This window comes from Anaerostipes hominis (ex Lee et al. 2021), from assembly GCF_002270485.1.
Lineage (GTDB): Bacteria > Bacillota > Clostridia > Lachnospirales > Lachnospiraceae > Anaerostipes > Anaerostipes hominis.
In genome coordinates, this window is sequence record NZ_NQOG01000007.1 from 55870 (window position 1) to 152729 (window position 96860).

Annotated in this window: 89 protein-coding genes and 1 pseudogene; 76 read left to right on the forward strand and 14 right to left on the reverse strand. The window is 39.3% G+C overall.

The features are described 5' to 3' along the window. Positions 1 to 30 precede the first annotated feature (30 nt). The gene (locus CI597_RS08605) at positions 31 to 561 is read right to left on the reverse strand and encodes a zinc-finger-containing protein (RefSeq protein WP_024727369.1); all 531 of its coding nucleotides are present in this window, start codon (positions 559 to 561) and stop codon (positions 31 to 33) included. A 162-nt stretch (positions 562 to 723) separates the two neighbouring features. Here CI597_RS08605 and CI597_RS08610 point away from each other — a divergent pair, with 162 nt between their 5' ends. Further along, a complete protein-coding gene (locus tag CI597_RS08610) occupies positions 724 to 1308 on the forward strand; it encodes a hypothetical protein (RefSeq protein WP_024727370.1) in 585 nt (194 codons plus the stop codon). A gap of 50 nt (positions 1309 to 1358) precedes the next feature. On the opposite strand, the gene CI597_RS08615 is transcribed toward CI597_RS08610, so the two are convergent. Beyond that, complete coding sequence (locus tag CI597_RS08615) at positions 1359 to 2282, reverse strand: sigma-70 family RNA polymerase sigma factor (RefSeq protein WP_024727371.1); 924 nt, start codon at positions 2280 to 2282, stop codon at positions 1359 to 1361. 90 nt (positions 2283 to 2372) lie between these two features. Beyond that, a complete protein-coding gene (locus CI597_RS08620; protein ID WP_024727372.1) occupies positions 2373 to 2639 on the reverse strand; it encodes a hypothetical protein in 267 nt (88 codons plus the stop codon). A gap of 256 nt (positions 2640 to 2895) precedes the next feature. Between CI597_RS08620 and CI597_RS08625 the strand changes: the two genes are divergently transcribed. The 29 genes from CI597_RS08625 (at position 2896) to CI597_RS08765 (ending at position 36876) form a co-directional block, all read left to right on the forward strand. Beyond that, on the forward strand, positions 2896 to 3699 hold the full coding sequence (locus CI597_RS08625) for a hypothetical protein (RefSeq protein WP_024727373.1): 804 nt from the start codon (positions 2896 to 2898) through the stop codon (positions 3697 to 3699). Next, positions 3686 to 4813, forward strand: a complete 1128-nt coding sequence (locus CI597_RS08630; RefSeq protein ID WP_024727374.1) for an FKBP-type peptidyl-prolyl cis-trans isomerase — start codon at positions 3686 to 3688, stop codon at positions 4811 to 4813. The genes CI597_RS08625 and CI597_RS08630 overlap by 14 nt, the downstream gene beginning before the upstream one ends. 84 nt (positions 4814 to 4897) lie before the next feature. Next, positions 4898 to 7090 carry an AAA family ATPase gene (locus CI597_RS08635; RefSeq protein WP_024727375.1) on the forward strand — a complete coding sequence of 731 codons (2193 nt, stop codon included), beginning with the start codon at positions 4898 to 4900 and terminating at the stop codon, positions 7088 to 7090. An 11-nt stretch (positions 7091 to 7101) separates the two neighbouring features. Next, positions 7102 to 9333 (forward strand): AAA family ATPase, encoded by a 2232-nt coding sequence (locus CI597_RS08640; RefSeq protein WP_024727376.1) that lies wholly within the window; start codon positions 7102 to 7104, stop codon positions 9331 to 9333. A gap of 66 nt (positions 9334 to 9399) precedes the next feature. Continuing rightward, a complete protein-coding gene (locus CI597_RS08645; protein ID WP_024727377.1) occupies positions 9400 to 10728 on the forward strand; it encodes a thrombospondin type 3 repeat-containing protein in 1329 nt (442 codons plus the stop codon). Between the two features lie 135 nt (positions 10729 to 10863). Next, on the forward strand, positions 10864 to 14922 hold the full coding sequence (gene dnaE / locus CI597_RS08650) for a DNA polymerase III subunit alpha (RefSeq protein WP_024727378.1): 4059 nt from the start codon (positions 10864 to 10866) through the stop codon (positions 14920 to 14922). A gap of 89 nt (positions 14923 to 15011) precedes the next feature. After that, entirely contained in the window at positions 15012 to 15524 is a 513-nt protein-coding gene (locus tag CI597_RS08655; RefSeq protein ID WP_024727379.1) for a hypothetical protein, read from the forward strand. Between the two features lie 14 nt (positions 15525 to 15538). Then, on the forward strand, positions 15539 to 16330 hold the full coding sequence (locus tag CI597_RS08660; RefSeq protein ID WP_024727380.1) for a single-stranded DNA-binding protein: 792 nt from the start codon (positions 15539 to 15541) through the stop codon (positions 16328 to 16330). A gap of 8 nt (positions 16331 to 16338) precedes the next feature. Beyond that, a complete protein-coding gene (locus CI597_RS08665) occupies positions 16339 to 17166 on the forward strand; it encodes a hypothetical protein (protein WP_024727381.1) in 828 nt (275 codons plus the stop codon). Positions 17167 to 17177: 11 nt separating this feature from the next. Next, positions 17178 to 18665, forward strand: coding sequence for a hypothetical protein (locus tag CI597_RS08670; RefSeq protein ID WP_143266074.1), 1488 nt, complete (start codon positions 17178 to 17180; stop codon positions 18663 to 18665). Positions 18666 to 18719: 54 nt separating this feature from the next. Further along, on the forward strand, positions 18720 to 18899 hold the full coding sequence (locus CI597_RS08675; RefSeq protein ID WP_024727383.1) for a hypothetical protein: 180 nt from the start codon (positions 18720 to 18722) through the stop codon (positions 18897 to 18899). A 16-nt stretch (positions 18900 to 18915) separates the two neighbouring features. Next, positions 18916 to 19464: a hypothetical protein gene (locus CI597_RS08680; protein ID WP_024727384.1), complete on the forward strand. Its 549-nt coding sequence runs from the start codon at positions 18916 to 18918 to the stop codon at positions 19462 to 19464. A 99-nt stretch (positions 19465 to 19563) separates the two neighbouring features. Then, complete coding sequence (locus tag CI597_RS08685) at positions 19564 to 23526, forward strand: serine-rich protein (RefSeq protein WP_024727385.1); 3963 nt, start codon at positions 19564 to 19566, stop codon at positions 23524 to 23526. Positions 23527 to 23618: 92 nt separating this feature from the next. After that, positions 23619 to 24317 (forward strand): RcpC/CpaB family pilus assembly protein, encoded by a 699-nt coding sequence (locus CI597_RS08690; RefSeq protein ID WP_024727386.1) that lies wholly within the window; start codon positions 23619 to 23621, stop codon positions 24315 to 24317. A gap of 23 nt (positions 24318 to 24340) precedes the next feature. Beyond that, on the forward strand, positions 24341 to 26134 hold the full coding sequence (locus CI597_RS08695) for an AAA family ATPase (protein ID WP_024727387.1): 1794 nt from the start codon (positions 24341 to 24343) through the stop codon (positions 26132 to 26134). A 6-nt stretch (positions 26135 to 26140) separates the two neighbouring features. Next, positions 26141 to 27469 (forward strand): CpaF family protein, encoded by a 1329-nt coding sequence (locus CI597_RS08700; RefSeq protein ID WP_024727388.1) that lies wholly within the window; start codon positions 26141 to 26143, stop codon positions 27467 to 27469. Then, positions 27470 to 28351: a type II secretion system F family protein gene (locus CI597_RS08705; protein ID WP_024727389.1), complete on the forward strand. Its 882-nt coding sequence runs from the start codon at positions 27470 to 27472 to the stop codon at positions 28349 to 28351. 17 nt (positions 28352 to 28368) lie between these two features. Continuing rightward, on the forward strand, positions 28369 to 29232 hold the full coding sequence (locus CI597_RS08710; protein ID WP_024727390.1) for a type II secretion system F family protein: 864 nt from the start codon (positions 28369 to 28371) through the stop codon (positions 29230 to 29232). A gap of 35 nt (positions 29233 to 29267) precedes the next feature. Further along, positions 29268 to 29465 carry a hypothetical protein gene (locus CI597_RS08715; protein ID WP_024727391.1) on the forward strand — a complete coding sequence of 66 codons (198 nt, stop codon included), beginning with the start codon at positions 29268 to 29270 and terminating at the stop codon, positions 29463 to 29465. Positions 29466 to 29491: 26 nt separating this feature from the next. Then, entirely contained in the window at positions 29492 to 29998 is a 507-nt protein-coding gene (locus tag CI597_RS08720) for a prepilin peptidase (RefSeq protein WP_024727392.1), read from the forward strand. Further along, the gene (locus tag CI597_RS08725) at positions 29991 to 30440 is read left to right on the forward strand and encodes a TadE/TadG family type IV pilus assembly protein (protein WP_024727393.1); all 450 of its coding nucleotides are present in this window, start codon (positions 29991 to 29993) and stop codon (positions 30438 to 30440) included. Before CI597_RS08720 ends, CI597_RS08725 begins: the two co-directional genes overlap by 8 nt. Before the next feature lie 8 nt (positions 30441 to 30448). Beyond that, the gene (locus tag CI597_RS08730; protein ID WP_024727394.1) at positions 30449 to 31390 is read left to right on the forward strand and encodes a hypothetical protein; all 942 of its coding nucleotides are present in this window, start codon (positions 30449 to 30451) and stop codon (positions 31388 to 31390) included. Between the two features lie 113 nt (positions 31391 to 31503). Next, a complete protein-coding gene (locus tag CI597_RS08735) occupies positions 31504 to 31713 on the forward strand; it encodes a hypothetical protein (RefSeq protein WP_024727395.1) in 210 nt (69 codons plus the stop codon). A 13-nt stretch (positions 31714 to 31726) separates the two neighbouring features. Next, positions 31727 to 32971 carry a hypothetical protein gene (locus CI597_RS08740; RefSeq protein WP_024727396.1) on the forward strand — a complete coding sequence of 415 codons (1245 nt, stop codon included), beginning with the start codon at positions 31727 to 31729 and terminating at the stop codon, positions 32969 to 32971. A gap of 19 nt (positions 32972 to 32990) precedes the next feature. After that, positions 32991 to 33704: a hypothetical protein gene (locus tag CI597_RS08745; RefSeq protein ID WP_024727397.1), complete on the forward strand. Its 714-nt coding sequence runs from the start codon at positions 32991 to 32993 to the stop codon at positions 33702 to 33704. Between the two features lie 49 nt (positions 33705 to 33753). Beyond that, complete coding sequence (locus tag CI597_RS08750; protein WP_024727398.1) at positions 33754 to 34392, forward strand: hypothetical protein; 639 nt, start codon at positions 33754 to 33756, stop codon at positions 34390 to 34392. Positions 34393 to 34403: 11 nt separating this feature from the next. Further along, positions 34404 to 35294, forward strand: a complete 891-nt coding sequence (locus CI597_RS08755; RefSeq protein WP_024727399.1) for a 3'-5' exonuclease — start codon at positions 34404 to 34406, stop codon at positions 35292 to 35294. A gap of 69 nt (positions 35295 to 35363) precedes the next feature. Beyond that, positions 35364 to 35801 (forward strand): prepilin peptidase, encoded by a 438-nt coding sequence (locus CI597_RS08760; RefSeq protein ID WP_024727400.1) that lies wholly within the window; start codon positions 35364 to 35366, stop codon positions 35799 to 35801. 10 nt (positions 35802 to 35811) lie between these two features. Further along, positions 35812 to 36876: a hypothetical protein gene (locus tag CI597_RS08765; RefSeq protein ID WP_024727401.1), complete on the forward strand. Its 1065-nt coding sequence runs from the start codon at positions 35812 to 35814 to the stop codon at positions 36874 to 36876. 21 nt (positions 36877 to 36897) lie between these two features. On the opposite strand, the gene CI597_RS08770 is transcribed toward CI597_RS08765, so the two are convergent. Next, entirely contained in the window at positions 36898 to 37245 is a 348-nt protein-coding gene (locus CI597_RS08770) for a hypothetical protein (protein WP_024727402.1), read from the reverse strand. A gap of 112 nt (positions 37246 to 37357) precedes the next feature. Between CI597_RS08770 and CI597_RS08775 the strand changes: the two genes are divergently transcribed. The 9 genes from CI597_RS08775 (at position 37358) to CI597_RS08815 (ending at position 49758) form a co-directional block, all read left to right on the forward strand. Continuing rightward, a complete protein-coding gene (locus CI597_RS08775; protein WP_024727403.1) occupies positions 37358 to 41092 on the forward strand; it encodes a hypothetical protein in 3735 nt (1244 codons plus the stop codon). A 12-nt stretch (positions 41093 to 41104) separates the two neighbouring features. Next, entirely contained in the window at positions 41105 to 41509 is a 405-nt protein-coding gene (locus CI597_RS08780; protein WP_024727404.1) for a hypothetical protein, read from the forward strand. 114 nt (positions 41510 to 41623) lie between these two features. Continuing rightward, complete coding sequence (locus CI597_RS08785) at positions 41624 to 43441, forward strand: DUF2813 domain-containing protein (protein WP_024727405.1); 1818 nt, start codon at positions 41624 to 41626, stop codon at positions 43439 to 43441. Between the two features lie 95 nt (positions 43442 to 43536). After that, entirely contained in the window at positions 43537 to 44178 is a 642-nt protein-coding gene (locus CI597_RS08790; protein WP_024727406.1) for a hypothetical protein, read from the forward strand. Between the two features lie 120 nt (positions 44179 to 44298). Further along, entirely contained in the window at positions 44299 to 45990 is a 1692-nt protein-coding gene (locus tag CI597_RS08795) for a single-stranded-DNA-specific exonuclease RecJ (protein ID WP_024727407.1), read from the forward strand. Between the two features lie 57 nt (positions 45991 to 46047). Further along, the gene (locus tag CI597_RS08800) at positions 46048 to 46779 is read left to right on the forward strand and encodes a hypothetical protein (protein ID WP_024727408.1); all 732 of its coding nucleotides are present in this window, start codon (positions 46048 to 46050) and stop codon (positions 46777 to 46779) included. A gap of 65 nt (positions 46780 to 46844) precedes the next feature. Continuing rightward, positions 46845 to 48251: a CAP domain-containing protein gene (locus CI597_RS08805; protein ID WP_024727409.1), complete on the forward strand. Its 1407-nt coding sequence runs from the start codon at positions 46845 to 46847 to the stop codon at positions 48249 to 48251. 72 nt (positions 48252 to 48323) lie between these two features. Next, the gene (locus tag CI597_RS08810) at positions 48324 to 49307 is read left to right on the forward strand and encodes a hypothetical protein (protein ID WP_024727410.1); all 984 of its coding nucleotides are present in this window, start codon (positions 48324 to 48326) and stop codon (positions 49305 to 49307) included. Beyond that, the gene (locus CI597_RS08815; protein WP_024727411.1) at positions 49294 to 49758 is read left to right on the forward strand and encodes a hypothetical protein; all 465 of its coding nucleotides are present in this window, start codon (positions 49294 to 49296) and stop codon (positions 49756 to 49758) included. The genes CI597_RS08810 and CI597_RS08815 overlap by 14 nt, the downstream gene beginning before the upstream one ends. Positions 49759 to 49835: 77 nt before the next feature. Here CI597_RS08815 and CI597_RS08820 read toward each other — a convergent pair whose 3' ends face one another. Both CI597_RS08820 and CI597_RS08825 read right to left on the reverse strand, forming a co-directional pair. Then, on the reverse strand, positions 49836 to 50864 hold the full coding sequence (locus CI597_RS08820; RefSeq protein WP_024727412.1) for a hypothetical protein: 1029 nt from the start codon (positions 50862 to 50864) through the stop codon (positions 49836 to 49838). A 99-nt stretch (positions 50865 to 50963) separates the two neighbouring features. Then, positions 50964 to 51290, reverse strand: a complete 327-nt coding sequence (locus CI597_RS08825; RefSeq protein WP_024727413.1) for a DUF2196 domain-containing protein — start codon at positions 51288 to 51290, stop codon at positions 50964 to 50966. A gap of 129 nt (positions 51291 to 51419) precedes the next feature. Here CI597_RS08825 and CI597_RS08830 point away from each other — a divergent pair, with 129 nt between their 5' ends. The 9 genes from CI597_RS08830 to CI597_RS08865 all read left to right on the forward strand — a co-directional run bounded on the left by CI597_RS08830 (position 51420) and on the right by CI597_RS08865 (position 62520). After that, positions 51420 to 54746 (forward strand): hypothetical protein, encoded by a 3327-nt coding sequence (locus CI597_RS08830; RefSeq protein WP_024727414.1) that lies wholly within the window; start codon positions 51420 to 51422, stop codon positions 54744 to 54746. 113 nt (positions 54747 to 54859) lie between these two features. Further along, positions 54860 to 56116: a preprotein translocase subunit SecY gene (locus CI597_RS08835; RefSeq protein ID WP_024727415.1), complete on the forward strand. Its 1257-nt coding sequence runs from the start codon at positions 54860 to 54862 to the stop codon at positions 56114 to 56116. Between the two features lie 16 nt (positions 56117 to 56132). Next, the gene (locus CI597_RS17955) at positions 56133 to 56288 is read left to right on the forward strand and encodes a hypothetical protein (RefSeq protein WP_158221715.1); all 156 of its coding nucleotides are present in this window, start codon (positions 56133 to 56135) and stop codon (positions 56286 to 56288) included. 11 nt (positions 56289 to 56299) lie between these two features. Then, entirely contained in the window at positions 56300 to 58396 is a 2097-nt protein-coding gene (secA, locus tag CI597_RS08840) for a preprotein translocase subunit SecA (protein WP_158221716.1), read from the forward strand. A 38-nt stretch (positions 58397 to 58434) separates the two neighbouring features. After that, a complete protein-coding gene (locus CI597_RS08845; protein WP_024727417.1) occupies positions 58435 to 58698 on the forward strand; it encodes a hypothetical protein in 264 nt (87 codons plus the stop codon). A 99-nt stretch (positions 58699 to 58797) separates the two neighbouring features. After that, the gene (locus CI597_RS08850; protein ID WP_024727418.1) at positions 58798 to 60975 is read left to right on the forward strand and encodes a type IA DNA topoisomerase; all 2178 of its coding nucleotides are present in this window, start codon (positions 58798 to 58800) and stop codon (positions 60973 to 60975) included. A 48-nt stretch (positions 60976 to 61023) separates the two neighbouring features. After that, complete coding sequence (locus tag CI597_RS08855) at positions 61024 to 61284, forward strand: extracellular matrix/biofilm biosynthesis regulator RemA family protein (RefSeq protein WP_024727419.1); 261 nt, start codon at positions 61024 to 61026, stop codon at positions 61282 to 61284. Continuing rightward, positions 61281 to 61898, forward strand: coding sequence for a hypothetical protein (locus tag CI597_RS08860; RefSeq protein ID WP_095142915.1), 618 nt, complete (start codon positions 61281 to 61283; stop codon positions 61896 to 61898). Before CI597_RS08855 ends, CI597_RS08860 begins: the two co-directional genes overlap by 4 nt. Before the next feature lie 187 nt (positions 61899 to 62085). Next, positions 62086 to 62520, forward strand: coding sequence for a hypothetical protein (locus CI597_RS08865; protein ID WP_143266075.1), 435 nt, complete (start codon positions 62086 to 62088; stop codon positions 62518 to 62520). A gap of 113 nt (positions 62521 to 62633) precedes the next feature. On the opposite strand, the gene CI597_RS08870 is transcribed toward CI597_RS08865, so the two are convergent. Beyond that, a complete protein-coding gene (locus tag CI597_RS08870; protein WP_024727422.1) occupies positions 62634 to 62918 on the reverse strand; it encodes a hypothetical protein in 285 nt (94 codons plus the stop codon). 181 nt (positions 62919 to 63099) lie between these two features. Here CI597_RS08870 and CI597_RS08875 point away from each other — a divergent pair, with 181 nt between their 5' ends. The 14 genes from CI597_RS08875 (at position 63100) to CI597_RS08940 (ending at position 78942) form a co-directional block, all read left to right on the forward strand. Further along, positions 63100 to 63600, forward strand: coding sequence for a hypothetical protein (locus CI597_RS08875; protein WP_024727423.1), 501 nt, complete (start codon positions 63100 to 63102; stop codon positions 63598 to 63600). Between the two features lie 99 nt (positions 63601 to 63699). After that, positions 63700 to 64008 carry a hypothetical protein gene (locus tag CI597_RS08880; RefSeq protein WP_024727424.1) on the forward strand — a complete coding sequence of 103 codons (309 nt, stop codon included), beginning with the start codon at positions 63700 to 63702 and terminating at the stop codon, positions 64006 to 64008. Positions 64009 to 64028: 20 nt separating this feature from the next. Then, on the forward strand, positions 64029 to 64367 hold the full coding sequence (locus CI597_RS08885; protein WP_024727425.1) for a hypothetical protein: 339 nt from the start codon (positions 64029 to 64031) through the stop codon (positions 64365 to 64367). 369 nt (positions 64368 to 64736) lie between these two features. Then, positions 64737 to 64979 (forward strand): hypothetical protein, encoded by a 243-nt coding sequence (locus CI597_RS08890; RefSeq protein WP_024727426.1) that lies wholly within the window; start codon positions 64737 to 64739, stop codon positions 64977 to 64979. A gap of 262 nt (positions 64980 to 65241) precedes the next feature. Next, positions 65242 to 66000, forward strand: coding sequence for a hypothetical protein (locus tag CI597_RS08895; RefSeq protein WP_024727427.1), 759 nt, complete (start codon positions 65242 to 65244; stop codon positions 65998 to 66000). Between the two features lie 37 nt (positions 66001 to 66037). Further along, a complete protein-coding gene (locus CI597_RS08900; protein WP_095142916.1) occupies positions 66038 to 66859 on the forward strand; it encodes a hypothetical protein in 822 nt (273 codons plus the stop codon). Between the two features lie 160 nt (positions 66860 to 67019). Then, complete coding sequence (locus CI597_RS18135) at positions 67020 to 67619, forward strand: hypothetical protein (protein WP_024727429.1); 600 nt, start codon at positions 67020 to 67022, stop codon at positions 67617 to 67619. Positions 67620 to 67913: 294 nt separating this feature from the next. Beyond that, positions 67914 to 72791, forward strand: a complete 4878-nt coding sequence (locus CI597_RS08910; protein WP_095142917.1) for a VaFE repeat-containing surface-anchored protein — start codon at positions 67914 to 67916, stop codon at positions 72789 to 72791. 81 nt (positions 72792 to 72872) lie between these two features. Beyond that, on the forward strand, positions 72873 to 73664 hold the full coding sequence (locus tag CI597_RS08915; RefSeq protein WP_095142918.1) for a hypothetical protein: 792 nt from the start codon (positions 72873 to 72875) through the stop codon (positions 73662 to 73664). 533 nt (positions 73665 to 74197) lie between these two features. Beyond that, positions 74198 to 75160: a hypothetical protein gene (locus tag CI597_RS08920; protein ID WP_024727433.1), complete on the forward strand. Its 963-nt coding sequence runs from the start codon at positions 74198 to 74200 to the stop codon at positions 75158 to 75160. Between the two features lie 423 nt (positions 75161 to 75583). Then, positions 75584 to 75946 (forward strand): zinc-ribbon domain-containing protein, encoded by a 363-nt coding sequence (locus CI597_RS08925; RefSeq protein WP_095142919.1) that lies wholly within the window; start codon positions 75584 to 75586, stop codon positions 75944 to 75946. Between the two features lie 176 nt (positions 75947 to 76122). Continuing rightward, positions 76123 to 77142, forward strand: coding sequence for a hypothetical protein (locus CI597_RS08930; RefSeq protein ID WP_095142920.1), 1020 nt, complete (start codon positions 76123 to 76125; stop codon positions 77140 to 77142). A gap of 94 nt (positions 77143 to 77236) precedes the next feature. After that, a complete protein-coding gene (locus tag CI597_RS08935; RefSeq protein ID WP_095142921.1) occupies positions 77237 to 78028 on the forward strand; it encodes a Ku protein in 792 nt (263 codons plus the stop codon). Positions 78029 to 78057: 29 nt separating this feature from the next. Beyond that, positions 78058 to 78942 carry an RNA ligase family protein gene (locus CI597_RS08940; protein ID WP_235824583.1) on the forward strand — a complete coding sequence of 295 codons (885 nt, stop codon included), beginning with the start codon at positions 78058 to 78060 and terminating at the stop codon, positions 78940 to 78942. 83 nt (positions 78943 to 79025) lie between these two features. On the opposite strand, the gene CI597_RS08945 is transcribed toward CI597_RS08940, so the two are convergent. The 5 genes from CI597_RS08945 to CI597_RS08965 all read right to left on the reverse strand — a co-directional run bounded on the left by CI597_RS08945 (position 79026) and on the right by CI597_RS08965 (position 82620). Beyond that, positions 79026 to 79586, reverse strand: coding sequence for a hypothetical protein (locus CI597_RS08945; RefSeq protein WP_143266076.1), 561 nt, complete (start codon positions 79584 to 79586; stop codon positions 79026 to 79028). Between the two features lie 6 nt (positions 79587 to 79592). After that, a complete protein-coding gene (gene tnpC, locus CI597_RS08950) occupies positions 79593 to 81209 on the reverse strand; it encodes an IS66 family transposase (protein WP_095142924.1) in 1617 nt (538 codons plus the stop codon). A 142-nt stretch (positions 81210 to 81351) separates the two neighbouring features. Continuing rightward, a complete protein-coding gene (gene tnpB, locus CI597_RS08955) occupies positions 81352 to 81693 on the reverse strand; it encodes an IS66 family insertion sequence element accessory protein TnpB (RefSeq protein WP_070090327.1) in 342 nt (113 codons plus the stop codon). Continuing rightward, positions 81687 to 82097, reverse strand: a complete 411-nt coding sequence (gene tnpA / locus CI597_RS08960) for an IS66 family insertion sequence element accessory protein TnpA (RefSeq protein ID WP_227051962.1) — start codon at positions 82095 to 82097, stop codon at positions 81687 to 81689. The genes tnpB and tnpA overlap by 7 nt, the downstream gene beginning before the upstream one ends. A 100-nt stretch (positions 82098 to 82197) precedes the next feature. Further along, positions 82198 to 82620, reverse strand: a complete 423-nt coding sequence (locus CI597_RS08965; protein WP_095142925.1) for an HNH endonuclease — start codon at positions 82618 to 82620, stop codon at positions 82198 to 82200. A 157-nt stretch (positions 82621 to 82777) separates the two neighbouring features. Between CI597_RS08965 and CI597_RS08970 the strand changes: the two genes are divergently transcribed. The 11 genes from CI597_RS08970 to CI597_RS09020 all read left to right on the forward strand — a co-directional run bounded on the left by CI597_RS08970 (position 82778) and on the right by CI597_RS09020 (position 92835). After that, positions 82778 to 83041: an AbrB/MazE/SpoVT family DNA-binding domain-containing protein gene (locus CI597_RS08970; protein ID WP_095142926.1), complete on the forward strand. Its 264-nt coding sequence runs from the start codon at positions 82778 to 82780 to the stop codon at positions 83039 to 83041. A 353-nt stretch (positions 83042 to 83394) separates the two neighbouring features. Beyond that, positions 83395 to 83598: a hypothetical protein gene (locus CI597_RS08975; RefSeq protein WP_143266077.1), complete on the forward strand. Its 204-nt coding sequence runs from the start codon at positions 83395 to 83397 to the stop codon at positions 83596 to 83598. Between the two features lie 141 nt (positions 83599 to 83739). Continuing rightward, entirely contained in the window at positions 83740 to 84438 is a 699-nt protein-coding gene (locus CI597_RS08980) for a thermonuclease family protein (protein WP_158221717.1), read from the forward strand. Positions 84439 to 84532: 94 nt separating this feature from the next. Then, positions 84533 to 85798 carry a hypothetical protein gene (locus CI597_RS08985; protein WP_024727442.1) on the forward strand — a complete coding sequence of 422 codons (1266 nt, stop codon included), beginning with the start codon at positions 84533 to 84535 and terminating at the stop codon, positions 85796 to 85798. After that, the gene (locus tag CI597_RS08990) at positions 85798 to 85980 is read left to right on the forward strand and encodes a hypothetical protein (protein ID WP_024727443.1); all 183 of its coding nucleotides are present in this window, start codon (positions 85798 to 85800) and stop codon (positions 85978 to 85980) included. The genes CI597_RS08985 and CI597_RS08990 overlap by 1 nt, the downstream gene beginning before the upstream one ends. Before the next feature lie 199 nt (positions 85981 to 86179). After that, entirely contained in the window at positions 86180 to 87871 is a 1692-nt protein-coding gene (locus tag CI597_RS08995; RefSeq protein ID WP_024727444.1) for an AAA family ATPase, read from the forward strand. A gap of 12 nt (positions 87872 to 87883) precedes the next feature. After that, positions 87884 to 90154: a VWA domain-containing protein gene (locus tag CI597_RS09000; RefSeq protein ID WP_095142929.1), complete on the forward strand. Its 2271-nt coding sequence runs from the start codon at positions 87884 to 87886 to the stop codon at positions 90152 to 90154. A 12-nt stretch (positions 90155 to 90166) separates the two neighbouring features. Then, positions 90167 to 90778, forward strand: a complete 612-nt coding sequence (locus tag CI597_RS09005) for a hypothetical protein (RefSeq protein WP_024727446.1) — start codon at positions 90167 to 90169, stop codon at positions 90776 to 90778. A 112-nt stretch (positions 90779 to 90890) separates the two neighbouring features. Beyond that, on the forward strand, positions 90891 to 91571 hold the full coding sequence (locus CI597_RS09010; RefSeq protein ID WP_024727447.1) for a hypothetical protein: 681 nt from the start codon (positions 90891 to 90893) through the stop codon (positions 91569 to 91571). Then, positions 91547 to 92062 (forward strand): hypothetical protein, encoded by a 516-nt coding sequence (locus CI597_RS09015; protein ID WP_024727448.1) that lies wholly within the window; start codon positions 91547 to 91549, stop codon positions 92060 to 92062. The genes CI597_RS09010 and CI597_RS09015 overlap by 25 nt, the downstream gene beginning before the upstream one ends. After that, a complete protein-coding gene (locus CI597_RS09020) occupies positions 92059 to 92835 on the forward strand; it encodes a PP2C family protein-serine/threonine phosphatase (protein WP_024727449.1) in 777 nt (258 codons plus the stop codon). The genes CI597_RS09015 and CI597_RS09020 overlap by 4 nt, the downstream gene beginning before the upstream one ends. 33 nt (positions 92836 to 92868) lie before the next feature. Here the strand turns inward: CI597_RS09020 and CI597_RS09025 are convergent, their stop codons facing one another. Beyond that, positions 92869 to 93189, reverse strand: a complete 321-nt coding sequence (locus CI597_RS09025; protein ID WP_024727450.1) for a hypothetical protein — start codon at positions 93187 to 93189, stop codon at positions 92869 to 92871. Between the two features lie 129 nt (positions 93190 to 93318). On the opposite strand from CI597_RS09025, the gene CI597_RS09030 reads away from it, so the two are divergent. The 3 genes from CI597_RS09030 (at position 93319) to CI597_RS09040 (ending at position 96323) form a co-directional block, all read left to right on the forward strand. After that, a complete protein-coding gene (locus CI597_RS09030) occupies positions 93319 to 94422 on the forward strand; it encodes a 5' nucleotidase, NT5C type (RefSeq protein WP_024727451.1) in 1104 nt (367 codons plus the stop codon). A gap of 215 nt (positions 94423 to 94637) precedes the next feature. Continuing rightward, entirely contained in the window at positions 94638 to 94865 is a 228-nt protein-coding gene (locus CI597_RS09035) for a hypothetical protein (protein WP_235824584.1), read from the forward strand. A 675-nt stretch (positions 94866 to 95540) separates the two neighbouring features. Beyond that, positions 95541 to 96323 (forward strand): zinc ribbon domain-containing protein, encoded by a 783-nt coding sequence (locus tag CI597_RS09040; RefSeq protein WP_095142930.1) that lies wholly within the window; start codon positions 95541 to 95543, stop codon positions 96321 to 96323. A 259-nt stretch (positions 96324 to 96582) separates the two neighbouring features. On the opposite strand, the pseudogene CI597_RS19420 reads toward CI597_RS09040, so the two are convergent. Then, positions 96583 to 96860 (reverse strand): annotated as a pseudogene (locus CI597_RS19420) (IS3 family transposase); the annotation flags it as partial.

The following is a 96860-nucleotide window of genomic DNA, read 5'->3' on the forward strand; positions in this document are numbered from 1 at the left end:
GAATGGTGCTTTTTTAATGTTTTTCCTGTTTTACTGTGCAGCGGTAAGGAGTGCCCTTGTAGAGTAACTCGCAGCTATCAGACACTGTACAAAAGAATCGTTTCGATAATTTTTCCCAAGGTATGTTTTAGAAACTTCGATCACTTTTTGACATAGGGCTGTATCAAAATAACGGATATGGCATTTGCTTTTTGGAATCTGTAGTTTTTCGGCGAGCCACTCATAAGTTTCTGATTTCGTCATGTCTTTATAAGTGTATAACTGATTGAGGTAATAATGGGCCTCCTGTCGCATTCTTCTTGTTTTGCGGTCTGCCATTGTCCCGGCAGGGGTCCCATCTGGATTGGCAATGATATAGGTGTCACATCCATTTTCATATTCGCTGCAAGCAAAAATAAATCGTCCGCTGGTCCGAAAAACCCCATCTGCACTGCGATATTTCACTGGGGCGCCGCAAATGGGACATCGCATGATCTTTTCATATTTTTTAATATTCTTCTTTCTTCTCTTTAATCGTTTTGTTTCCTCAATCTGATATTTTGTTTTTTGATTTTGAATCATAGCGGCCTCCTTTGTCTGTATTTCTTGTGTTTTGTTCTTAGTTTATCACAATATATTGTGTTATGCAATTTTTGGACCACAATATGCATTTCTCTCATAAGATCTACATATTGTGGATATGTTTCTTTGACATACTATAAATGAAAAGGAAAGGAAGGTCATATGAAAGTAAAAAGAATACTGCTTTGTCTATCCTTATGCTTGATCATGTGGAATTTTACTGGATGTGAAAAAGCGTTTCAGAAAGCAACAGTGCCAGAAAAGGAAGAAGTGGCTGATGCGAGGAAAAATCGTATCAATGAAATTTCGGCAGATGCTCTTCAAAAGACGGGGAAAACCTATCATTCGAACGCATTAAAAGCCTATCAAAAAGCATTAAATTCTGTGGGAGGACACCTTTATGATACTTCTTATATCTCAACAGGGGATCTTAAGGAAATGGCATCCATTATAAAAAAGGACCGGATGGTACAAGCCGTTATTGGAAAACGCGTGGGATATCTGAATACCAATCTTGATCAGGCAATGCCGTCTGGGCAGATAGAATCAACCAAAATGTTAGAATTTTATGGAAGCCTTATGCGTGCCGCACAGTCAGAGGCCGAAATCGAGAAAAAGATTAAGTCCATGGAGAGTTCTATGGATACTGAAGATGAGTTGGTAAATGAAAATTCACAACAGATAAACGCCTCTACAGAAGAGATGGTCTCAGATTCGTTCAATGCGGCAGAGAGTTCTTTGGAATGATATACAAAAGGTCCCCGAAGGAAAATATTCTCCGGGGATCCTGCTAGATGTTAAAATGCAATTTCCTGATATTCTTCTTTGTTCTCAAAATCAACAAATGCTGTTTGGAACATCTCATCTCCTTCAGAAAAAGGGATCAATGAGATTTCAAAATTATGCATTTGAAAATCTATATTTCCAATATAGTCTGGGAAAGTATTTTTAAGTTCCTTATGATTCCTGAGTCTAACGATCGCTGAGTTAAGGAGTTTTCGGACTTCCTCAATATGTACGCCAAGATGTCTGGCGATTTCTGAAAGATTCAGCGGCTGGCTTTCTTTATTTAGTCCGAATCTGTTTTTTACGACGTAACGAGATATATCATCCAAGGAATGCAGAGCTTTTTCTAAAGCATCTTGTTTTTCTACTTCCTCAAAATATTCTTCTGGACAGACTGTCGAAGGCTCTGCCAAAGTATTTGCGATTTCTTCATTTACTTCGTCGAGATACACTGTGTTCAGGGCATTTTTTGTGATGATTGCCTGTCGGACCGTCTCATAACGAAGATGCGTCAGTTCACAAATATCAGCAATAGATGGATCGGAATTCCCCTCAAGTTCCAATAGATCTATAGCCCTATTGATCTTTTTGATCTGATTTGCATAATGAGAAGACATTTGATAAATGTTTTGTGAGACGTACTCAATGATTTCATGCAGTATGTAATTCGTACAGAAAGTGATGAATCGTCCTTTTTCTGGATCAAAGCGATCCAGGGCAAGAATGATTCCGATGACACCGCTGTTCAAGAGATCGTGGTAATGTCCCTCCACAAAGGAAGGGTATTTGCGTTTGATCAGGGAGCCGACGAATGGAGTGTGCTTTGTAACGAAATATTCAATGGCTTCCTTTTTTAATGTTTCATCCCCAGAATGGAATTTCTCCATATAAGCAATCTCTTCCTGCTTTTTCGTGGTTCTTACCTTATAATTCATGTTAAATCCCCCTTAAATAACTCAAGAGAGAAAACCTAAGAAGGGGCGGCCCTTCTTTAAGAAGTCGTATGCAAGTTCAGCTTTCTCGATTCATATAATACCGTCCATCCTCGCAGCTGTGCTTAAGAATGGAATTGGAACGTTGAGCATGTTGATGAGATAATCTTTCGTCCACATAGCAAGTTCTCCATCTGAAATAACGATGCCGGACCAAGCGGCCCACTTGTTAAAGATATCAATATCCTTTAGTTTCGATAATTGTTTTTGATTATCTTCGGATGCGATATCCGATAGACAGTAACTTGCGACACTTCGGATGATACGCATACGTTCTTTGTCGATTTTCGTCTTATCCACTGCAATTCCCCCTTTTTTCCTGCTTTTTATTCTAATAATATAATACCAACTAAAATATGGAAAAACAAGAGTTAGAATTGATGATGAGTCTCATCTATCTTTTCAAATAGGGTAGAAACCCAGTGTTTATGCGAATTCTTGGACTTTGGGAATAATTAAGGAACTGAAAATATTTTGGAAACCCTATGAGAGAATTCCTTTTTGATATTGTTCATTATCATACTATTAGTGAAAGATAAAATTGAAAGGAGCAATTATGCAACTGATTGGTTACAAAATGAAAGGACAGGATCCAGGATCCATTCAGGTGGTGCTGGATGAAATGAGAAAGCGTACCTGTACGATACTTAAAAAACATTACAAAAAATTGCTGCAGGATGAAATAGAATCGGTTTTTGATGAAACGGCTCTTCTTATGGTAGAAAGACCTAATATACCGATCCTTTTAGCTGCACGAGACACCTTGAACCAAAAGGTGTTTGCTGGTAATTTACACATTTTATACAATTTTATGGTATCGACCCACCTTTTTTTCTTTGAAGGGGATTCTTACTTTCAAATCCATGTAGATGGGAAATGGATGTTTGATGGATCATTCTCAAAGATTCCGGGTATTTGTCCGTATCATGTCAGGTCTGTGGCAGATGTTGAGTTTGAAGTGGGGCAGTACTGGCAGAGGATCATGAGGTATGCTGAAGAACATGAGCCGTTAGGAGCCATAATCTTTCGGCCGGAGAAATTGTTGGAATTTGATACAAAAGCAATGGTAAGGCATATGAAGTTTCACAGTGTTTCTGAGCGCGCTCAAATGCGGGCCAGGCACCAGGTTATGAATTCAATTTTAGGCAGCATAGCAAATGGAAATATACCAAATTATAAGTTGATGCCATACATGGATATCGTTCTTTCTTGTCTTCAGGAAGAGGATGTAAAAGAAAAGATAAAGGAAGAGAGCATCCGTTTGATGCAAATTCTTCCGGAAATCAAAAAAGAAGATGTCATCCGGGATCCAATACAGAAACTAGAACAAAATGAGGAGGAAAAACATGAAGAAGAGTAAAATTACCATTTTTATAATCAGTACTATTCTGTTGGCCGTTCTGGGAATTAGTGCGTATAAGGTTACAACCTATTATCTGTATGGAATCCATACAGATGAGATCGACCTTAGTAGTTATCGAAAGCTTGAGGCTGTCTGCCAGAAAAAAGAGGCTATCAATGATGAGACTATAAAAAATGCGATGGAGTATGAGCTTAGTGAGAACAGGCCATTTACGAAAGAATTAAGAGCAAAAGTGAAAAAGAAAGATATCGTTAACATTGACTATGATGGATCGGTGGATGGAAACAAATTTGACGGTGGAAACGCAAAAGGATATGACTTAGAAATCGGATCCGAAACTTTTGTTGATGGCTTTGAAACAAAGCTGATCGGACGAAAGCCAGGAGATAACTTAACGATGCATCTAAAATTTCCAAAGGATTATTATAAGTCAGATCTTGCTGGAAAAGAGGTTGTTTTCCGTGTCAAGATCAATTTTATTAAAAAGGTCATGGATGTTAAGGAGAATTCTTATGAAGACGATGCCTTTCTGAAAAAATATACAAAGTACAAAAGCGCTTCTGATTTCAGAAAACAAATTGTATCAAAACTAGAGAAGGAAGAAGAAGTAGTTTTTCAGCAAAATAAAAGGGAGGCTGCATGGGCAGCCATTGTAAAAAGAGTAAAGGTCAAAAAGCTTTCTAATAAGGAAATTGAGAAAGAAATTGAACAGACGAACGAATATTATGAACAATATGCAAAATATATGAACTTACCTATGGATCAATTTCTCGAACAGTATATCGGAATGACCAAAGATAAATACGATGCTCAAAATAGAAAATATGCAAAAGAAACCGTTTTAGATGACATTCTTGTTTCTGAACTGGCAAAAAAGAAAAACATAAAAGTTTCTGAAAAGGAGTATCAGAGAATGCTTCGTACATATTATGAAACTTATCGTTATGATTCCGCAAAAGCATTTGAAATGAATGTAGGAAAGAAAGAACTTCAGAAGCTTTTCTTAAAAATGAAAGTGCAGGATTTTATTATAGAACAAACGACCTTTACTTTTCAGACCGAAAGAGAGATGAATGGGTCCACAGCTGACAGTACGGAAGCTTCTGATTAACATACTATGAATAGAAACCATTGAAAGAAGAAGAGGAGCTATATATACGCTCCTCTTTTTGTATGTGAAAGGAGGAGAACTAGTATGGAAGTGGAAATTGATGGGACATATGCGCGTGTGATCGATCGTGATGAGGAAAGTGGATTTACAATCTTTAAACTTCGTGTAAATAACTGCAAAGAAGAAGCCTTAAAGCTTGATAGGCAGGGAAATATCACGGTGAAAGCGGATAGCATTCCATATTACCAACTGGGCTTTCCGTTGCTTATCAAAGGAGAGTATCTTTTAGATGACCATGGATATGGACCAACAATCATTCATCCTATTGTCACAGAAAAATCCATGGATGAAGTTGTGACGGCAAACTATATTGCTGAGATATGTCGTGGGATAGGGATCGCGACGGCACAAAAGATCATAAGAGAGAGTGGGTATGGAACGGATGTTTTTGCATTGGCATGCAGCGCAGATGCTAAAGATACCTTAAAGAGACTCGGTGTAGCAAAGAGTGCAATCCGGGAATTTATTACAAACGTTAAACGGACCGTTGAGGAGCGAAAACTTTTAGAATGGCTCCATCCATATAATGTAAGCTATGCTTCCGTAGTCAAACTTTATGAAACTTATGGGGACGATGCAAAAAATCAATTAGAAAAATATCCGTATACTGTTGGGAAAATGATCGGTTTAACTTTTGATAAGATGGACGCTATTGCCAAAAAATCCGGAATCGATTGTGCAGATTATGATCGGATTATTACCGCAGTCAAGGGAGCGCTCCTAAATAATGAATCAAAAGGGCATACTTATGGACTGCAGGAAGATATCGTAAAGGCGGCTCAGAAGCTACTTCGAACATCATCCTATCCTTCGATCATTCCGGCGACAACTATAACAAATCATATGGAGCGGTGCCAAGGAATTGTTAAGGAACTGGCAAAAAAACCTCGTGTTTTCCTAAAAAATACGTTTAAGGATGAGCTGAATATTGCTCGTCAGGTTCTAAGATTGAGAGACTCAGCAATAACTACTCCTTTCGTACCTGAAATTGTTGATTATGTGGCTTTAGAGACCGGTATGACCTATGCTGTGCAGCAGCGCAACTCTTTTAATCTCCTTCGGACGACTGGTCTTAAGATATTGACTGGAGGACCGGGAACTGGAAAAACAACAACGATTCTTGGATTGATCGCCGGCTATCAATATATGTATCCAGAAGCGGTTGTTAGAATCTGTGCTCCGACTGGAAGAGCAGCGCAAAGAGCTTCTGAAAGTACCGGCATGGAAGCGGTCACTGCTCACAGGCTGTTGGAATATTGTCCTTATGGAGACAGGGATGATACTGCAATGATGAAAAATGAGAATGACCCAATTGAAGCAGACTTTATCGTTGTTGATGAAGTTTCTATGGCAGATAACTATTTGATGAGCAAACTTCTCAGTGCTGTAAAATCCGGAGGAATCATCATTTTGGTTGGAGATATTAACCAACTTCCTTCCGTTGGCTGTGGAGATGTTTTACATGACTTGATCTACAGCGGAAAGGTCGATGTATGTCAGTTGACGGAAGTTTATCGTCAAGCTGCAGACTCAACGATCATCAAAAACTCCAGAAAGATCAATCTTGGAGAGACGGACCTGCTTGAAGATGAAGATTTTCGGATTATCAAATGTTCCGATCAACAGGAAATGATTTTAGAGATCTCTAAACTAGAAGAAAAATATCATAAAGAAGATGATAAATATTTTGCCCAAACCTTGGCCCCGGCTCACAAACCCTTGGCAGGCGTTGAAAATTTAAATCGAACGCTTCAGAGGAAGATCAATGAGTCAAATGAGGGAAGAAGTCTACGGTTTGGAAAGAAGAGGTTCTTTTTGCATGATAAAGTTATCATGCTCCAGAACAATTATAACCTGGGAAATGGATATTATAACGGCGATATCGGAGAAGTTGTTTCTGTGGAGAATGGCGTACTGACCGTTTTGATACGCAACGAAGAATTTATTATTACGAGAGATCTGATTGCGAAACACATTGATCTTTCGTATTGTAAGACGATCCATAAGGCACAAGGCAGCGAATATCCAGTTGTGATCATTTCATTACCACACTGTATGAGCCTCCAAAGGAATCTTTTATATACAGGGGTCACCCGAGCGAAGTTTAAAGTAGCTATCGTTGAGGAGGATGGGGCACTTTTATATGCGATTGCAAAGGATCAAACCGGGCAAAGGAAAACGATGCTCATGGAACGTATTCTTCAACATTTAAAATAGGAGGAGAAATCATGAATTACATAGAAATCAAGGGGAAAATCGTGAAGGTGTTTGCTTCTAATATCAGCTGGGCATCCATTCTTATATTTCTTGAGGAAGAATGCTTTCAAAGCAAAGAAGTTCAGGCGATGCATTTGAAGGATCATGTTATGAAAGCGGCGGGGAATATCATGAGTGCCGGTGAGGAATGTGAGATCACAGCAAAGGGTTACGCAAAGATCGATCCGAAATATGGATTACAATTTCACGTACTGGAAAGCAGCATTAGGGAACCTAAGACAGAACAATCCATTTTTAAGTTTTTAACAAAGTTTATTGATGGGGTTGGTGATATTACAGCAAGGGCTGCTGTCAACACATTTGGTGTAGCAACTCTGGATGTGATTAAGAACCATCCAGAACGACTTGTGGAAGCTGGTGTAAGCAAAAAGAAGGCAGAAAAAATCCATGAATCATATTTAAGCAATAAGATTTATGAAGAAATCTCAGATTTTTTTCACGGGGATGTTACACAAAATCAGGTCATAAAAATTTATCATGCTTTTGGAAAAGATTCCATCAGACGGCTGAAAGAAAACGTTTATTTTCTGATCACGGATCTGGATGGCTTTGGTTTTAAAAAAGTCGATAAACTTGCCTTGGCCTCTGGAATCCAAAGGGACTCCCAGATCCGGATTGACGCGGCGATCACTGAAATTCTAAAGCAAAATGAATTTCAGGGGAATTGTTATTGTGAGGTTGATGCTTTTGAATCACTGGCCCGGGATTTTCTAAAGGAAAACTGCGTTGATCCTAAGGTAGTTGCCAAATGTTTGGCTGAACAGCATAGGCTCCGTAACATTGTCATCCGTGAGGATAAGATCTATCGGAGGGCAGTGTATGATGCGGAAGATAATGTGGCCAAGAAAATTGTAGAGCTATGTAAAAGAACGAAAGGGTTTTATGAGTCAAAGGATATCGAAGCTGCCTATCAGACCTTGTCCCATGGATTTTATTCATTGGATGAAATTCAAAAGAAAGCAGTTTTCCGTTCTCTAAGGAATGGGATGAGTATCATCTATGGAGGTCCAGGAAAGGGAAAGACTTCGATCATCCAGATGATCTGCGATATTTGGGAGTATCTGGCGGTAAAGCCGAAATACCAAAAAGAACATGGAAGCATTGTATTATTAGCTCCAACAGGAAGGGCAGCACAACGTATGAATGAGAGTACCGGAAGGCCGGCCATGACATTTCATCGTTTCATGGCAAGTCTTAAGAATAAAAATTCAGCAGTTGCCAGGGAATTTGATAATGAAAAAACTCTTTATATTATTGATGAAGCTTCTATGTGCGATATCCTCCTGTTATCCAATCTATTTAAAAGGGAAACGTTAAAACACTGCGTTATCGTCGGTGACAGCAACCAGATCCCTTCCATAGGACCAGGAAAGGTCTTATGGGACATCATCAATTCTGGGGTCGTTCCGGCAACCAAGCTGGAAGTGAGTTATCGTTTTGGCGGAAATATTTCTGTAAATTCCGATATGGTCTTAGCTGGAAGAGGAGAAAAGATTGTAACGGGAGCTGCTGATGGGGCTGATTTTTCAACCTTTCTGCATACGGATGCGATTGAGATTAAAAATGAGACGTTACGCCGCTATAAACTTAGATGTAAATACTTTGGCGTACGAGAGACGATGTGCATTGTGGCAAATCGACAGAAAAGAGGCGGCCCGCTTGCATCAGAGAACTTGAATCTTGAGCTGCAGGAATTTATGAATTCTCAAGGAGAAAAGATTCCGGGTTCCGGATTAAGGGTCAGAGACCGTGTGATGTATACCCATAATGATTATGAGAAAGAATGTATTGATCGTAAGGGCAATGTATCCCTTGGAGTATTTAATGGAGATCTTGGCATCATAGAATCTTATTCAAAAGAGGACGAATCCATACGGGTATCGTTTGATGATGGGAGGTCCGCGGAATTTAAGATAAGTTATCTTAGCAGCCTCACACTAGCATATGCTTTGACAATCCATAAGGCACAAGGCAGCGAGGCAAAGGCTATTATTATCTCACTTTCGAATCGAGAAATTTATAATTTTAACCGAAACCTCCTCTATACGGGGATTACCAGAGCAAAGAGCCATCTCGACCTGCTTGGAACAAAGAAAGCATTAAAGATCGCAATTGGTAAGATCGGGAGCATCAATCGGTCAACGACACTCATTCAAAGGATCCACTACTATATGAAACAATAAAAAGGGGCAACTGCTCCTTTTTTATTGTTGCCATACTATAAATGAAAGAGGAAAGGAGGAATTCATTTGTTTGGAAGAAGAAAACTTCCCCGTTACAATGCTCAGGGAAAGAAAATAAGAAGGTTTCCAAAAGTTTCAATTGGAAAGCGCGAAAAAGTCATCTTAAGTGTTTTGTTGTTTCTGCTGATATTTTATGTTCCCGGTATCCTGTATGAGAAACTTCCACAAAAGACAAAAGGGGATGATCAAGCCCTTTTGGTGGACAAAGATTCGATCTCAATAGCGAACGAATTTGCAAAAGAGTCAGGGGCGGATGATTTTGACGGTGATGGTCTTAGCAATGCACAGGAAGAAGAACAAGGGACGGATCCGTGGAATCCGGATACTGATCAAGATGGGGTCTTTGATGGAGCGGAAGTAAAGCGCGGGACAGATCCTCTGAAGAAAGAGGATACCCTTCTCATTGAACTGAAGACTGAGGACAAAAAGAAAGGAAAGTCCCATGATACGCCATTTAAGGTGAATGGCGTGATCATGTGGGCAAATAATTATAAATTTAAAGCATATGGAGGGGCCGTATCTACCTTATCCGGCTATCGATTTCATGAGTTTAAAGGATGGGTGCAATTTCCAAGGAAATATTGCTATGAGGTGTTGCCAAATGGGGATCATGTGGAATTAAAGAAACGAAAGGAAGGAAATATTTTTTATGTCCGGAATGACCATGAGATCCTCAATACAAATACGAAGCAGACCATGGTTAACAAATTCACCTTTTTCTTCTTGAAAAGTATTTACCTGAAAGAAAGTACTGTTGCGAACACTCTGGCAGATATCCTTCCGAAGTTTGGGCTCCTTTCGGGGAGAAGGATTTTTCTATCAGACACCCAGCCGGATGCTAAGAAGTCAACAAAAGCTAAAATTCAGCAGATCAATGTTGAAGATACAGAAAAACTTCGATTCGGAGCTTTAAAAAATTCCTTGGTGGATTTATCGAGTGTCTATGCCCAGATTCAAAAAGGAGGGTGTGTGGCGGTTTCTATGTTGTCGCAAAGGAAAGGTGAAAGCATTGGTATCGTTTATGGCTATGATAAGTATGGGAATTTGCTTGTAGCAGATCCTACGACTTTAAAAAGTGCCGGAAAGATCTATATTACAGTACGGGCCGGGAAATGTATAAATAAAGAAGACAAGATTGTGCAGCATTCCTGGATCGATTTCGATGGATTTGGATTTCATTATAAGGAGGGAGATCAGATTAATTTCTTCCTTTCACAGTCATCCGCTTATGCAAAGCCAATAAAAAAGACAAATGATATCTCTGATTTTACTGGAGATGATATTAAGACGAGAAGTGAACCTACGACGACGGCTACGAAAGAAGGGGAGCGATAAAGAAGGTGGTCTGTTTATCACCACCGCAGTGATAGGTTCCTTGAATGGATTTTTGCCATACTAATAATAGAACTGTTGAGCGAAGAAAGGAGTCAGAGAAAGATTCCTTTCTTTTTTAGGAAGGAGATATATGATATGAGCGTAAAACATGGGCTGTTACATAACCATACGTATCATTCCCTGAATGATGGAGCCATGTCTGTTACTGCCTTGGTAAGACGGGCAAAAGACCTTGGAGCGCCGGCTGTCGCACTGACAGATCATGGAACCTTAACTGGAGTATTTAGTTTTCTAAAGGAATGCAAAAAAGAGGGAATCCTTGGAATTCCTGGTGTTGAAACATATGTTCTCAACGAGGTTACAGGTCAAGCGTCCCATCTTATTTTAATGGCAAGGAATTATCAGGGGCTGAAATCTATCATCAAGGCGGTTACAGAGTCTTATCGTGAGATCGAAGATATCCGAAGTCCCCGGATGAAGAAAGCAGTCATTGAACAATTCTTTAGGGGTAATGAAAATGTGATTGCCACCAGTGCCTGTGTCGGAGGGGTTTTGGGCTCTATTTTAAAACAAAATGAGAAGCTTGAGACTTCGATTGACAGTTTAAAGAAGCGTCAGAAGAAATATTCAGATCCTAAAATGAGCACAGTTCCTAAAAATATGGAATTAGCAAAACATGAAAAAGAGGAGCTTGAACGGCTTCTTACAGATCGAAAGGAGATTGAGAAACTCTCAAAAAGGAAATTCGCAGTAAAAGAACGGACCTTAAAAAAGCTCGAAGGCGAAGAGAAAGAGGTTTTTGAAAAAAAGCTCAAAAAGGAAAAGGATGAGACTGCTATGGCCAAGAAGGTCCTTCCAGAGATCAAGTCTCGGATCAACAAGAAACGGTCTCAGATCCGTCTTTTAGAAAAACGGATCAAGGAAGAAACTATATCCAACGAAAATCATCGGATGCTGGAAGAAAAGATTTTTAAACTGCAGCAAAAAATGAAGACGGAGGAAGAGCTTTATGAAAAAGCAAAAGAGGAACTAAGGTATTATCGGAATATCTTTCCATACTTTTATGTGGAAGTACAAAATCATGGATATCCTGAGGAAAAAGAGATCTTTCAGGCACTTGCTAAGGCAGCAAGGGAAGAAAGTGTGCCAGTTGTTGCGGCAAACGATGCACATATGGCAATGGATTCGGATGATGAATTTTTAAGGCGTCAACTAAGTTTTTCTCTGCGTTTTGGAAAATGGAACCCTCTAACGGATTGTGACCGGGAACTTTATTTGAAATCCGATGAAGAACTTGAGGAGGCATTATCTGCGATATTACCAAAAGACATCGTAGAAGAGGCCATGGAAAACGTAGGAACGATCGTGCGATCAGTTCATGTGGAGATACCGCAGGAAAAACATTATCCCGTGTTTCCGGATGCTAAGAATCAACTTTTTAAGCTTGCTGTAAAGGGTAAAGAAACAAGGTTCCCAAATGGAAATGGATGGAATGAGCAGTATGAAGAACGTTTAGATTATGAGTTGGGCATTATTGATAAGCTGGGATATAACGATTATTTATGCTGCGTAGAAGATCTACTGACTGTTGGCCGCAAACTTGGACATCTAAGCAAGGATGATCTGGAAGCATTAAATATGCATATGGATCAGATGACAGAAACAGAAGTCCATACATTCTTGGACAGACATGACTCGCAGGTGGGTTACACCATTGGACCCGGACGAGGTTCTGGAGCTGGATCACTGGTGAATTATCTGATTGGGATCACGAATCTTGATCCGATCCAATATGGACTGATCTTTGAACGGTTTTTAAATCCTGATCGTGTGAGTCCGCCGGATATCGACTCAGATATCGCAAAAGGTGTACGTGATACCCTGATCCACTATATTCGTGTCAAATATGGAAAAGATGCAGTGTGCGGGATTTATACAAAAGGAACCAGAGGGGCCAAAAAGTCGGTTGATGATGCTGCCAGGATGCTGGTTGATCGTTATGATGACACTTCTTATTATACGAAAGCTGAAAAAGTGAAATTAGAAATCGGAGATGAACTTGGAACTACGATCAATCCTGGAGGAAAAAGCTGTGGCGAGAAATTAAAAGAAGCATTCAAAGAGGATGAAAAAGCGATGGAAATCCTTCATTATGCATTGCTGCTTGAAGATACGATTGCCAGCCATGGCCTGCATGCTGCCGGAGTCATTATATCAGATACAGAAAATGTATCTGATTATGTTCCATTGGAATACAACGCAGCCAAAGGAACCTGGGCGTCTCAGACGGATAAGGCAGAATCAGAGGAATGGGGATTGTTAAAGATCGATATGCTGGGACTTAAGAACCTAGACATTCTAACGGACTGCCAAAGGCGTGTTTTTAGACGACATGGAATCAGCATTGATTTTGATCAACTACCGTTTGAGCCAGAAGTTTTTTCTGAAATCTTTGCAAAAGGAAATACTTTTGGAGTATTCCAATTTGAAAGTGATGGAATGAAGAAGATGCTTCGAGAGTTCCAGCCAGAAAATTTTGAAGATGTCATCCTTCTGATTGCATGTTACCGCCCGGGACCGATGAGCTTTATTCCAGAGATGATTGAAGTGAAACACGGGCGCAAAAAAGCATCTTATCTAACACCGGAACTTAAACCAATCCTTAAAGATACATATGCCGCCATCGTCTATCAAGAGCAGGTCATGGAGATCTTCATGCAGCTTGCCGGATATTCCTTTGGACAGGCAGACCTTGTACGAAGGGCCATGTCAAAAAAGAAGGAGGATGTTTTAAATGCAGAGAGGGCATCCTTTATCCATGGGGACTCCAATCGAGGGATTGTTGGCTGTGTTGCCAGGGGAATCTCCGAGGAAATTGCTGACCAGTTATTTGACCAGATGACTGATTTTGCGAAGTATGCTTTCAACCGATCTCATGCGGCTGCCTATGCAAAAACATCTTATTTGACTGCGTGGAGTAAGTTTCATTACCCGACGGAATTTTTAACTGCAGTCCTTAATATTGCAGAGAAACAAGAAAAGGTGACCGCGATCATTGAAGAATGCCGGAGGATCGGAATTAAGATTCTGCCGCCGGACATCAATCGCTCTGGACTTGACTTTCTTGATGTAAGCGATCATGAAATCCTCTATGGGCTTAAGATGATCCGAAATGTGAAGTCAGCCTCTGAGGCGATCCTTATAGCAAGGAATGAAAAGCCGTTTCAAGGCTTCAAGGATTTCTTTCTACGTGGCATTGATAAAAAAGATGTCGTGGAAAGTTTGATCTATTCCGGGGCATTTGACTGTTTTATTGAAAATCGAATGGCCCTAATAAAAGGTTTTGAAGAGATGAAGAACTTGGCAAAAAAATTGGGAGAAAAAGAAAGGAATTTAAAAGCCAAGAAAACAGAACTCGCCAAGATGGAAGAAGAAGGATTCTATAAGACAGATCGGAGCATGATGAAGAAGCACGATACGCTTCTTGATGCTATAAAACGCACCCAGAAGGCTTATCATCTTTTGGAAGATTCCTTTCATGCCTATACGTTTCAGCAGCATCTTCCAGAAAGCTTAAGGATAAAGCTTAAAAACGAAAGGGCATCCGTGGGAGCCTATCTGTCCGGACACCCGATGGATGAATATCCTGACCATGAAAAGCTTGGGACAGTCTTGATTCAAGACGTCATTTTCCATTCTGATTCTAAGATCCGAGTCATGGGGATAGTTGAGAACCTAGTCTTTCGTAATCGAAAGGCGGACGGGGCTCCAATGGCCTTTTTTAACTTAAGTGATGCAACAGGATCCATTCCATGCTGCTGTTTTACAAAGGCGTTTTCAAAATATGGGGAACTCCTTTCAGAGGGAGAAGCTCTGATTGCCAATGGAAAGATTCTTTCTGACCAAGCGGCCGGCGATAGCACACAAGAAGTTGTAAAGATCAATATCTTTGATCTTAAAGAGATTGCTCCTCTAAAAAAGCCGATCGTTATTTCTATACCGGATGTTATTATTTGGCAAATGGAATTGTATCCATTGCTTCAGAAATTTTTAGATGGGAAAGGCCATCCGCTCATTTTATATGACAGAGTCTTTGGGCAATTCCGGGAAGCGGCTTTTCGTGTCTCTCCGGAAATCTTGGCCGAAGATTTATGTGAAGGCTGCTTTTTTCTCAAAAATGCAGGTACCAAATAACAAGAAATCCCTTAAAAGTCATGTGACTTCTAGGGGATTTTTTTCTTCTGTCATACTATTTATGAAGGACATGAGGAGGAAAAGAATCAATGTTAAAACGAAAAAAAGGCAAAGGGGTATTGCTCTTGAGTGCGTTGGGACTCCTACTATTGATTGGAGGGTGCTCAAGAGAGGATGAAATCAAACCTCAGGATGCAGAAAAAGGGCAATATGCTACATTGACCGCAATGCCAGCGCATGAATACGCCGTATATATGGCAAAGGAAATCAACGTTGCAGTGAATGAGATGGAAAGCAGAGTTATCGATGCAAGGAATGTAGAAAAGGGAAGTTACCCAAAAAAAGATGCAGTGAAGAATGTAACGTCATCTTTAAAAAGAATGGATTCTATTATTGATGAAATCGATGTTACATTGCCGGCGAAGAGTTATGAGGATGATCGTAAGGATTGCCTGCGGTTGCTGAAAAACGCACGGGAGAGCATGAAAGAATTTCGAGATGCGTTAGCAAGATCAAATTCATCTGAGATCAAGAAGACGAGGGTTTTGATGCTCAGTGACATAAACGCTCTGACCAGTGTGGCAAACGTGTTCTATCAGTAAAGGAGGAAAAACTTATGGCAAAAGAGAATTATGTCATCCTCTATGGGCAAGTACGACAGAATCCAAAAGTTTTTATTTCTCCTAAAAGTGGGGAATATAATGGAGCCGTCTTTCAACTGAAAGTTTTAAGGAGACTTCGAAACCGGGATGCTGAACTTCGGATTGATCTTCCGGTCATACTAACAAAAAATCCAGAGCTGTCGAAGCAGATCGCGGATATCCGTAAGGGGGATATGGTGGAAATACGAGGTGTACTTACGACAAGCGAAGTCTTAAAAGTTTCCATCTGTCCGCATTGTGGAGCAAAGAACCGGAAAGCCGGAGTCAATGTCCATGTAACCCCGATTTTTATTAACCCGCAGGAAAAAGGACAGACAGATGAGACTGGTTTGGAACTTTTAAAGAAGAAATGTGAGATCAGCAATATTTTTATGGGGATCGGGACGCTATGCCGGGAACCCGATTATCACGAACATAGAGAAGAAGACAGCCACCGTGTCATCAAAACCTGTGCATATCAGATTGCGATGAACCGAAAATATTTTATCCGGGAAGATCCTCAGGATCTAAAGACGGATTATCCCTGGATCAAAAGTTTTGGACCGCTTGCTGAAGATGATAAAGATCATTTGAAAATGAATACACTCATTTATATCTCAGGAAGCCTTCAAACCAGATCCTTTGCAAAACGTGCTGTTTGTGACCAATGTGAGGAAGATTATGAGTGGAATGATGTAGCGATGGAAATTGTTCCGTATAATACAGAATACCTATCAGACTATATAAAGGCTGAAAAGGAAGAATAGGGGGCATCATGGGATTATTAAATGAAAGGCTCAGTCATGAAACGAAGCCTCTGAAAAGCGAAACGAAAGAATTGAAACAGACAGTGAGAGAAAGAGCTGTCCGTACTAAGCGAAAGGCTGCGGCAAAAAGCTATGAAAGAAGTGAGGAACATCGAGTCAAAGAATGTCAAAAGATACAAATGGATTCTGCTCAGATCAATAAAAAAAGATTCCGGCATTCCCATGCAGTCAAAACAAAAATGGGATGTATGATTATGGGTTGTCTTTACATGATATTTCTGATATATGGAGTCTTTGTAACAGAGTATCAATATTCTGATAAAACCGGTAAAGTGATTGCAACAAAGATGTCGTTATCAGATATCAGGGAATTGAAAGAATATAATTCTTATCTTCAATACTATCGGTCTGCAAGGACACTGTATGAAAAATGTCTGGCACTTGATTATCGGATCGCGCAAGGAGTAGAAGACTCAAAAACAGTGGCTCCGGAATATACGGATTTATTAGACGATATTTCTACTCTTTCTGTCAAAATTGATGCTGCAGAATTTTCTTCAAAATATACACAGATGAAAGCTTCCCTTCTTTCTTGGGTTAAGACGGATATTGCGGTCTATTGTCAAAATATTGCCGCATCGATTCTTCAAAATGATGAATCAAAGGCGCAGCAGGCACTATCCGGACGGGAAACGATGTATCAAAATTTTTCTATGATTACCGGAAATTTAGTATCTTTGGGAGGAGCGATCAATGGGGCACAAATCCAAGATACGAAAGAGTGGTCTCCCGAAAGTTATGTCGAAAACCATATAAAGAGCAATCATGGGAAGTGAGGGAAAAGGATATGCAAAACGACGATCATGAAATCATGCAGGAAATGTATCATCGATGTGTAGCTGAGACACAAGATCTAAGAGAACAGATCAAAGAAAAAGAAGAGGTATGGGATGAGAAAGAAAGGGAGTACAAAAAAACAGATGACCTCATTCGAAAACTCTGCGAGGATATTCTTGCAAAAGATCAGGAGGAGATGCGTTTAGGGGAAGAATATAGCTGGTCGCACGTTCCAGTCAATGACCTGATCAAAAGAGCAAGGAAGACGTTCATCGAGTACAATGAGGAACGAACAAGGCTTTTAAATAAGGTTCTTGATATATCAGAAGAACGCAGGGAGGAAATTGAGAATCTGGAAAATCAGATTGAGCGCATGTATAACCAGGGTATCACAAAAAAAGAGAAACACACGTCTATTGAGGAGATCAAGGAAGAAATAGCAGATGAAAAGAGACAGAAAGATGCCGTCAGTAGAATCACGGATAAAGGCGTTAGAGAAGCTGCTATGAATGGCAGCATTGATGCGGTCATTACCGAAGATAAAGATTCTTTAGTTGAACTTGATCTGGTCAACCAACTGATCGAGGACAGTGGAATGCAAGTACCTATGGAGAATTCTATTCCAGTTACTCCGCAAAGGGAGATCGCCAATACTATCCGTAAGAAGAAACAGGAGAAAAAGAGAAAATCATACCGTATAAATTTAGAAGATTATGAAAAGAAAATGACACCAATATCCTGGAGGGTGATGGAGCTGATTGGTATGGATGGACTCTCTGTCTATTCCCAAATCGAAGAAGCAATGATCATTGAAAGCAACGGAGACATCACGAAGAGCCGACTCCGGATGATCGTCCGTGGATTATCGTCCATGGGTCTGCTCCGGGATGAAAAAGTTAATATCCCATTAAAGCCTAAAATGATGGTTCATTACCTAACGGATATGGGGAATGCCCTGTTTGAGACAAAGTATGAAAAAGCACCAGTCATATCAGAAGCAGAAAGGATCATCGCAGAACACGATAACCTAACTCACGGATATGGGATCAAGACGCTTTCTGACTTGATCCGGGGATTTAATATTTATCAGGAAGTCTTCGATTATAATCGAAAAAATCCGATCAAACTGTCTGATGGAAATGTCTATATTCCAGATATCATAGGCTCATATGGGAAACAGAAAGATTATTTTGAGTATGAGAGAGGACATCATACACAGACTGACTTTAATCGTAAATGCAATAAAATGGCAAAGGTTTCCCGGTTCTTAAATTTTATTGTACCAAACAAAGAGGTAATGGAGCGTCTTATGAAACAAGTTGAGGCATGGATCAAATCAAGGGGAATTCATACATTAAAAAATGTGAAAATTCGTATAACGACCGTACCAGCCTTAAAGAGCCTTGATGGAACGAAGGATATCAATCTGCGTAACGATAAGACTTGGCAGGTGGTGTATGATTTGAATAAAGGAGATTCTCCAATATCAAAGGTCTGAGTTTTTTCATACTATCAATAACTAAAAATAATAAAAACGGAAAGGAGGAGTTTTATGGGAAGTTTATTGAATTCCTTCCTCGCATTCCATATCAACGGATGGAATAATCTTATTTATATCATGACATCAAATGGATGGTTTTTTCTCATAGGATTTGGAGTTATTGTGATCATCCTATTATCAATGAAACAGGAACTTGATAATACGGTTAGGGAGCAACAAAATATCATTTAAGAAAGGGAGATTCTTTATGAATGAACAGTTTGAATCAACAAACTTGACGTATGAAACAAAGATGGATGCCACGGAACTTATGCGGTATATAAAAGCAATCTGTATTCCTTTGGCAGTTTTTCTTATAACAATGTATACAATTGCAAAATTTGCAGGGTTTGGAACGAAGCTATTGGCTCCGCTTTATGGAACGATGTGGGCAGCAGGAGCTATCTGTGCAATTCTGATGCCATCTCATAGGGCTGATGTTATCAAGGAGACGCTGGCTACCTTAAGTGGATATGGATTGGCTCTCATTGGTATGCATAAACTTATGGGAGTAACCTCCGGTGTTTCCGGGCAAATGATTGCCGCATCTTTTGATACAGCGGTCACATCAGTTTTTGGAAACACAATGCTTGGATATATCAACAACTTTATATGGATGATTTCTATTATTGTACCGATCACCTTTCTTGTAATGCAGGCAAAAAGGATCATGCAGTTTCGTAAAAATAAAGACAAAAATAAATTCTATGAACAGATACGTGATGTTCGGGATGAAAATAAGGCACATATGCGATAAAAAATCAAAAGATAAGGGGAAAACCGGGTTTCGGTATCCTCTTATTTTTTTATCTCTCTTTCTTTTTCATACTATGAATGAAATGAAAGGAGAAAGGTAATGTCTATGTTATCGCTATATGATATAAAAAATATTTTGCACCCAACAATCAATACAACGCCAGGAGATGATTTCCGAATCATTGACAGCTGGGCTGAATATGAGGATGCTTCATCGCCAAGTGAACGGCCACTAAAATACTTGTGTTATGAACTAGAGGCTATAGATCCGGTAACTGAAGAGGTTTATCGGTTCTATAAAGCTCTAAAATTTGTACGTGTTGCAAGGATTCCAAAATCGGTGAAACAGTCTGAAGCTTTGATGGATATGCATGCCCAAGTGCTATCTGCGCTTTACAGCAGCAATTGTAACTTTGTGACGGTCATAGGAAACGTCCTAAAACCTGTGGCGTTGGGGCTTTTATACTTATATGGGGTACAAGGTGTTTCCAAAAGCTTAAAAGCAGCAAAGGAAATCGCGCACAATAACTTTTATGGGATGGTAGGAAGTCTTCAGGGGACCTACCGGGTACTTCATCTTCGTGTCGTTAATGCGCAGGAAACCGAATGGCTGCGTGAAAAGATGTACGGTATGGATTACATGACCATGGTCCGAGGCATTCCAAAGGCAGGAAAAGGGGGAGAAGATGCCGGTAACAAAGGGTTTGGCGGAAAAAACTTGAATCCGGACTCTCAGGGAACTTTGGAAGAGATAATCACCGGGATGTCAGACTATGAATACATCTTAGAAATCTTGTCCACGCCTGTCTATGCACAAACCCTTAAAGGCTGGAACCGCAGAACTCAAGATGATATGACGAGGTGGTACTCACAGCTGCAGGGCCAGACAAATCTTTCAATGAATATTTCCATACCGATGATGTATATGGCAAATGCTGCTCAAAGTCAAGGGTATTCTAAGGCTTATACAGATGCGGATTCGGTAAATTATTCGCAAAATGAAAGTTTTTCTGTTGCACATGGACAATCCGTAGGAGAATCCTTAAGCAAGAGTTTTGGTGAAAGCTATGGGAAAAGCCATGGGACGAGTGTTACGGATTCCATATCACAAAGCCACAGTATCAGCAATGGGATAAATCTAGGACAGACCTTTGGGCAATCCACTGGAACGAGCACTGGAGCAAACTTGGGTGTTTCTCAAAACGTAGGAGAAAATGCAAGTCTAAGTCAGGGAGCCAGTTTAAACCATTCCGACAGCGCCAATGCCAGTTACTCTGAGGGGCAAAATCAAGGGACCAGCTACAACCTGTCGCAGGGACAAAATGTAAGCTCCAGTCACAATGTTGGGATAAATCACAGCGTTGGTTACGGAACCAACGAAAGTTACAGCATTGGAAGCAATGAAAGCTACGGGGCAAGCCAGAATACAAGCCATGGAACAAATCAAAGTCATGGGACCAATTCTAACAGCGGAACGAATTCAGGCTGGAATCAGGGACAAAGTCAAGGGACCTCTACTGGAAGTTCCCAAAGCGTTGGTGGAAGCGAAAGCAGCACGAAAGGCTGGAATGGAGGGCTAAAAATCGGGCCTATTTCTGGCGGTGTTAATCATAGTGATTCCAGTGGAACAAATTGGTCTAATGGAAGTTCAAGCTCTGTAAGTGACAGTTCGTCTACAGGCATAAGCGGAGGATCCAGTGCGTCTAATGGATTCAGCAACAGTTATGGCAGTAGTTCATCTGTCGGCTATGGAAGTAACCACAGTGTCGGAACCAGCCTTGGGTATTCCCAAGGGTTTTCACAAAACGAATCTTATGGGACAAGTGAATCTTATGGGGTTTCCACTGGGCAATCCTTATCCCAGAGTTATGGAGCAAGTACTGGTACCTCCCAATCTGTTAGCAACGGAAGTGGAACATCCGATGGATGGGGAAAGAACATAGGTATGTCTACCGGGAACTCTTATTCTTCAGGATTGAGCCAAGGGTTATCCAGTGGGCAAAATGCCGGACAGAGTGCCTCTATGAATACCGGAAAGAGTTTTAGTGAAAGCTTAGGAGTTACAAATGGGCGTTCCGTAGGAGAAAGTACGTCGGAATCATACAGCCAGAGCATTTCTAATGGCTATGGAAAATCCTATAGCCAGAACATCAGCAGTTCCCAGGGGGCTGGATACGGGAAAAGTACTGGAGAGAGTCAGAGCGTGTCCAATGGTACGTCTGGAGCGATCAGTTCTGGCATGTCATCCAGTATGGGGTTTGGCCCTTCCATTGGTTATGGTAAATCTTACCAGTGGCTTGATCAAACGGTGCAAGATATCATAGAATTGCTTCAATTCCAAAATGAAAGATTGAAGCGTGCAATACGAAACGGCGCATTTTATACCTATGTCTATATCGCATGTTCCTCTCTGAATGCCCTATCAACGGCGCAAACCATCGCGAAGTCCACTTGGCAAAATAATTTTGCCTTAACGAGTCCACTTCAGGTCTTAAATTTGTCAGAAGGAGAACAAAAGCATCTTTTATATCATTTTTCCGCGTTTTCAGCGGACCCAACAAGAGAGAATTTTTATGGAGTGAATGAGTATAAATACACGACCGTCCTCCTTCCGGAAGAGTTTGTGGCATATACGCATCTTCCCCGTATTAATGAGGGTGGAGTTTCCGCAGAACCAGGGGATATTCCAAAATTTGCAGTACCTTCTATGATGAAGGGGGATATTTATATGGGGACGGTTCTCTCTCCAGAGCGTTATACCTTAAAAAATGGGTATCTTACCAACTTTGATTATAGGCTGGATGAGGCGGCTCTTATGCATGGATTTTTTACCGGGGCATCCCGTTCCGGGAAAACGGTAGCGGCTACCAGGTTTATTGCGGAACTGTCAAAAGTACGCAGGAGTAAGACCGGAAAACGCCTTCGTATTGTCTGTATGGACCCAAAGCAAGACTGGAGAGTCCTTGCAAGATTTATAGAACCGGAGCGTTTTAAATTTTATAGCTTAGGAAATATGAATTTTCGTCCAATTCATTTGAATGTGTGTAAAATTCCTAAAAATGTGCAGCCCCAGCATTGGATTGACGGATTGATTGATATCTACTGCAGGGCCTATGGACTCTTAGAGCGGGGCAAGCAGATGATGGCTGAAGTTTTCTATGAGCTTTATGAGGACGCCGGTGTTTTTGAAGCCTGCAAACATGATGATTGGGCAGAAAAAGTCCCAGAGCTTTCATCAAAAGTAACTTTTACAAAGGTCTGTCAAAATATGAGAAAACACAAGGCTGATGCGGAAGATCCAACGAATCCAGCAGGAAGAATTGGAAACGATACTCGGGATGCCTACGCAAGGCTCTTAGATCGATTACAGGCCTTTGACCGCCCATATTCGATTGAATCAGTTTTATATGGTGGAGAAGATGGAATAGGCATCGACGAGTTGATCGGAGGCGACGATGTTGTCGTCTTAGAATCAAAGGGGCTCGAAAAAACATTTAAAAATTTCATTTTTGGAATGATAACTAGCGGATTTTATCGATATGCACTTGGTCATGAAGGTGGTTATTTAGCTGAAGACCAGTATGAGACTGTTCTGGTTATAGAAGAAGCGAACGAAGTCTTGATAGGAAATGATAATGCAGGGTCTGGCGGAGGAAATACCGTAAGTCTTTCCGGAGAATCAGAGTTTGAGGAGATAATTGACCAGGCGGCTGGGTATGGATTGTTTATTTTCGCTATTACGCAAAAGATTGCAGATATGCCAAGTTCTATTGTTGCAAATAGCGGTATGAAATTCTGCGGAAGATTAGAAAGAACAGAAGACGTCAATGTTGCGATACGCTCCATAGCAAGAGAGGAACGGTACGAAGACCGCGATCTCGTGAAGTGGTTTCCTAGGTCTCCTATTGGATGGTTTGTTTGTCAATCTTCCAGAGGATACGATTTCATTAGCGCGGAGCCAATCTTAGTTAAGATTTCACAGCTAAATTTAAAGCCGCCGACAAACCGAGAGATTGATGAAATCCTTACTAGTGCAGAAGCATCGAAGATGATCGGATCATAATACATAATCGTCATAAAAAAGAGGGGGTCTCCCTCTTTTTTATTGTTTGTCATACTAATAATGAAGGAAAACATTTTGGAAGGAGTTCTTTTATGAAAGATAAAACAATGCAATTAAAGAAAACAACGAAGGATCGAAAAATCCTTATGACCATTGCAGCCGCAGCAATCTTAACACTTTTGTTCGGGATCCTGCTGGTTCAGTTTTTGGTCCCTCAAAGAACTACGGTCTATGTCTTTAAATCAGGATATAATGCTGGGACTGCCTTGAAAGAGAATATGGTTTCCCCAATGCAGGTAGATTCTAAGATCATCGTCGCGGGAAATCGGTACGATGCCGGGAATCAGTATGTTACAGCGGCCGAAATGAGGAAGATATTAAAAAAGGGAGATTCTTTGCGTGTAGAGGTTTCAAAAGGAATGACGCTTACGACCAGTATGCTGACAGCGGCCGGCGGAACATCTGTGGAAGCTAATATGAAGAAAAGTTCGATTGCAGTCACAGTACCTGTTACGAATATAACGGGAGTTACAAAAGAGATCAGGCCTGGTACCTATGTGAATGTTTATGTTTCGACCGAGATTGGAACATCGCTTTTATATGAGAAGATGCGTGTGCTGGAAGTTTATAAGTCCAATGGGGATCTGACAGGTGTCTCCTTGGAAACAAACCAGGAACAATCCATGAAATTAATCTACTCTGGAAAATATGGAGAGATCCATTTGGGGATTATAGACAGTTCCGGATACCAATTTAATGAGGGTGAAAATATCTATAAGCCGGGCAATTAAGAGGGAAAGAAGGAGGAATAAAAATGGAAGATCGCAAGCTCATTGTAGCAGATCAGAGGGCAAGGTTTCTTGCAGATTTACAGACTGCAGGTATCATGCTCGGAAATGGAGAGTTTGAAATTGTTAAAGTGGTTTCAAACCTTGATGATATTCATAATGATATTGCAAGAGAAGGTGCAACAGAATTGGCTGTCAGCGAAAATATCCTGCAGGCATGTAGGCAGGAAGGAATCGATGAGTCTTTCTTTGACTTTGATATTCCAGTCGGGGTTTTTACGTTTTCTGGAAAAGGGATTGATTATGTCAAAGAGTTTGGGCTGCTGTTTTATGGAGAGGCGAAAAATGCAAGAAACTTGTATCAACTATTGGAAGAGCCCCCTTACAGTCTGGAAGAAGAATATGGAGAGAAAGTCTGCGAAGCAGATATCAAAAATAAAGCAGATTATAATCTTTATGAAGAAGAGGACCATGAGCATTTTCAAAATGGGGATTCAGAAAGAATTGTATCCAAGCAAGACGTATTGTCACAAAGACAGGGGAATCTGTCAGAAAGCAGAGATGTATCAGTTTCAAAAAGAAGGACAGCAAAAATTCAACAAAGGCCAGAACGTCAGAATGCAAGTGGTTTACCGGGCAGACAGATACGCCGAAGGGATATAAAAGAAGCCAGACTTACCAGACCACAGAGAAAGGAGTTGGATTCTGTCTTTGATGAATATGATGAATCCATAAAGTTAGAAGAAGAGATCGGCGGGGATGATGGATTTGAATCTCAACGGTCTTCCCAAAAAGCAGCTAGAAGAAATATCAGACATCCAAGGCAGAATCCAGCACAATCTCTTCGAGAGACTTCTGAAAAAAGGGAAACTGATGATAAGCATCAATCGGTTCTTCAGGCAGAAAAAAGGAAGAAAAATCCTGCAAAGAAGAAAGCAAAGGTCTACACCTTTTATGCAGGAAAAGGCGGCGTCGGAAAGACCACTATGGTCACAGAAGTTGCAACTTACCTTTCTTTAGTCGAACAGGGAAGAGGAACAAATCAGGTCTGTATTGTTGATTACAATATTGACTTTTCGGATGTTGGAACGGTTCTAAGTCTGGAAAATGACAGTCGTATGGTTTACTGGGCTGATGATATCAAAGAACGGATCGATAGAGGAGAAGATCCGGAAACCATGCGGTATTCCAGAGAAGATATTCGGAGTTTTTTAGTTCAAATGCCGGATACAAGTCTTTATTGTCTTCTTGGACCAGAATCCAATTTGGATTCGTATGACATTAATGAAAAGGAATTAAAGGTCATGCTCCGTAACATTGTTGAAAACGGAGGATTCGATTTTGTTTTATGTGATTCAGGTAATAATACCAGAGATTGCTCTACGATCGCACTACAGATGGCCGATGACGTTTTTTTGATCACAACTCAGGAGGTCACCACCGCCAAGTGTAATGTATCTGCACTGGATGCATTGGAGGAAATTGGATTTGATACTTCGAAAGTCAAAATCCTTATTAATAAAACGACTTCAAAGAAGATTGCTGGGATCTCTGCAGAAGAAATCGAGGATTTCTTTAAGGATTATGAATGTGCTGCACACATCCGCGATAATCCTGATGTAACGAAAGCAAATAATAAGGGAAACCCTCTTGTTTTCTCTGCCAATCATTCTTTTACAAAAGAAATTGGTCAGCTGGTCGAATATATCCTGGAGGATTCAATATCTTATGCGATCCCGAGAGCCAATGATCGAAAAAAGAAACAGAGAGAGAGAAACAAGAAGCCGGGATTTCTAAAAAGGCTGTTTGGGAGGGGGTAAGTTGGCATGCCGCTTGTAAAAGATGTCGTCGAACAAAAAAAAAGACAACGGCGTGAAATCAGAGATAAGGTAAAAGCTTATAATATTCGGCCGACAAAGGAAGAACGAACGATTGTTGATTCGGTCATCCAGAATATATCAAGTGCCTTCCGCCGGCAGATTTCTTCTCAAAATGTTATCAGCGAAGAAACAAAAGAAGCGATTAAAAAGAGGATTCACATAGAGGTTGAGAAGTATGATGATCTTCCTTTTGAAAGCCGCGTCCGCGTTGAAAAAGCGACCATCGTTAGTATTATCGGACTTGGACCCATTGATGAATTTATGGAAGATGAGGATGTGACGGAAATCATCGTTCAGAAATTCGATAATATCATGATAGAAAAGGCTGGTATGACGGAAAAAACGGATGCCAGATTCATCGATGAATTACATCTTCAAAACATTATTAATAGGATCATTCTTCCGGCGGGGCGGGAAATCAACTTAAATACTCCGGATGTTGATGCAACACTTCCGGATGGATCGAGAATCCATGCAACCATTCCGCCATTTACTCCTGATGGGGCTACCTTAACCATACGAAAGTTTCAAAATTATAAGATGAACCGAAAGGATTATTTAAGACTTGGGGCTATTAATGAAGACATCCTTTCTTTTCTTGGAAGCTGTGTCCGCGGGAAAGTGAGCATTTTTATCTCCGGCGGGACCGGTACTGGTAAGACCACATTTTTAAATATGCTTTCCGGATTCATCCCAGAAAATGAATTGATCATTACAGTTGAAGATACTCTGGAACTTCAGTTAAAGCATGAAAATGTGAGGCGGCTTTTGACCAGAAGAAATGGCAATCCGATCACTTTTGCTGATGCGGTAAAGAGCACATTGCGCATGAGACCAGATCGTATCATTGTAGGGGAGGTACGTGATGGGGCTATTGTTGACTTATTATCTGCGATGTCCACAGGACATGAAGGATCCATGTCCACGGTCCATGCCAACAGCCCAAGAAATCTGATCGATTCCAGAATGAGAATTCTATTTCAGATGGGAGATGCCTCTTTTACAGAATCTGCACAAAATTATCTTTTCGGAGAAGCTTGTGATCTCATCGTCCAACTAAAAAGAGATCCAAATGGTGGAAGAAGACTTAGTGAAGTCGTAGAGGTAACGGGGGCCAATCAAGAAGGAGTATCTGTTGAGACTATTTTTCTCTATGATGAGAAATGCAGAGATTTCGTTGCAACTGGATATATTCCAGAACGGCTGATCGAGAGGCTTTCGTATGAAGGAATTAACATCAACCGAACGATCTTTAAAAAAAAGGAGGAAACATAAATGGGAGATATTCTACATCTTTATGTGCTTCTTATTCTGATCATGTGTGTACTTACATCGCTCGCTATCCGTAGGATTCACCAGGAAAGCAGCCCCTTGATTGAAAAAGAAGACGTGATTACAAGGCTTATGTGTCGTCTTGACAGGAGATTAAAAAAGGAGGGAATCTACTTCAACGCAAGGAGTTATCTCATCTTTATCGTATGCCTTTATGCAGCCATCGGCGTGCTATCTTATTTATTGATTGGAAACGGTATATTAAGTATCTTACTGGGCTTTATTGGAGCGATTGTTCCAAAAGTCTATCAAAATCTTATGGATACAAAAAAGAGGGAGACCTTTGAAAAAGAGTACGTACAAGCATTGACACAACTGTCGGCATCAATCCGTGCGGGCTTGACGATAGAACAGGCTATTGATTCCTTATGTACGAACTATTTTTTACCAGAGGATATCCGGGAGCGTTTTTCCCAGATTAGCGCAGATATGAAGATGGGTATCCCCATCTATCAGGCGTTTCTAACCTTTGCAGAAAACGCAGACAATGAGGATGCGTTTGATGTTGCATCGGCTATTTCCATGCAGATGCAAGTTGGCGGACAGGAATCCCTATTGCTTGATAGTATCATAAAAAATATCCGTACAAGAATCTCGGTTCGGAAAGAAATCCATACAGAACTTACAGAAACGGATATGATGGTGAATTTTTTTGAAGTCATTCCAATCCTCCTCCTGGTTGGCATGTTCGTGATGATGCCGGATTTCATGCTCTTATTTTTCAGCTCCGTGACAATGACCGTGATCTTTTTTCTGCTAGTTTCTTTTATTGTTATAGGCACTTTGATTAATAAGAAGATGGTCCGCAATGTCAAACGGTTTTAAAGAAAAGGAGAATTTTAATGAATGTTACAACAATGATAGGAATCGGCTGTACTTGGAGTGTGGCCATGGTGATATTATTCCAGGTTATGCGTTTTGAAAAGGAAAAGAAACTGCAGCCAGGAACAAGAAATGATGCATGGTTATTTTCTGATTTTCAACATAAGATCTATCGGGAGATTTTCCATGATAAAAAACCGGAGCTAATTGCTCCATCTTTTCGGATTGATGTAGCACAGTATTACAGGGACTGTGGTATCAGTGGAGAAATTCCTGATTTAATGAACGTGATTGTATTTCGTATCTTTGGACTTCTCGCCCTTCTCGTTGGGGCAGCACTATTTTTCGTTGATGTTTATTTTGCATGTCTGTTCATCCTTTATGCAGTTATCATGATCTTATATCCGACATCACGGATGCATACAGGGGCAGAAGAAAAGAAAAATGAGTTTGAATCCTGCATCCCAAGGTACTTAGATCTTTTACAGGCTGCTTTGGAAGTCATGCCAATTGAACAGGCTATCCGACAAAGCGCAGAAAGAATCGATTCTTTACTGTCAAGAGAGCTTTTAGATGCCCTTGGAGATGTTACATTGGGGGCAAGTAATTGGAGGGAGGCACTGGAAGATGTTGCACGGCGGTACCAAGTCGATATGTTTTCCGAACTTGTCTTAGATATCAATGTGGCCTATGAAAAGGGGATTGATATCCTTGATCCAATCAAGCGCAAGAAAAAGGAATATATGGAAACTTATCTTCAACACAAAAAAGAGAAAATGATGAGGATTAAATCAAAGATCCTTTTTCCAATCGTGATCTTTAAGATTTTTCCAGTTCTGGGGTTCTTGTTAGTCCCGGTCATCGTTCAATTACAGAATTTTTAATTATCATACTATTACTGAAAGGAGGTTTATTGAAAATGAAGAAATTTATAAGACGGTTCCTTCAAGAAGAAGAGGGAGCAGAGATCATAGAGATTGTGATCGGAATTACAATTGCTGCAGCACTTGTTACGGTTGTGATAAAGGTGATTATGCCGACAATTAACCAAAAGATTGGAGATTCCAATAGTGCTATTGACAGCATTAACGTCGATACAGGCAATACAGGGCAATAGAAAGGAGAGTTAGGTATAGAAAGATTATGAAATTATGGATTGGATTTATCATAATAGAAATCCTTTTGTTGATCTGCACTTATACGGATATTAAATATGGAAAGATCTTAAATGTTCTGACACTGCCTGCCATGGGCTCTGGAATTGTATATCACCTGATATTCCATCCCTTTGGCCGGGAAGACGGGATAGGAATGATCTTTTCTGTCCTTGTAATCCTTTTTATGAGTTACTGGAATCTGATTGGCGGAATGGGGGATGCGAAACTGTTCATTGTGCTGTTTTTGTTTCTAAGGCCCAATGCTTGTTGGATCCTAGTTTTTCTTTCGTGTCTATTGTTCATGGGAAGTTCCTTTCTTAGAAACCGGAAAGAGTTTTGGGCTTCTATCTTAAATTTTTCGATGGCAGTTTATCAAAGGGATATTACCTTTCTTCATTATGGAAGAAAACGACCCTTTGCCCCTTATGTCTGTGTAGCCTATCAGCTGCTTTTTGCTTGCTTTATATGGAAAGGGGGAAACATTTTTGGTTAAACGAAAACTCGAAGAGATCAACTGGAAAAAAGGCTCTGGAGAAATCGTGGGATTTACCATGATCCTCCCTGTGATCACTTTTATTTTTTGCGCCATGGTAGCCGTAGCGCAAGTCGGGCTTATCCGTCAGAAACTGGAGTACACCGTGTATACCGCCGGTCGGGCAGCTGTCGTGTCCGATACAAAAGAACGGGCGAACAAACGTGCAAAACGAATCGCCAAAGAAACGTTGAAAGGAACTGGCGGGGGATTAAGGGATAGTTCTATCAAAACATCCATCGCTCTTCTTGATTCAAATAAGAAATGGGAAAAAGGAAAGTTTGTCCGGGTAAAAGTGGAAGCCTATGTAAAGGCCGTTATGCCTTTTACTTCGGGGAAGCGGACATCCACCATCGTCATGATGGTCGAGCGCCCAGCAACGGATGAGAGAAATGTTGAATAGGGGGAGCCATGGGAAAACAAGACGATTTTTGGAAAAAAGGAAATGGTTCCTTAATCATAGGAGCGGTCTTATGTCTTTTAGGAACGATGCTTATGATCATGCTTTTAGAATATAGCAATATCTATTATACAAATGCTTATACGCAGACCCGTGCGGATGTTTTGGCAGATGCAGGTGCTGTCTATGCAAATGATGGGTTCCAACTCGACAAGGAAAAACTTTCTCTTATTGAAAACAGGATGCTCAAAGAAATGTATCAGGAAGAAAGGACGGCTTCTAACTATGAAGTACGGATCTCAGAAAAAGGGTTGGCAGCCGGAACAGACAATGTTGCTCTGACACTTCGCACAACAAGACATTTTCTTGCACCAACGTTTCATAAGGGAAAAAGCTTCCATGTAGTGAAACAGGCAACAACTCATGTGGTGTTCCCATCTTATACAACAGGAACCCCAGATCCGATCCGATTTCCAATAAATTTTGGCCTTCCATGTAAGCCTTACATAAAAAATCAGGCAGGAAGCAGGAGTGCAAGAGCTTATTTAGCTGTTATAGGGCAATTTGCCATTGATACAAATCCTCGTTATACACCAAGAGATGGGATGACGTTTTGTAATATTTTTATGCAGGATGTTTTAGCGGCAGTCGGTGTTCCTTTTGTGCATCAGTGTGCCAATGATCATTTTACCTGGTTTGCATCATCTGGGAAGAGTCAGGGATGGAGAGAAGTTTCGATAAAAGAAGCTGGGAAACGGGCTCAAGAAGGATATCCAACGATTGCAGTCTTGCGCCGATCTGGGCATGGACATGTCAGGGTAATCATCCCAAGGAAGGAAGCTGATTTAAAAAAATATAAACTGGCCTATGCGCAGGCAGGAAGCCGTTGTTATAGCTATCGTGCGGTTAATCAGTTTGAAGAAGCGGGATACAAACTGTATACACATGAATAAACATACTTAAAACTTACAAAACTCTTTTTTATCATACTATATATGAAAAACTTTTTATCGAAGCAGAGGAGTTTATAAATACCTCTGCTTCTTTTTGTGAGAAAGGAGGTCATATGGCTAATTCAGTAAAAATTGCAATGCATCATTTTCAAACAATCGCATCCTTATATCAGCGAGGATTGATTCAGGAAGATGAAAGACGAGAACTAACGGATTACGCAATGTTCGGTAAGGAAAAACAGGATTTTCATTTGTTGAATCAAGCAGTGGAAAATCTAAACCTTCCGGAGAATGAAAAAGCCAAGTTTTTCCGGGAAGCATGAAAGGAGACGGAAGATGGGGATGAATGAGAATTTTTTATTGGATTCATGGGAGGAGTCAAAATACGATGATTCCATTGAGGGATTTAGGAAAATGATTGAAAGGATGGATGAAGGCACGAAATACATAAAAACTCAGCTAAATAGAGTTGATGTATTGCATGTTATGAATAACCAAGATGAAGAGAATCCGGGGTCATTAAGGTTTTTCCGGTTTGGTCCTCCAACAGAAGAAGGATGCGCCAACGTACACGTTGGCGGTTTTACACAGAAAAGTCTTTTAGAAAAAGGCGCAGAGGAGCTGGTCACAGAAGCCAAAAGAAGCAATAATACAATCTTTCGATTAATGGGAAAAACCTATTTTACTGATTATTACGCTTTTCGTACGCTTGCTCAAATCTTAGAGAGGGGAAAAGAATTCCTCGAACCGAGATTTAGCCGGGATTATGCTATGTCGATCGATATGCACGGAAACACTTATGGTACGAAGGAAGTGACCTTTGTTGTACGTAAAGCAGGTGACCTTTCAAAGGTTTATGCCGTTCATAGTGGGCAGTATGTACCGGTTAAACAGGCAGCCTTATTGGAGATCTGCGATAAACTGTCAGAATACTTTGGGAAGGTAAAAATGAATTGGTGGCAGATCAATCATCAGTTTTCTACCGCAATCCTTACATTTCCCGAGAAAGCAGAAGAGATTGCAGATTTTTATAAACTTCCGGATAAGTTTGTTCCTGGGGTGCGTATTTGCATCTCAGATACGGGAAGAAGTTCGCTGACAATCGAAGGAAACTGGCAGGTTGCACAGAATTCTTATAATCGCACAAAGAAAGTTTCTAAAAAACATGCGGGAAAGAATGATGAGAAAACACTGGTTCAAGATCTCTTAATAGAGGCTGAACAACAAATCTTTTCTGAATTTGCAGCCCTGCCAAAACAGCTTAGTATCCTTTTAAACATCAATGTTTCAGATCCTGTGGCAGCGATTGAGGAGACCGTTAAAAAATTAGGGATGGGACATGAGAAACAACTTGGAATCAAAATCACAAAAAAGATCAAAGAACAGTTGATTGCATCTTTGAATCCGAACCTATATTATACCGCCTATGATATCACTATGATGTTCCTATCTCTTCCATCTTGCATTTATGGATTAAAGGAGAGTGCCTTGGAAAAATTAGAGAGACTGGTATCAAAAGTGCCCTGGCTGGATGTCTATGCGGCAACAGATAATGATGATGATATATTAATCGTTTCTTAATGAATCGGGAGGATAAATTATGATTTTTAGAAAAGCAAATGTTATTGGGGGAACTGTTGAATCTGTAAAATCCATTGATGATAAGACGACTGAGGTTGTTTTAAAGTCCCAGGAATGGGATCGGAATGCAAGTGCAGAGTATGACGTAGAATATCGTATCTTGTTTCGAGACAATCTGGCAAAAAACGTCATGAAAAGCAAGAACGTGGCTAAAGGGCGGTTTATTTCTGTAAGTGTAAAATCAAGTATGACGATACCATATGAAGGGATTTCATTTCATACATCTGCAGTATATAAAGCAACGGAGACGACAGATCGTGGGGAAACAAAAGAAACAACAGTTACACATGGGATTATTCGAAGAGTATCTGAGCGAACCGGTGCAGATGGTACGAGCTGGTACCGCGTGGATATTCCAATTGATAGTTATAATTCGCAGACGAAAAAATACGAAACCACATGGTATGGGATCAGCTTCAATGATAAATTTGATTCTTTGGATAAGGTCAAAAAAGCTTTAACAAAGGGTACCCACGTTATGATCCGCGGAGGACGGATTAACATAAACACTACAGACGATGGGCGTATCTATCATAACATATTGGGATTCGGTTTCCGTCTGTGTCCCAAAGTTGCAAAGAAAGATACAGGTACGAAAATTGATACACCAGATCACAAAGAACCAAACATTAATGGAGAGCCTGCTATTTATGGAGAACCAAATATCAATTAATTACGTAAACTTTTTATTGTCTCAATGACATTTCATGGGAGGAAACAAGATGAATGTGTATAGCAAATTACTGGGAAAAGAGATTTCTATTGAATCATTCGAGAGCGAAGGGCAGCAGGTTTTACTTAAAAATTCACTGCTGGATTTCTATTTGAATCAGCTTCCCGAAGAATATCAGGGTGTTACTCAAAAAAAGACGTTTGAGCCATTGAAAACTGATGTGACTCATTGTATATGTAAATGCTGCATCGAAGACAGTAATGGCCGCTGCGTGGAAGAATGCGGAGAATCGACAGTTGCGACATTAAAATCAGACATTGAGAAAGACAGTCCATTTGTCACAGCCTACAATCGGGCGAGCGACAAAGCGATCCGACGTTATTTAGGGTTGCCACAGAACGTTTACAGCTCATCTGAACTGCCTTCCACTGCCGAAAAAGATTCTGTGGCAGTACCAGAGGATGGACCATCACAAGATGCATTGCAAGGCGAATATGACTATGGAGATATCTCTATCAACATAGGCGGTTTTTCTAAAGCACCAAGGAGTGTAAAAGATGTGTTGAGTTCCAATTTGGACTGGGCAAAATGGGCAATTGGTCAGAACCCTTCTACTTTTGGAAAGGACGATGCGGCGGCCCAGCTGGAAGCGATTAAAACATTCATGAGGATGCATGGAATTTCGTAGGAGGTATGTTTATGTGGAGAAACTCAGAAGACAGAAAAAAAAAGCTGCTTCAAACGCTTGATGCAAACATTGGAAAATATATGATCATGTTTGATACTGAAACTACCGGGTTAAAGAAAGATGACCAGATTGTTGAGCTTGCGGGGAAGAAATATCGGATTGAGAAAGATGCAAATAGCATTTATGAATTTCTGGAAACAGATACGTTTCATGCTTATATTAAACCTCCCTTTGCAATGGATAGCGGGGTTATCGCTATCCATGGGATTACCAATGAGTTTTTGGAAGATAAATTCACTGAGGAAGAAATTAGTCCTCAGATTGAAGCTTTTTTTGGAGACGCAGATCTTTTGTGCGCCTACAATATCAATTTTGATATTAAGATGCTGATGCGATTGTATGAAAGGACGGGAATGCCGATTCCTTTCGTTCTCTCTGAAGAAGAAAAGCAGCTGGACGTGCTGATCTATGCAAGAGATTTGGTTTCATCAAAAGAGACAAAGTCCCATAAACAGGAAGACGTATGCAAAGCAATGGGTTTGGAAGATGGCGTTAAATTTCATAGCGCCATTGATGATATTGAAGCGTGTTTTAGGCTATTTAAAATCTTTGTAAAACAGTATCAAGATATGGAGACTTTGGACTATTCTAAACTCCCAACTCCTATGATTTATCAGAATGGAATTGCTTATTGGGAAAAGGGAAAGATCAAAAGAATCTATGTTAATACTGATAAAGGCGGATTCTACTATGACATCATCAAGAAAGAATGGAATGTGAAAGACGCATCTGATAGTATGAAGAATTATAATGTTCCGGCGTTGATCAAAGCAGCTTTTCAAGCGGTTTGTGTTTCTGATGAAGAAGCATTCGTGAAAGCGGTAAGGAAAGATTTGAATTAGCATATGAAGAAAAGGGACGGTTTTTGCCGTCTTTTTTCTTTTGTCATACTAAAAGTGAAGGAGGTTTTTATGATTTTTAATAATATTGTGTATCTGCTTTTAATATGTGTCTTGGTCATATCTTCTGTCTATGATATTAAGACACGATTACTCCCAATCCGAGCCATGATTCTTTTTACAGCGGTTCTTTGGGGTACAGGCTGTTTTTATGTGCCAAATGATCTTCTTATGCAGTATCTTATTGCCTCGCTCTTTGGCGGGGCCTATGGATTTATCGTATATTTTATCATGGCAAAATATTTTGGAGGAGGGGGAGGCGATGTCATCTATATGGGATGTATCGGCATTTTAATGGGTACTGGAATCTTTGCTATCATTTTTCTCTCATCCTTATGTTATCTGGTTTATGGCGGGATCTCAAAGAAAAAGGGGAAGACTGAGGTCGCTTATATCCCTTGTGTGTTAGCGGCAATGATCCTCTATTTTCCAATCTATTTGTATTTTTAAGGAGGATTTTATGAATCCATTAAAAAGAGTTGATCCAAACCGGGATCACGGAAAGAAGATGCTGTTCTTTATCATATTCTCATTGATCTTTCTAACTGCAGTCATGACAAAATGCCAAAATGATAGAGTGCTTCCGGCATTCGTGAAGGAAGATGATGTTGCTACGGAAGCCACAACAGAAATGACAGATGAGCTGCTTCCCATGGAAGAATATGTGGATAAGATCAATAATTTTTCCATAAAGGTTCCGGAGGGCTTTACTAAAGTTATCAAAGACGGATTCCCACTGTATGTCGATGCAAAGACAAAGTCATCCATCCACATTAAGACTACTACTTTGGATATTTCAAGAGCGACCATGAATTCTGATGCAGAAAATACAAAGATTACAGCGGATGGCGGAGATTTTATTGAGTTAAGGGCTCTCAGTAATACAAGCAATATGCTGCTTTATAAGAAGCAAAACGGCAGCACCATCTTTGATTATGTAGAATTAAATTCGTGGAGTATGGACCGTATGATCACGGTGGAATGCATTATAGATGATGCGTATTACAAGGAGATCGGGCCGACCATGGAAAAATGCCTGAATTCCCTGGAATGGACAAAGGAACATCCGATTCCAGAAAATTGCTCTATTGCGGCAAATGAATCGGCAGGCATCTGTTATGTACTTCCTGCAGACTGGACTTATTCGACTTCCGGGAATGCGCTTTCCGGTTCGGATGAAGTTTCCGGAGCTATGATAAATGTGGTATCTGCGCAAACAACGGATGATTTTCATGGCCTAACCCAGGCTCAGTATGCTTCTGGGATCGCAGGCAACCGCATCGGCTTTGTTATTAGCCGATATGAGGCAACGAAGGAGCGCATCTATGGGGAAGCTGTGTTTATGCAAGATGGGACAAAAATGGGAATGATACAGGCGGCCATTGCGACAGGGAAATACCAGACAATCATTACCTATGAATATCCATACGATAAGATTGATGAAGATACAAAAGAAATGATGAGAGAATCTATAAAACAATTACAAAAGATTCCAACGGTGAAGAAGATTACCGCAAAGAATTAGGAGCCCAGACGGCTCCTTTCTTTATTTTCTCATTGCAGTGACATTTAAAATACTGACGATAATTTTATCATTTGCATGCCGTATGACCCGGCATTGGATCCCTTTATAGGAGAATTCATAACTGGTAAGATTTGATTCTGTCCCGCACATAAAGTCCTGATAAATTTTATCCATAAGCTTTGAAATGATTTTCTCATAGTCGATTAAGTTCAGGCGGTTATTGCAGGCACGCTCCCCCTTCTTTCGGTTTTTCTCTCGGTATTTTGGACATGCATAAAAAGGAGAGTGTGGTCCCTCAACGATTTCTAATTCAGTATCTGGGTGCATCCCACAAACAAATGTCACACTTCCCCATATATTCTTGATCATAATAAACTCCCTTCAGACAAAATGGATATCTTACATTTATAGTATGGAAAAGAGGTTTTACCTCATCGTCCATTCTTTCATACTATATATGAACAAAGCAAAGGAGAGCATTATGAATCGGATTGATATTTTAAATGGAATCGATGCCGGATGTGAAAGCTCCGGATTTTTTGATAAATCGAATCTTTCTTTTGAGGTAAATAAGACTGTTTTTCAGGAGGGGGTTGAAAGCATCCGGAATTATAATCCTGGATTTGCCCGTGTATGTGGGGCAGATATGACAAGGGAACCTGTGATCGGACGAATCGATGGTAATGAGGCTAAAATCTGGAACGCAGGATTTTCAAAGATCGGCAGCGTTGTAACCAATCCATTTAAGATCATGGAAACCAATGGCGGCCTTGGGAATGAAGATAGAAAAGAACGCTATTTTACAGACTTTGAAGGGAATGTGATCGCAAAGTTCAGTGACGAGAATACAAGATTTGAAATCGGTGACCGAATTACATCAACACTGTCTGAAAAAGATGATCAATTCTTTCGGGAGAAGGCTGGAAGAACTGATATGACTTATGAGGAATTTAAGGATACGATCATTGATGATGGTATAAAGAATTATGCGGATCGCCTTGATCGGCAGTCAGGGGGAGAATCAAAATATCTTTCTGGAAAAATCTCTGATCTTGAAGATGTTATCTCAAAATATGAAACAACAATGGAGAAACTCGATATCGCAGCAACAGAACTCTATCGATCTTTGGGAAAAGAAAATGATGCAGACAGGATAAAAGCCCTCTCGCGGGAAGCTTACGGGATTGAAAACCTGAAGGCGACATATTCTTATTCCATTGATCGGTTAAAAGAAGAGCGTCAGGATGTAACGCTTTTAAAAGATAAGATAGATACATATTTAAACGAATCGAAAGGACAGAAGTTCACTGTACAAGAAAAGTTTGAAATATATTTGGACAAAGAGAAACACGCAGCTGGGAAGCAATATTTTGTCCATTCCCTGGCGGAACGCTATGAAGAGGTTGCTGAAAAATTCTTAGAAAAAAGGGAACCGGAAATCAAAGAGTTTCTTGAGAAATATAATGAATTGCATGAAGATAAATTGTCCATCGGAGAAGATGGCAGAATTTATAACGAGTATGGCATTTCAAACGATGGATGTTATGACAGCGATATGGCCAACCCGGAAAAGTTTGAACATGGTGTAGTCATAAGAGATGATGATGAGGCTGGTATAAGCGAGTTAAAAGAAGGCTGTGCCACCAAAGGGTTTGAAGACTTAGAAAGCTTTAAAAAAGAATCCTATGATAAAGAAGCGATGTTTGAAAAAGTGGAAACAAACGTAAGTGGTGAGATCAAGGAAGCTATCGTAGGCAATATCCTAAGAGATGCTATTGATGCAGTTTACATAGAAAAGGGTCCGGAGGAACTCGTAAGACTTTATGATGAGGCATCAAAGGAATCAAAGGGGGACCTGGAACAGGCAGCGATCAACTTTACGGATAAGGTTCTTTCTTCTCAAGAAGAAATCTTTGAACAAAAAGAAAAGATAGAATCCACAAAGGAATCTTTGACTGCTAATGTAAAAAAAGCAGAAGAAAAGTACCAAGCGATCGTTGACTATTTTGGGATCTTTGCTAAAGGGGATCAAAACACCTACATTCTTGCCGCAAAGGCAAATATGCTAAAGGCATATAAGGATGCGGGGATCGATTACCGCGGACGGCCCGTTACAAAATATGATATCTTCGTAGCAAATTATCGCATACTTGACAGTGATCCCATTTCATCTTTTTTAACAAAGGTGATCATAGAAAAGTTTGTTATGCCAGAAGTAGAGCGTATTGAAAAAGAGAGAATGAATGAAAGTGAAGTCGAAAAAGCACGGGAGGACCGAGCCACAGAGGTTGAGAAAAATCAAAATGTTTATGAAGATCCTACGGAGCGTTTTGTAAATGATCTCGCAGAGAATGATATTGAAAAAACAGAAGATCAAAGTGAGCATGTCGAGACACCAGAGGCAGAAAAAGAAACCGTTGATGTCTCTTTAAAGGAAGATACCGAGAAAGATCAGGCCGGAAAAGATCCTGCTGATAATCCAGAAGTTGAGGAAAGGCTTATAGAAGCCGATGTGGATCAAGAAGATGACAAAAAAGAAGATACAAACGATATCGAAGAGGCAGAGGACCCGGCGGATCAGTCAGAAGGAGCTTTAGACACTGATAGTTTTGAAGACGATAACAATGATGTTATGGAATCTGAAAATAAAGTAGATCAAGCCGATCGATCTGAAAGTGAAACAGATGATGATAAAAAAGTGGAAGATGGCGATTCAATTGAACATGAAAAGGAGGAAATTAATGTAGGCGAAGATGAAAAAGAAAGCTTCGAAAAACCTGAAGATGAAGAGAATCCGGAGATCGAGCCCGAAACTAAAACAGAGGATGTCCAGGAAGACAAAGAGGATGTAGATTCCGTTCAGCAGCCTGAAACAGATGCAGAGTCAGAACATGATGTGGAAGCAGATGAAGATTTTGATGACAAGAAAGATGTTCTTGGACAAGAGGAAGATAACGAAGAAAATATCGAAGAATCTGGGCATGATATCGTTGTACAAAGAGAGGAAGATAAAGAAAGAGCTGATATCGGAGATGATGATATATCTGGAAAGGAAGATGAAGATCCTGAGGATGGTTGTAAAGAGCTGCAAAGTGAACCAGATCATAAAGAAGATCCTAAAACGATAGAAGAAAATGATTATAAGGATATCTTAAATGATTATATAAATGAGTCAGGGAAGAATCTGGCGGATGTACTTTATGATCTATCCGATGATGAAGGAACAATTGACGAAGATAAGCTCATTGATGCCTTTTCTGACCTGCTGATGAAAACAGAGGATGGTTTGACCAATGAGTCAGCAACCGGCGTTGCGGACTTCTTGGTGGATATGGCTTCCACAAGTGATGAATATGGATTTACAGGATTTATTGACCGAATCATGGAAGTGGCCGTTGAAAAAATGGGTACACAAGAGTTATCCAGGGAAGAAATGACCAGCTTTATTGAAACTTATTATGATGCCATTTCAGATAGTATCGAATATAAGGCAGAGGTGGGAGATTTTGACCGTATCCAGCATTCTTGGGATGATAATGAGCCTGATTACTCTTATGTATTTGACGATATCATGGTGCAAGTAGATGAAGATACTTTGGAGATGACATATACTCCTCTTAATGAGGAGGCTGCAAATCGATTGGAAGATATGCAGGATCTGTCCGATGTCGCAGATTCCATAGAAGCAGCCATTCATGAAGGATTCGAGCGCCTTTATGGAGAAGAAGTGGCAGATAAGATCGACTATATTGCAGAATACCTGTACGCAGGATTAAATGATCAACTAGGGCGGGACGAGTATGACATGGAGGATGGACTTAGACTCGTGGCCGATAACATCAGCGATGTCTTGGGTGCAATTTTTCATGATTATTCCTCTTATTCAGAAGATGTACTGGATATTGCGCAGGGAAATTCAGAATTTGATTCCTATCAGGAGGCGTTCGAATCCCGCTATGAACAAACGCCAGAAGAAGTCGGACTAGACGCAATTGCCAATGACTTATTGGAAAAGTACCCTCTTACAGAAGCAATACCGGAATTTGGAGAAGATGAAAAAATGGATTTAGATGAAGCAACAGCTCGGGAACTTATAATGGAAGCTGCCGCAGAAGATGCTTCTATTTATGATGAGGAACCATTCGAATCAGAATTTGATTTAACGCAGAATGATCTCGATGCGATCAATGAAGAACTTATGGACTGGGATGAATGAAAGGAGAAGATTATGGAGATATACAACTTTATCATACAATTTTTCACAATATTGCTCGGCATCTTTTGTGGAATCTATATTGCATTTTTACTTATGAAAGGCATGAGAAACTTAAAAGAAAAAAGAAGAAAAAAACGAAGGCGGCATCCGGAGGCCCGGATAAAGAAAAAACAAGAAAGTCAAAAAGAATTAATTAGGAAAAACATAAAAAGTATTAAGCGAATAAAAGCTAGACGATCAAAAAATCATGGGGAGATTTCCTTAAAGGACCGTATTGGATGTCAAACTTCGATTAAATTAGAAAATTGCTATCTTGATGGTCTTAATTATAATAGGGAAATTAAAAAGGGGAAGAAAAAAGAAGAGGAGGCGTATCATTATATTGATAAGGTACGCAAAACTCTTAATAAAAACTGAGAAACAGATACTTTAGCACCTCCTGTCGCAAATGGGCAGCAGAGGTGCTTTTTGTACCCTTTTGTTTTTTCATACTATCATTAGGAAACTGTTAATAGACGAAAGGAGATACTTATGGAAATGAAAACAATTGAGATCTATGGATTTGAAGGAATCACGAAGAGTATCCTTTATCCTCAAAAGATCAATCTTTTACTTGGAGAAAATGGGACAGGAAAAAGCAGTACTCTGAGGGCCATACGCTATGCCCTTACAGGAGAGCATGGAGATCATTTTATTAACATGCATGTTGCCTCATGTCGTGTAGTAATCGAATTCACAAATGGTATCATCATTTCAAGAGAGGCGACTCCCAATGCTAAAGGAGCCATGATCACAAAATGCAGAATGAACGGGAAGGCAACAACGGCAAAATCCATCACAGAATTCCTTACACAGGAAGGATATGATAGTGCATCATTGAAGCTTATGACTGCTGGGGACATCGCCAATGCCCTTCCAGATAGTGAGGGCCTGGCAGAATACATCTTATCTCAGCTTAACATGAATCTGTCTTTTGAAAGCATTGAAAAACATGCCGGAAAGATTAACCCCAAAACAGTTGAACTCATGAGGAGGTACTTTCCAGAAGGTAATTTTAGTATTGATAAGATCACAGAGGTACATGATACGATCAAGACAGAGCGCACGATTTTAAATCGAAAATTAAAAGAACATCAGGCAAAAGCGGTCTTTCACGGAATAACACCGGGGCGCACGGAAGCGGAAATACAGAAAGATCTGAATGAAATTTTAAAAGTAGAAGCATCTAAGGATGCAGTAAAAGAAGCACATGCCTCTTACCAGCAAGCGCTTGCGGCAAGAAATAAAATCCTTGCAGAAATTAAAGTCCAAGAAGAGTTATATGATGCTATGGAAGTGGTAAGGCCGAATCCAGCGCAAAGGGAAAAAATAGAAAAGGAAATTAAAAATCTGAAAAAGCAGGCTGCAAATTTGACCCGTATGGAAACTACACTGCTTCAAAATATCGAAATGTATGAAACAACACTTGATAATCTATCCTCGAATTGTTGTCCATTGTCGGAAAAACTAGTCTGCAAGACGGATAAAAATGAGATCAAGGGAGAACTGCAGGAACTAAAACAACGAAATAAAGAAGAACTTAATTTAGTCCGTGATTCCATTTCAACAAATAAAATCAGAATGGAAGCAGAGGAGAAGAAACTGAATGATTTCACAAAAGGAGAAGCCGCGTATCAAAAGAAGTTAAATATTTGTTCCAAAATCACCCTCTTAAAATCCAACCTCCCACAAGTTCCAATAAAACCAGCAAAGCCGCCAGAAGAAGAAACAAAAAATGAAGATTTTTCAAAGAAGAAAATTCTAGAAAACGAAAAGAAAAACTTGGAAGATTATAAATATGCGAAAAAGGAGAAACAAAAAGCTGACAGTCTTCAGGCAGATATTGATATCTATACAGATGCCATTAACTTTTTGTCACCAAAAGAGGCAGGTGGTATCAAAGAAAAAATCCTTATGTCGGCATTGTCCGTTTTTGTTTCTCATTGTCAGGATCGCGCCAGACAGCTGAATTTTCCATTTACCCTTCAACTCCATTGTAAGAAAGGGCTGGAATTTTATTGTGAAGATAAATATGGGAATTCGATCCCCGTAAGAAAAGCTTCTGAAGGAGAACAGATCCACTTAGTCTTCCTTATTCTCGATATGATTAACCAGCTGACCAATACAAAATTTTTAATTATAGACAATTTCAATCATATGGATAAGGCTAATTTTGAATCCTTAATACGGTTACTACAGAGGAAAGAGGTTGCAGATGAATATGAACATATTTTTGTTGCGCAGCTGCCATTCCAGGAAATTCAGGATTATCTGGAAAATAAACAAAAGTTAAATGTCATTTCCATGTAAATGAAAAAGGATGGGGCTTCCTGTCCTTTTCTTTTGAAAAAATGACATCTCTTTTTTCATACTATAAATGAAAGGACAAACAGGAGGAAAAATTTATGGTATTAAAAGAGGAAGTCATTAATCAAAACTATGGTGTATTTGCAGGGAGAATCGTGCAGCTTAGAAAACGAGAAAAGGATGCGTTGATCGTGCTCGCCGTCAACCGTGGAAGTTTTGTAAATTTTCTGGTATTTTTCAGCAACGATAGAAACATCGTTGATGGATTTCGGGTAAGTGAATATGTTCGAATCCATGGATATGTGAAGACTGGATATATTGCCGCTCCACGTCGTGAAGGGGAAGAAGGGTTCCATTTTCAGAAACTGATTGCTACGGATATTCGAAGGCCAGAAAGTAGATTGAAAAGGCTGGGTCTTCATTCCAGGTCAGAAGCGGTTTTTGAACCAGATGAAAACCGATTGATCCTTTCTGGAAAGGTTACATACCTTGGCAGAAAAGAGGATGGATATGACCTTTTGAGGATCCGCATTGAAGAAGAACCAGACGAAGAGACAGGAAAGATTAGATTCCAGGCTCCGGGCATCGTCTTTTACAAAGAAAAGAAAAATTGGCTTGATGAGATTGAAGAAGGAGACAGTGTATGTGTCCAGGCCGAAATACAGACATTTATGACTCCCAGTAAACGGAAGATTACTAGGATCGTATGCAACGATCTGGCGAAGATTGAAGAGATTTAAATCATTGGCGCATCCGAAAGGATGCGTTTTTTGTATTATGGTTTATCTTCATACTAAGTATAGAACTATTGAAAGAAGCTTTGGAGAGAAATTTAAGATTCTCCAGAAAGGAGTTTATAAATGCAATGGAAATCAAGAGGTTTAAACTGTATTGAAGATGTCATATTGGCAAATCATCCAGAAGATGATTCTATTAATGCGTTTCTCAACGTAAAGCCCTATTATTTTATTCAAAATTTAGATGATATGGCTCAATTTATCATGAAAGGAATTACAGATGGAAGACCGTTTACCATCATCGGTGATTATGATGCGGATGGAGTTTGCTCTACATATGAACTATATCTTCTCTTGAAAGAACTTGGAGCCGCGGATATTACTATTAGGCTTCCAAGGCGTTTTAGTGAAGGGTACGGTCTTAATGAATCCATTATTGATGAAATAGAGGAAGGGATCCTCTTAACTGTGGATAATGGGATAGCTGCTTGTGAAGCGATTGAGAAAGCAAAAAAGAAAGGCCTATTGGTCGGAATCATTGACCATCATTTAAACCGCAGAAAAGAAGATGGAACAATACTCAACCCACCTGCAGATATCATTGTTGATCCGAATGCAGATGGACTAGGAGGAGATTTTAATGGATACTGTGCAGCCGGCCTCGTCTATAAACTGGCCCAGCATATGGGGATTCAATCGAAACCACTTGAGTACATTTTAAGCTATGCGGCTATTGCGACAGTGGCTGATGTCATGGATCTTGTTAAAGATAATCGAAAGATTGTTATAGAGGGGCTATCAATTTTAAATGACTTTCGTAAGTGTCCAATGGCACTTAGCGTCCTGATGCGTGAGATGTATTGTAAAACTTTAACCGCAAAGGACATTGGATTCATGATCGGGCCAGTGATCAATGCGTCTGGCCGCTTGCTAGATGACGGAGCAAGAAAGGTTCTTGAATATTTTATGAGCAAGGAAGATTTTCCTTCCCTCGTTGAAAAAGCGAAGGAGCTTAAAGAGATAAATCAGGAAAGAAAAGAGCTTGTTCAAGAAACAATGAAACGGATCCAGGAATATATTACAGACAACTGTATTTTTTATGAAAGACCTATGATCATTCAGATGGACGATCTTCATGAAGGCGTTCTTGGTATCATTGCAGGAAGGCTGGCAGAGGAATGGAAAACTCCGGCTTTTGTCCTTACAAAAAACGAAACGGGAGAATTCAAAGGAAGTGGAAGGAGTTATGGATCGATCGACTTAAAGGATCTTATGGATCATTGCCAGGAATCACTGCTCAGTTATGGTGGCCATAAGGCTGCCGGTGGAATCAAGATCGCGGATGAGGCATGTCTTAATCAATTTAAGGAGATGAGTGCTCGTTATCTGGAAGGTAAAGATCTGGATGAAGATGAGGTCTATGTTTATGATCTTGAGTTGACTTCGGAAGATGACATAGATGCTGTTTTAGAAGAGTTAAAAAAATTCGAGCCATTTGGGCAGGGAAATCCTGCGGTTACATTCTTGATCAAGGATTTTACACTGACTCCAGTCGGGGGAAAATTTTATGAAGCTTTTGGAGATTCAAACGACCCTCATTTAAAGTGTAATGGAAAAAATATCTCTATGATTGGATTTAGAAAGTTTCATCAATTTCAGGAAGCAGGATGCCCCAGGGTCCTTCATGCATATGGGCAGCTTTTACCGTCTGAAAATGGAGGCCGGTTTGAGTTGGAAGATTTTGAAGCAGTACATAAAAAAAAGGAAAGATCCTCTCTTTCAAAAGCACTATCAAGGGAACTTATGAACTTTTAATGGCAGACTTACGACAAACTTCTTTCTTTCTGCTTATCTGAAAATAAGGAGGATGGAATGCAGTACCCATCACAGATTTACAAAAAAGTGATTTCATTGCCAAAATCAGAAGGGAAACAAACACTGGCTTTGGATGATAAATTGAGAACTTCGATGAAAGAAGCACCGCTTTCTTATCATGATTCTTCCTCAAGAATTGATATTACTGGGATTATTAAAAAGGAGGAAAGAACAAAGATCTTTTATTCAAACATCAAAGGGAATAACATCGGATATTTTAAGGAGTGCTGTCAGAATTCGTTGGCGTTCCAAATGAATCCATTGTACGGTGAAGGTGAATACAATCCCTATGAAGTTTATCCAAAGACTCATAAGAAAAATGCAGACGGAACTTTTGGTGATATTACAAATTTCCGTTACCGATCCAAAGAAGAAGGCGGGGTCCATAGGATTCATGACATTATGATTCTATGCAACCCAAGATCGGGCAGTGCTTTTTATGAAATATTGATTCGGAATGGCTATGCAAATCTTACAAAGGATCAAAATGGCAAAAAAATCATTGATGCCGCCACAGTTACAGATTTGGAGGAATTTCGATTCTCCCTTGACTTGGCAGATTTCAGTAACCTGGTAAATGATGTTTGTGATTATGTTTTGATTTTCAAAAACAATATGTATTTAAGGCAGAAGGAGATTTCCAGCGATGCTCTGAATAGAATCTTAAATAGGAAAAAGGATACAGGGAATCCACCCGTGATTTCGGGTGAACCGCCTATTCATTATTAAAAAAGGGCCTTTTAGGCTCTTTTTTCATACTATTAATGAAGAAGAAATGAAAGGTGTGATTGTTTATGAAGAAAATAAGAACCCTATTTTGCTGTCTGTTTCTTGCATTTATCCTAAGCTGGACGGTCAAGGCAAAGACTCCGGTAGACCGGCCGCAGGCTTCGAACGCTGAAGAACAGGAAGATAACTGGTACAATGCCAGCGGGACGATTCAAGCAGATTCTGAGTATGTTTTGGATCCGGAGATACCAGAAAACTATATCCCCATTCCTGGAAAAGATGAGACGTATATGGTCGTTGATGAAAAAGGAAATATTAAAAAATATCGGCAGCGAATGAAACAAAAAGATGGTTCTTGGGTCTGGCAGGATGTCAATCCAGATATCCCAGATAACTATATGCCGGTCAAAGGTATCAAGAATTTATATAAAGTAATGAATGAAGACGGCAGTACCTCTTATATGAAATATATTAGAAATGAAGATGATACTTATGCTTTTATTACATGTGATAAAAAAGGAAAACCTTTGGAAGATAAAATAAAAGGAGACAAAATCCCTGATAATTATGTCCATATCTCAAACAATGTTTATGCTGTTTATAATGAGCACGGAGTTATCATTGGCTATAAGAAGCGAAAAACCAAAAAGGATGGTTCTTATTACTGGGCGGATACTAAAAAACCGAAGGAATCTTCAAAAAAAGATTCCAACATTGTTAATGGAGGGTTAAGTAAGAAGAAAACATCCTCTCAAAGTAACGTCCCTGCTGCACAAAAGAAGGGATCAAACCCTTCCGTTACGCAGACCAATGGATCTGGTGCCAAAAAGAAAAACAGTGACGGAAGTTATACACAAACAGAAAGTTATACAGAGACAAAAATAAAAGGAAATTATAGAATAACTTATAAAACGACAATTACAAAAAAATATGACTCTAGGGGGAATCTGCTCTCTACAAAAAAAGTGGGGCCTAATGAGATCAGCAAGACAAAGGTATCGGGCAGCAGTAGTTTAAACGCTCCGGATAAAAGCTCTGTAAAAAACAGGCTGGATGAGGAAGCAGCTCGAATGGGTGCGAAGGTTTCATACCAAACTTCCATGGAAACCAAACTTTTAACTGCCCTAAATGCAGAACGCCAAAGCGAAGGTATAAAAGCTTTATCAAAAACAGCAAATGCATATAAAATTGCAAAATGCAGAGCAGCAGATATGGCGCTTTATGATTATGTGGATTATGACAGCTATCTTTACGGAAGTCTCAATGCCATGTTGAAAAAGTATGGCATTCGCTATGAGACTTCAGGGATGAACATCTGGAAGACAACCAATCGGGATGTCGATGGAATTAATGCAAGATTTCAGGCAGTCAGTGGATCCAGAAAGACAAGGATGTCAAAGCATGCATCCGGCGTCGGAATCGCAGTTGTTAAAAAAGGCGGATATTATTATATATGTGAAGTATTTCTGTAAAGAGTGGAAAATGTTTTCTTCATACTATTTATGAAAAGCTTATAGACGACAAGAGTAATGAAAGGAGATTTTATGGAAATAACAATCGGGGGCGTTTTAAATCAAGAAGATCGCCCCAAATGCAAAGGATTGCATCTTACCAGAGAGCAAATAGGAGTTTGTCAAAAGGTTGCCGAAGAATTAATGAAAAGAAATATTCCTTTTCATTTTGAAGCGGTCAAAGAGGGGGCTCTTTTTGCAGGAATCACGATTCATGATAGAAAAAGCGGAGAATTCGCTACAATCAAGCTGGATCCGGACGTTAGCCAAAACATTATAAAAAGTGGTGAATCTATTCCATCTATACTGGAAGGGATCCTAAAAAATATCCTTGTGGACAGGCTGGGAGTCAAAAATCCGGAACAAAAAGATATAAAAGAACATTTTTCACAAATACGACAAAAAATCTGTGAGGAGCCAACAAATTTTTCTTTTCGATATGTTGTAGAGGTTTCCCAGTATATCGTAAATGAAAAGCCAAGGAACGACTTGTTTTACCGGAAGCTGGATAGTGGATATGCTATCTATTTTATATCCATGCCATATGATAAAAGCGGAAGTGCTAGTCTTTTAACAAAAGTAATGGCCAGCGAGTTTGAGCTGACACAGAATCTATTGAACTTTAAAGTGGAGGAGGGGGTGCGTGTCGCTTTACAGCTTCATCCAATTTCGACTGTTTTGAATCAGGATACAAAATGTTTTCGACTTTCAAGTTTTGAGATTGCCGGCGCAATCCTAGATCCAGGTCAGGGTATTTTGAAAAAAATATGTAAAGAAGCAGAAATTGGAGAAGTCTATTTTAGTATTCATGACCAGTCTTGTGTTGCTTTTTCAACAGAGAAGGAGCTTCTTTATGAAACTATAGAAATGCTGGAGATGGTTTATGAAGCAGAGCGTGGCGCTTATCCAACGGAACAAGGAACAACAGCTCTTAGAACATGGAATGAAGTTTTTTATTATAACATGCAAAAGGATACCATTGAAAAAATAAAGGGGGATTCAGGTGAGAAATTATAGCAAGGTCCTGATTTTGTCGTTCATACTTGTAGTACTCGCTTCCGGATGTACAAAAACAAAAGAAGAACATACGTTAGATTCTGACATAGAAGTGTCTGCAGGAAAAGAGAATGCTGATAATGGGGTGAAATCCACAAGAAATGTTATAGAGGAAACTTCTATTACAAACGATACTGCCATACAGCAGACAGAAGAGCCAACCACAGCCTATATCGCTACCAAAGAAGATGCTTCCCAAAGTCCGTTAAATGGTATTGGGACCATAGGCTCTATTTCAGAGGACGAAGTGAAGATTGAGATGTCAGAAGGAGCATATCAAACATTCGTGATCAGGGGCAAGGTTAAAAAAATAGTAGAGAAGTACAAAGTAGGTACGAAGGTTTCCTTTCGATATAAGTATCTGGAAGGGAGTGCCGCCATGCAGATTATTTCCATTTCAAAGAAATCGTAGCCCTATAAAAATCCCCTATAAGCAGAAGCAATTACCTTGCCTACTTAATAGGGGGTTTTATCAATTATCATAGTTTCTTAATCTATTGTTGCATTAATGCGATTTTTAAGCATAAGAGGGATTGATGTCTCCGTGTCCCAGATGATCGTATTTTTTTGAGCAATATCAAAATGCAGATATGTGTCTTTTTTACAAAGTTGGATGACTGGTTTTCCGATGCCCATTGCATAACCTTCTTCAAAATAAGCGCCATTATTTTGATGCGTCAGATCAACGACAACAAACTTACTATCTCTAATATATTTTAATAGCTCCGGGGTAATAAAATCATTATGCTGAACTTCATCAATAAAAACAGCAAAATATCCGGCATTTGTAATTCCCTGCCGAATTGCTTCGCGTAAAATCTTTGTTTCTTCGCCGAACTTCATTGCAACTAAAACATTTCGTCCATTTGATGTGTTTTTCTGAAGTTCATCCACTCTTTCATAACCCTTTGGAGTTAAACGTATTCGTATTCCTGTATAATTATCTTCATTTATTCCCTCCCAATATTCAATAAAAGAAATATCACGAAGATAATCCAACATATAATTCGCTTCATCTTCGTAATCTGCTTCGTCTCTCCACTCCCAGTTTTGCCCTATTCGTTCTTTACGATCTATAAATAACATCCCGAATAATTCCTGCATCTTAAAAGTAACAAACTGTCCCATGTGAGCAGTTGATTCATAGATATGTAAAAGAATTAAATCAATTTTTTCTGAAAAAGTTTTAGGATACCATGCGTTAATCAGCTCTGCATCCATATGTACTGGCCATCCATTGGTATTGTTTCCTGAGTTAAAATCTTTTTTGTACTCATCGCAAGTTTCTTTTTCTAAAGGTGTATGATATCGATATTCTTGTGGCGTAGTATCGATCGAAAAACGATGATAAAGTAAATATGGAGCAAGTTGATTTCCTGATTTATGTAATATTTCATTGAGATCGAAAAGCTCGAATCGACCACAAACGGGACATAAATAAAATGTACTTGATTTATGTGGGTATCTTTCAGCAGTGATCTGTGACCTGCATGCAGGACAAATGATAGTTTTCTCCATAAAAATCTCCTTATGAATTAAGTTATTTATATGACAAATTTTATCTTAAGGTTCTTGTATTTTCACACGTTTGTTGTGCTGGCAAATTCATAGGTCAGCTTATTTCTTTTTATGATGATAGTTACGCCATTCTTGGATTGTTAAATCTCCGTGAGCAGTCCGAATGTAACTTCCATCTGTTGTCAGATATACGACCCTTCCAACAAGCTTCTGTCCAGTTACAACGTCGGTCCCCTGGACTTTTTGTCCTCTTGGATGATCCTCCTGTCTTGTAAGGTTTCTTGATACCTTTATGAGGTTTAAATCCTGAATATCTTTCGCATCTCTTTGTCGATTCTTTGTGCAGATAAAGACACAATCTCCAGGATGGATCATGCTCCTTCTCCTGCAATCTGCTGTCCGGTCTTTGAAGTGATCTTTTTCCATAAATTTCTCCTTTCACCTTCTTTATCATAGTCAGAAAAGTCCTACTTGGCAAGCCTTTATGCGACATCTATGTTTTTAATAGACTTTCTGCATACTAAGTATGAAGGAATATTTAGAAAGGAGAGTTTTATGAAAAGAATGAAACGCATCATGACATTTTTGCTTGCGCTTTCCCTTACACTCCAGTCATGTCTTGCGGGAGGGTGTCTAGTTGCAGCAGAGGAGGGAGAAGGAGAAGACACAAATGGGGTGGTCATCGTCCGATACCTGGAGGAAGGAACAAATAAGGTCCTTTCAAAAGAATATGAAGAAACAGGTGTTGGCGGAGCGGCATACAAGGGACCCAACGGGGATGGAGATCTTAGCCATATCTCTATTGACGGATATGATTTTGTAAAGACTATAAAGCCTGAGGAATTGGCAGAAGATTCTGAAAAAAATCCAATTTGGGATGAAGACTCTTGCAACAGCACATTTCTGAACGGGAAAACACAGATCATTACACATTATTATGAAAGTAATGAAGGAAGCGTCAAGCTTCGGTTCGTTGATGCGGATACGAAGAAGGAGATTTTGGCAGAAGATAATGATCCGTGGGCATCTTATCAGGAAACTGGGAAAGGAGGAGAGGCCTATAAGGGAAGAAATCACGACGGATTTATGGGAAAGGTTTCGATTCCGGGGTATATTTATTATCAGACTTTGAAACCGGACAAAATCGCAACAGATGAGGAAGGGAATCCCATTTGGGATGAAGATACTTGCAACAGCATTTTTATCAAAGGAGAGCATCAGGTTATCACCCATGAATATATAAAATTAGATACATCGGCTACGAACAGCTTGAATTTTTCAAAATCCAATATTGGAAACGGCTGTGATGTTACATTGATAGGAGCAATGAAGTATCTTGGGAATACGGATGCTGACTCTATTACTATGAAAATCTCTATCCCAAAAGTCATGAAGGCGAGGAGTATAAAGATTCCAGCAGCAAAAGCCGGGGATGAGGTAAAGTTAAAGATCTCATGTCTTATAGAAAACGAGCATGAGCAGATGGTGTTAGAGAAAGAGAGCGATGCTGCGAAGCCTCTGGAAGTAAAAATTCCATCAAAGGCTGTAGAGTTGATCCTTACATATCATGGGAAAATTAAAAACGCAGGATTTTACAGAGAGCACCAAAGCAACGCTTTTTCAGTGGGCAAGATAGAGGTTCTGGGACAGGCTATTTATGAAGGGAAGAAAGAATCGCATGAAGTGTCAGCAAAGGCAACTGTATCTGTAAAGAAAGATGGGATTGAAGAAAAAAAGGAGGAAAAAGCAGATTCTTTCCAGATATTTGCTCCTGAAGCTGCCGCCTTGGAGATATCGGCTCCAGAGTATACACATCGTTATGATAATACACATATGGATATCGATGGTATCACGTATCATGGACCTTTCATCCCTGTATTCCAGGCAAGAGTATCTGTCAAAAATGGAGATGTTTCATCCATGTTGCTTCCGGATGTAGAAGGGGCCAAAAATATCAATGCGATGATTAGGACCAACCAAAGGACGCATTCTTATGAGAATGTAAAAAGTGGAGGAACTCTGAATTTTAAAAAGTTCTTGTCACCGGGAGAGCAGGTCGAGGAAATCATCATAGAATTTTATCATATAAAGTCCTTAAAGACATCAAAAAAGGGATCTATCATCTTAACCCCCTCATATGATTCCATGAAAGATGGAGAGAGAGCAACCCTTCGGGCATCAACAAGAGCTTATACAACAAAAGAGGGGAATGATGGGAATGCTTATTATCGGTCATCGAATACCTTGAATGCTGGTGTCAGAGTATCAAGTGCTAAAATTTCGGGTACAACGATTTCCATGCCAAACCGGATTCTAAGGGGTGAGGACTTTGTTCTTAAAATGAAAGGCTTTGAAAATTTAAGTACAGCACATGTGGACGGTATGCAGTCAACAATGAATTTCAGTGCTCCAGTCATTATCAAATCGTTCGAAAAAGGAGAGAGCGGCGGCGAGTCTGACGGTACAGCCTATGAATATATGGATGGCGGGGTATGGAGACCTTATGATGAAGGCAAAGTAAACAGCACAACGGGAATCCGGATCACTGTCACAAATCCATCCAGAGGATTTGCAGTACAGCCGAAGATTAACTTGCGACAGGCTGAACAAGATACGAAGGTAGTCAAGGCAAGTGTAAGATCCAGAGTGTATGATGGAAAAAAGACCTACATGGAAGAATATGCAGATTCCGAAATTCGATTTTACGACATGAAAGGGACTTTTTCGTTTTCTCAAGAAAAAGGCACCTTAGTATCTGGCGAGACGAAACAGGTATACCGTATGGCTTTTCATAAAGATGATAATCCTTCGGGATTTTCACAAATAGGTATTCGAATCTCTTTGGATGAGAAGTTTCTTGCAGAAACTTTGAACCTCGGAACATGGTCTGATTATGATGGATCACTTCGTGTCACATGCCGCACAAAGGATGGTTCTTTAAAGGAAATTGGCACCTACCAAAAGGGGGCAGTGGTCTCACTGAAAAGAATTAACGAGGATCTGAAAGAAATCCAGATTAAAACTCAGGAGGGCCTTGGAAGTGAATCTTATGCAGAAGGTATTAAGATCACAGGAAGGACGCAGAAACAACCAAAAACTCAAAAGATCCTTGCAAAAGCAGACTTTGATGCGGTTTATGGCCGTTATAAACAGAAGATTCATGACGAAAAATCTTTGGAATCTAAAGTATACTACTATGCGATCACCGTTCCGATCATGAAGCTTAAGAAAGATGGGCTATATTATGGAGATAAGACCATCATCACTCTTTCAAATGTTGCAACTATGGGAAACTGTAGTGCAAAGAAACTTGATGCATCAATCCTGATCCCTGAAAAAGTTTCGGTAGAAAAGATCCTGCTTCCAAGCTTTCGAGGGATTAAAAAGGCATCAAGTCTTGTCTTCGTCTTCGATAATCAGATGTCGAAAACGATAAAAGCACAAGGCAGTTATATTCCAAATAAATCGATGAAGAAGTATATTCGAGAAATCCATTTTGTTCAAGAAAAAGCGCCGGGAGGCATTAAGATGGATAAGGGTGTGACTGTAGCCATCAAGAATGAAAGCAAGGTTAAGAGAGCATTTTTAAGCAGTGCCTCTCTGAAAGCTGAATTTGGAGATGGGCTGAAAGTCTCTAAACAGAGTGATATTTATAATGTCAGGCTTTTAGCAAAGAAAAAAGATATGGTCGTTGATAACAACAAGAAGCAAAAGGTTCAGGAAATTGAAGATGTCCCTGAGAAAGCGGCCAAGAAAAAGCCAGTAAATAATACTCCTTTCGTTCTTTTAGCGATCGGTCTTTGTAGTGCCGGCTTCTTATGCGCATACTGGATGCGAAGAAAAAAGCAGGAAGATGAAGTTCATCAGATAGATCCATCATAAAGAATGAGCCGCTTGGGAAACCAGGCGGCTTTTATGACATTGACCCTATGAGGGGATTTTAAGAATCCTCATACTATAAATGAAGGAATTTTTTAAGTCAAAAGGAGGAATCTATGAAAAAAAATGATTTTTGGAAAAAGATTGGAATCACGATCGGTGCGCTGCTCTTCGTAAAGGTCATCGCTCATGTCCCGGTCCCTGGAGTGAAGGCTGATCTGTATCAAATGGCAGTCACGCAATATACCAATCCTTCATTCTCTCTCATGAACCAATTAAGTGGCGGAGCACTGTCTAATATGACGATCCTTGGACTTGGTATTTCCCCGTATATTAGTGCAAGCATTATCGTACAGCTTTTGTGTGCTGCATCAGAATATTTAGGGAATTTAAGCAGAGAGGGATATTATGGACAGAAGAAGATAGAAAAACTAAATATTTTATTCGGGATTGCTTCGAGCGTCATGATTGCCCTGATCGCCAGCTTTGGATTACTTAGACTTGGATATCTTCAAAAGCCAAGTGTTTTTTCAACCTTGCTCGTGGCAGCAAGCTTATGCCTTGGGGCCGTCTTCTTAATAGGCATTGGAAAACTCATTGATAAGAAAGGTATCGGTAATGGGATATCACTGATCCTCTTCATTAATATCGCCAGCACTCTCCCTCAAGATGTGAGGTCAGTGATGGAAGCAAAGGAAAATGGGGCCGTCCTCTTAATTATTATTACGACGATTATCTTGGGTATTGTCCTGTTTATGGAACTATCCAAAAAGGAGATCCGTATTCTTGGAAGTAGATCACTGCAAGTATCACAAGATAAAGAGCTGTCACATATCCCAATCAAGGTTGCAATATGTGGTGTCATGCCAATCCTTTTTGTATCTACATTTCAGCAGATCGGAGGTTTTTTAAAAATGCTTCATTTGGATCAGGGAGTCTTAAATTTCATTTGTAAGCTGTTCTCCTCGGAATCTTGGTTTATGAGCAAAAGCCCATATTCTACCGGAGGAATCGTATTGTACCTCGCGATGCTGACCGGTTTTGCATTTCTTTATGCAAACCTTATTTTTAATCCAGTCAATGTGGCTAGCATACTGAAAGGAAGAGGGAACCTCATTCCAAATGTACGCCCTGGGAATGATACGGTAAGGTTCTTGAGAAAGGAACGAAGGTCCATGGTATTCTTTGATGTTCTCTTATTGGCAATCATTTCACTTACCCCGATTTTTTTAGCAAACGTATACTCTCTGCCGATGCTTCGACTGAGCGGGACGACCATCATCATCGCGGTGAGTGTTGTGATAGAGACAAAAAGGTGTGTATGGGCAGAATTTCTGGGCATGCGCTATGATACGAAAAAATGGTTTGATTAGAGAGGAGAGTTATATCATGAAAAAGAAACCAGGAAACGTAACCTTTTACGTACCGCATCCACTTCATTACATGTTATGTTATGTGACAACTGTTTTGAGTCTTGCAACGGCAATTGGCGTATTATATGGGATCGATCTTGCCATCGAAAAGCTGGTAAAGATGTTGTTTTAAGGAGGAAGATGATGAGAAAGAAACATACAATGGTCCAAAAAGTTCTGTCTTATGAAAAAGAGATGTCCGCCCTTGAGACGAGTGAATTTTTAGAAAAAACGGAAGAATTCAAGAGACGTCTAAAAGAGGGGGAGCGGCTGAAAAAGATCCTTCCGGAAGCCTTTGCGCTGGTCCGGGAAGCCACTTGGCGTACTCTTAAATTGAAGCATTATCCAGTACAGATTCTTGGAGGGATTCGTTTGTTTGAAGGAACGGTTGCAGAATTAAAGACTGGGGAAGGAAAGACCATCGTTGCTCTGCTCCCGGCCTACTTATATGCATTGGAAGGAAAGGGAGTTCATGTTGTTACTGTCAATGACTATTTAGCCCAAAGAGATGCGGGATGGATGTCTCCTGTATATGGACTTTTAGGTCTTTCCGTTGGCTCCATTACTTCAGATGCGAGCCCGCGTATGCGTAAAAAAGCTTATGCCTGTGACGTTACTTATGTTACGAACAATGAACTTGGATTTGATTACCTGAGGGATCATCAGGCGGTCTATATAGAGCAAAAGGTCCAACGGGGATTCCATTACGCTATCGTTGATGAGGCGGATTCTGTATTTATTGATGAAGCGAGGACGCCGCTGATTCTTGCAATAGAAAAGCAAGATTCCGTAAAACTCCAATCACTTAGTGATCGTTTTGTAAAGACCCTTAAGAAAAGCAAGGAGGAAAAAGAGATTCAATCAAAAGATCTACTCCTTGGCGAGATCCCAAAGGTTGACGGAGACTATCTCATTGATCGAAAGAATAGAGAAGCAGTCATTACTGAGAATGGCTTATCAAAGGCAGAGACGTTCTTTGGAATATCAAATATTGGGGAGAGCAAACATAAGATCTATCTCCATCATATCAATCTCGCATTAAAGGCCAACTATATAATGCAAAGGGATATCGATTATATCGTAAAAAAGGGAGAAGTGCATATCGTCGATGAATTCACTGGCAGGGTACTTCCAAACCGGCGATATTCCGACGGGCTTCATCAGGCCATTGAAGCAAAAGAACGGGTCCCGATCAAAAAGGATACCGAAACGGCAGCGTCTATTACGTTCCAGAATCTTTTTTCAAAATATAAAAAATTGAGCGGAATGACCGGGACAATTGCTACTGAGAGGAAAGAGATAAAAGAAATTTATGGATTGAAGGTCTGTGTGATTCCTACGAATCTTCCGGTCAAAAGAGAAGACCTAAAAGATCGTTTATACGCTACAAAAGAAGATAAATACCGTGCCATCGTAAGAGAGGTCCTTCATGCCAACCAGAAAGGTCAGCCAGTTTTAGTCGGGACTGCATCCATTGAAACATCGGAAGAACTCAGTCATATATTTCAGGAAGCGGGTGTTTTACATCGTGTGCTGAATGCTAAGCATGACAAAGATGAAGCAAGAATCATTGCTAAGGCAGGACGGGCCGGCGCAGTGACCATTGCAACGAACATGGCTGGCAGGGGGACGGATATCAGGCTTGATAAAAAAGCCTTGGAATGCGGAGGTCTCTATGTCATCGGAAGCGAACTTCATGAAGCAAGACGGATCGACAATCAGCTTAGAGGGCGCTCCGGAAGGCAGGGAGATGCCGGAAAAAGCAGATTTTTCATTTCCTTGGAAGACAAGGTCTTAAGCCCTTATTTTTCTCCGCAGAAAGTCGTGCTTTGCAAAAAGACAGCAAATGAATTTGGTGAGATTGTAAATGTTACAGGAACAAGGATTGTCAGGAATGCACAAAAGAGAAAGGAGACAGAGAACTTCGGTCTTAGAAAGAATGTTTACGAGTATGACAAAGTGAACGATCAGCAGATGGAAATTCTATATAAAGAAAGAGACCGTATATTAAACGGAGAAACAAAAAAATTTGAACTAAAATTTACTGATCAGAGAATTCTTTTTCTTCAAATGATTGATCATCTTTGGAAAGAGCATTTAAAAGCCTTAGAGGAGCTTAAGCAAAATGCAGCGTTTCAGGGGCTTGGACAAATCAATCCTATCACATCGTATAAACTACAGGCTTATCGATTGTTCAATAACCTGGTTGATAACGTCAAAGATGCCTATTTAAAAGCTTGACACCATAGAAAACTTAAGGGGATCATAAGGGGAAAAATATGAGAATAGAAGGCAGTAAAGTGAGAATGTCACAGGAAGAATTTGACCAGATCTGTAATGATATTTCGCAAATGGAGTACCGGTGCGGGACATGGTATCCAAACATGGAACGAACAAAAAAGATGATAAATCGTCTGACGCCAGATCGTGTGAATTTTTTGTTATGGGTTTCGGATACTTCAGAGGACTCCTATGAAAAGGAAGGAAGAGAAGTGATTCGGTTGATCAGACATTTTTTATATAAAAATTTAAAGATCGAATAAAAGGGCGCACCTGCTATGGTGCGCTTTTGTTATGAGGGAAAAAGGCGCGTTCTCATACTAAAGATAGAAGCGAGTGTATTTAAAAGAAAGGGAATATATATGATAGTAATATTTGCAGAAAAACCAGATATGGGCAGCAAGATTGCGGCCGCACTAGATGCAATCCATTTAAATCAAGGGGTAGATATCACATTTTCACAACTGGAGACTAACAATACCTTGCAGCGAAAAGCAGTTGCACAAAGGAGCAGGGATCTATACCATAAGATCACCTATCAAAATGAGGAATGTTATGTAATCTGGGGTGTTGGACATTTATGCAGCTTAAAGCAGGCAGCGGAGTATGATCCGGCTTATAAAAATTGGAGTAAGATTCCGGTCCCATTCATTCCGAAAGGTTATGAGATCAAGGCCGAAAAGAGTTCCTTGAAATTATACTTGAATGCAAAGGATTTTTTTCAAAGGGCAGATCTCATCATTAATGCGACGGATGATGACCGGGAAGGGGAGTTGATTTTTCATTATGTTTATCAGTTGAGTGAAACGAAAACTCCTTTTAAACGAGTTATTTTAGATGAGCAGACAGAAAAGGGATTTCAAAAGGCATTCCTGCCTCAGAATTTGATTGATGCAAAAGATGTAAGAAACATTGCCATGGCTGGATGTGCAAGGGCAAATGTTGACGCACTTTATGGCTGGAATCTAACAAAAGATTTTACGCTGAAATTTGCTCCTTATAAGACTGTGTACCCTGTTGGAAGAGTGCAGACTGCAGCCCTTAATATTTTGGTAGAAAAGGAACGGGAGATCCTAAACTTTAAACCGCAAGATTATTTTGTACTGAATGGATGCTTTACAACAAAGCAGGGAGAATCCTATGACGGAACCCATGAATCCAAAAAGTTTGACACAAAAAGTGAAGCTTGGCTGATCTTTCAAAAAGTAAACGGGAATAAAGGGTCTGTAGCTTCTGTCGTAACAAAAGATTCCTACAAAGACGTCCCTCTTCTTTATGATTTATTGACCCTGCAGGGGGATGCTAACAGCCTTTATGGCTTTTCTGCTTCCAAAACACAGCAGATCGTACAGTCCCTTTATGATAAGGGGTATTCTTCCTATCCACGTACAGATTCAAGATATTTGAACAATGGGATGGAAAAGTCGATAGAGGCTGCTCTTAGAATGTTGGGAAGAGTGCCTAAGTATGCAGGGCTCGTCTCAGGAGCAACAAGAAAAGTTGGAGGGAGCCGTTTCTTTGATTCTGGTAAAGTCACAAGTCATTATGCGATCGTGCCAACGGGAGCTGATATTTTAAAAGGGAAAGGAATGAGCGCAGATGAAGAAAAAATCTTTGAGTTAATTGCGTATTCCATTATCCGTATGGTTTATAATCCAGCCGTCATTTCAAAAACCGAAATTTGTACAAGCGTATGTGGAGAAAATTTTTATACGAAAGGACAATCGGTTAAATCTAAGGGATGGCTGGCTGTAGGAAAAGTTGTTATGAAAGAAAAATTAATCCCATATATCACAAAAGGAGAAGCTGTAGATGGAACTTATCGAATCGATGTAAAGCAGACCAAGCCTCCGAAGAGGTATACAGAAAAAACGATGTTGGTTGCTATGCAAAATGCCGGCAGCCGATTCATAAAGGACATCCAGCTCAAAAAAGTTATGAAGGATCTTGAGGTCCAGGGAATTGGCAGGTCTTCTTCCAGAGCAAGCGTCATAGAACGGATCATTCAAGTTGGATATGTAGAACGTACAAAAGGAATTTTAAAACCTACAGCACTTGGAATGCACATCATCGATATTCTTCCAGTGGATGATATCAAATCTGTTGATATGACAGCAAAAATGGAAGCGAAGCTTAATGGAATCGCAAAGGGTACTTATAATTTTGATCAGTTTATGAAAGAGGTGGAGGAACAAATCACAATCTGGTCAAAGCAAATCCAGGCAATCAACTTTTTAAAACCTTCAACAAACGCTTCGGTAAAGACAACAAAATTCATTTGTCCATCCTGCGGGAGGTCACTTAAAGAGTTCAAATGGGGTTATGGATGTGATGGGTATAAGGATGGATGCAGGTTTTCAATTAGTAAAAATATTGGTGGAAGAGTCCTGCGTCCGTCCGAAATAGAGGATTTATTAAAGCGTGGGGAGACGAAAAAACTTAATGGATTCTACTCCACGAAAACAAAGAAAAATTATTCAGCAAAGTTGGTCCTTAAACAGGAGAATGGACGATATGAGGTTAAATTCTGTTTTCATTAAAATTATCATACTAAGAATGAAAGAAGAATTTAGGAAAGGAAAAACAAAATGCAGTTAAATGTATGTAAAGGAGTTTACGTGAGTCTTAATAATGTTGACTTTATATGTGCGGCAACTGAATCAAGGCCGCTTAAGCGGGTCATTGAAGGACGAGAGAGAGATGAAGCTCTTTATAAGTTTTGCAATGGAAGAGCCGTAAAGTCTTACATTTTTTTGAAAAGTGGACGAGTGTTATGCAGTGACGTAACTCCAGATACGCTAAAAAAGCGTATTGAAAAGAATATGATGGAGAAAGGAGAAGCTACATGAAATATTCAAAAACTATAGTATCTATTATCATTGGAAGTATAATGATACTGCCATTTCACCAGATAAATGCAGCTACATTATCAGAGGAGACTCAGGCAACCACAGAAGAGGATATGGAAACTTCCCAATCAACAGAAATGCAGGCGGAAGGAGGGGAAGTTGACAATGGAAGTTTATCGAGTGAAGCATCTGATTGGCTGTCAAAGAATTTGAAGGATAATAACTATCAAAATCTTGGGTTAGATACCAGTTTATTTACGCTTGCATCAAAACCGGATGGACTAGGCTCCGTAAATCAAAAATATGAAACTTTATTGGAAGAATTTACACAGGAGGGCCTGGGGAACACTTCAAAACTTGAAGAGGCAAAGCTGAGTGAATATACGCAGGACGCAGAGGCTGTATTTACAAATACATATGGTAAGCTTGCAAATCAATTGAAACTTTCTACCCCAAAGATTCCAAAGAGTATAAATTCATCCTCTTATTTAAAAAAAGCAAAAAAAGCGCGGGATAAAGCATATAAAGAACAAAAAAAGAGCAGTACTTATAAAAAAGTAAAAAAGGGAGTCAATTCTTCAGCTTCCTTAAAAAAAGCAAAATCGAAAATGTGACGTTATTCGACACGAAAGTGTGATAAGATAAAAGTGTGTTTTAAATCCACCTGCAAAGAGAAGGGAAATACGAATGGTTTATTATCCAGCGATATTTGAATTGATGGATGATGGGGATGGTTACCGCGTTTCATTTACAGATTTTTCGTATGATACGCAGACGTTCACGGATTCCATAGAGGATGCAATGAAAAGAGCAGGGGATGTCTTATCTATGCATATGTATCAGCTTAGACAAGAAGGAATCAGAGTCCCCATTCCATTTGAAAAATCGCCAATTGTATTACATGCCTCAAATAAAAAAGAATGTTTTTATAGTGTAGTTCGTATTGACGAAAGAGTTGGAGAAGAAATTTTATCAGAATCAATGGAATGGGAACTTTTTGAGAATGAAGAGCAGTGTGCAGAGAAAGACGACCATAAAGCCTGTATGCTCCATTTTGGAGAAATGTTATATGAATTTTTGCAGCAGTTACAGGAAGAAACTGCATGTATGGACGGACTTAACTTGGACAGCTTTTCAATTAAAGAGGAAAGCTATGAACGCTGGAAAGAGGGAATCGTTGATATGGAAGAACTGCAAGAAATTTTATGCAGGTTCGGAGTCGAAATTAAAAATTGAAGAACTAGAATGGTAAGGATGCCCCAAAAAAGAGAGACTCTTTTTTGGGGTTTTTGTGTTAGAGGATGTTCAATCTTTGGGTAGCTATTTATCTAAGTTCTCGGCACCCTCGTTTAAGGTAAGATAGGAATATGCATTGAAAATAATTCACAGACATTCTCGCTGATAAACCAGGAATTCTTTCCGTAATAAAACCGAACGGCATAGGTACGGAATTGTCCCAGACGATTGATTGGAATGCGGATCTTGTATTCATCAAATTCCCGTTCTCTTCCTGAGTGATCACTCGAACTCCCGTGTCGAATAAATAAAATTTCATTTATGTTGTATGTTTTTATTCCTTCTCGAGTACAGATTTGAAAGCTTGTTTTGTTGGCATTCAGGTTGATCTGTTTCATGTTTTCTCCCTCCTTATCTTTATTGCCAAGTATATCAAAAGAACATACGTTTGTAAAGGGCGTGATATATTCTTCAGGGGTTTATGACAATTTGAGTTCTTTTTTCGATCAAAATCAATTTCATATGGTATGATAAAGAAAGAATATTCCAAAAGGCATTAAGGAAAGGTGGGAAAGTTTTATGAGCTGGTTTAATGGAATTAATGAAGATGGAAATCTTGAAGTGAACGCTGCACACTATGATGGCCTCCCAAATATAGAAGAAAATAGTTTAGTTAAGATAATTGTGGATGAAATAGAACGGATGGTGATCTTTCGAAAACGTCTGTTTCGGAAAGAAGAAAAAGACCAGGATATCCTTTTAGCCTTTGAACAGATTTTGGGTGCTGGTTTTATCACTCGGAATAAACTGGTCAAAAAGAGCGTCATAGGGCGTGCTTTTTTGGGGAGTCTCTTCTTTGGAGATACCGGCACGATTCTAGGAATTATGTCTGGCCAGGGAAAAAAGAAAAAAAGAGAAAGGTGCTTTGCAATTTCATATTCTGATTCTTTTGGAAACAACTGTGTTTTATTATTTGATGATAACATTAGCCATCCTAAAATGCTCCCGAAACGGTTAAATGAGATTGCCAATATCAATCACCCACCGATAAAGGAAGAAAAAGGACCCGTTCGATTATAATGTCTTTTATTAAGTTTGAAATATATATCCTTTCTTGCAGAGTGGATGAGTCAAAGAATAATACTACAGGTAAATTTAGAAAGTGGAAGGAGCACAAAGATGTTAAGCAATATTCATGGTGTATTCAGATGGGCCATATTTTTTAGTTTTTTGTTACTAAGTGTAAAAGTAGCCTTTTATTATTTTGCGAGAGATAATAGATTGGCCGATGTGTATTTCTTTATCTTCAAAGGTTTTGCTTATTTGATGTTGGCAATTATAATCTATTTTACAACAAGAGATGAACTATCCATAAAAGACGCTTCCGGCATCGTTGCCATTTTTACTTTTGTCTTAAGTTGTTTTGAGTCGGCAGATAACTTTGGGAGTGCTATTAATTGTTATCTTTCATCAAGAAATGGAGATTAAAGAAAGCAGGAGGGGAAGGTATGAATACTACTGTTATGGCCGCAATCGTGACTGCATCTGCCGCGCTTTTTCTTGGTATCTTAAATCTTTCATTTAATATTTATAGCCATCTGTCTCAGTTAAAGCAGATGGAAAAACATTTCCAAAAAGAAGAGGAAAAGCAAAAGAAAGAGCTTTCAGCGAGGTATATTACAGATAGAAGAGTAGATTGGATGCAGGAATTAAGAGAGACTGTTGCAGACTTTATTATGATCGTTTCTCCAAGGAATTCAGCTTTGAGCAAGATCAGATCTCCTAAGACACCGAAAAAAGCATATGTTGACTCAGAAGCAGTCTGGTTATATAAGGGAATTAATTAAGAATACGCAAATATGCTTGAAGTTCGAATGGAACCGTGTGAAAAAGGAAGCTTGCGGTGATTCGTATAGTCAGAAAGATCAACAAAGGGATATAAGACAGCTTATTAAAAATTATGAAAAGTGTGATAAGATCATCATACGACAACTATGATTTTGTTTCTGGAAATGTAAGTTTGATATTTTTAGGTAGAAAAGCAGTTAAGAATGAAACACAGAAACAAAAGCCCAGAATCTGCTCTGGGCTTTTGCTGTGTCTGAAAATACAGAAAGAAACAGCATAATAATAATGAGGGGATTTTTATTGCTAGCCCAATAAATTTTCCCGACAATTTTATATGTTCGGATGCCGCCACAAAGGAGGTATCCAAAATGGATTACATTATTTTAGTTGTTTCATTTTTATTTGACCATGTCCCTGCGATCTGCAATGCAATCCAGGAAATCATAGAACTGTTTCGTCTGTACTCAGAACTTGATAAGAAGAAAGAGCCTGAGAGTGAAAAATCTCTCCAGAAAGAAGAACTCATTCAGGAGGAGACCGAAGAAATCTTTGACCAAAACGGTACATTTCGAATCCATAGAATGCGTACCGTAAGGAAACGTAGCTTCTGATTAATCATTGGATGGGAGACTCCCAGCCAAACTTGTCACCACAACACATAACCAAATCACATCCAGGCATCCGGCAGCGTTATTGATTGTAAAAGATAAAACACGCTGTCGGATCTTTTCTTCCTTCATAATTAGTATGATAAAAATTGAATTTTTATGGTTTCTCTCATAGGGGAGATTCAACGTCGTAAAAATCTTTTTCATACTATGATTAAGAAACTATGAATCAGAAAGACTGTGGGAATTTGGAAGGAGAATCATTATGCAAATTGGTATTTCAACGGGAGAATTGATTCATCAAAAGGCAAGCGGAATTTGTTTTGGGCCTTTTGATAACGCTGAATACGGGACAGAAAAAACGGTTTATTCATGTTACAATCAAAGAAAAAATAATATGGAGGATTGTGGTATGAGTTTTGTAGGATTAATGAGAAGTGATGAAGGTATTGTTGCTCTTGCAGACAGTAAAGGGACAATCAATGGGGCTGCCGGCTTATACTCAGAAACGCGTGAGGTAAAAAAATTATTTATGCATAAGAATTTTATTATGGTTGTTGCCGGAAGCAATACCTATCGAACCGATTGGAGCATTCGTCCAATTGAAGAACTGATCGGAGAAAAATTAGAGGGTTTTAAGGGGACACCATACGATTTCGTTCGTTTGTTAAATGAAGAACTCAAGCAAAATTGGGAAAATAATCAGTCAGATTACTATCTTATGTTTGGATGCAAAAGTCTTCCGGATTATGCATTCCGAGAACGGCATAAATACCAGTTCATTGTATTTCATAGAACAGCCGAGGGTCTGATCGATGTACATATCCACCCGAATCATTTTTGTGTAACGAATACAGGACCGTCCTTTATCCCTCCACTCTTTTGCGGAAGTGATTGGAGCCTTGAAAGAATGAAGGAAGAAGCTAATGACGCATTGGATTTCGTGATCCGGATGGGAGATAAGTACCTTCCATATAATCCAGTTGGTGGTCATAAAGTGATTCAAACATTTCAAGCGTCTTGATACTTAAAAGAACAAATATTAAGAGGAGGGAGATCAAATGATGCAGGGATACAGGCTTGATACTGCTGTGGGCTGTTCTAATTACAATTCAGGTGTTCAGCTTCAGCAAAAGTTCTATGAAGATGGAAATATTGGAACGAACATACCAAACAATACAAAGCATGACATGTTATATAAGGAATATGGTATAATAAACGAGAATACAAACAAATTCTTTGAAAAGGAGAAAGACATGTCATTTGTTGGGTTACTGCGTACGCGAAGCGGAATGATTGCTTTTGCTGACACGAAGTCGACGGTTGTTATGTCAAATGGGGAGAAGCGGGAAGAAGAAAACCGAGAGACAAAAAAGATGTTTCGCTATTCAGAAGGAGTGCTGCTGTCGCATGGCATCAATCTGCTTCATCATTATAGGGATCATAAGCCGGTTTATATGGAAGAAGTATTGAGCCAATTTTTTGATATCTATGAGGGAGACCACTTTAATTCTTTAGGCAGAAACCTGTATGATTTCATAAAGGGAAAGCAACTTCTAATTCCGGAACATGGTGTTTGCTTTTTTATAAATGCTATGAAAAAGGACGATTCTTATGCAATCGAGTGTTTTCAGATCGATAACATGAAAATACAATGGAGTACTTTCTGTTATCCTGAAGTAGGAGCAATGTATTTTGGTGGAGCACAATGCTATCAGGTCTTATTTCAGAATATTGATGGAAAACGCATTCTTCGTGATAATGACAATATAAGAAATATTGAAAGAAGATTGGTTCGCTGTCTTCAAGACGCAGTTAAATTTTACGATGAATGGTTGTTTTACAACCCTGTTGGTGGGAACATTAAGACGGAAATTATTTGAGAAAACCTATTATTTTTGCACTGTTAGACAGTTGAAACAATTTGGGACACGTTTGTCGCGTGTTCTTTTTTTTATTAAATTTGCCCACATTGCCCCTAATTACCGTGATATATTCTCTCTTGCACAAAAATTATAGATATTACAAAGGAGAAAATTAATTATGAATATTTGGGAAAACACAGTTTTAACAGACAAAGGAAAGGCCTTACAGGCAAAGTTATTAAGTGGGCAGACATTGAAGATTAAGCGAGTGACGACAGGTGCGAAAAAAGTTCCGGTTGTAGATTTGAGGCAGCAGCTCGATGTGACGGAAGGTGGATATGATATCACGCTTCAGCCAACCAGAACAGATGGAGAGAAAATGATCATTCCTGTTTTTCTGGAAAATAAGGGCTTAAAAGAAAGCTATGAATTATGGCAGGTGGGATTTTATGCAGAAGATCCAGATGAAGGAGAGATTTTGTTCTGTCTTGCGCAGGCAGCACAGGCTAAAAATATTCCTTCTGAAAAGGAAAGTCCAGGCTTTTCTATTACATGGGACTTCTACTTTGATATTTCTAATACAGTGCCTTTTGAAGTGGTATTGAATTCCGCTGGATTAGTTAATATTGAAGCATATCAGGCTCACACAGAAGCAATACAGCAGACGAACACTAGACTTAATAGCCTAAATTCGGCTTTAAACAATATAGTTACAAGTCCTGTGATAGGAAAAGTAACAAATTACACTACAAGTGAAAAGGAATACATTAATATATAATCCAGTAGGAGGCCCAATTTAGATAAAGGTTTTTCACTAAAATATTGAGATGTAAAAAGAATGTGCAGAAATGCATGTTCTTTTTTTTGCCCTAAAACAATTGAATCTTTATATTTTTTCCTCCTGGACCCTCTAAATCACAGAAAAAGGAAGGCTTATTTTACATACTAAGAATAGAGTGGGACATAATCTACGGATTACTTTGAAACGAAAGGGGTGTCATAAAACAAAGGAAACAAAAGAGATGTTCCTGCTTAAGACATTATAAATGAACATAGAAAAGGAGAACGAAATATGGAAAAGAAGCAAACTTTAAAGCAGATCTTCTTAAGGGTTCTTTGTTCCCTGACTGCGACGGCCATGATATTCAGCTCATTTTGTGGGTTGACCAATGTGGCAGCGGCCGATGTGCCTTTGGAACATTCCAATGCGGTGACTGTTTCAAAGCCAAAATATGAAGAAACCCAATCTTATGTAGCAGGAAACTTAGATCAAAAACTAGCGAAAGATGTAAAAGGAAAATCAGAAAAGAAGATTAAAAAGGAATTGGAGCAGACGAAATATTCGATCCGGTTGAAACGCTTGATCGCCGAAAAATCAAAGCTACCAAAAGAATGTACTATTGATACACTTTGGAGTAAATATGCGAATGCATTCGTATCTCAGTATACTGAAGTTGTACCACTGTATACAACAAGCGATAATTCGGAATATTATATTGCCGATTTCTCAGCTCAGAACGGAATTGGGGACATCTATGATGCGGCTTTTGTAAGAGGGACTGATAATAAGAATCCGGACATACGCAGGGACATTAAATTTGACAAAGAATCCGGACTTGCGTATATTCCAAAGTCTTATTTTACAGAACAGAAGGATACGCTATTAACCGGGCAGGTCATGTATGCAGGAAGTGTGAGCAATCAGGATACGAAGATCGATGTAACGGTTAAAAATCCAAATACAGACTCCAAAGAAGATCATAAAATCTTAACTGGAAATACTTATGATGTAACAACTTCTGTGCCAATCACAGATTCTTTAAAGATCGCAAGAGGGCTTAGTTTGGAGGATCTCAAGGTCTACTTAAATGATTCCGAAACAGAATACGATCTTAAGGAAAAAGAAGCAGCTGTTTATAACAAAGATACTGGAGAACTAGAACTGGGCGTATCGCCAGCAACATTAAAATCAGTTCGGGTGGAAATAAAGAAAGATAAGCTTTCTGAAAGGATTTTAAAGCTTTTTACGACAGATGTCAGCGCAAAGATCACGGATCCAGATAAGCTGAAATTTGCTGCAGACAAAAAAACAGGAGATCCAATTGTTCTTGATAAGATTGATACCAGCAAACTGCAAGATGGCCAGGTGTTTGAATACAATGCGAATATTCAATATTTTAGCGATATTGATGATGTGACTGGCGACTATAGCACAAAAGCCAGAAAAGAGTCAATTAAACATTCAATCAAGTATTTATATATTCCAACAGGCTCTGCAGAAAGCGGATGGTTCGACGTCTATGATAAAGGAAGTGACTTTGACGACACAGATGGAGTTAATCAAAAGACAAATTTTGAGGATGTCACCTTCGGAATGACACTGCCAAGTAAGAACCAGAGCAACTATAAGGCTACAGCAATTAACAAAAATAAAGCGACTCTTAACTTCCATCAAAAAGGTACTTTTACTAAGACCTATGATGGGGATGATGCTTCCTATTCCAGCAAACATATGTATGCAGGCGAATGCTGCCATATCACGAATCCGATGGGAACGCAGTCAGGAGATACCGCAAAGATTCGTCTGTCAGTCCTTCATGTCAATACAGACGATGGATATGTCATCATTGGATTAAATACGCAGGAAGTGAACACGCAATCCGGATTCGGAATCTATAAGTTAGCAATCGAATCCAAGGGGGCATTGCAGATCAAGAAGTCTTCTGCAAATACGACGATTACGAACGGAAATAACTGCTATAGCTTAAAGGGAGCAGAATTTGGCGTTTATTCCGATTCTTCCTGCATGAAGAAGGTAATGACCCTTACAACGAAGGCAGATGGAACAACCGATGCAAAAGAGATTGATGCAGGGAAATATTATGTGAAAGAAACGAAGGCGCCGAAAGGGTATAAGTTAAACACCAGTGTAAAATCAGTCACAATTGATACGAATAATGATGAAGAAAATCCAGCAATAGTTGAGATCGCTGATACCCCAGGGACTGACCCGGCAACTCTGGAAGTAAAGAAAGTTGATAAAGAAACTGGAACTCTAGGTCAACAAGGAAATGCTTCGCTTGCAGGGGCCCAGTTTACTGTAAATTATTATAGCGACTATTATAGTGATATAAGTAAACTTCCGAATAATCCAACAAGAAGCTGGGTGTTGGAGACAAAAGAAAAGTCAATCGGAGGAAAGAAATTTACAGTTATTGGATTTGAAGATCAATATAAAGTTTCTGGTGATGAATTTTATAAAAAAGCAGACGGTAGTGTAACTATTCCATTGGGCACCATTACTATTTCAGAAACAAAGGCCCCTGAGGGCTATAAGATTGAAGATTCTACAGTATCTGTGAATGGGGCAACATTATCTGACAGGACCTATTTCACAAAAGTGGAAGAGGGGAAAGATCTGGGTACAGTTGCAGCAGGCTTCACTGTGAGCGATCCTGTCAAAAAATACGGTATTCAGGTGTACAAATTCGATGAGGAACTCAATAAGAGTGAAGCCATTGGAGGAAAGAATCACACAGCGTCGCCAGAGGGTGCCACTTTGGAGGGAACGACCTTTTCTATCATCAACCGGAGTACAAACTCTATTCACTATAAGGATAAAGAGATCAAGCCCGGAGAGGAAGTAACAAAGATCAAAGCTTCTTGGGATAAAACTCTTAAAAAGTACACTGCGCAGACCGGGAACAAAGATCTGCCTTATGGTACATACGGCGTAAAGGAAATTGCGAGCAGCACTGGATATAAGATGTCAGACGGATCTGAAAAGACTGTGGTCTGTCACGGTGAAGATGGACATCTGTATACCCCGAATGATTCTGGCGATTTGAATATTAAAAATGAGGTTATCCGGGGTGATGTGGAATTCATCAAAAGAGAAGGCAGAAAACAGCAGAATATCAGTGCAGCCTTTAAGATCACGAATTCTACAACGGGCGAATCCCATGTTGTGGTAACAGATAAGAATGGTAATTTCACTTCTGATGATCCAAAACACAGTGCAGAGACCAATGCAAATGACAAACTTTTAAACGGATACAACGAAGACGCAGTTTTAAAAACTTCTGACTTTAACTACAACTCCGGCGTGTGGTTTGGCCTTGGAGAAGATCAGTCCATGGCCAAGACCGATGATGCTAAAGGAGCTCTTCCTTATGGAAAATATACCTTAGAAGAATTACGCTGCGAAACGAATAAGAACTTAGATCTGGTAACGGTTGATTTTTGGATTCAGAAAGATCAGAAATCAGTTGATCTTGGAACTATCATCGACAATGAAACGACCACACCTAAAATTCACACCACGGCAAAGGATGATGCAACCGGAACTCATGTCTGTGCAGCGAGTGAGGACGCATCCATCACGGACACCGTGACACATGAGAATCTTGATGACGGAGAAGAATACACCTTAAAAGGTATCCTCATGGATAAAGCAACAGGGACTGCAGTTCTTACAAAGGATGGAAAAGAGATTACTGCACAAAAGACATTTAAGGCTAAAGGAGCAAACAATACAGTAGAGATGTCATTCTCTTTCGATGCTACAGATCTTGCTGGAAAGGATGTCGTTGTTTTCGAAACCTTATATAAGGGAGGAACTGACAGCAGCCTCGTTGTAACAACGCATAAAGATATCGAAGATGAAGGGCAGACGATCAAGTTCCCTGCAATCAAAACAAAAGCCGTTGATGCTGAAACAGGGACTAATGAAACCAGGGCTGATGAAAATGTTACGATCATCGATACGGTATCCTATAAGAATTTGATTGTTGGAAAGACTTATACGGTTATTGGAACCTTGATGGATAAGGAAACAGGAAAAGCGGCTAAGGATGATAGCGGGGATGTGATTACTGCTTCGGCCAAATTTACAGCGGAAAAAGCGGATGGAACTGTTGATGTGACCTTTAAATTTAGCGGAGTCAACACCGCTGGAAAGACTCTCGTAGCATTTGAAGAATTGATCTATCAGAAGAAAACATTTGCGGTCCACACAGATATCAATGATGAAGCTCAAACCATCTATGTTCCAAACGTAAAGACGACTGCAACGGACAAGGCAAATGGGTCTCATACTTCTCTTGCAGGAGAGCGGGTAACCATTATTGATGAAGTTGCTTACTCAAATCTTACAGCCGGCAAGGAATACACTGTAAAAGGAACTCTTATGGATCAATCCACAGGAGAAGAACTTTTGATCAACGGGAAGCCTGTAACTGCTGAAAAAACATTTACTCCAGAAGCAGCAGATGGGACTGTGGAACTTGAATTTACCTTAGATGCGAGTGCACTGGCTGGAAAGACGACCGTTGTCTTTGAAGATATCGCAAAGGATGGAATCAGCGTTGCTACTCATGCGGATATTAAGGATGAAGAGCAGACGATCCATTTTCCAAGCGTAAAAACCACGGCAACGGATAAAGCTGATGGAGATCATTCAATCTCTGCAAATGGCAAGGTGACCATCGTTGATCAGGTCGAATGGAAAAATGTAAAAGTCGGACAGAAAATCAAGATTTCTGGAAAACTCATGGATAAGAGTACTGGTAAGGCTTTAAAGGTCAATGGAGAAGAAGTAACTGCAGAGCAGATTTTTACAGCGGAAGCAGAGAGCGGGACGACCAACCTTGCTTTCACCTTTGATGCTTCAGATCTTGCAGGAAAAGATCTGGTAGTATTTGAAAAGCTTATTGATGTCGAATCCAATATGGAAATTGGGCGGCACGAAGATATTAATGATAAAGGACAGACAGTGAATGTCAAGAAGCCTGTGACACCAAAAAAGACAACGCCTTCTCACGGATCGGGAAATGACGTAGCTAAGACTGGACAATCTTCCGCTGTTCCTATTGTTATCGTTGGAATTGTTGCTGCTTTTGGAGTGGCGGGAAGCGCTTTCACATTAAAGAAAAAGAAGAAAAAGCAGTAGATAAAGGTATAAGAAGGGGGAGTATTCCCTCTTCTTTACTAGAGAGCATCTTTTCAAAAAGAAAATGGAGGAAGTAAAACGATGAAATATTATGGATCTTCCGGATATATGTACAATGGGATAGTAGAGGGAACAGAAGAAAACTACAGAAATTATTCAATGGGATTCCCTTATAAAAACAATGTTGACAGTAATGAAAAAACATGGAAAAATCATAGTGAAATCATGAGACAGAGTACGCAAAGGAGTAATGATATGAGTTTCATTATGATGATGAATAGTCTTCACGGAATTGTTGCAGTGGCAGACTCTAAAAGTACAGTACAGAATTCAGTAGAGGAGAAAAATCGAAGGACACAAAAAGTTTTTAAGGCATCAAATTATCTCTTGGCAACGTGGGGAAATAATCGAATCATTAAAAGTAAAATACCGATAAAAGTAGAAGACGTTCTGAATTTATTAATCGAGAGATTTCCAGATGATTTTCGCAAAGTGCTTGATAGTTTTCAAGAGTTATTATATGAAAATAATCATTCAATGAATGATATTTATAATTTTTTCATTGGTGGACATTACAAATGTAAAGAGTTTCCTGGAAATGATGGATATTTTATAAAGGAATACAAGGTCAGCTCGGAAGGAATCGATTGTTTAAACTCACAACAAGCAATCTCTAATTGTCGTTATGCGGGGGTAGTTGAATTAATGCCCAGAAATCTTTCCATAAATCCAAACTGGGATGTGTTTCAATTAGAGGAAAAGGGGACATTGCTTCTTCAGAGTATCATTGAGATCGGGGATGCATTTTTGCCGTATAACCCTGTTGGAGGGGACATCCAGGTAGTTTCATATACTGTAGAGGACAACCACTAAAGGTGAGTCTGCGATAGAAAAATACAAAAAGTAGGAAGAAAGATAAGTAGCTTCTTTCTGTATAGGGGAGAAGGAAAAGCCTTCTCCTTCGCCATATGTATTGGTTGTAACAAGTAAAGATTCAAAAGGAGGCATTACTGTGTATAGTAATAATCAGGGATTTCTTGCCTACGAACCTGTTCAAGTGCCGTGGAATAACCAAAATATGTCACAAGCAGCATCAGTAGGAGGGCCGATAAAAATCATCTGTTGGAACAAGTAGCAAAGATCATTTTTTTTGGAAAACGCTGTGTACATAGAAAAATGAGATAGAATGCCCTGGAAGTCTTCCGGGGCTTTTATTGTAGTCTAATCTGAAAAATTGGAGTTTTAGGGAAGGAATCTATTTTTAACCAAGAATCTAATCTTATTATACAAAAATGGAAATAACATGATATAATATACAAAAGAGCTTATGAGAGAAAAAGAAAAGATACATACTATGAATGAAAAGGAAGCATTGAAATCTCTCATTGGATTTAGGAGGAGTATCTATGAAAAAGATGAAAGTAAGAGCTTTAGCAGTAGTATTAGGGGTTATGATGTCAGCGGGTATGATAGGGACAATGCCGGCGGATGTCCAGGCAGCAAAGAAAAAGCTGTCAGTAAACCGGGTATACGAGCAGAGCACTAGAATCAAAGGCAAGACCAAAGGGAAATACGTGGTTAAGGTAAGGATAGGAAAAAGGACTTACAAAGCCAAGGCCAGCAAAAAAGGAAAGTTTTCCATCAAAGTCCCTAAGGTCAAGGCAGGAAAGAAATATACCGTTAAAGCATACAAAGGGAAAAAGTATTACACAAAGAAAACGATCTATGTCATTGCTAAAAAGCTTAGACTAAATAAATTTACAGCAAACAGCAAGACGATCTCCGGCTACACCAGGCCGAGTTACAAGGTTAAAGTGACGATCAATAAAACCACCTATGCTGTGAAGGCCAATAAGAATTCAGGATACTTTAAGGTGAAGCTGAAAAAGAAGGCTGGCACTGGAAATGCTGTAGTTAAGGTTTATGATACAAAAGGGAAAAAGACTGTATCTCAAACTCAAAAACATAGCCATGCATGGGAGAAACAGTATAAAACAGTTCATCATCCGGAAGCTGGCCACTACGAGACGGTGGTTGTACCGGCGTGGGATGAGAAGAAGCAAGAAGAACATTGGATTTGCTACGGATGCAAACTTGATTTAAATGTGGAATATGAGAAATATAAGGCTAACTGGGAGGAAAGAAAAAAATTATATCCGGATGAAGACTACTGTGATACATTATCATCGTTTTGTACATTACACCGATATATATTAAATAATGGTTGTACCTCATCCTGGCATGACGAATTAGTTGATGTAACAATTCACCACGATGCTACGACCAAAAAACAGTGGGTTATAGACAAAAAAGCCTACGATGAAAAAGTGATAGTTGGATACAGATGTGACTGCGGAGCGAAAAAATAAAATTGTTTTTGCGAAAAGGAACCAGCTTTAACATTATATAATTAAGAAATAGAGAGGAGCATGCTTTAGCTTCTCTTTATTTTGTAATTCAAATACTATTTTCAATATAAGTGAATAATTGACAATGGAATGATTTGGTCATAAAATAGAATTTGAGGTTATTTATTGTCTAAAGAAGAGATTGCAGGGGATTTCTGTGGATATATGTTTTGTAGATTCTGCGAGAGGTAGACATCCGATGATTCTAAGTTCCGTACGGATTACGGTAATGCAAAAAATTTATATTATTTATATATGATGAAGGTGTGTCTAAAATGTCGGGCACCTATCTATAATGAAAACGTTTGCAAAAACTGTAAATCCTTTATAAGTTAGGAACTGGTTAATAAGAAATGAAGCAAGAAGGGAAGGAAGTTATTTATTATGAAAGATAGCATGAAAAGAACTGTGGGTATCATAGCTTCAGTTATTTGTGGAATTTGTTTTATACTTTGGATTTTAATTCTTTTTACCGGATCTGCTTTTAACGCAAGCGGATTTCGTCCAATTACTATCATTGTCTTTATCTTGGTTGGCATTAGTGGTAGCCTGGCTAAAGTGTGCTTAGCAGGGGATGTGATTCGATACACTGGTAAGAAATTTGAAGAAGGAAAAGACCTAACGAAACGGAATCTTCGTAAAAGTGACGTTTTGAAAGAGAAGAAAAAGAATTTTTGCCCCCATTGTGGTCAACCTGTAGAAGAAGAGCATGCTTTTTGCAGCAATTGCGGTAATTCTTTAAATTAACAAGTGTGACTGGTGACTGTGGCGCTAAAAAATGAAACTGTTCTCTTGAATAGGAATATCTTAAGATTCATGAATTCTCAAAAAAGCATTGAAAAAGAGGATGACTCTGCTATCATTAAATAATAGAGAAATATTTTGAGATTATTTGAGATTAAATGTAGGAAAATGGGGAAATCATGAAGATTGAATATTTAATAACCAATGAAGATAAGGAAAAGTTCTGTTGTACAGAAGAAGGGTTTAGAGGACTTCTAATGTCAAATGAAGCGATTAAGCTAGAGGGTGATCAGTTGATTATTGATTCACATGCTTTGAATTTTCATTTGGCCAAGCAACAGGTTCGCACAGAAGATCATATTTTTTATATAAGTTTGGAAACATCCAAAGCCTTAGACTCTTTAGAAAAGGCCGATGGAATGATACATAGAACGATAAGACACTATGAACGCTTTAGTATAACTACAATATGGGATGACATTTCGATCTACTATGGGAAAAAATTATATCCCACAATCAATCATATAGAGAATCAGATGAGAAAATTACTATATTTCTTCATGGTCAATGCGTTAGGGAAAAACTGGATTAAAAAAGGGATCCCTAAAGAAATCAAAGATCAAATAGCAGCAACAGAAGAAGAAAACTATTTATATAAAGTATCGTTTAGCCAGTTAGGTAAATTTTTCTTTTCGACGTTCCCTAAAATGGAACTGGGGAATATCATTGATAAACTGAAGAAATTAGTTCAAAATAAAGAGGAGGATAAGTTATCCGAATTAATTTCTGATTTTGAAAGAAAATCAAATTGGGAAAGATACTTTCGTGATCAGGTTAAAGATGTGGATTTAAAAAAGGATTTGGAGGATGACTGGGATCAATTAACCGAATATCGAAATCGAGTGACACATTGTAAGGAGATTCATAAGGTTGATTATAAGCGGGCAATGGATATTGCAAGACGCGTGGAAGATGTACTTGAAAAGTGCTTATCCCAGGTTGGAAAATTAGAATTATCAGAGAGTGATGCAGCGGCTATCGAACTTGATTTAGGCAGATCGGAGTTCACGACACATATATCATCTATGCTTGATACGACTCAAACATATCCAACAGAATACTTTTTTATGGATGAGAAACAACGAGAAGAAATAAACAGAAAAAGATATGAATGTTATTATAATGCCCTTAAGAGTTGACAAGTGAATCTTTATTAAGGAGCGAGAGCTCCTTTTTTTGTTGCATGAAAAAGCTTCCTAATTGCAATACTAAACTAAAAAAGAGGTGTAAATTATGGCAGTAGCACATAAGGGAAGTATTTCCATGTATATGGTATTGATTCCAACGAGTTTATATAAAACAACAACTGATAATACAATCCATTTTAATCAGTTAGATAAAGAAAGCAAAGCTCGGATCCGTTACAAAAAATATTGTAGTCATTGTGGTAAAGAGGTTTCGTCAGAGGATATTGTGAAAGGCTATGAATACGAAAAAGGGCGATATGTTACGATGACGGAGGATGAGCTGGAACTTTTAAAGACAAATAAAGACAGAACAATTCATCTAGTTCAATGTTCAAAACTAAATGATATTGATATGCTTTATTATGATAAAAACTACTATGTGGTGCCGGATAAGGGCGCTGAAAAACCATTTGAATTGTTACGGCAATCACTGTTATCCTTGAAGATGATAGGAATCGCAAAAACAGTAATCGGGCAATCAGAAAAGACGATTGCATTATATCCTCTTAAAGATGGTATGATTGCAAAAACTCTATATTATTATGATGAAATTGTTGAAATACCAAGGAAGATCTCTAAGATGAAGCTGGATGAAAAAGAACTAGAAATGACAAAATTAATTCTGAAAAATATGGAGAAAAAGTTCATGGCTTCAGATTTTAAAGATGAATATCAAGAAAGACTTAAAGAAGCAATCTGGCAAAAAATCAAAGGGAATAATGTGATCGCGGTTGACCAGGGAGAACAATCAAATATCATTGATCTTATGGAAGCCCTGCAAAAGAGTCTTGAACAGTCCGAAAAGGGAAATAAACATGAGGATCAGGCTGGAGCATGAGTCTATTTCAGAATAAGAATGTGAAGCCAATGTTAATTAAAAATAAGCAGCCTGCATTCAACGATGAAAATTGGATTTATGAACTTAAATTGGATGGATGCAGATGCATTGCTTATTTAGACATCAATGAAACAGATCTAAGGAATAAAAGAGATCTGTCTCTTATTCAAAAATTTCCGGAGCTGGTAGATATCAATAAATTAATTAGCAAGCGATGTATTTTAGATGGTGAGTTAATTATCTTAAGGAATGGAGTTCCAGATTTTTATGAATTACAACGACGAACGCTTTTAGCAGATCCCTTCAAGATTCGATTGGCTGCAGCACAACTGCCGGCGAGCTTTGTTGCTTATGATTGTTTGTTTATAGATGATCGCGACATTACAAAATTACCGCTTATGGAAAGAAAAGAGTGTCTTAACTCAGCTTTAAGATTAGAAGACAGCAGGATTGCAATTTCACGATATATCGAGAAAAATGGAATTGGTCTCTACCAGCTGGCGGAAGAGAGACAGCTGGAGGGGGTTGTCGCAAAACGGAAAGATAGCTTGTATTTTCAGGGAAAAAGATCAAGTGATTGGATTAAATTTAAACGTTTATTGGATGATGATTATATTGTGGTTGGTTATATCAGAAAACAAGATAATCGATACAGCTTAATTCTGGCCAAGTATAAAAGTGGAAATTTTATTTACAAAGGACATGTTACAGCAGGAGTTACAATAGAAACAATCCGCAATATGCCTACGATAAAAAAGGCACCATTTACATTACTGCCAGTTGGGAATGATGAAGCTGTTTGGACCAAACCATTGGTATGTACGATTGAATATATGCCAAATACAAAGAAAGTACTTCGAGAAGCGGTTTTTAAGGGGATTCGGACCGACATCGATATAATAGATGTAGAATAAAATATGACCTGGCGGTTACGTCAGGTCCAGAAAGTTTTATAAGAAATCATCTGCCAACTTATTGAGAACAGTGTCTTGGTCATTTAAACTGATTTTGCGTAAGTCTTTATTTCTATTATCTCATCCATATGGCTCTTGGGATTGTAGTATTTGCTCGCATCATCTGAAAGCACGACCATGAAAGAAAGAGCAGGTTCCATGAACAAAAGTACTTCTGCAACCAATTTATTCTCGGCATCAGAATTAATCATAAGCAAATGAGCGTTTACCTTTTTTGCATTTTTTAATATGCCCCTGAATTCTTTGGGGAGTAATTCTACTCCGGAAAACTCTGCACATTCTTTTTTGAATTTTCCATCAATTGCGCTTTTCAAATAATTTTGAATATCTTTTGCACGTGGATCTTCTAAGTAACCTTCTCCAATCTTATATACAGCATACTCAAAAGCGATTTTTAATGCTTCCAGAAAAAAGCGTCTAAAGTCTATTGTTATATCAAATTGAATTTCGGGCTGATAAAAATAACTTTCCAGTTTTTCTAACTTATCCAGAGTATCCTTTCTTATGTTTTCTGGGTAAGCGCCCAATATTAATGCGGTCAGATACAAAATTACCCCAGCCCTTTGCGAGTTGGAGTAATTCACTATAATTCACATGCGATTTTTGATAGATTGGAGTTTTTCACTCCAAGGTGCTAGCTCTGCCAGCTGTTCATCGGTCATATCTTTACTTGGCCGATGCTCCAGTAAAAATTTAAGATACCCATAAATATTCAGATCGTATGCTTTTGCCATCTCAACTATTGTGTAGACTACTGCGCTGGCATTCGCTCCCTCTACGGAACTGCTGAAGAGCCAGTTCTTCCGGCCTACTGCGAATGGACGAATTGCATTCTCACTGAGATTATTGGTAAAGCTGCACCGTCCGTCTTCCAGATAAGTCTCCGCTGTATCACGTCGGTTAAGAACGTAATTCACGGCTTTATCCATCCGGGTATTCCGGACGGGCTTCTGCTGATCGAGCCACGACCAGAAAGCCTCCAGAACAGGTTTTTCCTTCTCGAGACGTAGCTGCTTCCGCTTTTCATAATCACCGGGATACTTTTTGTTAATGGAGTCCTCAATGGCGAACAACCGGTTGCAGTACTGTACGCCCTGCACTGCCGGCTGGCTGTAGTCATACTGTTTTCCTTTGGGAACGGCGTCGATAAAGTATCGACGGATATGCGCCCAACAAGAGCAGCGTCTGATCCCCGGAAGATTGTTGTATCCCTGATATCCATCCGTTTCCAGGTATCCGCTGTAGCCTTCCAGAAACTCCCTTGCATGGCTGCCGCTCCTGGTAGGGGAATAGCCATACAGGATAATCGCCGGAAGTCCATCCTCGCCGCTTCGGAACAGCCACATGAACGACTGGGTCTGGGCCTGGCGCCCTTCCTCTTTTAACACCTGGACCCGTGTCTCATCTGCCATTGCAAAACTGCGCTTCAGCAGCTCACGATGAAAGTAATCATACATCGGCTGGAAATAGTTCTGCGAACAGTAGATGATCCAGTTGGCAAGGGTGGTCCGGCTGATCTGAGCCCCATACTGCTTCCAGTCTTTTTCCTGCCGGTAAAGGGGAAGCCCGTTGGCATACTTCTGATACATGGTCCATGCAACAGTGGATGCTGAGGCAGGACCTTTCCCAACCAGAGCCGCCGGAACCTGAGACTTTATGATCACAGGCTTTTCCGTATCGCCGAGCCCTTCCTTGCAGGATGGACATCCGTAACTCTGGCTGTAGTATTCGATCACTTTACAGGTGGCAGGAATGAATTCCAGTTCCCGGCGGACATACTCCTCACCGATCAGGATCATCTGTGTGCCGCATACCGGACAGATCTGTTCTTCTTCGGGAAGAGGGATCACTACTTTTTCAACCTTCAGGCCTTTGAAGAGATCCTCGTGGGTTGCCTTCTTTTTACGGGTATGCTCCTTGATCACAGTTTCTACTTCCAGCAGGGATGGATCCTGTTCTACTTCCGCTTCATCGAAAAGGTTCTGTTGTCCCGGAATATCATCGGATCTTCTTTCGCTGGATGAGCCGAAAAGCTTTTTGGTCAGATAATCTACCTGTTCCTGAAGCGCTTTCTCGTGACTGGATTTTTCGTCAATAATAAGACGGAGAGATTTGATCAGCTCGGTCTGTTCAGATATCATTGTTTTCAGTTGTGATACTGTATCTTTCAGCTCTCGAAGCTGGATATCTTTTGTGTTGGAAGCCATCGTTTCTCTCCTCGGATTTGATACCTTTATTATACCAGAAACGGAGCTGTTACTAAAGGAAAATGGCTCCTGAAAAATGCCGAATCTACAAGGAATTTCCGGATTTTTCTGTGCAGGATTTTTTGAGAAATCCAGATGTTTTTCACTCTGCTTTGAGGGCCTTGGGCTGGTCGATATCGATCCCCGACATCAGCCAGTCAAACTCCCGCCAGGAAAGATTCCGGACCTCCGACTGCTTCCTGGGCCATTGATAGCCGCCGTGGACAGACAACCGCTTATAGATCAGAACAAAGCCGTCCGGTTCACGGAACAAAGCTTTGATCCTGTCCCGTCTTCTTCCGCAGAAAAGGAAGAGAGCACTGGACGACGGATCCATCTTAAGCTGGTCTTCGATAACGGCGCAGAGTCCGTCAATGGATTTCCGCATATCCGTATAGCCGCAGACAATGTAGATCTTCTCAAGTCCGGAGATGTCACCTAACATGAGAGCTCCTGAAGCAGGCGGAATGTCCTGGTGAGCAGGACAGGATCTGCATCATTGCTGATGCGGACCGTGATGTTCTTCATAGCAACTTCAATCGTATGCGAATTGTCAAGGTACGGGTTCTGCATCTGTGATGCTGTATGCTGCTCCGGAATGTGATCTGGAACAATGTCAATGGGGACCACGTCCTGTTTTGGGCGGGGAACCTCAAGATGACCATAATTCGCTGCCGGGATCTGATCCGCTGCCGCTTTCCGGCAGCGGCTGACCCAGTTGTAAAAGGTGCTTACTGCAATGCCGTTTTCACGGCACCAGTCAGCATCTGTCATGCCGCTCTGGCGGCATTCATTGATAAGCCGAATCTGTTCCGCCATCGGAACACGGGCTTTGCGAGTACCTGCCATAACCTATCCTCCATAATTGTAGTGAAATAGTCTAAATATCTATCGACTACAATTATAGGTAAAGCTTGAGGATCAGGAAATCCGCAGGAATATTTGGCGCTTACTTTTCTGGTATATTTAATCTGGAAAATTTCTTTTGTATCATTTTCTTGGCAGTTTTTTTGGATGGGGCATTTATCTTAATAGTATTGCCAGATTGTTCAATATGTGGGACGAGTGTCGGGTGAAAGTTTTCATCGACTCTGATTCGATGACCATCTTTATTCTTCCCTTCTGTGAATGCATTGGGGATAACACCGCTCTGTCCCTTTAGCCCGAGGTTTTGCCGAATCATTTTTACAAACATGTTATTTACAAAGTAATTATCAACGTAAGTTCCTAATCCACTGTTACATCTTTTACAGACATTAAATAGCTTTAGAGTCTCATTTCCAAGCGATTGTGGAATGATATGTTCCTCGGTGAAGATATTATTTTTGTCAAAATCGGTCTCTGTTTTTCCGCAAAATATACATTTTTTCATTTGATTTTCCTTTCGTATATAATTACAACTTATTTTTTGTAGTGAAGTGATAAGATGACAATCATTTAGAATTGATTTGACAAAAATTAGGAAAAGCGTTATATTTAACACATAAAATTATATCAAAAAACACACAAACACGAAAGGGGAAAACGAAATGAAAAGCACGGGTGTTGTAAGAAAGCTTGATGAGTTGGGACGTATTACTTTACCAATTGAGTTAAGGAGAAACTTAGATATTGAAGATCGAGAGGCACTTGAGATCTTTGTGGATGATGACACAATTATTTTACGAAAGTACAATCCAGCGGACGTTTTTACTGGCGAGATGGATAACCTCATTGAGTACAAAGGCAAGAAAGTATCAAAGGCTTCCATTGTCAATTTAGCGAAACTTGCTGGATTAAAAATAATGGAATAACGCATTCCCAAGATAAATATTATCCTGGGTTTTTAATTTTGAGATTTTCTGTGGTATCAAAAATAGCAAGACTATATGATACCAAAGGCGGTCTTTAATCTAAAGTGCAGACCCGGAAACTAGTTGGCCAGGAAAAGTCAATCTTGTTTTCAGACAGTGACCAGAATATCAATTACACATAATCTCAATCTTTCCTAACTACTTTTTCGCCATACTATATATGAAGAAATTTTCACCCATGACTTGGAGCAGTAACAAAAGCTCTTATGTTGTGGGTGCTTTTTTCGTTCTAAGGATAACTTTTACATTTATATTACGAAAGGCTGTACAGAAGTACAGAAATGGTGAAAAAAATGAGTGAGAAATTTATTGTATTGGAAAACAACGAAAATAGCGCGGTCTATCAGGTAAAAGGAACGATCGGCACCTGTGTTGAAGTAACAGATACCCATGCCGGATGGATATCCCATAAAAACCTGAGACCTTATGATTTTGAAGGTCATATGGTACATGTTGAGGAGCTGTTGATCCATCGTGATTTTGCTTATACCTATTAGGGCAAGAGTTTGTTTTTGGAGATGGCGAAATGTCATCTCCATTAATTTTCGTTGAATACACTAGGAAAATAGAAGGTTTGTATGGAGAAGGGAAAATATCCCTGTGGCCACCTTCCTTCACGATTAAAGGAGAAAGATTACATGAACAAAGAAAAATTTGAATTCAACATCAATGTTAAAACGATATTAGGATATTTAGGACTTAAGGCAATCAAGACGTTTGTTTCTTTTGTTTTGGGTTTCCTTTTTATCTCTATTATTTTTTCGGTTATCTTTAAGTCTGGAATGCTGCAGGCTTTCTTTGGAAAAGATGATGTAAAACAAAAGCAGACGGTTGCTCAAAAAGCATATGATGCAAACTTAAAGGAGATCAATCAGCAGGAACAAGAGGTAGAGGATACGATCAATGCGCGCAAAAGTGAACAAGAAACTTTAAATGCTTCTGATGCTGCAGTTTCTGCCTCTGTGATCTATGTTATTGACGGCGATACGATCATCATAAAATTGGATGACGGTTCTGAAGAAAAAGTCCGTTTTATCGGTGTTGACTGTCCGGAAGATACAACAAAGAAAGAATACTTTGGGGATAAGGCAACAGCTTATACCAAACATCGCCTACTTGGAAAGACAATAAAAATGGAATACGATATAGACCATACAGATAAGTATGGACGTACTCTGGCCTATGTCTTTATAGATGGTGAACTATTTAATAAGACCTTGGTATCCAAAGGATATGCAGAAACAATGGAGATAGAGCCTAATACAAAATATTCCTTTGATTTATCTTTTGAGTGTTCAAAAGCAAAGTCTCGAAAGATTGGAATGTGGGAAAAATAAGAGCGAATGACAGAAAAGGCTTGCGATGCAGGTCTTTTTCTTTTTCTCTTTTTGCCATACTATAAATGAGAAAGAAAAAGAAAGGAGAAACAGCATGTCGAAACAAATAAGACGGATTTTTCTGGTGTTTTTAGGGGCTTTGTTCTACATAACTGGAGCAGTTTCCCCCGTGTTTGCAGCCGATGTAGGAGTTGGAGAGACAATCACATATAATGCAGATTCTGCCGCCGGATCGACTACGGGGAGCGAAAGCAGGAATGAGGGATCTAATCAAGATGCTTCTGCACAGGTTAACAATAGTTCTGTCTTTTCTTCCATGTCAAAAACATATACGGATATTATAGGAAACCCGAATAAAGCCGTCGTAAATAACGGAAGTCAGATTGTTACTTATAAAGAAGTCCCTGTCTCTACCGTGGATCTTCAAAGCTTTATTGGACAGATGTCTGGACTGCAGGGAAAAAACTTAAAAACAAATTACACAGATCATAATGCTTCTCCCATTCAAACGGATGCCAATGTCCAAAAGATCATAAGCGGACTAAAAAAAGATTACGGGATCAAGTCTGGTACGGCATCCAAGAAAGCCTATAAATCCGGGACCATAGGAGAAAAGTCTGGTATTGGAAAGAACGGAGGACTCCCTTTAGACGGAGGGTTCAGTTCACATCCTGGTCAAGCGTATTTGCCGGCGTTTAAAGCTCCAGAAGGATATTACAGCTGGCCTGCTGAAAAGAAAAAATGGGACGAGCAAATGAAAAAATGGGAAGAACAATGGAGAAATGATTTTAATAAGAAGAGAGAAGATCTGATTGGATCCGGGCTGGCCGACCAATCAACGCTGCCACAACGGGAAGAGATCGTTAAGAAATACTTGAACGAGCGGGTGACGGCTGGAGAGGATTCCGTAGACACTGCAGTAGTAAAAGAATTTAAAGTCACGAAGGAAGATAAGAAAGCGACCAAATCAAAGATCGGGACAAGAAAATGGTCCTGGATGATTTATACGGATAAGAACCGGAGCAAATGCATTTACTCTACAACGACCACGGTCCCATATCTCTCACTTGCCTATGATTCCGTGGGTACCTATTATATCGATGTTTATCAGGATATTGCCTATACATATGCCGACAACATGACCTACGATATAAATGAATACTGGTATCTCCAAGATACACAGCAAATATTATGGCAGAAGCATGTTAGGAAAGATAAATATTTGAATGAGAAGGATCCTGTTATTAAACAGGAAAAAGTTAATTCCTTTCGTCAGAAGGTTACTGAGGACATGGTGGATACTTGGATTACTGGACGTGGTGGTGCTACCCAAAGTTTTGATACAGAAAGGATTAAATAATGCAGCTATTTGTTATTGTAACTATGATCACAGCTATCATCTGTCTGATATTATTTCCTAAGTTTCCTAAAAAGAAACGGAAACATCGTATGAAACCGGTGGATCCGAACTATATACGAAAGGATGAAGTACGAAAAGAAGTGTTAGATGCTGATCGAGACAAACAAAATTCTATTCAGTAAAGAAGGCAGGCTCCTGTAACAGGGGTCTGTTTTTTATACCCCTATATTGTTCTTCATACTATAGATGAACGATGATCATTGAAGAAAAGGAGAAGATAATAAATTCATACACTTTTCTTCATCAATAGGAAGGGGGATTTTCAAGATAATTTATTGAAAATGAAGGAACTGCCTAAGAAGATTTATGGAGGAATATTTCATGAAAAAGAAAGTGGAGATTGCAAAGGAATTATTTCAAAAGACAGGACTATGGGCGAATGTAGGGGTTTTTGAAACAGGTTACACGCTTGGTATGACCGGTCCATCAGGGATCGCCTTATCACAGGAAAGGAGGAACACAAAAACTGCATCTACTCAGGCAAAGATTAATGCGACGGCCTATGTGCTGGAATGGATTCTTCAACAAAAGTCTAAGGATGGCATCAATGCTGTTTACAATTATGAGAATGACATTCTCTATTTGATGTATCGAAAAAGTGGCAGTTCAGATTTGGAGTGTTTCTTTACGGATGATCAGATCATTTGGCTTGATAATAAGGATGATAATGAAATACCATCTTTTTTTCGCAGAATGCTACCATGCATGTTAAAGGGTCTATTTAAGCTATATGGTGCTGGGAACTCTGAGGTTGCAGTGTTAGACGAAATCGTCAGACTTTATGATGAAAACATTGACAATGGAGAACAGTTTACAGAAAAAGTATTGTTGTTTTGTGACTTGAATTATTTTGGATGGGCAAACCAGATGCTAGGAAAGGGCATTGTTTATGTAGAAGATCCACAGAAGGATTATTTAAAAACACATGACGCAGCCGAATTTCTTCAAGCCATGCATACCGGAAATTACACAGCTCTTGATGAAATTGCACCACATCTAAAAAGTCATCTGGCGGAAATGGATAACATTACACCAAAGCAGTCAGCTGCATCACAAAAGAAAGCTGGAATCCGGGTGACTTATGAAAAATGCCGCGCAGGAGAATACCGATTAAATCTGGATTGGAAAGATGCGCAGTGCATGATTCCGGATCTTTCCTTTTTGGATGGATTTGTTCCGAACCAGGCTTTTTATAAGGCGGTAAGAAAGGTACATAGAAAATGCACCTCAATCATTGAACGAATGGACGCGGGATTATCTGGGCTGGATGCAATCGGGAAAGACTATGTAAATTCATTGCTTGTTGGACGTCCGGGAACCGGAAAGACAACGATGGTAAAAGCTATCTGTGCAACACTTGGCATTCCCCTTTATACAGTTCCTCTTTCTAAGAATATAGAAGAGGACACGTTTGAGGGAATGACAAAAGTCGTTGATGGGAATCTGACATTTGTGGAAACGAGATTTTTAAAGTGTTTTCAAAATGGTGGAATGGTCGTTTTAGAAGAAGTAAACCTTGCTGATCCTGGCATTGTTATGGGATGCTTGGGACAAGCGATCGAAGCTCCATTTTTACTTAATAAAAATGGATATGAAGAAGTACATCGGCATCCTTTGTGTGTTGTATTTGCAACGATGAATACGGGAACTGCGGGTTCCAGACCACTTTCTCAGGCTTTTAGCAGCCGGTTCAAAAATACCTATATTATTGATGATCCGAGCAGGGAAGATTTCATTCATGTCTTAACTAGGCAGCATCAAGATCAACAAGATTGTGAAAATGTATATCATTACTACAAGAGAATTATTGAAATACTTATCGAACAGTATAACGTTCCAGAGATTGCGTTGTCCTTGTCTTTGAGACAATGCATTGGGGCTTTGGATGATATGAGCGAAGGCTCAACTCTAAAAGAGGCCTTGTATGACACGATGATTGGTAAAATTGCAGAAAATGATTTAGAAATCGCAAATGAGATTAATGAAAGTGTCGTTGCTACTTGTATTGATTAAAAGGAGGAGATTATGGATTATGCAAAAGAAATGAGGGCGCTATATCAATCTCTGTCTCGAATTGCCAGGGGAATCACAGGACGTGCCATACCAGTTGTGGAGGTTCCTAACGCAAACTATAATGATGATCTTGCCTATACAATTTGTAAGAGAAAAAAAGCCCTGATTTATTTAAACAGCCATCATTCAATCGTCATGGGACTTGAGGCGAAAAAACGTCCTTCTTTTTTAAAGGGGATATTTTGTCATGAGTTAATGCATCAGCTTATAACGGATTCTCAATATGAGGAATATTGGGTGAAGAATAATTCATTGTCTCAAAGCGAAGCAAAAATATTTCATTTTATTGTAAATGTAATAGAAGACCCAAGAATCGAGTTTTTTGCATCACAATATGTCGGAGGAGTCTTAATCAAATGTTTAAGGTATACAATTCACTATATCTACCAGATAGCGTCACCTCTTGAGGAATCAGAAAACGCTTTATCTCAGTATTTCAACGCTCTGATTCAATTTGGAGATGGTGGATTTTTAAAAGGTGAATTTACATTTCCAGAAGCGAAGAAGTACTTCGAAGAGACGGTATCGTATGTTTTGAAGGCTATTGAAACACCGAAGTTTCAAGATGCTCTTGGGTATATGGTAAATGTTTTTGAAATAAGCCGGCCCTTATGGGAGGAACATGCAAAAGATGAACAGGCACTTACTGATATGCTTAACCAACTCTTTGAGGATGCCGGAAAAAGCGAGGCTTCTGGACAAGGGAGCTTTGGTGAGTTTACACCGACAGATGGAGATTCTGGATCTTCTACACAAAAGAAGCGAAGAATCACCGTCCGAAAAGTCACGGAGGAGGAACTTAGAAAGTTTGCAGAGAATAGCAGCAATATTTCATCTCAGGATGGCTCATCGCCTATTCCAGATGGAGCCACTGTCCTAGTAACAGATGGAGGTTCTGGGAATAATAGCTCTTCTATTGGCTCGTCTGCCTCGGCTTTATCAGAAAAGGAAACTGATTTATTGAATCAAGAGGAGAATTATGAGATTCATTATGAGGAAGCTAATGATGAGGAAACATTGAGGGAAGACTCTGAGTCAAGGGAAAAAGAGGAAAACAGTGCTAAAGATGGAGATGCATCGTGTGATGGCCATAACACTACTTCTGGAGAGAAAGGAGAGGGGCAAGAATCACCCCAAGATGCATCAAATAGCAGAAAAGTAGGCGAACCTAATCCTGTTCACCAAAAGAATTCTACATCTTTGCATGGGGATAGTACTTATTATTCTGATGGAGGATACGAAACCTTTACGGAAGAGGATGTTACGGAAGAAGATTACGAATTGACGGCCGAGGATATTCAAATGACCGTTGATGAAATAGAAAGAGAAAAGACTGTCATGCTACAGGAGGAACATGATGAACTCCTATCCGATGAAGTTGAACTTGATCTTAATATAAATTGTCCGGGATACGGAAAAATGATAGTTCGTAATGAAAACATGCAGTTGAGTACTGCGGATAAGTTGAAGTATGAAGATACATACCATGCTGTTTTATCGTCCATGGATGGAAAAATTCGAAATTTAACAAGGCAGCTTCGCAGGCTCTTTATTCAAGCGGCAGAAGAAAAAATGTTTAAAGGAAGTGGGAGACTAAGTCTTAAGAGAGTACAGAATGAAAGAATTACACCGAGAGTGTTTACAAGAAGAAGGGTTCCAAATAATTCTGATGTTTCCATTGCAATTGGTGTCGACAATTCTGGTTCTATGTCAGGTGAAAAAATTCAAATTGCCAGGCAGGTTGGAATTGCCCTTTGTGAGGCCTTTTATCAGCTTGATATACCGGTCTATTTACTTGGATATGATGCAGGATCTGTAGATGCCGACCAGAAGCATTTTGTGAAATGGAATAACACTAAAGCAGAGAGAATGTCGATTCTTACGATGTATGCCGGGGGCTGCAATAATGATGCCTATACCATTCGCTATTTGACAGAGCGTCTAAAAAAGCGAACGGAGGAACATAAGCTCCTTATTATGATCAGCGATGGAATGCCAAGCCATACTGTAGGAACAGTAGATGGCGTTTTAGATTGTAGAATCGCTGTCAAGAAAGCAGAGAAAAGTTGTGATGTTGTTGCCATTGGAATCGGAGACTGCAGTCCGGAAAATCTAAGAAAGATTTACGGAACCGTATTTCTTCATGTAGCACAAATAGACGACCTTTTTGGCCAACTTGGGAAAATCATCAAAGACAAAGTAAAAACATGGGATACATATTAAAAGGAGGAAGTCATGCAGGATATAAAAATTTGGGAAGACGGTGGAAGAGTCATTGTGGCCTTTGAAGGAATAGACAAAGATCAAAAAAAATTGATTGCGGATTTCGTCTCCAGCGTTTTGTCCGGTACGATCGAAATCAAAAAAATAGAAGGATTGATTCCTGCCGCAAACCATAAGCCAGAAGAACCACCTAAAATTCCAAAAAATGCGTCTTCTGTTTTGAAAGAAAAACGTGATGTACCATTTTGTTTTGGTCCTTATGTTGGGAAGACATCCGAAGAAATTCTTACATTGCAACAAAAAGAGAGTGACCAGGCTTCCGTTTGGCTGTTTTCTTATGCGAATAAGATTTCAAAGGAAAGTTTAAAGAAAGAACTGAAAGATAAATGCAGGGAATATTGGATTACTATTTCAAATAGGGATGTTTCTTCTTATCAAAAAGAAGATGTTCTTGAGTTTTTTGAAACATTCAATCCTGTTATTGGAGAAGGCATCCGATATGGGCTGCAAAACTATGGATATATGGATTATCATTTATTCGTTGATCAGGCAGAAATTGAAATACAGAGAGAAAGTGTAAAGGATTTATTAGGGTATTTAAAAAAGAAATGCTCAGATGCTTGATATTACAGAGGGGAACCTGCGGGTTTCCCTTTTTTACTCTATGAGGAAAAATTAAGTGTTCTCATACTATAGATAAAGGAACAATATAAAAATCAGAGGGGAGCTGATACTTATGGAGAAAATATTACGGATTGAGTACGAGGAGATCTTACTAGGGATTCGAAAGAATTTCTCAGTTTCATTATTTCACTATTCTAAAGTGCAAAATGAAAAAAATGCACTTACTATTTTAAAGATAGCTTTTTGTGATCATCTCAAATGTAATGTTTCAAATATTGATCATTACTTGAACCAAGAAATCATAGAAAAGATGAAACTTAGCAACTTACTAAAGTACATCCAATGTCCACCTGAAATTAATATCAAAAAGGATCTTTGGTTCCTAAAGTGGAAAATGTATCCTGAAACAAGGGTTATGTCAGATCGTCAGATTACGATACACACATATGAGAAGATTTTAGCAGAAGATGCAGGGAAATTTCCGAAGGACTATTTTGTTGGGACACAAGGAATGCTTCGATTCGGAATCTGTCTTCATTATATGATCAGTCGATATATGCAGTTTCCAAATATATTTAGTGCATATGAGGCATTTTCAGATACGCCCCAAATTTATCAAACTTTAAAAAAATATCGTCTTTTAGGACCATGTAAAGATACATTTCCCTACCCAGTGGATGCGCTTCATGCGATTTTGCCTGATAGTCAAAGAGACGATCTATTATACCATCTTTGCAAATTTCAAATGCTTTATAAGGAGGAGAAAAAATGCAGAAAAAGAAAAAGCTATTGATTGTCGTTACAATTGTCTTTTTTCTAACCTCCACTCTATTTTATATTACGCAAAAGGTCAATGGCATTACCGGAAACGAATGGATACTGAAGCAAAAAGAGCAGATCTATATGTTGGCAGATTTTTCACAAAATTTAGATGATGTCTATGCACTATACATTTCCGGAGCCATGGATAAGGACTCTTTCCTGGCAGAGTGGCAACGGCTCTCAGATGCCTTCGGAGTTATGGAGTTCCAACGGACCCAAGACAGTGAGAAGAATGTAGTCGCCCCTGAGAAACATACGAAAACAAGTAGGGAAGGAGCAGAGGCGATCAATACCATTTTTTATGACTTTCGTCTATTATTAAATGCCAGCGTGAAGGATAGTATCCCTATTCCAAGGACAGAGCTTTTGTATCAGCACTTGGCCTATTCAAAAAAAATAACGGAAGAATTAGAGATTTTTATGAAAGCATATCAAAAAGCAAAGGAGGATAATGAAACTTGAAATATATTTATGGAGGAAAAAGTGACAAGGGGTTTTCCAGAACAAAAAATGAAGACTTCATACAGGGAGTTGAACTGGATGAAGAGAATGTACTTTGTATCATCGCAGATGGAGCGGGTTCTCACGAAGGCGAACTGCAGCCAGGGCAAATTGTATGTAATGAGATTGAGTTGATGATACGTCGTCTCTTTGAGCAGGATAAACGCGTCTTTTTAAACAATGTAGAGTTGATTATGAAAGAAAGTATTCTGATGGCAAACCGGGTTCTTGGAGGCTTTAAAATGGGAAATGAGGAGCGCTTTGGAGGCTTTGCTGCAAGTGTTTCTATGGTTTTGGCAGATGAAGATGGATATCTGACATACGCTCATACGGGAAATACGAGAATCTATCTAATGTGTCCTGATCAGGCGAGTATCATGCGGCTGACACAGCTTACAAAAGACCAAACAGGAGCAAGAAAGCTCTTGGATGAAGGAAAAATTGATGAAGAAACTTATTATGCTATTCCTGAACGACTAAAGGTCTATGGCGGCATTGGGGTGGCATTAGAACCGGAAATTGAGACTGGTTGGCTCACTCTTGAAAGAGATGATATCATCTTACTTACGACAGATGGAATTCACTATGCTATTCGTCCAGAGGCCATGGCGGAATTATTTATCAATGCATCTAATTGCCAAGAGGGAATCGAAATTTTAATTAAGGCAGCGATCAGTGAGCAATATCCTGATAATGCAAGCGGTATTGCAATATTTTATCCTAATAAACCGTAAAAACAGGGCGCATTTGGCGCCCTGTTTTCATGCCTAGGTCAAATTTGAGTGTTTTAATGGGGGTTTCGGATTTGTTTTGTTTCGAAAGATCCGTTTTTTTCGCTTGATTAATTCAGCGCGCTCTAAAGAATCATCTCCATTTAAAAGCATTGCAAGAGACTCTGAGTCGATTGAGTTTAACAATTCATTTGTTACTACATGCATGACGACGATAGACGTCCAGTAGAGTTTCGGAGCTATATGCTGTACAGATAATTTTCTCACCTTATCAAAATAATCTAAGGCCATCTTTTTTGAGGCATCCACATCTTTTCCATTTAATTTATATTCCTTTCCCATAACCAATATTTTCATAATCAACCTCCTTTGTGATTTCACTCCCGCTCAATTATAGTATGACAAATCAAAGGGAGATTTTTTGATTTAAAACAGTTTCTCCATACTATGAATAGAAAAAGTTCATTGATGAAAGGAGATAAGGAAATGGGAAGAAAAAAGATGAGACCACTGATATCTTTGGATGCAGACGATGTTTTGTTCCGCTGCAATGATTATGCTGTGGAACTTGCAAATAAGAAGTATGATTATGATCCGCCGCTTAGTATCCGAGAGATCCAGCAGTGGGGGAGCAATGGATCAAGGATTGATATCATACATGAGTTTTACAAAGATGAGGAATTTTGCAGAAATCAGCCTGTTATGGATGGGGCCAGGGAATTCTTATTAGAATTACTTAAGATCGCGGATGTCATCATTACAACAGCAGTACCTGCAAACTGTATGGGTATCCGCATAGAGCGGATTATCGAAGAATTTCCATTCTTCCCTCGGGAGAATATCATTATAACAAGTCGGAAAGACGTAGTGGAAGCAGATATTATATTGGATGATGGGCAGCATAATGTTTTAAATTCTGGAGCCGCTTATCCGGTACTTTTCAGAAAACCTTGGAACCATACCATGACAGGGCTTCTATCTGTAACAAGTTATCAGCAGTTTTTGACTTTGATCAAAAATATCCTGAATGTTCAGACACCTTTATATGATTTAGAGTATAAGAAAGAAAAGATTTATTGCATTGTAGGACCATCTGGAAGCGGAAAGACGGGATTTGTGCGATACTTAACGAAGAATTTAAATATGCAAAGGATGCAATCTTATACGACCAGAAAACCATTTAGAAGTGATTATGACAAAACAGATTATATCTACATTACGAAAGACTGTTTTCATCAAATGGAAGATGAGGGCCTTTTTGCAGAAACCACTGTCTATGCAAGTGAAATGTACGGAACAACATTGTTGAGAGAGGAAGATTTCTCAGGAAAAGATTTTGTTATTCCACTTGATATCTGTGGTGCCGTCACGATGCAGTCGAATCATCCAAAGCGGACTGTACTTATATATCTGAAAAGGTCAAAGAATGAACTTATTAAAAGCTTGCTCCAAAAAGACATCGATGAAGATGAAAAGACATTTCGTTTATTATCATTAAATGACGAATTGAGAAATGAACAGCTTTGCGATAAGACGATTATAAACGACGGAGATTATAGAAGAATGGCAGCGGAGTTATTTGGAAAGTAAAAAGAAAAGGAGGTTCGTGAATGTACCCATATTTCAGCGGAAATAATATTCCAGTTACCACTGTAGCAGAACTTATGCAAAAAAGTCCTTTATATATACGACATTTGATATCTAAGAATATTTTGCAAATTGGCGCTGGCTATCATGTGAACGGAGATTACAAAAATGATTATTATATAAGTCCCTACCTCTTCTGGAAGAACACAGGAATCGTTGTGAATCAAGGGGACACCTTTGAAAAAACAATGCCGGTTTTTTCAAAAACATCCATTACAATCGACGAGGCAGCCAATGCGATGAAGAAACAACAAGAGTTTATCCGGGCAGGACTGAGGGAGCGTCGGCTTCCGTTTGGTTTTGCAGCGAAGAACGAAGCATCCGGACGATATAATTATTACATCTCTGCCTATCAATTCTGGGAATATACTGGATTTGTTATATGAGATTCTCAAGAAAAAGACCGTCAAGCAAGGCGGTCTTTTTCTTGTGGTTTTAATATAAAATGGAAAGTGATATACTAATTATGAAAAGCAAAAATGAAGATGTATTTACCTTTTGTTACTTAAGAATTAATTGAGTTTTTTAGATTGGTTACACGTTGGTTACAACGGTGGGTGTAAACGGCATAAAAAGGGAGTTTGCAGATTCGATTGAGGAAGCTGCTAAAGAAGGTAAGTTCTAAGGAATGGCTTAAAATAAGGATCTCTGATGGTGTAAGTGGCTGTCAGAGGTCCTTTTTTGGTGTGCGTAGGTTACGTATAGGTTACAAATTACACGGAACGGTTACACGGAAAATCTTTTTGACAGTGGGTTTCGGGGAGCAAAAAAGAGGCCTTCGGTGGGATACAAAATTTGTATCCCACCGTTTTCTTTCTTTTTGATTTGTATCCCACCGGAGGGTGTTTGTATCCCACCCCAAATTTAGTGTATCCCACCGGGACCTAAAAAGTTTAGAAAATTTGGCGTGTTTTTAATGGCTTGTAATCTTCTTCGAAGCACTGTTCTAAGATGAAAGAAAATGCAAAAAGAACTAGAATCATTTCTGTCCAGTCTTTTTATGGAGCAGAACCTTATGTTATAATTTAATTACAAAAGAGAAAGATTCGGAGGGAGAGAGTATGATTTGTCCGAAGTGTGGAAAAGAAAGCGTAAAGGATGCTTTGTATTGTGAGTGGTGCGGAACTCAGTTGAATCAAAAAAAGACAGTAATCTGTCCAAAGTGTGGTAGAGAGGGTATTAAGAATGCCTTATATTGTGAATGGTGTGGGGCTCAGTTAAATCAAAAAGAAATACCATCAAACAGAAATATGGAGAAATACGTCATATATAATTCAAAAAGTAAATTTTTGTGGTTAGTTTTTGCGTCAATATGTGGTGTCGGAGGAGGCCTTTTTATTTTGGGGCAAAGCAGAGAGGAATTGGCGGAATATCATATCACTGGACCAGGTCGTTTTTTAACAGGAAATCCAGATGGATTAATTATTGTAGGCTGGCTATGCATTATACTTTTTGGTGCTTTTTTATTATTCCTTTTATTGAATTATAAAAATTGTGCGAAAAGACCATGGTTTGTATTAAATTCAGATGGCTTCTATAGCTATTCAACTAATAGCGGATTTAAAGGAATGATTGGCTGGAATGAAATCAGGAATTTTCATATAGATTTACAAAATAATTCCAGATTTTTAGTCATAGAATTTATAACGAAAAATGAAAAATATGAGTCTACAAGAAAATATGCTATAGCTGAACGTAAGGCAAAGAAAAAACAAAAACAAAAGACAGTAAGAATCTTTATTAATTTTTTAGGCATTAGTGATAAAGAACTTATTGAAACAATGCATGAATTTCAAGAAGAGTATCAAAATAAAAATTTATATATACAGAATCGTTCCTTATAAATTCAAAACGTTTCATAGTTTTTAATTTTTGCTTTTTTGCAGTCGTCTACAAAAAAGAGATGTCATAAGGCATCTCTTTTTTTAGCTGTTGTATAGAAAATTTGCGGGCTATATTCTGTTTTGCATAGAAATGCTGAATGGCATAATCAAAGATAGAATTTAAAAAGCTTTTTGCTTTTTCACGAGAGGATGGTGATATTTGAATAATCTCTGATATTGTCAATATTAGTTGACACATTTTTCTCAAGCATATCACTGACTATGCGGCCAGTTCCAAATCCTCATAATACTGCCTGCGTTTTATCATAGGTGGAAGCCCGCCATTGGCAGAGCATATCCTCCGGTTATTCCAGTAGCTGAGGAAGTATCTCCAAATGAGTACCTTTAATTCCTCTACAGTCATCTGCTTTTGGTGTACTGTGTTCCACGGTCACTGTGGATGATAGCGCCTTCCAGTGCAGGATAAGCAGTCAGGGCGTTTTCCATTGTATGGACACACAGATCTGCTTTCATGTTTGTTTCCATTGCCAGACCAAG

Excerpts from the sequence above, each read along its gene's own strand:
- CI597_RS08605 (WP_024727369.1), bottom strand. The coding sequence starts at position 561 with ATGATTCAAAATCAAAAAACAAAATATCAGATTGAGGAAACAAAACGA.
- CI597_RS08610 (WP_024727370.1), top strand. The coding sequence starts at position 724 with ATGAAAGTAAAAAGAATACTGCTTTGTCTATCCTTATGCTTGATCATG.
- CI597_RS08615 (WP_024727371.1), bottom strand. The coding sequence starts at position 2,282 with ATGAATTATAAGGTAAGAACCACGAAAAAGCAGGAAGAGATTGCTTAT.
- CI597_RS08625 (WP_024727373.1), top strand. The coding sequence starts at position 2,896 with ATGCAACTGATTGGTTACAAAATGAAAGGACAGGATCCAGGATCCATT.
- CI597_RS08630 (WP_024727374.1), top strand. The coding sequence starts at position 3,686 with ATGAAGAAGAGTAAAATTACCATTTTTATAATCAGTACTATTCTGTTG.
- CI597_RS08635 (WP_024727375.1), top strand. The coding sequence starts at position 4,898 with ATGGAAGTGGAAATTGATGGGACATATGCGCGTGTGATCGATCGTGAT.
- CI597_RS08640 (WP_024727376.1), top strand. The coding sequence starts at position 7,102 with ATGAATTACATAGAAATCAAGGGGAAAATCGTGAAGGTGTTTGCTTCT.
- dnaE (WP_024727378.1), top strand. The coding sequence starts at position 10,864 with ATGAGCGTAAAACATGGGCTGTTACATAACCATACGTATCATTCCCTG.
- CI597_RS08655 (WP_024727379.1), top strand. The coding sequence starts at position 15,012 with ATGTTAAAACGAAAAAAAGGCAAAGGGGTATTGCTCTTGAGTGCGTTG.
- CI597_RS08660 (WP_024727380.1), top strand. The coding sequence starts at position 15,539 with ATGGCAAAAGAGAATTATGTCATCCTCTATGGGCAAGTACGACAGAAT.
- CI597_RS08665 (WP_024727381.1), top strand. The coding sequence starts at position 16,339 with ATGGGATTATTAAATGAAAGGCTCAGTCATGAAACGAAGCCTCTGAAA.
- CI597_RS08670 (WP_143266074.1), top strand. The coding sequence starts at position 17,178 with ATGCAAAACGACGATCATGAAATCATGCAGGAAATGTATCATCGATGT.
- CI597_RS08675 (WP_024727383.1), top strand. The coding sequence starts at position 18,720 with ATGGGAAGTTTATTGAATTCCTTCCTCGCATTCCATATCAACGGATGG.
- CI597_RS08680 (WP_024727384.1), top strand. The coding sequence starts at position 18,916 with ATGAATGAACAGTTTGAATCAACAAACTTGACGTATGAAACAAAGATG.
- CI597_RS08685 (WP_024727385.1), top strand. The coding sequence starts at position 19,564 with ATGTCTATGTTATCGCTATATGATATAAAAAATATTTTGCACCCAACA.
- CI597_RS08690 (WP_024727386.1), top strand. The coding sequence starts at position 23,619 with ATGAAAGATAAAACAATGCAATTAAAGAAAACAACGAAGGATCGAAAA.
- CI597_RS08695 (WP_024727387.1), top strand. The coding sequence starts at position 24,341 with ATGGAAGATCGCAAGCTCATTGTAGCAGATCAGAGGGCAAGGTTTCTT.
- CI597_RS08700 (WP_024727388.1), top strand. The coding sequence starts at position 26,141 with ATGCCGCTTGTAAAAGATGTCGTCGAACAAAAAAAAAGACAACGGCGT.
- CI597_RS08705 (WP_024727389.1), top strand. The coding sequence starts at position 27,470 with ATGGGAGATATTCTACATCTTTATGTGCTTCTTATTCTGATCATGTGT.
- CI597_RS08710 (WP_024727390.1), top strand. The coding sequence starts at position 28,369 with ATGAATGTTACAACAATGATAGGAATCGGCTGTACTTGGAGTGTGGCC.
- CI597_RS08715 (WP_024727391.1), top strand. The coding sequence starts at position 29,268 with ATGAAGAAATTTATAAGACGGTTCCTTCAAGAAGAAGAGGGAGCAGAG.
- CI597_RS08720 (WP_024727392.1), top strand. The coding sequence starts at position 29,492 with ATGAAATTATGGATTGGATTTATCATAATAGAAATCCTTTTGTTGATC.
- CI597_RS08730 (WP_024727394.1), top strand. The coding sequence starts at position 30,449 with ATGGGAAAACAAGACGATTTTTGGAAAAAAGGAAATGGTTCCTTAATC.
- CI597_RS08735 (WP_024727395.1), top strand. The coding sequence starts at position 31,504 with ATGGCTAATTCAGTAAAAATTGCAATGCATCATTTTCAAACAATCGCA.
- CI597_RS08740 (WP_024727396.1), top strand. The coding sequence starts at position 31,727 with ATGGGGATGAATGAGAATTTTTTATTGGATTCATGGGAGGAGTCAAAA.
- CI597_RS08745 (WP_024727397.1), top strand. The coding sequence starts at position 32,991 with ATGATTTTTAGAAAAGCAAATGTTATTGGGGGAACTGTTGAATCTGTA.
- CI597_RS08750 (WP_024727398.1), top strand. The coding sequence starts at position 33,754 with ATGAATGTGTATAGCAAATTACTGGGAAAAGAGATTTCTATTGAATCA.
- CI597_RS08755 (WP_024727399.1), top strand. The coding sequence starts at position 34,404 with ATGTGGAGAAACTCAGAAGACAGAAAAAAAAAGCTGCTTCAAACGCTT.
- CI597_RS08760 (WP_024727400.1), top strand. The coding sequence starts at position 35,364 with ATGATTTTTAATAATATTGTGTATCTGCTTTTAATATGTGTCTTGGTC.
- CI597_RS08765 (WP_024727401.1), top strand. The coding sequence starts at position 35,812 with ATGAATCCATTAAAAAGAGTTGATCCAAACCGGGATCACGGAAAGAAG.
- CI597_RS08770 (WP_024727402.1), bottom strand. The coding sequence starts at position 37,245 with ATGATCAAGAATATATGGGGAAGTGTGACATTTGTTTGTGGGATGCAC.
- CI597_RS08775 (WP_024727403.1), top strand. The coding sequence starts at position 37,358 with ATGAATCGGATTGATATTTTAAATGGAATCGATGCCGGATGTGAAAGC.
- CI597_RS08780 (WP_024727404.1), top strand. The coding sequence starts at position 41,105 with ATGGAGATATACAACTTTATCATACAATTTTTCACAATATTGCTCGGC.
- CI597_RS08785 (WP_024727405.1), top strand. The coding sequence starts at position 41,624 with ATGGAAATGAAAACAATTGAGATCTATGGATTTGAAGGAATCACGAAG.
- CI597_RS08790 (WP_024727406.1), top strand. The coding sequence starts at position 43,537 with ATGGTATTAAAAGAGGAAGTCATTAATCAAAACTATGGTGTATTTGCA.
- CI597_RS08795 (WP_024727407.1), top strand. The coding sequence starts at position 44,299 with ATGCAATGGAAATCAAGAGGTTTAAACTGTATTGAAGATGTCATATTG.
- CI597_RS08800 (WP_024727408.1), top strand. The coding sequence starts at position 46,048 with ATGCAGTACCCATCACAGATTTACAAAAAAGTGATTTCATTGCCAAAA.
- CI597_RS08805 (WP_024727409.1), top strand. The coding sequence starts at position 46,845 with ATGAAGAAAATAAGAACCCTATTTTGCTGTCTGTTTCTTGCATTTATC.
- CI597_RS08810 (WP_024727410.1), top strand. The coding sequence starts at position 48,324 with ATGGAAATAACAATCGGGGGCGTTTTAAATCAAGAAGATCGCCCCAAA.
- CI597_RS08820 (WP_024727412.1), bottom strand. The coding sequence starts at position 50,864 with ATGGAGAAAACTATCATTTGTCCTGCATGCAGGTCACAGATCACTGCT.
- CI597_RS08825 (WP_024727413.1), bottom strand. The coding sequence starts at position 51,290 with ATGGAAAAAGATCACTTCAAAGACCGGACAGCAGATTGCAGGAGAAGG.
- CI597_RS08830 (WP_024727414.1), top strand. The coding sequence starts at position 51,420 with ATGAAAAGAATGAAACGCATCATGACATTTTTGCTTGCGCTTTCCCTT.
- CI597_RS08835 (WP_024727415.1), top strand. The coding sequence starts at position 54,860 with ATGAAAAAAAATGATTTTTGGAAAAAGATTGGAATCACGATCGGTGCG.
- CI597_RS17955 (WP_158221715.1), top strand. The coding sequence starts at position 56,133 with ATGAAAAAGAAACCAGGAAACGTAACCTTTTACGTACCGCATCCACTT.
- secA (WP_158221716.1), top strand. The coding sequence starts at position 56,300 with ATGAGAAAGAAACATACAATGGTCCAAAAAGTTCTGTCTTATGAAAAA.
- CI597_RS08845 (WP_024727417.1), top strand. The coding sequence starts at position 58,435 with ATGAGAATAGAAGGCAGTAAAGTGAGAATGTCACAGGAAGAATTTGAC.
- CI597_RS08850 (WP_024727418.1), top strand. The coding sequence starts at position 58,798 with ATGATAGTAATATTTGCAGAAAAACCAGATATGGGCAGCAAGATTGCG.
- CI597_RS08855 (WP_024727419.1), top strand. The coding sequence starts at position 61,024 with ATGCAGTTAAATGTATGTAAAGGAGTTTACGTGAGTCTTAATAATGTT.
- CI597_RS08860 (WP_095142915.1), top strand. The coding sequence starts at position 61,281 with ATGAAATATTCAAAAACTATAGTATCTATTATCATTGGAAGTATAATG.
- CI597_RS08865 (WP_143266075.1), top strand. The coding sequence starts at position 62,086 with ATGAAAAGAGCAGGGGATGTCTTATCTATGCATATGTATCAGCTTAGA.
- CI597_RS08870 (WP_024727422.1), bottom strand. The coding sequence starts at position 62,918 with ATGAAACAGATCAACCTGAATGCCAACAAAACAAGCTTTCAAATCTGT.
- CI597_RS08875 (WP_024727423.1), top strand. The coding sequence starts at position 63,100 with ATGAGCTGGTTTAATGGAATTAATGAAGATGGAAATCTTGAAGTGAAC.
- CI597_RS08880 (WP_024727424.1), top strand. The coding sequence starts at position 63,700 with ATGTTAAGCAATATTCATGGTGTATTCAGATGGGCCATATTTTTTAGT.
- CI597_RS08885 (WP_024727425.1), top strand. The coding sequence starts at position 64,029 with ATGAATACTACTGTTATGGCCGCAATCGTGACTGCATCTGCCGCGCTT.
- CI597_RS08890 (WP_024727426.1), top strand. The coding sequence starts at position 64,737 with ATGGATTACATTATTTTAGTTGTTTCATTTTTATTTGACCATGTCCCT.
- CI597_RS08895 (WP_024727427.1), top strand. The coding sequence starts at position 65,242 with ATGCAAATTGGTATTTCAACGGGAGAATTGATTCATCAAAAGGCAAGC.
- CI597_RS08900 (WP_095142916.1), top strand. The coding sequence starts at position 66,038 with ATGATGCAGGGATACAGGCTTGATACTGCTGTGGGCTGTTCTAATTAC.
- CI597_RS18135 (WP_024727429.1), top strand. The coding sequence starts at position 67,020 with ATGAATATTTGGGAAAACACAGTTTTAACAGACAAAGGAAAGGCCTTA.
- CI597_RS08910 (WP_095142917.1), top strand. The coding sequence starts at position 67,914 with ATGGAAAAGAAGCAAACTTTAAAGCAGATCTTCTTAAGGGTTCTTTGT.
- CI597_RS08915 (WP_095142918.1), top strand. The coding sequence starts at position 72,873 with ATGAAATATTATGGATCTTCCGGATATATGTACAATGGGATAGTAGAG.
- CI597_RS08920 (WP_024727433.1), top strand. The coding sequence starts at position 74,198 with ATGAAAAAGATGAAAGTAAGAGCTTTAGCAGTAGTATTAGGGGTTATG.
- CI597_RS08925 (WP_095142919.1), top strand. The coding sequence starts at position 75,584 with ATGAAAGATAGCATGAAAAGAACTGTGGGTATCATAGCTTCAGTTATT.
- CI597_RS08930 (WP_095142920.1), top strand. The coding sequence starts at position 76,123 with ATGAAGATTGAATATTTAATAACCAATGAAGATAAGGAAAAGTTCTGT.
- CI597_RS08935 (WP_095142921.1), top strand. The coding sequence starts at position 77,237 with ATGGCAGTAGCACATAAGGGAAGTATTTCCATGTATATGGTATTGATT.
- CI597_RS08940 (WP_235824583.1), top strand. The coding sequence starts at position 78,058 with ATGTTAATTAAAAATAAGCAGCCTGCATTCAACGATGAAAATTGGATT.
- tnpC (WP_095142924.1), bottom strand. The coding sequence starts at position 81,209 with ATGGCTTCCAACACAAAAGATATCCAGCTTCGAGAGCTGAAAGATACA.
- tnpB (WP_070090327.1), bottom strand. The coding sequence starts at position 81,693 with ATGTTAGGTGACATCTCCGGACTTGAGAAGATCTACATTGTCTGCGGC.
- tnpA (WP_227051962.1), bottom strand. The coding sequence starts at position 82,097 with ATGGCAGGTACTCGCAAAGCCCGTGTTCCGATGGCGGAACAGATTCGG.
- CI597_RS08965 (WP_095142925.1), bottom strand. The coding sequence starts at position 82,620 with ATGAAAAAATGTATATTTTGCGGAAAAACAGAGACCGATTTTGACAAA.
- CI597_RS08970 (WP_095142926.1), top strand. The coding sequence starts at position 82,778 with ATGAAAAGCACGGGTGTTGTAAGAAAGCTTGATGAGTTGGGACGTATT.
- CI597_RS08975 (WP_143266077.1), top strand. The coding sequence starts at position 83,395 with ATGAGTGAGAAATTTATTGTATTGGAAAACAACGAAAATAGCGCGGTC.
- CI597_RS08980 (WP_158221717.1), top strand. The coding sequence starts at position 83,740 with ATGAACAAAGAAAAATTTGAATTCAACATCAATGTTAAAACGATATTA.
- CI597_RS08985 (WP_024727442.1), top strand. The coding sequence starts at position 84,533 with ATGTCGAAACAAATAAGACGGATTTTTCTGGTGTTTTTAGGGGCTTTG.
- CI597_RS08990 (WP_024727443.1), top strand. The coding sequence starts at position 85,798 with ATGCAGCTATTTGTTATTGTAACTATGATCACAGCTATCATCTGTCTG.
- CI597_RS08995 (WP_024727444.1), top strand. The coding sequence starts at position 86,180 with ATGAAAAAGAAAGTGGAGATTGCAAAGGAATTATTTCAAAAGACAGGA.
- CI597_RS09000 (WP_095142929.1), top strand. The coding sequence starts at position 87,884 with ATGGATTATGCAAAAGAAATGAGGGCGCTATATCAATCTCTGTCTCGA.
- CI597_RS09005 (WP_024727446.1), top strand. The coding sequence starts at position 90,167 with ATGCAGGATATAAAAATTTGGGAAGACGGTGGAAGAGTCATTGTGGCC.
- CI597_RS09010 (WP_024727447.1), top strand. The coding sequence starts at position 90,891 with ATGGAGAAAATATTACGGATTGAGTACGAGGAGATCTTACTAGGGATT.
- CI597_RS09015 (WP_024727448.1), top strand. The coding sequence starts at position 91,547 with ATGCAGAAAAAGAAAAAGCTATTGATTGTCGTTACAATTGTCTTTTTT.
- CI597_RS09025 (WP_024727450.1), bottom strand. The coding sequence starts at position 93,189 with ATGAAAATATTGGTTATGGGAAAGGAATATAAATTAAATGGAAAAGAT.
- CI597_RS09030 (WP_024727451.1), top strand. The coding sequence starts at position 93,319 with ATGGGAAGAAAAAAGATGAGACCACTGATATCTTTGGATGCAGACGAT.
- CI597_RS09040 (WP_095142930.1), top strand. The coding sequence starts at position 95,541 with ATGATTTGTCCGAAGTGTGGAAAAGAAAGCGTAAAGGATGCTTTGTAT.